131 protein-coding genes (1 of these 131 cut by a window edge) are annotated in these 115,343 nt (G+C 39.3%); 110 read left to right on the top strand and 21 right to left on the bottom strand.

The features are described 5' to 3' along the window. The 3 genes from I6N95_RS10015 to rpmH all read right to left on the bottom strand — a co-directional run. A protein-coding gene (locus I6N95_RS10015) for a YidC/Oxa1 family membrane protein insertase (protein WP_245249381.1) crosses the window boundary here: on the bottom strand, positions 1-179 show its beginning. The gene continues 598 nt to the left of window position 1, outside the view; only the first 179 of its 777 coding nucleotides appear in the window; its start codon is at positions 177-179; its stop codon lies beyond the left edge, outside the window. A 37-nt stretch (positions 180-216) separates the two neighbouring features. After that, the gene (gene rnpA, locus I6N95_RS10010; RefSeq protein WP_209527181.1) at positions 217-579 is read right to left on the bottom strand and encodes a ribonuclease P protein component; all 363 of its coding nucleotides are present in this window, start codon (positions 577-579) and stop codon (positions 217-219) included. A 334-nt stretch (positions 580-913) separates the two neighbouring features. Next, positions 914-1,048 (bottom strand): 50S ribosomal protein L34, encoded by a 135-nt coding sequence (rpmH, locus tag I6N95_RS10005; RefSeq protein WP_126781423.1) that lies wholly within the window; start codon positions 1,046-1,048, stop codon positions 914-916. Positions 1,049-1,532: 484 nt separating this feature from the next. On the opposite strand from rpmH, the gene dnaA reads away from it, so the two are divergent. The 13 genes from dnaA (at position 1,533) to I6N95_RS09940 (ending at position 18,264) form a co-directional block, all read left to right on the top strand. Next, complete coding sequence (dnaA, locus tag I6N95_RS10000) at positions 1,533-2,876, top strand: chromosomal replication initiator protein DnaA (protein ID WP_209527178.1); 1,344 nt, start codon at positions 1,533-1,535, stop codon at positions 2,874-2,876. Positions 2,877-3,090: 214 nt separating this feature from the next. Continuing rightward, positions 3,091-4,221, top strand: coding sequence for a DNA polymerase III subunit beta (dnaN, locus tag I6N95_RS09995; protein ID WP_209527176.1), 1,131 nt, complete (start codon positions 3,091-3,093; stop codon positions 4,219-4,221). 315 nt (positions 4,222-4,536) lie between these two features. Then, positions 4,537-4,791 (top strand): S4 domain-containing protein YaaA, encoded by a 255-nt coding sequence (gene yaaA / locus I6N95_RS09990; RefSeq protein WP_209527174.1) that lies wholly within the window; start codon positions 4,537-4,539, stop codon positions 4,789-4,791. Then, positions 4,778-5,899, top strand: coding sequence for a DNA replication/repair protein RecF (gene recF / locus I6N95_RS09985; RefSeq protein WP_209527171.1), 1,122 nt, complete (start codon positions 4,778-4,780; stop codon positions 5,897-5,899). The genes yaaA and recF overlap by 14 nt, the downstream gene beginning before the upstream one ends. Positions 5,900-5,901: 2 nt before the next feature. Continuing rightward, positions 5,902-7,857, top strand: coding sequence for a DNA topoisomerase (ATP-hydrolyzing) subunit B (gene gyrB, locus I6N95_RS09980; protein ID WP_430727532.1), 1,956 nt, complete (start codon positions 5,902-5,904; stop codon positions 7,855-7,857). A 122-nt stretch (positions 7,858-7,979) separates the two neighbouring features. Further along, positions 7,980-10,478, top strand: coding sequence for a DNA gyrase subunit A (gene gyrA, locus I6N95_RS09975; protein ID WP_209527170.1), 2,499 nt, complete (start codon positions 7,980-7,982; stop codon positions 10,476-10,478). 225 nt (positions 10,479-10,703) lie between these two features. Beyond that, the gene (gene rpsF, locus I6N95_RS09970; protein WP_209527167.1) at positions 10,704-11,003 is read left to right on the top strand and encodes a 30S ribosomal protein S6; all 300 of its coding nucleotides are present in this window, start codon (positions 10,704-10,706) and stop codon (positions 11,001-11,003) included. A gap of 43 nt (positions 11,004-11,046) precedes the next feature. Continuing rightward, complete coding sequence (ssb, locus tag I6N95_RS09965; RefSeq protein ID WP_209527165.1) at positions 11,047-11,574, top strand: single-stranded DNA-binding protein; 528 nt, start codon at positions 11,047-11,049, stop codon at positions 11,572-11,574. A gap of 21 nt (positions 11,575-11,595) precedes the next feature. Then, the gene (gene rpsR, locus I6N95_RS09960; RefSeq protein WP_209527163.1) at positions 11,596-11,838 is read left to right on the top strand and encodes a 30S ribosomal protein S18; all 243 of its coding nucleotides are present in this window, start codon (positions 11,596-11,598) and stop codon (positions 11,836-11,838) included. Between the two features lie 1,207 nt (positions 11,839-13,045). Further along, positions 13,046-13,498, top strand: coding sequence for a 50S ribosomal protein L9 (gene rplI, locus I6N95_RS09955; protein WP_209527161.1), 453 nt, complete (start codon positions 13,046-13,048; stop codon positions 13,496-13,498). Between the two features lie 967 nt (positions 13,499-14,465). Further along, entirely contained in the window at positions 14,466-15,830 is a 1,365-nt protein-coding gene (gene dnaB / locus I6N95_RS09950) for a replicative DNA helicase (protein ID WP_209527159.1), read from the top strand. A 161-nt stretch (positions 15,831-15,991) separates the two neighbouring features. After that, positions 15,992-17,284 (top strand): adenylosuccinate synthase, encoded by a 1,293-nt coding sequence (locus tag I6N95_RS09945; protein WP_209527157.1) that lies wholly within the window; start codon positions 15,992-15,994, stop codon positions 17,282-17,284. 113 nt (positions 17,285-17,397) lie between these two features. Further along, positions 17,398-18,264 carry a DegV family protein gene (locus I6N95_RS09940; protein ID WP_209527238.1) on the top strand — a complete coding sequence of 289 codons (867 nt, stop codon included), beginning with the start codon at positions 17,398-17,400 and terminating at the stop codon, positions 18,262-18,264. A 104-nt stretch (positions 18,265-18,368) separates the two neighbouring features. On the opposite strand, the gene I6N95_RS09935 is transcribed toward I6N95_RS09940, so the two are convergent. Further along, on the bottom strand, positions 18,369-19,997 hold the full coding sequence (locus I6N95_RS09935; RefSeq protein WP_209527155.1) for an ABC-F family ATP-binding cassette domain-containing protein: 1,629 nt from the start codon (positions 19,995-19,997) through the stop codon (positions 18,369-18,371). 239 nt (positions 19,998-20,236) lie between these two features. Here I6N95_RS09935 and I6N95_RS09930 point away from each other — a divergent pair, with 239 nt between their 5' ends. From I6N95_RS09930 to I6N95_RS09915, 4 genes are all read left to right on the top strand, one after another. Next, complete coding sequence (locus tag I6N95_RS09930; RefSeq protein WP_209527153.1) at positions 20,237-21,931, top strand: M3 family oligoendopeptidase; 1,695 nt, start codon at positions 20,237-20,239, stop codon at positions 21,929-21,931. A 127-nt stretch (positions 21,932-22,058) separates the two neighbouring features. Then, positions 22,059-22,871: a sugar-phosphatase gene (gene yidA / locus I6N95_RS09925; protein ID WP_209527151.1), complete on the top strand. Its 813-nt coding sequence runs from the start codon at positions 22,059-22,061 to the stop codon at positions 22,869-22,871. A gap of 11 nt (positions 22,872-22,882) precedes the next feature. Beyond that, entirely contained in the window at positions 22,883-23,431 is a 549-nt protein-coding gene (locus I6N95_RS09920; protein ID WP_209527149.1) for a hypothetical protein, read from the top strand. Positions 23,432-23,822: 391 nt separating this feature from the next. Further along, entirely contained in the window at positions 23,823-24,344 is a 522-nt protein-coding gene (locus I6N95_RS09915) for a transposase (protein WP_209527147.1), read from the top strand. 97 nt (positions 24,345-24,441) lie between these two features. Here I6N95_RS09915 and I6N95_RS09910 read toward each other — a convergent pair whose 3' ends face one another. The 3 genes from I6N95_RS09910 to I6N95_RS09900 form a co-directional block, all read right to left on the bottom strand. Beyond that, positions 24,442-25,428: a polyprenyl synthetase family protein gene (locus I6N95_RS09910; protein ID WP_209527145.1), complete on the bottom strand. Its 987-nt coding sequence runs from the start codon at positions 25,426-25,428 to the stop codon at positions 24,442-24,444. Positions 25,429-25,484: 56 nt separating this feature from the next. After that, entirely contained in the window at positions 25,485-26,018 is a 534-nt protein-coding gene (locus tag I6N95_RS09905; RefSeq protein ID WP_209527143.1) for a Gx transporter family protein, read from the bottom strand. 177 nt (positions 26,019-26,195) lie between these two features. Beyond that, positions 26,196-28,121, bottom strand: a complete 1,926-nt coding sequence (locus I6N95_RS09900; protein WP_209527141.1) for an NAD(P)/FAD-dependent oxidoreductase — start codon at positions 28,119-28,121, stop codon at positions 26,196-26,198. A 301-nt stretch (positions 28,122-28,422) separates the two neighbouring features. Between I6N95_RS09900 and pplA the strand changes: the two genes are divergently transcribed. The 3 genes from pplA (at position 28,423) to menA (ending at position 31,646) form a co-directional block, all read left to right on the top strand. Beyond that, a complete protein-coding gene (gene pplA, locus I6N95_RS09895) occupies positions 28,423-29,355 on the top strand; it encodes an extracellular electron transfer flavoprotein PplA (RefSeq protein ID WP_209527139.1) in 933 nt (310 codons plus the stop codon). 263 nt (positions 29,356-29,618) lie between these two features. Further along, on the top strand, positions 29,619-30,689 hold the full coding sequence (locus I6N95_RS09890) for an FAD:protein FMN transferase (RefSeq protein ID WP_209527137.1): 1,071 nt from the start codon (positions 29,619-29,621) through the stop codon (positions 30,687-30,689). Positions 30,690-30,701: 12 nt separating this feature from the next. After that, positions 30,702-31,646, top strand: coding sequence for a 1,4-dihydroxy-2-naphthoate polyprenyltransferase (menA, locus tag I6N95_RS09885; RefSeq protein ID WP_209527136.1), 945 nt, complete (start codon positions 30,702-30,704; stop codon positions 31,644-31,646). Positions 31,647-31,703: 57 nt separating this feature from the next. Here the strand turns inward: menA and I6N95_RS09880 are convergent, their stop codons facing one another. Next, positions 31,704-32,681, bottom strand: coding sequence for a biotin--[acetyl-CoA-carboxylase] ligase (locus tag I6N95_RS09880; RefSeq protein ID WP_209527133.1), 978 nt, complete (start codon positions 32,679-32,681; stop codon positions 31,704-31,706). Between the two features lie 239 nt (positions 32,682-32,920). Here I6N95_RS09880 and I6N95_RS09875 point away from each other — a divergent pair, with 239 nt between their 5' ends. Beyond that, positions 32,921-33,133, top strand: coding sequence for a zinc ribbon domain-containing protein (locus I6N95_RS09875; RefSeq protein ID WP_209527131.1), 213 nt, complete (start codon positions 32,921-32,923; stop codon positions 33,131-33,133). Positions 33,134-33,211: 78 nt separating this feature from the next. Here I6N95_RS09875 and I6N95_RS09870 read toward each other — a convergent pair whose 3' ends face one another. The 3 genes from I6N95_RS09870 to I6N95_RS09860 are packed head-to-tail and all read right to left on the bottom strand — an operon-like array spanning position 33,212 to position 35,962. Beyond that, on the bottom strand, positions 33,212-34,015 hold the full coding sequence (locus I6N95_RS09870) for an ABC transporter ATP-binding protein (RefSeq protein ID WP_209527129.1): 804 nt from the start codon (positions 34,013-34,015) through the stop codon (positions 33,212-33,214). Continuing rightward, the gene (locus tag I6N95_RS09865; RefSeq protein ID WP_209527127.1) at positions 34,012-34,935 is read right to left on the bottom strand and encodes an ABC transporter permease; all 924 of its coding nucleotides are present in this window, start codon (positions 34,933-34,935) and stop codon (positions 34,012-34,014) included. Before I6N95_RS09865 ends, I6N95_RS09870 begins: the two co-directional genes overlap by 4 nt. Positions 34,936-34,978: 43 nt before the next feature. Further along, positions 34,979-35,962 carry an ABC transporter substrate-binding protein gene (locus I6N95_RS09860; RefSeq protein ID WP_209527236.1) on the bottom strand — a complete coding sequence of 328 codons (984 nt, stop codon included), beginning with the start codon at positions 35,960-35,962 and terminating at the stop codon, positions 34,979-34,981. Between the two features lie 557 nt (positions 35,963-36,519). Between I6N95_RS09860 and I6N95_RS09855 the strand changes: the two genes are divergently transcribed. The 12 genes from I6N95_RS09855 (at position 36,520) to I6N95_RS09800 (ending at position 49,365) form a co-directional block, all read left to right on the top strand. Continuing rightward, positions 36,520-37,542, top strand: coding sequence for a LacI family DNA-binding transcriptional regulator (locus I6N95_RS09855; RefSeq protein WP_209527124.1), 1,023 nt, complete (start codon positions 36,520-36,522; stop codon positions 37,540-37,542). A gap of 137 nt (positions 37,543-37,679) precedes the next feature. Continuing rightward, a complete protein-coding gene (locus tag I6N95_RS09850; RefSeq protein ID WP_209527123.1) occupies positions 37,680-38,981 on the top strand; it encodes a pyrimidine-nucleoside phosphorylase in 1,302 nt (433 codons plus the stop codon). 32 nt (positions 38,982-39,013) lie between these two features. Then, positions 39,014-39,658: a deoxyribose-phosphate aldolase gene (deoC, locus tag I6N95_RS09845; protein WP_209527120.1), complete on the top strand. Its 645-nt coding sequence runs from the start codon at positions 39,014-39,016 to the stop codon at positions 39,656-39,658. A 20-nt stretch (positions 39,659-39,678) separates the two neighbouring features. Further along, the gene (locus I6N95_RS09840; protein WP_209527118.1) at positions 39,679-40,077 is read left to right on the top strand and encodes a cytidine deaminase; all 399 of its coding nucleotides are present in this window, start codon (positions 39,679-39,681) and stop codon (positions 40,075-40,077) included. 67 nt (positions 40,078-40,144) lie between these two features. Continuing rightward, complete coding sequence (locus I6N95_RS09835) at positions 40,145-41,242, top strand: BMP family lipoprotein (RefSeq protein WP_209527116.1); 1,098 nt, start codon at positions 40,145-40,147, stop codon at positions 41,240-41,242. A gap of 393 nt (positions 41,243-41,635) precedes the next feature. After that, entirely contained in the window at positions 41,636-43,177 is a 1,542-nt protein-coding gene (locus I6N95_RS09830; RefSeq protein ID WP_209527234.1) for an ABC transporter ATP-binding protein, read from the top strand. After that, positions 43,170-44,303 carry an ABC transporter permease gene (locus I6N95_RS09825; protein ID WP_209527115.1) on the top strand — a complete coding sequence of 378 codons (1,134 nt, stop codon included), beginning with the start codon at positions 43,170-43,172 and terminating at the stop codon, positions 44,301-44,303. The genes I6N95_RS09830 and I6N95_RS09825 overlap by 8 nt, the downstream gene beginning before the upstream one ends. Continuing rightward, a complete protein-coding gene (locus I6N95_RS09820; RefSeq protein ID WP_209527113.1) occupies positions 44,303-45,265 on the top strand; it encodes an ABC transporter permease in 963 nt (320 codons plus the stop codon). Before I6N95_RS09825 ends, I6N95_RS09820 begins: the two co-directional genes overlap by 1 nt. A gap of 98 nt (positions 45,266-45,363) precedes the next feature. Beyond that, positions 45,364-46,530 (top strand): phosphopentomutase, encoded by a 1,167-nt coding sequence (deoB, locus tag I6N95_RS09815; protein WP_209527111.1) that lies wholly within the window; start codon positions 45,364-45,366, stop codon positions 46,528-46,530. A gap of 19 nt (positions 46,531-46,549) precedes the next feature. Further along, positions 46,550-47,371, top strand: a complete 822-nt coding sequence (locus I6N95_RS09810; RefSeq protein ID WP_209527109.1) for a purine-nucleoside phosphorylase — start codon at positions 46,550-46,552, stop codon at positions 47,369-47,371. Between the two features lie 14 nt (positions 47,372-47,385). After that, positions 47,386-48,093: a purine-nucleoside phosphorylase gene (deoD, locus tag I6N95_RS09805; RefSeq protein WP_209527107.1), complete on the top strand. Its 708-nt coding sequence runs from the start codon at positions 47,386-47,388 to the stop codon at positions 48,091-48,093. 105 nt (positions 48,094-48,198) lie between these two features. Then, entirely contained in the window at positions 48,199-49,365 is a 1,167-nt protein-coding gene (locus tag I6N95_RS09800) for an iron-containing alcohol dehydrogenase (RefSeq protein WP_209527105.1), read from the top strand. Between the two features lie 47 nt (positions 49,366-49,412). On the opposite strand, the gene gpmA is transcribed toward I6N95_RS09800, so the two are convergent. The 3 genes from gpmA to rpiA form a co-directional block, all read right to left on the bottom strand. Then, positions 49,413-50,099 carry a 2,3-diphosphoglycerate-dependent phosphoglycerate mutase gene (gene gpmA, locus I6N95_RS09795; RefSeq protein WP_209527103.1) on the bottom strand — a complete coding sequence of 229 codons (687 nt, stop codon included), beginning with the start codon at positions 50,097-50,099 and terminating at the stop codon, positions 49,413-49,415. 119 nt (positions 50,100-50,218) lie between these two features. Then, entirely contained in the window at positions 50,219-50,983 is a 765-nt protein-coding gene (locus I6N95_RS09790) for a formate/nitrite transporter family protein (RefSeq protein ID WP_209527101.1), read from the bottom strand. A 130-nt stretch (positions 50,984-51,113) separates the two neighbouring features. Next, the gene (rpiA, locus tag I6N95_RS09785) at positions 51,114-51,791 is read right to left on the bottom strand and encodes a ribose-5-phosphate isomerase RpiA (protein ID WP_209527100.1); all 678 of its coding nucleotides are present in this window, start codon (positions 51,789-51,791) and stop codon (positions 51,114-51,116) included. Positions 51,792-52,128: 337 nt separating this feature from the next. Here rpiA and rpsL point away from each other — a divergent pair, with 337 nt between their 5' ends. The 34 genes from rpsL to rplQ all read left to right on the top strand — a co-directional run bounded on the left by rpsL (position 52,129) and on the right by rplQ (position 72,056). Beyond that, positions 52,129-52,551: a 30S ribosomal protein S12 gene (gene rpsL, locus I6N95_RS09780; protein ID WP_209527098.1), complete on the top strand. Its 423-nt coding sequence runs from the start codon at positions 52,129-52,131 to the stop codon at positions 52,549-52,551. 65 nt (positions 52,552-52,616) lie between these two features. Further along, positions 52,617-53,087 (top strand): 30S ribosomal protein S7, encoded by a 471-nt coding sequence (rpsG, locus tag I6N95_RS09775; RefSeq protein WP_209527096.1) that lies wholly within the window; start codon positions 52,617-52,619, stop codon positions 53,085-53,087. Positions 53,088-53,180: 93 nt separating this feature from the next. Next, on the top strand, positions 53,181-55,268 hold the full coding sequence (fusA, locus tag I6N95_RS09770) for an elongation factor G (RefSeq protein ID WP_209527094.1): 2,088 nt from the start codon (positions 53,181-53,183) through the stop codon (positions 55,266-55,268). 122 nt (positions 55,269-55,390) lie between these two features. After that, the gene (tuf, locus tag I6N95_RS09765; RefSeq protein WP_209527092.1) at positions 55,391-56,578 is read left to right on the top strand and encodes an elongation factor Tu; all 1,188 of its coding nucleotides are present in this window, start codon (positions 55,391-55,393) and stop codon (positions 56,576-56,578) included. Positions 56,579-56,812: 234 nt separating this feature from the next. Beyond that, positions 56,813-57,535, top strand: coding sequence for a hypothetical protein (locus tag I6N95_RS09760; protein ID WP_209527090.1), 723 nt, complete (start codon positions 56,813-56,815; stop codon positions 57,533-57,535). 284 nt (positions 57,536-57,819) lie between these two features. Next, the gene (gene rpsJ / locus I6N95_RS09755; protein ID WP_126779032.1) at positions 57,820-58,128 is read left to right on the top strand and encodes a 30S ribosomal protein S10; all 309 of its coding nucleotides are present in this window, start codon (positions 57,820-57,822) and stop codon (positions 58,126-58,128) included. A gap of 25 nt (positions 58,129-58,153) precedes the next feature. Next, positions 58,154-58,783 (top strand): 50S ribosomal protein L3, encoded by a 630-nt coding sequence (gene rplC / locus I6N95_RS09750; RefSeq protein ID WP_209527089.1) that lies wholly within the window; start codon positions 58,154-58,156, stop codon positions 58,781-58,783. A gap of 26 nt (positions 58,784-58,809) precedes the next feature. After that, positions 58,810-59,433, top strand: a complete 624-nt coding sequence (gene rplD / locus I6N95_RS09745) for a 50S ribosomal protein L4 (RefSeq protein ID WP_209527087.1) — start codon at positions 58,810-58,812, stop codon at positions 59,431-59,433. Then, positions 59,433-59,723, top strand: a complete 291-nt coding sequence (rplW, locus tag I6N95_RS09740; RefSeq protein ID WP_209527085.1) for a 50S ribosomal protein L23 — start codon at positions 59,433-59,435, stop codon at positions 59,721-59,723. The genes rplD and rplW overlap by 1 nt, the downstream gene beginning before the upstream one ends. A gap of 44 nt (positions 59,724-59,767) precedes the next feature. Further along, complete coding sequence (rplB, locus tag I6N95_RS09735) at positions 59,768-60,601, top strand: 50S ribosomal protein L2 (protein WP_209527084.1); 834 nt, start codon at positions 59,768-59,770, stop codon at positions 60,599-60,601. Positions 60,602-60,685: 84 nt separating this feature from the next. After that, the gene (rpsS, locus tag I6N95_RS09730) at positions 60,686-60,964 is read left to right on the top strand and encodes a 30S ribosomal protein S19 (RefSeq protein WP_126779042.1); all 279 of its coding nucleotides are present in this window, start codon (positions 60,686-60,688) and stop codon (positions 60,962-60,964) included. A 22-nt stretch (positions 60,965-60,986) separates the two neighbouring features. Further along, entirely contained in the window at positions 60,987-61,334 is a 348-nt protein-coding gene (gene rplV / locus I6N95_RS09725; protein WP_209527082.1) for a 50S ribosomal protein L22, read from the top strand. A 16-nt stretch (positions 61,335-61,350) separates the two neighbouring features. Then, positions 61,351-62,016, top strand: coding sequence for a 30S ribosomal protein S3 (rpsC, locus tag I6N95_RS09720; RefSeq protein ID WP_209527080.1), 666 nt, complete (start codon positions 61,351-61,353; stop codon positions 62,014-62,016). A gap of 2 nt (positions 62,017-62,018) precedes the next feature. Then, positions 62,019-62,453: a 50S ribosomal protein L16 gene (gene rplP / locus I6N95_RS09715; protein ID WP_209527078.1), complete on the top strand. Its 435-nt coding sequence runs from the start codon at positions 62,019-62,021 to the stop codon at positions 62,451-62,453. Continuing rightward, entirely contained in the window at positions 62,443-62,631 is a 189-nt protein-coding gene (gene rpmC / locus I6N95_RS09710) for a 50S ribosomal protein L29 (RefSeq protein ID WP_209527076.1), read from the top strand. Before rplP ends, rpmC begins: the two co-directional genes overlap by 11 nt. 24 nt (positions 62,632-62,655) lie before the next feature. After that, complete coding sequence (rpsQ, locus tag I6N95_RS09705) at positions 62,656-62,928, top strand: 30S ribosomal protein S17 (RefSeq protein ID WP_209527074.1); 273 nt, start codon at positions 62,656-62,658, stop codon at positions 62,926-62,928. 53 nt (positions 62,929-62,981) lie between these two features. Continuing rightward, positions 62,982-63,350 carry a 50S ribosomal protein L14 gene (gene rplN / locus I6N95_RS09700; RefSeq protein WP_209527072.1) on the top strand — a complete coding sequence of 123 codons (369 nt, stop codon included), beginning with the start codon at positions 62,982-62,984 and terminating at the stop codon, positions 63,348-63,350. Between the two features lie 32 nt (positions 63,351-63,382). After that, complete coding sequence (rplX, locus tag I6N95_RS09695) at positions 63,383-63,694, top strand: 50S ribosomal protein L24 (protein WP_209527070.1); 312 nt, start codon at positions 63,383-63,385, stop codon at positions 63,692-63,694. A gap of 27 nt (positions 63,695-63,721) precedes the next feature. Continuing rightward, the gene (gene rplE, locus I6N95_RS09690; RefSeq protein WP_209527068.1) at positions 63,722-64,261 is read left to right on the top strand and encodes a 50S ribosomal protein L5; all 540 of its coding nucleotides are present in this window, start codon (positions 63,722-63,724) and stop codon (positions 64,259-64,261) included. 18 nt (positions 64,262-64,279) lie between these two features. Further along, positions 64,280-64,465: a type Z 30S ribosomal protein S14 gene (locus tag I6N95_RS09685; RefSeq protein WP_016184192.1), complete on the top strand. Its 186-nt coding sequence runs from the start codon at positions 64,280-64,282 to the stop codon at positions 64,463-64,465. Between the two features lie 33 nt (positions 64,466-64,498). Then, positions 64,499-64,897, top strand: a complete 399-nt coding sequence (gene rpsH / locus I6N95_RS09680; RefSeq protein WP_209527066.1) for a 30S ribosomal protein S8 — start codon at positions 64,499-64,501, stop codon at positions 64,895-64,897. Between the two features lie 29 nt (positions 64,898-64,926). Continuing rightward, complete coding sequence (rplF, locus tag I6N95_RS09675) at positions 64,927-65,463, top strand: 50S ribosomal protein L6 (protein WP_209527064.1); 537 nt, start codon at positions 64,927-64,929, stop codon at positions 65,461-65,463. Between the two features lie 136 nt (positions 65,464-65,599). Beyond that, positions 65,600-65,956 carry a 50S ribosomal protein L18 gene (gene rplR, locus I6N95_RS09670; protein WP_209527062.1) on the top strand — a complete coding sequence of 119 codons (357 nt, stop codon included), beginning with the start codon at positions 65,600-65,602 and terminating at the stop codon, positions 65,954-65,956. Between the two features lie 20 nt (positions 65,957-65,976). Next, the gene (gene rpsE / locus I6N95_RS09665; RefSeq protein WP_209527060.1) at positions 65,977-66,477 is read left to right on the top strand and encodes a 30S ribosomal protein S5; all 501 of its coding nucleotides are present in this window, start codon (positions 65,977-65,979) and stop codon (positions 66,475-66,477) included. Positions 66,478-66,490: 13 nt separating this feature from the next. Then, the gene (rpmD, locus tag I6N95_RS09660; protein WP_209527057.1) at positions 66,491-66,670 is read left to right on the top strand and encodes a 50S ribosomal protein L30; all 180 of its coding nucleotides are present in this window, start codon (positions 66,491-66,493) and stop codon (positions 66,668-66,670) included. 45 nt (positions 66,671-66,715) lie between these two features. Next, the gene (gene rplO / locus I6N95_RS09655) at positions 66,716-67,156 is read left to right on the top strand and encodes a 50S ribosomal protein L15 (protein WP_209527055.1); all 441 of its coding nucleotides are present in this window, start codon (positions 66,716-66,718) and stop codon (positions 67,154-67,156) included. Then, positions 67,156-68,460, top strand: a complete 1,305-nt coding sequence (secY, locus tag I6N95_RS09650) for a preprotein translocase subunit SecY (RefSeq protein WP_209527053.1) — start codon at positions 67,156-67,158, stop codon at positions 68,458-68,460. Before rplO ends, secY begins: the two co-directional genes overlap by 1 nt. Before the next feature lie 66 nt (positions 68,461-68,526). After that, positions 68,527-69,177, top strand: a complete 651-nt coding sequence (locus tag I6N95_RS09645) for an adenylate kinase (protein WP_209527051.1) — start codon at positions 68,527-68,529, stop codon at positions 69,175-69,177. Positions 69,178-69,387: 210 nt separating this feature from the next. After that, positions 69,388-69,606 (top strand): translation initiation factor IF-1, encoded by a 219-nt coding sequence (infA, locus tag I6N95_RS09640; RefSeq protein ID WP_126779078.1) that lies wholly within the window; start codon positions 69,388-69,390, stop codon positions 69,604-69,606. Between the two features lie 32 nt (positions 69,607-69,638). Then, on the top strand, positions 69,639-69,752 hold the full coding sequence (rpmJ, locus tag I6N95_RS09635; protein ID WP_009488082.1) for a 50S ribosomal protein L36: 114 nt from the start codon (positions 69,639-69,641) through the stop codon (positions 69,750-69,752). A gap of 18 nt (positions 69,753-69,770) precedes the next feature. Beyond that, positions 69,771-70,136, top strand: a complete 366-nt coding sequence (gene rpsM / locus I6N95_RS09630) for a 30S ribosomal protein S13 (RefSeq protein ID WP_209527049.1) — start codon at positions 69,771-69,773, stop codon at positions 70,134-70,136. A 30-nt stretch (positions 70,137-70,166) separates the two neighbouring features. Beyond that, complete coding sequence (gene rpsK / locus I6N95_RS09625) at positions 70,167-70,556, top strand: 30S ribosomal protein S11 (RefSeq protein WP_209527047.1); 390 nt, start codon at positions 70,167-70,169, stop codon at positions 70,554-70,556. Between the two features lie 81 nt (positions 70,557-70,637). Next, positions 70,638-71,576, top strand: coding sequence for a DNA-directed RNA polymerase subunit alpha (locus tag I6N95_RS09620; RefSeq protein ID WP_209527045.1), 939 nt, complete (start codon positions 70,638-70,640; stop codon positions 71,574-71,576). Between the two features lie 93 nt (positions 71,577-71,669). Next, positions 71,670-72,056, top strand: coding sequence for a 50S ribosomal protein L17 (rplQ, locus tag I6N95_RS09615; protein WP_209527043.1), 387 nt, complete (start codon positions 71,670-71,672; stop codon positions 72,054-72,056). 183 nt (positions 72,057-72,239) lie between these two features. Here rplQ and I6N95_RS09610 read toward each other — a convergent pair whose 3' ends face one another. Next, on the bottom strand, positions 72,240-72,938 hold the full coding sequence (locus I6N95_RS09610; protein WP_209527041.1) for an ImmA/IrrE family metallo-endopeptidase: 699 nt from the start codon (positions 72,936-72,938) through the stop codon (positions 72,240-72,242). Next, complete coding sequence (locus I6N95_RS09605) at positions 72,910-73,233, bottom strand: helix-turn-helix domain-containing protein (protein ID WP_209527039.1); 324 nt, start codon at positions 73,231-73,233, stop codon at positions 72,910-72,912. Before I6N95_RS09605 ends, I6N95_RS09610 begins: the two co-directional genes overlap by 29 nt. Positions 73,234-73,558: 325 nt before the next feature. Here I6N95_RS09605 and I6N95_RS09600 point away from each other — a divergent pair, with 325 nt between their 5' ends. The 26 genes from I6N95_RS09600 to I6N95_RS09480 all read left to right on the top strand — a co-directional run bounded on the left by I6N95_RS09600 (position 73,559) and on the right by I6N95_RS09480 (position 92,748). Continuing rightward, complete coding sequence (locus I6N95_RS09600) at positions 73,559-73,888, top strand: hypothetical protein (protein ID WP_209527036.1); 330 nt, start codon at positions 73,559-73,561, stop codon at positions 73,886-73,888. Between the two features lie 45 nt (positions 73,889-73,933). Continuing rightward, positions 73,934-74,338 carry a hypothetical protein gene (locus tag I6N95_RS09595; RefSeq protein ID WP_209527034.1) on the top strand — a complete coding sequence of 135 codons (405 nt, stop codon included), beginning with the start codon at positions 73,934-73,936 and terminating at the stop codon, positions 74,336-74,338. Between the two features lie 178 nt (positions 74,339-74,516). After that, on the top strand, positions 74,517-74,678 hold the full coding sequence (locus I6N95_RS09590; protein WP_209527032.1) for a hypothetical protein: 162 nt from the start codon (positions 74,517-74,519) through the stop codon (positions 74,676-74,678). A 17-nt stretch (positions 74,679-74,695) separates the two neighbouring features. Next, on the top strand, positions 74,696-75,202 hold the full coding sequence (locus I6N95_RS09585) for a phage major tail protein, TP901-1 family (RefSeq protein WP_209527232.1): 507 nt from the start codon (positions 74,696-74,698) through the stop codon (positions 75,200-75,202). Positions 75,203-75,251: 49 nt separating this feature from the next. Next, positions 75,252-75,608 (top strand): tail assembly chaperone, encoded by a 357-nt coding sequence (locus I6N95_RS09580; RefSeq protein ID WP_209527031.1) that lies wholly within the window; start codon positions 75,252-75,254, stop codon positions 75,606-75,608. Between the two features lie 59 nt (positions 75,609-75,667). Continuing rightward, positions 75,668-75,952: a hypothetical protein gene (locus I6N95_RS09575; protein ID WP_209527028.1), complete on the top strand. Its 285-nt coding sequence runs from the start codon at positions 75,668-75,670 to the stop codon at positions 75,950-75,952. A 56-nt stretch (positions 75,953-76,008) separates the two neighbouring features. After that, complete coding sequence (locus tag I6N95_RS09570) at positions 76,009-77,607, top strand: phage tail protein (RefSeq protein WP_209527026.1); 1,599 nt, start codon at positions 76,009-76,011, stop codon at positions 77,605-77,607. A 14-nt stretch (positions 77,608-77,621) separates the two neighbouring features. Further along, entirely contained in the window at positions 77,622-78,386 is a 765-nt protein-coding gene (locus I6N95_RS09565) for a distal tail protein Dit (protein WP_209527024.1), read from the top strand. Continuing rightward, positions 78,383-81,139: a phage tail spike protein gene (locus I6N95_RS09560; RefSeq protein WP_209527022.1), complete on the top strand. Its 2,757-nt coding sequence runs from the start codon at positions 78,383-78,385 to the stop codon at positions 81,137-81,139. Before I6N95_RS09565 ends, I6N95_RS09560 begins: the two co-directional genes overlap by 4 nt. A gap of 16 nt (positions 81,140-81,155) precedes the next feature. Further along, positions 81,156-81,977 (top strand): BppU family phage baseplate upper protein, encoded by an 822-nt coding sequence (locus tag I6N95_RS09555; protein WP_209527020.1) that lies wholly within the window; start codon positions 81,156-81,158, stop codon positions 81,975-81,977. Then, positions 81,977-82,288: a hypothetical protein gene (locus I6N95_RS09550; RefSeq protein WP_209527018.1), complete on the top strand. Its 312-nt coding sequence runs from the start codon at positions 81,977-81,979 to the stop codon at positions 82,286-82,288. The genes I6N95_RS09555 and I6N95_RS09550 overlap by 1 nt, the downstream gene beginning before the upstream one ends. Before the next feature lie 2 nt (positions 82,289-82,290). Further along, a complete protein-coding gene (locus I6N95_RS27415; RefSeq protein ID WP_209527016.1) occupies positions 82,291-82,539 on the top strand; it encodes a hypothetical protein in 249 nt (82 codons plus the stop codon). A 1-nt stretch (position 82,540) separates the two neighbouring features. Beyond that, a complete protein-coding gene (locus tag I6N95_RS09540) occupies positions 82,541-82,966 on the top strand; it encodes a hypothetical protein (RefSeq protein WP_209527014.1) in 426 nt (141 codons plus the stop codon). Positions 82,967-83,084: 118 nt separating this feature from the next. Then, the gene (locus tag I6N95_RS09535; RefSeq protein WP_209527012.1) at positions 83,085-83,363 is read left to right on the top strand and encodes a hypothetical protein; all 279 of its coding nucleotides are present in this window, start codon (positions 83,085-83,087) and stop codon (positions 83,361-83,363) included. Positions 83,364-83,379: 16 nt separating this feature from the next. Continuing rightward, positions 83,380-83,676 (top strand): hypothetical protein, encoded by a 297-nt coding sequence (locus tag I6N95_RS09530; RefSeq protein ID WP_209527009.1) that lies wholly within the window; start codon positions 83,380-83,382, stop codon positions 83,674-83,676. Beyond that, complete coding sequence (locus I6N95_RS09525) at positions 83,669-84,637, top strand: N-acetylmuramoyl-L-alanine amidase (RefSeq protein WP_209527008.1); 969 nt, start codon at positions 83,669-83,671, stop codon at positions 84,635-84,637. The genes I6N95_RS09530 and I6N95_RS09525 overlap by 8 nt, the downstream gene beginning before the upstream one ends. A 379-nt stretch (positions 84,638-85,016) precedes the next feature. Further along, complete coding sequence (locus tag I6N95_RS09520) at positions 85,017-85,856, top strand: energy-coupling factor ABC transporter ATP-binding protein (RefSeq protein ID WP_209527006.1); 840 nt, start codon at positions 85,017-85,019, stop codon at positions 85,854-85,856. Continuing rightward, positions 85,832-86,704 carry an energy-coupling factor ABC transporter ATP-binding protein gene (locus tag I6N95_RS09515; protein ID WP_209527004.1) on the top strand — a complete coding sequence of 291 codons (873 nt, stop codon included), beginning with the start codon at positions 85,832-85,834 and terminating at the stop codon, positions 86,702-86,704. Before I6N95_RS09520 ends, I6N95_RS09515 begins: the two co-directional genes overlap by 25 nt. Next, positions 86,701-87,498: an energy-coupling factor transporter transmembrane component T family protein gene (locus I6N95_RS09510; protein WP_209527001.1), complete on the top strand. Its 798-nt coding sequence runs from the start codon at positions 86,701-86,703 to the stop codon at positions 87,496-87,498. The genes I6N95_RS09515 and I6N95_RS09510 overlap by 4 nt, the downstream gene beginning before the upstream one ends. Positions 87,499-87,557: 59 nt before the next feature. Further along, positions 87,558-88,304: a tRNA pseudouridine(38-40) synthase TruA gene (truA, locus tag I6N95_RS09505; RefSeq protein ID WP_209526999.1), complete on the top strand. Its 747-nt coding sequence runs from the start codon at positions 87,558-87,560 to the stop codon at positions 88,302-88,304. Between the two features lie 180 nt (positions 88,305-88,484). After that, the gene (rplM, locus tag I6N95_RS09500; protein ID WP_245249373.1) at positions 88,485-88,913 is read left to right on the top strand and encodes a 50S ribosomal protein L13; all 429 of its coding nucleotides are present in this window, start codon (positions 88,485-88,487) and stop codon (positions 88,911-88,913) included. 13 nt (positions 88,914-88,926) lie between these two features. Next, on the top strand, positions 88,927-89,319 hold the full coding sequence (gene rpsI / locus I6N95_RS09495; RefSeq protein WP_209526996.1) for a 30S ribosomal protein S9: 393 nt from the start codon (positions 88,927-88,929) through the stop codon (positions 89,317-89,319). Positions 89,320-89,755: 436 nt separating this feature from the next. Next, the gene (locus I6N95_RS09490) at positions 89,756-90,223 is read left to right on the top strand and encodes a hypothetical protein (protein ID WP_209526994.1); all 468 of its coding nucleotides are present in this window, start codon (positions 89,756-89,758) and stop codon (positions 90,221-90,223) included. Positions 90,224-90,744: 521 nt separating this feature from the next. Continuing rightward, the gene (locus I6N95_RS09485) at positions 90,745-90,966 is read left to right on the top strand and encodes a hypothetical protein (protein ID WP_209526992.1); all 222 of its coding nucleotides are present in this window, start codon (positions 90,745-90,747) and stop codon (positions 90,964-90,966) included. 378 nt (positions 90,967-91,344) lie between these two features. Beyond that, positions 91,345-91,473: a hypothetical protein gene (locus I6N95_RS27410; protein WP_283808948.1), complete on the top strand. Its 129-nt coding sequence runs from the start codon at positions 91,345-91,347 to the stop codon at positions 91,471-91,473. 318 nt (positions 91,474-91,791) lie between these two features. Next, positions 91,792-92,748, top strand: a complete 957-nt coding sequence (locus I6N95_RS09480; protein WP_209526990.1) for a tRNA dihydrouridine synthase — start codon at positions 91,792-91,794, stop codon at positions 92,746-92,748. 103 nt (positions 92,749-92,851) lie between these two features. Here I6N95_RS09480 and I6N95_RS09475 read toward each other — a convergent pair whose 3' ends face one another. Together I6N95_RS09475 and I6N95_RS09470 are read right to left on the bottom strand one after the other, a co-directional pair. Further along, complete coding sequence (locus tag I6N95_RS09475; protein ID WP_209526988.1) at positions 92,852-93,010, bottom strand: hypothetical protein; 159 nt, start codon at positions 93,008-93,010, stop codon at positions 92,852-92,854. A gap of 358 nt (positions 93,011-93,368) precedes the next feature. Beyond that, positions 93,369-94,115, bottom strand: a complete 747-nt coding sequence (locus I6N95_RS09470) for a MurR/RpiR family transcriptional regulator (RefSeq protein WP_209526986.1) — start codon at positions 94,113-94,115, stop codon at positions 93,369-93,371. A gap of 233 nt (positions 94,116-94,348) precedes the next feature. On the opposite strand from I6N95_RS09470, the gene I6N95_RS09465 reads away from it, so the two are divergent. From I6N95_RS09465 to I6N95_RS09400, 14 genes are all read left to right on the top strand, one after another. Then, positions 94,349-95,197, top strand: coding sequence for a class II fructose-bisphosphate aldolase (locus I6N95_RS09465; RefSeq protein ID WP_209526985.1), 849 nt, complete (start codon positions 94,349-94,351; stop codon positions 95,195-95,197). 10 nt (positions 95,198-95,207) lie between these two features. Continuing rightward, a complete protein-coding gene (locus I6N95_RS27700) occupies positions 95,208-96,212 on the top strand; it encodes a zinc-dependent alcohol dehydrogenase family protein (RefSeq protein ID WP_209526982.1) in 1,005 nt (334 codons plus the stop codon). A 17-nt stretch (positions 96,213-96,229) separates the two neighbouring features. Further along, a complete protein-coding gene (locus I6N95_RS09455; protein WP_209526980.1) occupies positions 96,230-97,888 on the top strand; it encodes a PTS system mannose/fructose/sorbose family transporter subunit IID in 1,659 nt (552 codons plus the stop codon). Positions 97,889-98,122: 234 nt separating this feature from the next. Then, positions 98,123-98,560 (top strand): PTS sugar transporter subunit IIA, encoded by a 438-nt coding sequence (locus I6N95_RS09450; RefSeq protein WP_209526979.1) that lies wholly within the window; start codon positions 98,123-98,125, stop codon positions 98,558-98,560. Beyond that, positions 98,529-98,999 (top strand): PTS sugar transporter subunit IIB, encoded by a 471-nt coding sequence (locus I6N95_RS09445; RefSeq protein ID WP_209526977.1) that lies wholly within the window; start codon positions 98,529-98,531, stop codon positions 98,997-98,999. Before I6N95_RS09450 ends, I6N95_RS09445 begins: the two co-directional genes overlap by 32 nt. Positions 99,000-99,017: 18 nt before the next feature. Next, positions 99,018-99,788 (top strand): SDR family NAD(P)-dependent oxidoreductase, encoded by a 771-nt coding sequence (locus I6N95_RS09440; protein ID WP_245249335.1) that lies wholly within the window; start codon positions 99,018-99,020, stop codon positions 99,786-99,788. Between the two features lie 24 nt (positions 99,789-99,812). Then, complete coding sequence (locus I6N95_RS09435; RefSeq protein ID WP_209526975.1) at positions 99,813-100,538, top strand: GntR family transcriptional regulator; 726 nt, start codon at positions 99,813-99,815, stop codon at positions 100,536-100,538. A 16-nt stretch (positions 100,539-100,554) separates the two neighbouring features. Continuing rightward, a complete protein-coding gene (locus I6N95_RS09430; RefSeq protein ID WP_209526973.1) occupies positions 100,555-101,163 on the top strand; it encodes a P-loop nucleotide/nucleoside kinase family protein in 609 nt (202 codons plus the stop codon). A gap of 152 nt (positions 101,164-101,315) precedes the next feature. After that, positions 101,316-102,215, top strand: a complete 900-nt coding sequence (locus I6N95_RS09425; RefSeq protein ID WP_209526971.1) for a metallophosphoesterase — start codon at positions 101,316-101,318, stop codon at positions 102,213-102,215. Between the two features lie 227 nt (positions 102,216-102,442). Beyond that, entirely contained in the window at positions 102,443-103,483 is a 1,041-nt protein-coding gene (gene mnmH / locus I6N95_RS09420; RefSeq protein WP_209526969.1) for a tRNA 2-selenouridine(34) synthase MnmH, read from the top strand. Between the two features lie 202 nt (positions 103,484-103,685). Continuing rightward, on the top strand, positions 103,686-104,090 hold the full coding sequence (locus tag I6N95_RS09415) for a YbaN family protein (RefSeq protein ID WP_209526966.1): 405 nt from the start codon (positions 103,686-103,688) through the stop codon (positions 104,088-104,090). Then, positions 104,083-105,801 carry an ABC transporter ATP-binding protein/permease gene (locus I6N95_RS09410; protein WP_209526964.1) on the top strand — a complete coding sequence of 573 codons (1,719 nt, stop codon included), beginning with the start codon at positions 104,083-104,085 and terminating at the stop codon, positions 105,799-105,801. Before I6N95_RS09415 ends, I6N95_RS09410 begins: the two co-directional genes overlap by 8 nt. A 1-nt stretch (position 105,802) precedes the next feature. After that, positions 105,803-107,443, top strand: a complete 1,641-nt coding sequence (locus I6N95_RS09405) for an amino acid ABC transporter ATP-binding/permease protein (protein ID WP_209526962.1) — start codon at positions 105,803-105,805, stop codon at positions 107,441-107,443. 236 nt (positions 107,444-107,679) lie between these two features. Further along, positions 107,680-108,762 carry a baeRF3 domain-containing protein gene (locus I6N95_RS09400; protein WP_209526960.1) on the top strand — a complete coding sequence of 361 codons (1,083 nt, stop codon included), beginning with the start codon at positions 107,680-107,682 and terminating at the stop codon, positions 108,760-108,762. A gap of 112 nt (positions 108,763-108,874) precedes the next feature. On the opposite strand, the gene licT is transcribed toward I6N95_RS09400, so the two are convergent. Genes licT through I6N95_RS09385 form a run of 3 tightly spaced genes read right to left on the bottom strand, consistent with a single transcriptional unit; the run spans position 108,875 to position 113,093 of the window. After that, the gene (gene licT, locus I6N95_RS09395; RefSeq protein WP_209526958.1) at positions 108,875-109,726 is read right to left on the bottom strand and encodes a BglG family transcription antiterminator LicT; all 852 of its coding nucleotides are present in this window, start codon (positions 109,724-109,726) and stop codon (positions 108,875-108,877) included. 40 nt (positions 109,727-109,766) lie between these two features. After that, positions 109,767-111,212, bottom strand: a complete 1,446-nt coding sequence (locus I6N95_RS09390; protein ID WP_430727531.1) for a glycoside hydrolase family 1 protein — start codon at positions 111,210-111,212, stop codon at positions 109,767-109,769. An 18-nt stretch (positions 111,213-111,230) separates the two neighbouring features. Next, the gene (locus I6N95_RS09385; protein ID WP_209526954.1) at positions 111,231-113,093 is read right to left on the bottom strand and encodes a beta-glucoside-specific PTS transporter subunit IIABC; all 1,863 of its coding nucleotides are present in this window, start codon (positions 113,091-113,093) and stop codon (positions 111,231-111,233) included. Positions 113,094-113,510: 417 nt separating this feature from the next. Between I6N95_RS09385 and I6N95_RS09380 the strand changes: the two genes are divergently transcribed. The 3 genes from I6N95_RS09380 (at position 113,511) to I6N95_RS09370 (ending at position 115,126) form a co-directional block, all read left to right on the top strand. Next, a complete protein-coding gene (locus tag I6N95_RS09380) occupies positions 113,511-114,380 on the top strand; it encodes a helix-turn-helix domain-containing protein (RefSeq protein ID WP_209526952.1) in 870 nt (289 codons plus the stop codon). A gap of 150 nt (positions 114,381-114,530) precedes the next feature. Further along, positions 114,531-114,734, top strand: coding sequence for a CsbD family protein (locus I6N95_RS09375; RefSeq protein ID WP_209526950.1), 204 nt, complete (start codon positions 114,531-114,533; stop codon positions 114,732-114,734). Between the two features lie 161 nt (positions 114,735-114,895). After that, positions 114,896-115,126 (top strand): helix-turn-helix transcriptional regulator, encoded by a 231-nt coding sequence (locus tag I6N95_RS09370; protein ID WP_209526947.1) that lies wholly within the window; start codon positions 114,896-114,898, stop codon positions 115,124-115,126. Positions 115,127-115,343 lie beyond the last annotated feature (217 nt).

Below are 115,343 nucleotides of genomic sequence, written 5' to 3'. Positions count from 1 at the left end.
ATTAATGGCAACAAGATAACCCGGATAATAATTGTAAATAGGATAATCCCGATCCCAGCGCTTCCGCCAAATGATAAGAAATCGATGGCGCGGCCAAAATTATAAATAATATAACGCTCCCAGATTCCCGTACTATCTGCTGTGACTTCTCCTGTGCCACAACCTGCTAAAACCAACATTAATGCTACTAACCCTAAGGCTAATAGTATTTTTTTCTTATTCTTCACTTTCACTTACCTCTCTTACCAATAAAATATGTGCCAATTTAAAGACATGTTCGAGGTTTTTTTTAACCTCAGCTGACGTCAAGTTCACAATATTCGGTCGTGCAATAACTATAATATTGCTCCCTTGCTTAATTTCAGTTCCTAATAAGCGAAGATTTTCTCGAATTTGACGTTTGACATAATTGCGAGTGACGGCGTTGCCAATCTTTTTGCCTACCGATAAACCAACTCTAAAATGTGGTTGTTCTCTAAAGTCAACATAAACCACAAAATTTTTATTGGCAAATGATTGCTTCTTCTGCATTATAGCTTGAAATTCATTTTCTTTCTTAATACGATAGGATTTTTTCACGCTGATCTCCTTTCGCTTAAAGCCCTGTTAACTTATTCGTACACTTCTATATGATAGCATAAAAACTCTATTTTTCCTCTAGCTTTTTACTAACTATTTTTTCAGTTATAAAAAAAAAGAAAAAGTCCACTCAAACTCACCAGAATTAAAAACACAGACTTGTTAAAAACAGACTGATACCGTGAGGCTAAATAAACCTAAATCAATAAATTATTTATGAAAAAAAGAACAGCTTCACAAGACAAGATGCCCAGAGAAGCTGGTTCCAAATCGACAGATCAAAAGGTTCCCCATTTTAATCTGCTAATAAAAAAAACCACTGAGGGTCAGCGGCTTATGAGCATAAAACTTTTCTTCCTTTACGACGTCTAGTCATTAAAACACGACGGCCGTTTTTAGTACTCATGCGTTTACGGAAACCATGAACTTTATTATGCTTACGTTTGCTTGGTTGGTATGTTCTTTTCATGTGTGGCACCTCCTAAATAAAATATATCTTCTTTATAGTTAGACAGACTATAATATTATACGAAACCCTGGGGTATCTGTCAACCATTCATCGTAGAAAAACAAACTCTCCTTCATAAAAAGTTATCCACATTTTTTATTTGCAATGGGAAAAAATGTGGATACTTTCAACTTGTGGAAAAGTTGTTCTTTTAGTTATGGACAGTTTATCCACAAGTTAGTCACATGTTAAAAAGTTATCCACATTTCATTTTCAGCTTGTTAAAAACTCAATAAACCATCTGTAAATCAACAAAAGTTATCCACATTTTTTTTAGGGATAATCATTTCCCGACCTCTTTCTACACATAATTTATTCTGCTTGTGGATAACTACTATCCCCATTGTGGGTTATTTTTCCACAGTTAATGAAAAGCAGTGGAAAACTTTTTTTTTTAGTGCTAAAATAGATAAGACTATGAAGTGATAGAGGGGGAATTAATTTCATGCCAAATATAGAGTATATTTGGAAAGAACTAGAAGAAAGTTATCGAAAAATCCTAACTGTACCTAGTTTTAACGCCTGGATTGAGCAAGCAAAACCAATCAGCTTAATCGATGGGCAATTAACAATCGAAGTCCCTTCGACGCTCCATAAGGAGTATTGGGAAAAAAACTTATCCACAAAAATCGTTGAAACTGGCTTTAAATTAACTGGCGAAGAAATTACGCCTATTTTTATCATCCAAAATGAACAGATCAGTCAACAGCTGGTTGAACCTAGAGAGGAATTTATAATCCCAGAGCTAACTCGAGAAAATAGTCGAAAAGCTCTTTTAAATCCTAAATACACCTTTGACACCTTTGTTATTGGAAAAGGAAATCAAATGGCTCATGCTGCTGCCCTTGTCGTTGCCGAAGATCCTGGTTCAACTTATAATCCCTTATTTTTCTATGGGGGTGTTGGCTTAGGAAAAACCCATTTGATGCATGCCATTGGCCATCAGATGTTGTTAAACAATCCAAATGCCAAAGTTAAATATGTCAGCAGTGAAACATTTGCCAACGATTTTATCAACTCCATTCAAAATCGAACATCTGAAAACTTCCGTCAAGAGTATCGCAATGTGGATTTATTACTAGTTGATGATATTCAGTTTTTTGCCGATAAAGAAGGAACCCAAGAAGAATTTTTTCATACATTTAATTCTCTCTATAACGATGGACGCCAAATTGTCTTAACCAGTGATCGTTTGCCAAATGAGATTCCTAAATTGCAAGAACGCCTTGTGTCTCGCTTTGCTTGGGGGTTATCTGTTGATATTACTCCCCCTGACTTGGAAACTCGGATCGCTATTTTACGAAAGAAAGCTGATGCTGAGCGTTTGGAAATTCCAGATGACACATTAAGCTATATCGCTGGTCAAATTGATTCCAATATTAGAGAACTGGAAGGCGCACTTGTTCGTGTTCAGGCCTATGCTACAATGAATAGCCAGGACATTACGACTAGCTTAGCAGCTGATTCTTTAAAAACCTTAAGACCCATTGGCCAAAAAAATCAATTATCAATTTTAACCATTCAAGAAGAGGTCTGCGATTATTACCACATTCAATTAAAAGATCTTAAAGGAAAGAAGCGAGTTAAAACGATTGTTTTACCTCGACAGATAGCCATGTATCTTTCAAGAGAATTAACCGATAATTCCTTACCAAAAATTGGAGCAGAATTTGGCGGTAAAGACCATACAACCGTTATTCACTCACACGAAAAAATTCAGCAACTCATAGAAAATGATCCTAGCATTCAAAAAGAAGTTGGCGAAATAAAAAATCGATTAATTTCCTAAAAAAAAACACTTTAAAGACTTTTCTAGTTTATTGTCATTTCTACACCTGTGGATAAGTCTTTAACTGTAAAAAAGTTATCCACAGGTTATGCACAAGTGGATAACTCTAGAGCTTTCTAAGGTGAACAATCTTTTCCACAGTAATAACAGGCCCTACTACTACTATTATTTAATATAATAATAATATATATAAAAGAAAGGACTCATATCTCACATGAAATTAACCATAAATAGAAACACTTTTATGAATGAGCTATCAACAGCACAACGTGCTATCTCATCTAAAACCACTATCCCAATTTTAACAGGTGTAAAAATAGTTTTAACAACAGAAGGTCTTTCCTTAACAGGAAGTAATGCTGACATTTCCATTGAAACTTTTTTATCTGCTTCTGATGAAAAAGCAAATTTGACAATCGAAAAAACAGGTGCAATCGTTTTGCAATCCCGTTTCTTTGGTGAAATTATTCGAAAATTACCTGAAGATATGTTTACATTAGAAGTCCTTGAAAACAATCAAGTTGCCATTACTTCTGGTGCAGCTGAATTTGTTGTTAACGGATTAGACGCTGAAAATTATCCTCATTTACCTGTTATTGATGAAAATAATCAATTAAAAATACCTGTTCGTGTTTTAAATAAAATAATTAGCGAAACTGGCTTTGCGGTTTCTATGCATGAAAGTCGTCCAATTTTAACAGGTGTTCACTTTATTTTAAGCAATTCTGAATTATTGGCAGTTGCAACAGATAGTCACCGTTTAAGTCAGCGAGTTATCCCTGTGGAAAACGCAGTAGAAGATTTTGATATTGTTATCCCCGGGAAAAGTCTTTTAGAATTATCTCGTTCATTTAAAGATGAGGAAGAACTGGTTGAAGTCAGTATTATGGAAAATCAAGTATTGTTTAAAACAAAAACGATGTATTTCTATTCTCGTTTATTGGAAGGGAAATATCCTGATACTAATCGGTTGATACCAAATAGTTTTAATACAGAAATTGAATTTAACGTTCCAGCCCTATTATCAGCTATAGAACGTGCGTCATTGTTATCTCATGAGGGTCGTAACAATATTGTTAAATTATCCATTAGTTCCGATGAAGTTACGATCTACGGAAACTCACCAGAAATTGGAAATGTTCAAGAAGAATTAACTTATTTAAAAGTAACAGGTGATCCTTTAGAGATTTCCTTTAATCCTGATTACATGAAAGATGCTTTAAAAGCATTTGGAGCAATTGATGTGGTGGTTAAATTTATATCGCCAATTCGTCCCTTCACCTTGGAACCTGTTGATTCAGACATATCTTTTATTCAGTTAATTACTCCTGTTCGTACGAACTAAACACATTAAATTGACTTGCAGCTAGCTGCAAGTCAATTTTTTTATAGAAAGAGCTGTTTATTATTCTTTCTATGCTAGGCAATACATTGATCTCAGCAAATTCAAATGAATTGAAGCTAAGCTAAAGAGATGAAAAATGTCTGAAAGTTTTAAAACTTAAAAAAAAGCGGATTTAAGCTTATATGACTATTTTAGGATAAAACTATCTATTTAATGTGAAAATCGCTAAAAACAGAAAATACATAGGAAAATTTGTATTTTTGACTAAAAAAAGGTATAATATAGTCAGATATTGCTTCATAAGAAGGTGAGAAGTTGAAAGAGACATTTAAATTAAATGCAGAGTTTATCAGATTAGGTCAATTCCTTAAAGAAATCCAAGTTATTAATAGTGGGGGAATGGCCAAGTGGTATTTAAGTGAACACGTGGTGTTTGTTGATGGTGACGTTGAAAATCGTCGAGGTCGAAAATTATATCCAGGCATGATGATCGAGATACCTGATATAGGTACTTTTTTTATGGAAAAAATGACCGAAACTACTGGAGAAAATCCTCATGAAACTGAATAATTTAACGTTAAGTCACTATCGTAATTACGATCACTTACAATTAGAATTCCCCAAATCTTTGACTATTTTTTTAGGCGAAAACGCTCAAGGAAAAACTAACTTATTAGAGAGTATTTACGTTTTAGCTATGACGCGTAGCCATCGCACAAACAATGAAAAAGAGTTTATTCATTGGGGCGAAGATGTAGCACGAATTGTTGGAAATATTGAAAAACGTAATCAAACCTTACAATTAGAAATGGCTATATCGACGAAAGGGAAAAAAACTAAACTCAATCACATTGAACAAAAACGCTTAAGTGATTATATTGGCGAGTTAAACGTGGTCTTATTTGCACCAGAAGATTTATATTTGATTAAAGGGGCGCCTCAGGTAAGGCGTCGCTTTATTGACATGGAATTAGGTCAAATTGATCCAGTTTACCTGTATCATTTGACAACATACCAAAAAGTATTAAAACAACGCAACAAATACTTAAAACAAATGAATGAACAAAAAAATCCAGATGAAACCTATCTTGATGTGTTGTCAGAACAGTTGACTGATGCTGGAAGTCACGTACTGTTCTTAAGGTATCAGTTTATTCAAAAATTAGAAAACTGGTCTCAAGAAATTCATAAAGGGATTACCGATGGACGAGAGCAGTTGAAAGTAGAGTATCAAGTTAGTCTTCCGATAACAGCAGAACAATCACGAGAAGCAATTCGAGATTGTTTTATTGCCGAGTTAAAAAAAAATCAAAAGCGAGACATTTTTAAACAAAGCACAGCGATTGGTCCTCATCGAGATGATTTATTATTTTTTATCGATGGACAAAACGTTCAAACTTATGGGTCTCAAGGACAACAACGAACAACGGCATTAAGCATAAAATTAGCAGAAATTGAACTGATTAACGATGAAATTGGAGAATACCCGATTTTACTCTTAGATGATGTCATGAGTGAACTAGATGATGAACGCCAAATCCACTTATTAAAGACGATTGAAGGCAAAGTGCAAACGTTTGTTACAACAACAACGTTGAAACATTTAAGTGATCGTTTGATGAGTCAACCAGATATTTTTATGGTGGAAAATGGTAGGGTAGAGAGGAAGAGTGAATAAGCGTGGCAGAAGAAGAAATAGTTAATGAATTAGATGATAAAGCAAAAGAATATGACGCCAGTCAGATTCAAGTCTTAGAAGGATTAGAAGCTGTAAGAAAACGTCCGGGAATGTATATTGGTTCAACAAGTGGACAAGGGTTACATCATTTAGTCTGGGAAATTGTCGATAATTCGATCGATGAAGCTTTAGCAGGCTACTGTACAGAAATTAATTTGGTGATTGAAGCAGACGGTAGTATTACCGTAATTGATAATGGCCGAGGAATTCCAGTTGGGATTCAAGAGAAAACAGGTCGTCCGGCTGTCGAGACTGTATTAACAGTCTTGCACGCAGGTGGTAAATTTGGCGGAGGCGGCTACAAAGTATCTGGAGGCCTGCATGGTGTGGGCTCTTCTGTTGTAAATGCTCTGTCGACTAAATTAGAAGTTAAAGTTTACACAGATGGTAAAATTCATTACCAAGAATTCCATAAAGGTAAAATAGTGGATGATTTAAAAATTATTGGTGAAACTGATCGTCATGGAACAACAATTCATTTTGTTCCAGATCCAGAAATATTTACAGAAACGGTGGAATTCGAGTATGAAAAATTAGCGACTCGGGTTCGTGAGTTAGCTTTTCTAAACCGTGGATTAAAATTAACCATCGAAGACAAACGATCAGAAAATCCGCAAATTCGTGAATACCACTATGATGGTGGTATAAAAAGTTATGTGGAGCATTTAAATGCAAGCAAAACCGTATTGTTTGATGATCCAATCTACACTGAAGGTGAGCAACAAGAAATTACTGTCGAAGTAGCCATTCAATATACTGATGGCTATCATACCAATTTATTGAGTTTTGCCAATAATATCCATACTTATGAAGGCGGGACCCATGAATTTGGTTTTAGAACAGCCTTAACTCGTGTGATTAATGATTATGGCCGTAAACAAAAAATCATCAAGGAAAACGAAGAAAATTTAAGTGGTGAAGATGTTCGTGAAGGAATTACAGCAGTTATTTCTATCAAACATCCAGATCCACAATTTGAAGGTCAAACCAAAACTAAATTGGGAAATTCTGAAGTACGAACGGTTACAGATCGTCTGTTTTCTGAAGCTTTTAACAAATTTTTGATGGAAAATCCAACAGTGGCTAAAAAAGTTGTTGAAAAAGGTGTGCTAGCAGCCAAAGCGCGGATGGCAGCCAAACGCGCTCGGGAAATGACCCGTCGTAAAGGTGTTTTGGAAATCAGTAATTTACCTGGTAAGTTAGCTGATTGTTCCAGCCGTGATCCTGAAAAGACTGAGCTCTTTATCGTCGAAGGAGATTCCGCGGGTGGGTCTGCTAAACAAGGACGTAGCCGTGAATATCAAGCGATCTTGCCGATTCGTGGAAAAATCCTAAACGTTGAAAAAGCTACCATGGATAAGATTTTAGCCAATGAAGAAATTCGCTCCTTGTTTACTGCTATGGGAACAGGTTTTGGTGATGAGTTTGACGTGTCAAAAGCTCGTTATCATAAATTAGTCATCATGACCGATGCGGATGTCGATGGCGCCCATATCCGAACATTGTTATTAACGCTTTTTTATCGGTTTATGCGCCCAGTTGTGGAAGCTGGTTATGTTTACATTGCTCAGCCGCCGCTTTACGGCATTAAACAAGGGAAAAATATCACGTATATTCAACCAGGTAAAAATGCTGAAGAAGATTTGGCTAACACTATTGCAAATTTACCAGCAACACCAAAACCAAGTGTTCAACGGTATAAAGGACTTGGAGAGATGGATGATCATCAATTGTGGGAAACAACGATGGATCCTGAAAATCGCTTAATGCTGCGCGTAACAGTTGATGATGCGATTCGAGCAGATCAGGTATTTGAGATGTTGATGGGGGATAAAGTAGAACCACGTCGTAATTTTATTGAAGAAAATGCGCGTTACGTAAAAAATCTAGATATTTAATGAATATCAGCCTCTTTTCCCTCATTAACTTGGTAGGGAAAAGAGTTCTGACTTAAGAATCAATCTAGTTTTTTTAACTCAGCTTTTAGAGTTAAAAAGTTTGTTAAAAAGGAGAAGCTTTCATGACAGATGAATTAAAAGTAAATATAAAAGATGTCAATCTAACAAGTGAAATGGAAGATTCATTTATTGATTATGCAATGAGTGTTATTGTGTCACGTGCTCTTCCAGATGTTAGAGATGGCTTGAAACCAGTCCATCGTCGCATTTTATATGGGATGAATGATCTTGGGGTAACCCCTGATAAACCTCATAAAAAATCAGCGCGGATTGTCGGGGATGTAATGGGTAAGTATCATCCTCATGGTGATAGTGCGATTTATGAGTCAATGGTTCGTATGGCTCAACCCTTTAGTTTCCGACAAATGTTAGTGGATGGTCATGGTAACTTCGGTTCCGTCGATGGCGATGGCGCTGCTGCAATGCGTTATACCGAAGCTAGAATGAGTAAAATTGCTCTTGAAATGCTTCGTGATATTAATAAAGATACGGTTGATTTCGGGAATAACTATGATGAGACCGAGCGGGAACCATTGGTTTTGCCAGCTCGTTTTCCTAATTTACTCGTCAATGGGACTACCGGAATTGCTGTTGGGATGGCTACCAATATTCCGCCACACAATTTGGGAGAAGTAATTGATGCTACGATGCTAGTCATGGACAATCCTGAGGTAACAACAGCTGAATTGATGGAAGTTTTACCAGGTCCAGATTTTCCAACAGGTGGTTTAGTCATGGGGAAATCAGGTATTCGTCGTGCGTATGAAACGGGGAAAGGTTCGATCACAGTTCGTTCTAAAGTAGAAATCGAAGAGATGAAAAATGGGAAAGAACGTATTGTTGTGACTGAAATTCCTTATATGGTTAATAAGGCCAAATTAATTGAGCGAATTGCAGAATTAAGTCGTGAAAAACGTGTCGAAGGTATGACTGATTTACGGGATGAATCGTCTCGTGAAGGTATGCGAATTGTAATTGAGGTTCGTCGCGATGTGAGTGCTTCAGTTATTTTAAACAATTTATTTAAGTTGACGGCGTTACAAAATTCATTTGGGTTTAATATGCTGGCAATTGTCGATGGGGAACCTAAAATTTTAGGTTTAAAGCCTATCTTAAGTCATTATATTAAGCATCAAGAAGAAGTAATTCGTCGCCGAACTGAGTTTGATAAGAAAAAAGCTGAAGCTAGAGCCCATATTTTAGAAGGGTTGCGAATTGCATTAGATCATATTGATGAAATTATTAAAGTGATTCGTGCGTCTCAATCAGATGATGTGGCGAAAGCAGCTTTAATTGAAAAATTCGCTTTGTCTGATCGGCAAGCTCAAGCCATTTTAGACATGCGCTTACGTCGTTTAACCGGTTTGGAACGAGATAAGATTGAAAAAGAATATCAAGAATTATTAGAATTAATCGCTGACTTAGCGGATATTCTGGCTAATCATCATCGAGTCGTAACGATTATTCAAACAGAATTACAAGAAGTGAAAGACCGATATAATGATCCTCGCCGTACGGAATTATTAGTAGGTGAAGTACTGAGTTTAGAGGATGAAGATTTAATTGAGGAAGAAGACATTGTGATTACCTTAACTCATAATGGCTATATTAAACGTTTGGCTAATTCAGAATTTAGAAGTCAAAAACGTGGCGGCCGGGGTGTTCAAGGAATGGGAATGCACGATGATGATTTTGTGGAAAATCTCGTTTCTTGCTCTACTCATGATAATCTGTTGTTCTTTACGAATAACGGAAAAGTCTATCAAGCCAAAGGATATGAAATTCCTGAATATGGTCGAACAGCCAAAGGAATTCCGATTATAAACTTGCTGGGCATTGATTCTTCTGAAAAAATTGAAGCCATTATCAGTGTTGGCGCTAAAGCGGAAGATGGACATTTCTTATTCTTTACTACTCGTAAAGGAATTGTCAAGCGGACATCTGTGACTGCCTTTGCTAATATTCGGAGCAATGGATTAATCGCTATTGGCCTTCGAGAAGATGATGAATTGATCAATGTGACGGTTACTGATGGTACTAAAAATATCATCATAGGAACTCACTCAGGCTATTCTGTGACCTTTGATGAGAATGATGTGCGAGACATGGGTAGAACGGCTACAGGGGTTCGTGGTGTCCGTCTGAGAGACGATGATTATGTTGTGGGCATGGATATTCTTGAAGAAGGTAAAGAAGTCTTGGTTATTACAGAAAATGGTTATGGTAAACGAACTAATTGGGCAGAATATCCTGTTAAAGGTCGTGGCGGTAAAGGGATTAAAACGGCCAATATTACAACGAAAAATGGGCCATTAGCTGGTTTAACAACTGTTACAGGTGAAGAAGATATCTTGTTGATTACCAATAAAGGGGTTATCATTCGTTTTGGTGTAGAGTCTGTATCTCAAACTGGCCGAGCAACTCAAGGCGTTCGTTTGATTCGTTTAGAAGAAGATGCTATTGTTTCGACAATGGCTAAAGTGGAACCAGAAGAAGTAGAAGAAACAGAAAAAGAATTATCTGTTGAATCACCTTCTGAGGAATTACCTACAGAGGAATAAAATAAATAGGGCTGACGAATCGCTTTTTGATTCGTCAGTCCTATTTATGATCGGAGCTATAGAAAGGTAATTTGACTTAAAATAGCAAATCATTGGTTTCACAAGTTTTACTTGATTTTTTTGCAATAAAATAGTATAGTATAAAGATGTGAGTAATCTATTTTAGATAACTCTCCTTGCCCTATATTGAGATAGGGCCAAAGTCCATAAGGAGGTGAACTATCAATGAGTCAAGTAACGAATTATGAAGTTATGTATATCATTCGTCCGAACATTGATGAAGAAGCTAAAACAGTATTAGTTGATCGTTTTGATGCAATTCTTAAAGACAACGGTGCTGAGATTTTAGAATCTAAAGATTGGGAAAAACGTCGTTTAGCGTACGAAATCAAAGATTTCCGCGAAGGCATCTACCATATCATTAAAGTTTCTTCAACAAATGCTGATGGAATCAATGAGTTTGACCGTTTAGCTAAAATCAATGATGATATTATTCGTCATATGATTGTTAAAGAAGAGAACTAAAATGTTTCACGTGAAACATTAAGATGAGAAAGGGGATGGAGATTTGATTAACAATGTTGTACTTGTCGGCCGTTTAACAAAAGATCCGGACTTGCGTTATACATCTAGTGGTTCTGCTGTTGCTACTTTCACTTTGGCTGTAAATAGAAGTTTTACAAATCAAAGTGGTGATAGAGAAGCAGATTTTATTAATTGTGTAATCTGGAGAAAACCTGCAGAAACTTTAGCCAACTACACTCGTAAAGGTTCCCTGATTGGTGTTGTAGGACGAATTCAAACTCGTAACTACGAAAACCAACAAGGTCAAAGAGTCTATGTGACAGAAGTCGTATGTGACAATTTCCAAATGTTAGAATCTAAAAATGCTAATGAGCAAAGAAAACAAGAGCCGAGTTACGGTGGCAACCAAAACCAACAAAACAGTGGCGGTGGTTACCAACAACAAAGTAATCAATCATTTGACCAATCTTCATCATCCCAACAAAAAGATATGCCAGATTTTGGTCGTGATGCCGATCCATTTGGTTCAGCTTCACAAATCGACATATCAGATGATGATTTACCATTCTAAAATTGAACAGGAGGGAAAATGATGGCTCAACAAAGAAGAGGCGGAAAAAGAAGACGTAAGGTTTGTTATTTCTGTGCCAATCATGTAGACCACGTTGACTATAAAAATGTAGAATTGCTTAAAAGCAGATTTATCTCTGAAAGAGGTAAAATTTTACCACGTCGTGTAACTGGCACTTGTGCTAAACACCAACGTACGTTAACAGTAGCAATCAAACGCGCACGTATTATGGGATTACTTCCATTCGTAGGCGAAGAAAACTAATTATTAAGACAATGCTTATCATTAGCATTGTCTTTTTTGTGTAGATTTTGAATAGTACTGATAATTTATTGGGATAGTTAAAAGTAGGTTGTGATCTTTTGTAGTGGAAGGTAATAAATTATTGAAAAGTGTCAAAGCGGCTACCACTGTGAGTAGGGAAGTAATCTGAAAAAAATAAGAAATGAGAGTATGAGAATGGATTATGTTTGAACGTTAAGTTTAAGATAAGGCTATTCTTTTGAAAATTCCATAAAGAAATATGACTTCAATTTTTTGTGCTCAAGTGTTTTTATGAGAAATGAGATAGTTTTATTGAATAAAGTTGAAGAGAAAAAATGGAAAAAACGTGTGAGTGGTTCCTTAGTAATTATTTGGAAAAGTAATTTGAGCTCATCAAATTTATTCTCGTTGTTTCTGGCAGGGGAAGAAAGACACTATAGTTTTTTACTCCGTTCTGAATCTAATGCTTCAAGATCAATTAAAGCTAAATGATTGTTGAGTTGAAAAACTACTTTTCAAAAGCCAAATTATGTTGTCCATACAATTGGCAATTTATCTAAGTTAGTAATATTGAGAATGATCATGGATGTTAAAAATGATGTGGTTAATCCTCAGCCTGTATTAGTAGTACTTATTACTCGATTTAGGAAAGGTATCTTGTTAAGAACTGTTTGATAGAAGGTGATTCGAAAAGTGATAAAAGTATATTCGAAATAAATCAGAATGAACGAATGAATAACTGAATTATATTGGTAGGGGATTTGTGATAGTATTAAAGTATGAGGCATTTCAATTTTGTTTCTCATCATGTTTTATTTAAGAATAGTAAGTAAGAATTGAAAGGGAGAATAATATTAAAGACTTAACTAAATCATGTTGCTGTTTTGAAAAGTAATTATCTGATATATTAATAGGTCAGAGATTGTTTCAGAGGAGATCTGAAACCCATTCATTTTAATCTATTGAGGTTAGAGTGATCTGGTTCAGTGTAGAAAGACTACAGTCCTTTATGAACTTGAAAATTTGAAGCTAAATCATTTCGACTGTTAAATGTTTATTAGTCAGCAGCATTAAATGTTTCACGTGAAACATTTAATGCTGCTGACTAATTCTTATTTGAGGTAGTCGGAAATTGTGGTAGAATAGAGGAGTAACGTAACAAAGAACTCGATATATAGAGTAATAAATATAGAGGAGTGTTTGATTTATGAAAGTTATTTTTACTAAAGATGTCAAAGGTCAAGGGAAAAAAGGTGAAGTCAAAGAAGTTGCTTCAGGATACGCCCAAAACTTTTTAATTAAGAATGGTTATGCTAAAGAAGCTACGACAGGAAATGTGAGTGAATTGGCTGCACAGAAAAAAGCGAAACAAAAACTGGATGAAGAAATTAAGCAAGAAGCGATGACTTTGAAAAATAAAATTGAAACAGAGGGATTTGAAGTGTTAATAAAAGCTAAGGCAGGTGAAGATGGCCGATTGTTTGGCTCAATTCCTTCAAAGCAAGTTGCTGATGCATTAAAGAAACAACATGACATTAAGTTAGATAAACGCAAAATGGATTTACCACAGCCAATCAGAACATTAGGGTATAGTAATGTTCCAGTTAAACTTCATCATGAAGTGACAGCTGTATTAAGAGTTCATGTTGTAACAGAGTAAAGCGAATAGATTTATTCGCTTTTTCCTTTTGAATGATAAGAAAAGGATGGGGAATTTGGTATGTGAATTAAGATCTGGCTTTATGAGGCTGACTACAGGTTGATTGATATAGATCTTTATAACTTTCATTTGCCGCCGTTATTCTGACAGAATTAGTCCTTAAGATAAGAATAACGAAATAAAGTGTTAGATAGTTCTAGGTTATCTGCTAAGATGATTAAAAGTAATGAATGAGGGTAAAAGGAAGAGTGTCCTTTGTCTGGAATTGTTAAAGCAATCAAAATAGCCGCTACCACTGTTCGAGTTGTTTATGCCATACTGTAGGTAAAGGATGTTGCAAATGTTAGCGTCACTTAACTATTTAGCTGTTTACTATCAAGGTTGAACGACCGTGTTCAACTTTTCTGACTTTATAGGAAAGTATAAAACGTTCTCTATATTGTAGTTTGGATCCTGCTTCACAAGGCAGATCCATGCTAAAGCATTAAGTTTTGAAGGACGAAGCGTAGCGTACGTAGAGCTTTAACTCTGGTAGAGTTACTTGCTTAGAATTTTAGGACAAGGTCGCAATGCGTAGTAGAGTATCACTTAATTATGTTGCTATTTTTTTAGTTCTAACTTCGATGTCCCTTGTTCCTAATAGATGCCGTTATTTTTAGGAAGTTATTCATTAGAAGTTAAGGGACAATGAAGTAAGGCAATAAGAACAACGGTAACGCCTCGTTCAACTTTTTTGATTAAGTGTATTGAGAAGGTAGAAAAATAACAAGAATGTTTTCTGGATGCTAAGGTTGCAAGTAAATAATGAAATGTTTTTTGAGGAGAGAATAGTGACAAAGAACTTCACCTTAATAGTTTACTAGTTTTCTTTCAAGGTTAGCTAACTGGTTCAGCTAGTCTTAATAAAGTATGGAAATTTGTTTTATAGCATGATGTAAGCTGAAACATGAAATAGGAGAGACAGTGAATGAATGAAGTAATGCAAGATAGGATTCCACCACAAAATATTGAAGCTGAGCAAGCTGTTTTAGGGTCAATCTTTTTAGATGCTGAATCTATCATTGAAGCAATGGAATATATTGAAACGAAAGATTTCTATCGTCGAAGCCATCAGTTGATTTTTGAAACCATGTTAAATTTGAATAATCGAAGTGAAGCGATTGATGTTATTACAGTAAAAGACCAATTGGAAAATCAAAAATTGGTCGAAGACGTTGGCGGTTTATCGTATTTATCAGAACTGGCGTTGGCTGTACCGACTGCTGCGAACATAGTCCATTATGCGAAAATTGTTGAACAAAAATCGTTATTGCGAAGTTTGATTCAAACGGCAACTGACATTGTTAGTCAAGGATTTGAACAAGGCGAAGAAGTTGAAGCCATTTTAGATGATGCTGAGCGCCGAATTTTAGAAGTTTCAGAAAAACGAAATCGTAGTGGCTTTTTATCAATATCAGAAGTGTTAAACACAACGTTCGCTGAAATTGATCGTCTATCGCAACAAGAAGAAGAAATAACAGGAATACCAACTGGGTATCATGCTTTGGATAAAATGACTGCAGGGCTTCAACCAGAAGAATTGATTATATTGGCCGCTCGGCCAGCTGTTGGGAAAACCGCTTTTGCTCTGAATATTGCTCAGAATATTGGCACAAAGACAGATCATTCTGTAGCTATCTTTAGTCTAGAGATGGGAGCGAGTTCTTTAGTTAATCGGATGTTGTGTGCGGAAGGTACTATTGAAGCTGCACATCTGAGAACTGGTCAATTAAATGAAGAGGAATGGCAAAATTTAATTATGGCTATGGGAAGTTTATCTAAGGCAAATATTTACATTGACGATACACCAGGGATTAAAATTTCGGAAATTCGGGCCAAATGTCGAAAGTTACATCAAGAACGAGGAAATTTGGGTTTGATATTAATTGATTACTTACAACTAATTGAAGGAACCGGAAAAGAAAATAGACAACAAGAGGTTTCTGAAATCTCCCGTCAATTAAAGAAGTTGGCCAAGGAATTAAAAGTACCTGTTATAGCACTGTCTCAATTATCTCGTGGTGTTGAGCAACGTCAAGATAAACGACCAGTTTTATCGGATATTCGAGAGTCGGGTTCAATTGAGCAAGATGCGGATATTGTCGCTTTTTTATATCGTGATGATTATTATCGTGACGAGGAAGGTGACGATTCAGCAGAGGAGAAAGAAGATAATAACATCATAGAAGTTATTATTGAAAAAAACCGGAGCGGGGCTCGAGGAACTGTAGAGTTGTTATTTATTAAGGAATACAATAAGTTTTCGTCTTTATCAACACGAGATGAATTTTAATGTTCGTGTTTTATGTTGTTTTTGCAAGTGTTTTTATGATTAGTTGGGTTTTTGTGGTGTTAAATACGATAAATGAGGTTAACGTTCGCTTATAACTTGATTTTATGGGTGGGACTTGTTAGAATGAACAAGGACTTTAAAAAAAAGAATGAGGTGCTCAGATGTCATCAGTAGTTGTAGTTGGTACACAGTGGGGCGATGAAGGAAAAGGCAAGATTACAGATTTTTTAAGTGAAAATGCGGAAGTTATTGCTCGATATCAAGGTGGAGACAACGCCGGACACACAATAAAATTTGATGGTGTAACCTATAAGTTACAATTAATCCCATCAGGAATTTTTTACAAAGATAAAATAAGTGTTATTGGTAATGGTGTCGTCGTTAACCCTAAATCAATTGTTAGAGAAATTAATTATTTAGCTGATAAAGGCGTAACAACTGATAATCTACGTATTTCTGATCGTGCTCATGTTATTTTACCTTATCATATTTTATTAGACACTTTGCAAGAAGAATCTAAAGGTGATAATAAAATTGGGACTACAAATAAAGGGATCGGTCCTGCTTATATGGATAAAGCTGCTAGAATTGGCATTCGAATGGCAGATTTATTAGATAAAGATATTTTCGAAGAGCGTCTAAGGATTAATCTGGAAGAAAAAAATCGAGTCTTTACGAAAATGTACGAGGCAGAACCGCTTAATTTTGATGATATTTTTGAAGAGTATTATGAATATGGCCAACAAATCAAAGCCTATGTTACGGATACTTCTGTTATTTTAAATGATGCTTTGGACAATGGAAAACGAGTGCTATTTGAAGGTGCTCAGGGAGTCATGCTAGATATAGATCAAGGGACATATCCATATGTGACTTCTTCTAATCCAGTAGCTGGTGGAGTAACTATAGGGAGTGGCGTAGGTCCTTCCAAAATTGATAAAGTAGTGGGTGTTTGTAAAGCCTATACATCGCGAGTAGGGGATGGGCCATTCCCTACAGAATTATTTGATGAGACGGGTGATCGAATTAGAACGATTGGTCGTGAATTTGGTACAGTGACCGGGAGACCTCGTCGCGTAGGTTGGTTTGATACAGTTGTTATGCGTCATTCCAAACGAGTTTCAGGGATTACTAATTTATCACTTAATTCAATTGATGTTTTAAGTGGTTTACCAACTGTAAAAATTTGTACGGCCTATGAATTAGATGGTGAAAAAATTTATCATTATCCAGCGAGTCTAAAAGAATTAGCTCGTTGTAAGCCTATTTTTGAAGAATTACCTGGATGGGAAGAAGATATTACAGGGTGTAAAACGTTGGCGGAATTACCTGAAAATGCTCGTAATTATGTTCATCGTATCTCTGAGTTGGTGGGCGTGAGGGTTTCTACTTTCTCAGTGGGGCCAGATCGTAATCAAACCAATGTTTTAGAAAGTGTTTGGGCTCAAATTTAATTATTTAGCTACGGAGGGAGGCGCACGTCTCCTTCCTTTTTAGCAACGGCTTTGAATGTATCTTGTTTTCTATCTATGTTATAATTGGTCACAAAGGAGGCGATGTTTTGGGGATGCAGTTTGATTTAATGACAGATTCTTGTTGCGATTTACCTTATGAGTATTTAGCAGAGAATCATGTTCAGTTTGTTAGTATGATGATTAATTTAGACGACAAAGAGTATGTTGATGATCTTGGCGAAAACTTTGATTATGATTGGTTTATGACTGAATTAAAAAATGGGAAAATGCCATCAACTTCGCAAATTAATATGGGAACTTATTTGGAGATTTTTAAAAACTATATCGGTAGTGAAACACCGTTGTTATATTTGTGCTTTTCATCCGCATTAAGTGGTTCTTATAATAATGCTCTAATGGCATTGGAAGCATTGAAAGATGAGCATGGTGAGTTACCGATTACGATCGTTGACACAAAAGCCGCTTGTTTAGGAGAAGGATTATTAGTTCATGAAGTGATTAAGTTAAGAGATGCCGGACAAGACCTAGCTGCTGTTCAAGTGTGGTTGAACAATAATTTATTGAAAGTTCATTCATGGGTCACGGTAAATGATTTAAATCATTTAGAGCGTGGTGGCCGTATTTCTAAAACAGCCGCAGCGGTGGGTGGTTTAATAAAAATTAAGCCGATAATCATTGTTGATAATCAAGGAAGATTGATTAATGTCGGCAAAGTTAGAGGGCGCCGCCACTCATTGAAGAAATTGGTGGATGAGACCTGTCGTGGGATTGTTAACAGTGAGAATCAGACCATCTATATTGCCTATGCAGGTGATAAAGAGGCTGGAGAAGCTGTTAAAGAAGGCTTGTCAGACCAATTAAACACAAGAGACATCCAGCTGCTAAGGATGGGACCTACGATCGCTAGTCATACAGGTTATGGCGCAATTGCCGTGTTTTCATTTGGTCAAGAACGTTAAAAAGACGGGCTAACTTTTAGTTTAGCTCGTCTTTTTCTTAGAAGATTAAGCAAGTAAAAAATTAGCCAAGCAATTTAATCTTGCTTGGCTAGTTTTATTGGAATTTAGTTGCTGAATATTTCTTTTACTCGTGCTTGAATGTCCTTATTTTCTAAGAATTCATCGTAAGTTGTTTCAGCACGGTCCACTACCCCTTTATCAGAAATAGCAATGATACGGTTAGCTAATGTTTGAATAAATTGGTGGTCATGTGAAGCAAATAAAATTGAGCCTTTAAAGGCGATTAGACCATCGTTAAGCGCTGTGATAGACTCTAGGTCCAAATGGTTTGTAGGGTCGTCTAGAACTAAAACGTTAGCCTTTGAGAGCATTAATTTAGACAACATGCAACGAACTTTCTCACCACCTGAAAGAACATTAACAGGTTTCATCACATCTTCTCCTGAGAAGAGCATACGACCTAAGAAACTACGTAGGAAGGTATTGTCGTCTTCTTCTTTGCCAGCGTATTGACGTAACCAGTCAACGATCGCTTGCTCATTGCCTTCAAATTCATCGGAGTTATCTTTTGGTAAGTAAGCTTGAGACGTTGTCACACCCCATTTAACTGAACCGGAATCAGGTTCCATTTCACCCATTAGAATTTTAAAGAGAACTGTCGGCACTAAATCGTTAGTAGCAACAAAAGCAACTTTATCGTCTTTTGTTAAAGTAAATGAAATGTTATCTAACACTTTTTTACCGTCAATTGTTTTTGATATGTTTTCAACGGTAACTAAGTCATTGCCAATTTCACGTTCAGGACTAAAGCCAACAAAGGGATAGCGACGTGAAGAGGGTTGAATGTCGTCAAGTGTAATTTTTTCAAGCATTTTTTTTCGAGAAGTTGCTTGTTTTGATTTTGAGGCGTTAGCACTAAAGCGAGCGATAAAGTCTTGTAATTCTTTGACTTTTTCTTCTTTTTTCGAATTTTGATCAGCTTGCAGTTTAGAAGCTAGTTGGCTTGATTCCAACCAGAAATCGTAGTTTCCAACGTAAAGTTGAATTTTACCGAAATCTAAATCCGCCATGTGCGTACAGACTTTGTTTAGAAAGTGACGGTCATGGGAAACGACGATAACAGTATTTTCAAAGTTGATTAAAAATTCTTCTAACCAAGCAATTGACTGAGTGTCTAGACCGTTTGTCGGCTCATCTAATAGTAATACGTCAGGTTTACCAAAAAGAGCTTGAGCCAGTAAGACTTTGACTTTTTGACCAGCAGTTAATTCTGCCATTTTCAAATCGTGTAGCTCAGCAGGAATATTTAAACCTTGTAATAACATAGCAGCTTCAGGTTCAGCTTCCCAACCATTCAATTCAGCAAATTCACCTTCTAGTTCAGCAGCTTTAATACCGTCTTCATCAGTGAAGTCTTCTTTCATATAAACAGCATCTTTTTCTTGCATCACTTCGTACAATCGTTTGTGTCCCATCATAACCGTGGCTAAAACAGTTTGCTCTTCATAGTCGAAGTGGTTCTGTTTTAAGGTTGCCATGCGCTCATCAGGGCCTAAGGTAATTGTCCCTGTAGAAGCATCAATTGATCCTTCCAGAACTTTTAAAAACGTGGACTTTCCAGCACCGTTGGCACCGATTAAGCCGTAACAGTTGCCGGGTGTAAATTTGATGTTAACATCTTCAAATAACTTACGATCGGGTAATTGTAAACTAACATTTGATACAGTAATCATATATTTCCTCAATTCTGATAATTTTATCTCTATTTTCTAGATAGACCTCCTTGCATTATATCGAGGAATGCTAGTAATTACAACCTTTAAAACCAGTAGTTGATAGGAAAAGCCAGGATTTTATTTTTTATCATGAAAATAGTCATTTAATTTGTTTTTTTACGCAAAAAGACCGTCTTTTTAAACTGCTAGAAGATGTTATAATAACAATAAGACTAATTAATTGAAAGAGGTGTCCTATGAAGTTTTCTCAATTTGTTTATGAACGACCGGACTATGAGGCGGTCAAGCTGGACATGGCAAACCATGTTAAAGCGTTAAAAATGGCCAAGGCTAATGATGTTGTAGGAATAGCAGAAGAAATTAATCGGATTCATAGTCAATTCAGTTCAATGGAAGTCTTAGGCATGATTCGCCATTCGATTGACACATCAAATGAATTTTATAGTCAGGAAAATGATTATTGGAACGAATATGGTCCATTGTATGAAGAGTTATTAAATGACTACTATCAAACCATGTTAGCTTCTCCTCATCAAGAACTATTAAGAACTATTTTTCCTAAAACTTTTTTCTTAATGGCTGAGAATAAAGCCCAAACTTTTTCACCGAAGATCATTGAATTATTACAACGAGAAAACCAGCTGGTTAGTGAGTATGATAAATTAATCGCTTCTGCTGTAGTGGAATTTGATGGTAAACAATTGACATTACCACAATTAGGACCCTACCGAGAACATGAAAATCGACAGGTTCGTCAGCAGGCCACTTTGGCTCACAGTGTTTATTTTGCATCACAAGAAGTTGTGATTGATAGACTTTTTGACCAGTTGGTTGAGGTTCGGACAAAGATGGCTCAAGCCCTTGGATTTAAGGATTATGTTGAGATGAGTTACCGGTTGATGAATCGATTTGATTATAATCGCGAAATGGTTGAGGTTTATCGACAGGAGATCTTAAATCAAGTCGTGCCTTTAACACAAAAACTATACGAACGTCAAAGAAATCGTTTAGGCGTATCGAAATTAGCTCATTACGATTTGCCTTTGGAATATCTAACAGGTAATGCGATTCCTAAAGGGACACCGACTGAAATTGTTAATAAGGGATTGCAAATGTATCAGGAATTGTCCCCTGAAACAGGTGAGTTTATGACAACTATGGTTGAGGGAGAACTGTTGGATTTATTAAGTAAACCTGGTAAACAAAGTGGTGGTTATTGTGACTATATTCCAAAAGATCAAGCCCCTTTTATTTTTGCAAATTTTAACGGGACATCAGGAGATATTGACGTACTAACTCACGAAGCAGGGCATGCTTTTCAAGTGTATCAATCCCGTTGGATTCAGCAGCCAGAATGTGTTTTTCCAACCTATGAAAGTTGTGAGATACACTCCATGAGTATGGAATTTTTTACATGGCCCTGGATGCATTTGTTTTTTGAAGAACAGACGGCTAAATATCAGTTTTCCCATTTAGCTGGTGCCGTTAAATTTTTACCTTATGGTGTGTTAGTGGATCATTTCCAACATGAAATCTATGCTCAACCAAATCTTACACCTGCTGAACGTAAGGATGTCTGGCGCAATTTAGAAAAAATTTATTGTCCAGAGCGAGACTATTCAGACGATCCATTTTTAGAAAAGGGAACATACTGGTTCCGTCAAGGCCATATTTTTGCGTCGCCATTTTATTATATTGATTACACATTAGCACAAGTTTGCGCCTTCCAATTTTGGAAAAGAAATCATGTTGATAAAGATTTACAAGCGTGGTCAGACTATCTAGCGATTTGTCAAATAGGTGGGACTAAAACCTTTTTAGAGATTATCGAAGTAGCAAAGTTAGTGTCCCCTTTTGAAAAAGGCGCATTGACTCAGGTGATGTCTGCGATTGATGGCTATCTAAGTACTATCGATGACAGCTACTTGTAACAACTGTAAGGGCTGGGATGAGTGTTCCAGTCCTTACGACTATTTACACTGAAATGTGGCAGTAAAGAATTATTTGAGGTAAACTAGAAAAATAGCAATGTTAAAATCAGTTAGAAGGAGCTTGTGTATGTCGATTAAATTAGTGGCCATTGATATTGATGGCACGTTATTAAATTCAAATAAAGCAATTACGGTTAAAACAAAAGAGGTAATCACAGAAGCAAAAACTCGGGGCATCAAAATTGTTTTGGCCACAGGCCGACCTTATCCAGGTGTGTTGTCATCTTTAAAAGCATTAAATTTGGAAGAAGCCGGCGATTACGTTATTACATACAACGGCTCTCTTGTTCAAGCAAGTGATACGCAAGAAACGATTGTCTCATACGGCTTAACCTTTGATGAGTTCATTGAAATTGAAGCTATGTCTCGTCAAGTGGGATCTCATTTGCATACGATTGATCGGCAGCATATTTACACAGCTAATCATCATATTAGTCCTTATACGATTCACGAAGTGGGGTTGACAGGAATGCCCCTTTATTATCGCTCAATTGATCAGATGTCGCCTGATATGGACATTGTTAAAATGATGATGATTGATGAACCAGTCATTTTGGATCAAGCAATTGCCAAGATACCAGATTGGTTTAAAGAAAAATACACAACGGCTAAAAGCGCTGATTTTTATTATGAAGTATTAAATAAAGAGGCAAATAAAGGGCAGGCCTTGCACGAACTGGCTCAACATTTAGGAATTAAACAAGCAGAGACCATGGCGATAGGTGACAATGAAAATGATCTGTCAATGGTAAAATACGCAGGTATAGGTGTTGCCATGGCTAATGCGGTTCCTGTGTTAAAAGCGGCGGCAGATGTGGAAACTTCGTCGAATGATCAAGATGGTGTTGCATGTGCTATCATCACACATGCATTTAATTAGGAGTGATAAAAATGGCAAAAACAATTAAAGAATCAGCAGAACTTTTAGGTATATCAACACAAGCCATCTATAAACGGATTAAAAATATGGATGATAGCCAATTGGCAACCTTTTTAACAACCGATGAAAATGGCGTTAGAATGTTGACTGATGAAGGATTGGAATTTATCGGTGGCGACCGCAAAGAAAGTGTTTTAACTGCAAATGGTGAGTCTCAAGAGTCTGAGGAAAAATCTCTTTCCAAGGAAGGTCAAATGGTCACTTGGCTACAAGAGGAAATCAGTAAATTGAATGATGAACTAAAGATTGAACGGGAAAATTCTCGTGAATTAACACGAAAATTGATTAAGATTACAGAAAATCAGCAGGCGTTATTGGGCCATAATATGGGCATGAAACAAGTGGATAATCAAGTGGCGATTCATTCGGTAGATGAGACAACTGAAGAAGTTGTGGAGGAGGCAAGCCCTGCGGAAGAAGTGGCAACAACAGCCACTGAGGAGTTACCGATCAAAGACGAAGAGACAAAAGGCTTTTTTTCACGACTGTTTAAAAAATAAACAGGTAATAGCCAACTTTTCGCAGTCGTTTATAATAGGGTTCTGTGAGTGTTGATAATTAAACAAGGGAAAAGGGCTGTATAATTTATGGTGTGGATGAGAAAAAATCATTCACACCTATTTTAGGGCGAAAAAATAGAAACATATGATTATTTCCGATAGAATGAAGTCGTCGAAAACCCATCCAGAGAGGAAAATTCATATGTCTCATAATCATTATATCCGAATGTCACTAGATTTGAAAGATAAACACATTACATTTGAGGAAAACTTTTGCGAAGAGAAAAAAATCAACGGCGTTAACAGTAAAGTTTATTTGGCAACCCTCATTGATCGCTTCCATTTGGTCTAGCTGGTCTCGCGTTCTTTAAATTAAACACGCGTGCAAACGATGAAAGCCTTCTTTTCATCCAACTCTGAAAACATGAAAAACTACCGTAAACTCAAGCATTACTGGCGTCTCTTTCTTAAATCATCCACTGAACTCAACTATCAAACCTATCAGTATCAACGACTTTTCAAAAAGCCGATGACTGAAACGGAAGTGATCGATTATTTAGAGACCTTAGATCCAACATTAACGGCAACCTACAACGTTTACCAAACGTTGCTTTTCCACTCCCAGAGAAATGATTTTGATGCCTTCAAACACGTCGTTGAGTCAATGCCTGAAGGGGGTTCTTCCCTGATGACCACGTCTTTAAAGACCTTAAAGAAGCCTTTACCACGAATCGAAAATACGTTTAAGTATTCCTTTTCAAATAGTCCTTTAGAGGGCACGATCAATAAAATAAAGGTCATCAAAAGGGTGGCTTATGGGTACCGCAGTTTTTGGAACTTCAAACATCGCATTTTAGTGAGCTTTAACTTAACACAAAAAAGCACCCCTGCCATCGCTGCCAGAGCCGCTTAATTTGTCGATAATTTTGATTAATTTCTAGCCATCCACATCATTTGACGTAGAGCCGGGAAAAGACGCCTGCAAGCACTGGCGTCTTTTCCCTTGTTTGTTATTGGATGCGTGTTAATAATTGCTTGGTTAATGCATAAAGAGTGTCTTTAACTGTTTGAGTAGTTGTAGAAAGCTTGGAAATTTCTTTTAAAGCTTTATTAGTATGAGTTTCAGCTAAAGCTTGGGCTGCTTCAATTCCGCCATTTTCTTGAACGAGTTGGAAGACTTTCTCCGCATCTTGATCGGTCATCTGCTCCCTTTTTTCGAGATAGGGCAACAGAGCTTGAGAATTGTTTTTTAAAGCATAGAGTAAAGGCAAACTATAAACGCCTTGTTTAACATCTTCTAAAACAGGCTTGCCAATGCTCGTTGCTGTTTGCGAGTAATCCAGAATATCGTCGATGATTTGGAATGTGATGCCGATAGAAGAACCGATTTGTTTAGCTTTATTTGCAAAAATATCAGAACAGCCACTTTCATAGGCGCCGATAAAACAACTTAAAGCAAATAATTCTGCTGTTTTACCAGAAATATTGGCTAAATAACGATCAATGGTCATGCTTGTATCGTAACGGTTGTCCATTTGACCAAGTTCACCTGAGAGAATTTTTTCCATGCTTTTGGCATTTAATTGAATACTCTTAAGTGATGAAGCGTAATCCGCTAATAACTTGAAACAGCTAACGAACAGATAGTCGCCAGCATAAACAGCAACATCTTTCCCAAATTGACTTTGAACAGTAGGTAGATTTCGTCTAATATCTGCTTCATCGACAATGTCATCGTGAATTAACGTAGCCGTATGAAGAGTTTCCATAGCTGCGGCTAAAGCGATGGCTTTGTCTTTATCATAGTCTTTTCCAAACTGTGAAAACAGAAGTAAATAAGCGGGTCTCAATAGTTTTCCACCGGAGTGGATCATAGTTAAAATCGCTTTTTCGACGTCTTTATTAGATAAATTGATGTTTTTTTCCATCAATACTAAAGTAGCAGTAAGATCTTTTGACAAATCAGGGTAATCGTTCCATAATTTGTGTATTTTCATGAGTGTACTCCTTATAAAAAATAATACCTAAATAGAAAATTATGTTGTATAAAGTTTTATTGAGATGTTTCGTACTCTTTTTGGAAAGTGTTCAGTGTTTTGACATGCTGTAGCAAATAATTAGCAGCAATACCGACAGCAATTCCTGCTAGAATTCCGATGAGTGATAAAATTGGCAGGTAAAGCATCACGGACCATGAACGAGCAATAAAACTAGCCATGGCTAATTGACCAACATTGTGTAAAAAGCCACCTACTGAACTAATACCGATAACGCTAACACGCGTCGGTCCTAATTGTTTAGTCAAGAGCATGCCAGCATAACTTAGCAATGCACCGGCAGCGCTATAAAATAACGTTGATAAGGTTCCACCTAGAAAAGTGGTTAATAATAAACGCAGGCAAACGAGAAAGAAACTTTCCCGCTTAGGCATTGTAAAGATGGCGATGATTGTAATTAAATTAGCTAATCCTAATTTAGCTCCAGGTGCAATGGCAAAAGGGAAAGGAATCATATTTTCAAGTAAGCCAATGATAACGCCTTGAGCGACTAGGAGTGAAATATAGATGAGTCGTTTATTCTTATTCATATGTTTCCTCCAGATTGATTAGCTAAGTATATCATAAATAATGAAAATCTTATGCTATATAGTGGACGAATAGATCATTTTTATCCAAATAAAGTTCTAAGGGAACTTCCCTTAGAACTTTATTTGAGTCCAGCTTAGTGAATCAAGCAATGCGTTAAGCTTTTCTTATAAGGGTCGCTATTTACTTCGCCCGTATATTGATTTCGTTTCACCGTACCACCATTTACCGAGTGTGCGTTGTAACCAAGGGATAACCCACTTGTCTAATCCAACAGCTCGTCCTGAACCATTCATTAGAGCAAAGGCCACAGGGATAAACCAAATGTTAACCCAATAGAACATACCAGATAAACAGAAAGCAGCTACTAAGGCAATCGTCGAAGCACTTGCTAACCAAGTGAAAAGACCAGCGATTAAAGCTAAAGCAATTAAGATTTCAAAGATAGTCATAAATTTTTGGAAGAATAACGCCACTTCTTTGTTAGGCATCATAAATTCCATCACGGAAGCAAACCATTTTGGCATGTGATCAAAGACCATCATTGGCTCTTCACCATAAGCATAGCTTAAACCAAAGTGAGCCACAGTTTCAGCTCCTGCTTCAACAGCACCAGAGGCGCCGGTTGTTGCTTCAGCCGCACCAGAAGCCCCACTTGTAGCCGCTTCTTGTAGCCATGGGAATGGGAACACAACATTGTCAGTAAACCAAGAGCCCTGACCGAACCAAGTAGAAGGCTTTAAGTAATCTCCTTCACCAACTACTTTTTTCATGGATTCTACTAACCACATCAAGCCATAGAAAACGCGCAGTGGAACTGACCATAGGACGTTTCCGTATCGTGAAGAATGACCACGAGCCACATTACGTTCATCTTTAATGTGGAAAAATTCGTGCATAACATATTGGAATGCATAATAACCAGAACGAATATCCAGGAAGTATTTTAAATTAATCATGTGTTTCATTAAAATAGCCATAAAGCCACTTAAATGGATTTTTTCAAAGAGACAAGCAACGCCATATTTAGAGCCAATAGACACCATAAAGCCTTGATAGTTTCCTTTATAGGCATGTTTGTCAGTGCCGTTAACTTCAGCGACAATATTCATAGCAGCGCAGTGGCCTGTACCTTCAGCTGCTTGTACAATTTGCGGTGTTGGTGTATTTTCGAATTCTTCGTAGTAAACTAAATCGCCTACAACATAAACGCCTTTGTCCTCAAAGCCTTTGGCTTGCAAGAATTCATTGGCAACTAAGCGATTAGCACGAGCTGATTCCATTTCGAACACTTTCGCATCGCTGTTAGCCTGTACGCCAGCTGTCCAAATCAATGTATGAGTGGGAATTTTTTCACCGTTTTTCAACGTGATAGCATCGGCTGCAACTTCGACGATCGGTGAGTTTTTAAGAATTTGAATGCCTTTTTTCACCATAAAACGTTCAGCTTTACCAGCGTCGTTGCGATCCAACATATTTAAGATAGTTGGTGCTGCTTCAACAACTAATAATGAAATTTCATCAGCTGTTATTTTATTATCTTTTGCTAGACGGTCTTTCCAGTCTAATAATTCCCCAACCATTTCAATACCTGTAAAACCAGAGCCACAGACGACAAATGTCAGCATTGCTTTGCGCAAAGCGGCATCAGGTTCTAAAGCCGCTTTTTTAACGGTGGCTTCAATGTGTTTTCTAAGTTTGATGGAATCTTCCATTGACCACAAGGTAAAGCCATTTTCTTTAACGCCAGGTGTACCAAAATCATTTGGTTCGCCACCCATCCCCAACATGATGTAATCAAATGGATATTCACCATTCTCAGTGATGACAACTTTGTTCTCTTTGTCGATATTGGTTACATTGTCTGTTACTAGAGTGACGTTCTTTCTTTTACAGAATAAACGTTGCAAGTCATATTGAATCGCAGTCGGTTCAACACGGCCGCCAGCTACTTCGTGCAGTTCGGTCATCATTGTTTGATAGGAATGACGATCAATTAGCGTAATTTCAACATCTGGATTTTTTTTCAGTTTTTTAGACAGCGTTTTTGTGCCGAAAACACCTGAATATCCAGCCCCTACTACGACGATTTTAGTCTTTGCCATAGTTTTAACCTCTCCTTTTAAATAGATATACTTTGTACAAAAATAATTGCTTTGAAAATAATTACACAATCTAATTAATTATATAACCAAATGGCTCAGAAGTCTAATATATTTTCTGTTTATCACAAAATTATGAGAAAAAATCAACAAAGGTACATTATAAAAACAGTAAATATGTGAAAAATATTAAAAAATGAAATAGTTATTGCATTGTGTGAAAGAATGAGATAAACTGATTATGTAAAATATTTCACAATTAAGAATGTACAAAGTGAAAAAATAAAGAAAAGGTGGAAGAATCATGAAATCAACAAAATTTGTTACGGGGTTTGCGGTATTAGCATTATCAACATTGGCATTGGCAGCTTGTTCACCAGATAACAAGTCTGATGAAACAAAAGCGTCTTCTTCAAAAACAGAAGAAACATCAAAATCATCTGAAAAGACAGAAGAATCAACAGAAGCAACTAAAATTGCTGGTGGGGATTTAAAAGATGGAACCTTTACACTAGAAGAAAAAAATGAGAACAATGGCTATCGAGCTGTTTTTTCAATCGTGGTTAAAGATGGAAAAATTGTTGAATCAAAATATGATAACATCAATGCTGATGGCAAATCTAAAGTAGATGATGAAGAGTATCAAAAAATGATGAAGGACAAAGCTGGTGTTGGCCCAGTTGAGTTTATTCCTGAATTAAATGAGTCTTTGGTTTCGGCTCAATCAGCTGATGGTGTTGAAGTCGTTACAGGAGCAACCCATTCAACAGCATCATTTAAAAACTATGCACAACAATTAATCCAAGCATCTCAAGCTGGTAACACAGATAAAATTGAAATCGACAATGGGGCGGATTTAAAAGACGGTGAATACACATTAGAAGAGAAAAACGAATCTAATGGTTACCGTACAGTCTTTACAATTGTGGTTAAAGACAAAAAAATTACTGAATCAAAATATGATAATATCAATGCTGAAGGTAAATCAAAAGTAGACGATAAAGACTACAATGAAATGATGACAGAAAAAGCCGGTGTTGGCCCAGCAGAATTTATTCCAGCTCTAAACAAGGCATTGCTTGAAGCTGAAGATCAATCACCAGCTAATATCGACGTTGTAACGGGTGCAACACATTCAACTCACGCGTTCCAAATGTACGCTGAACAATTAGTTAATGCAGCTGAAAAAGGTGACACAGCTAAAATTGAAGTAGATAACATTGTAATGGGTAAATAATTTTTTAGATTAATGAACAAAAACAACAAGTTCTGAATTTTAGAGCTTGTTGTTTTTCTATGTCAGGGGGTGGATTAATAATATTTTATTAAACTATGGTCTATTTTTGTATATTGCCTTAAAAAGAGGTAAACTAACATTGGTTAAAAATTAAAAGCATTTGTTGATGCGGATTAAACCTTTAACTGATAAAATGAAAGAAGAAAATATCAGTATAATATATTTAGTAAGATAAAAGGGCAGTTAAATTAGGGGAGGATAAAATGAGTAAAACACATAAAATCGTTGTTGGGTTGAGTCTCTTTTTAGTTTTAGGACTAACGGCTTGCAATAAAAAAGAGGAAGCTGTGATTAATAAAGAAGCCTACAGTGATCAACAGTTTTTAATGGGGACTTATGTAAAAATGCAGATTTACGATGATGGGAAAGAAGCGGTCTTAAAAAAGGGCTTTGACCGAGTGAAAGAATTGGCTGATAAAATTACCGTGAATGAGCCTGGATCAGAAGTAGATAAAATCAATGAACAGGCTGGAATCAAGCCGGTTAAAGTTTCGGACGACGTTTATCCATTGATCAAAAAAGCTTATCAATATAGTGTAGAATCAGACGACGGATTTGATTTATCAATAGGTCCCATTACTCAATTGTGGCATATTGGATTTGATGATGCTCGAAAGCCAGAGCAAAGTGAAATTGATGAGGCTTTAAAACTAGTCAAACATGAACAGGTGATTCTTGATGATGATGAACAGACGGTGTTTTTAGAGAAAAAAGGCATGGAATTGGATCTAGGCGCGATTGCTAAAGGGTATATCACTGATGAAGTGGTTAAGGTTTTTAAGGCTAACGATGTGACGACAGCAATTGTTGACTTAGGTGGCAATGTCTATGTATTAGGTCACAGCCCTCGGAAAGAAAACAGCGATTGGAAAGTTGGGATTCAAGATCCAAATCAAGCCCGCAATACCATTGTTGGTTCAGTGCCGGCTTCAAATAAATCATTGGTCACGTCAGGGATCTATGAACGAAATTTAAAGGTTAATGGTGAAACCTTTCACCATCTATTTAACCCTAAAACAGGCTATCCATTTGATAATGAAATTGCGGGTGTGACGATTATTTCCAAGGAATCGATTGATGGTGATGGGCTTTCTACAGCGATTTTTTCAATGGGCGTTAAAGAAGGAATGGCTCATGTTAATCAATTGAAAAATGTGGATGCCATTTTTGTTACGCGGGACGATAAACTGTATTTAAGCAGTGGTGTGAAAGAGACCTTTGAGTTAAATGAAGAATCTGGTTATGAAATTGGAGACATTCGTGATTTAAAATAAAGGAGTGAGCAGATGACCATTAGTACATTTTTTAAATTAGTTGAAATTCAAACCAAATTGGCTAGCCTGTTTCCTTTTTTAATAGGCGTTCTTTTTTCAATGGTCTATTTCCAATCTTTTAACTGGGAAACAACTCTTATTTTCTTTGCAGGAATGCTGGTTTTTGATATGACAACAACAGCTATTAACAATTTTATGGATTTTAAAAAAGCTAAAAATGATGAGTATAAATATCAGACGAATATCGTTGGCCAAGCAGGGTTAAAAGAAAAAGAGGTTAGTCGCTTAATTACTATTATGTTGATTTTTTCCGCGTTAGTAGGAGGGTATTTAACCTATGCTACAGGCTGGTTGATGTTAATAATGGGTGGTGCGTGTTGTTTTATTGGTGTTTTTTACACGTTTGGACCAGTCCCTCTATCAAGAATGCCTTTAGGAGAAGTTTTTAGTGGTGTGGTTATGGGATTAGGCATTTTTATGATGACCATTTATGTTAATACCTACGATCTACAGTTTTTCTATCTAGCGATCGATAATTGGCAATTTGTGATTCACGGAGATATTAAACCGCTACTGGCAATTGTGTGGGCCTCATTGCCAATGATTTTCACCATTGCCAATATTATGTTAGCCAATAATCTGTGTGACTTGGAAGAAGACATTGCCAATCACCGCTATACCTTGCCTTTCTATATTGGTAAAGAAAATGGCGTCAAGCTGTTTAATCTATTGATGTATGGCTGCTATGCAACAATTACCATAGGTGTGGTATTTAATGTCTATCACTGGAGCATGTTGATCGTTTTTTTGACTCTTCCCTTGGTGGTTAAAAATTTAAGACTATTTAATGTCGAACAAGTGAAAAGCAAAACCTTTGTGATATCTTTGAAAAATTTAGTGGCTTTAAATAGCGCCCAAATTGTTGGGTTGCTATTGAGTTTGATTTTCACAAAGTAGTTTTTTTATCATTGAAAAGCGGGTAAAATCTTTTTGATTTTACTCGCTTTTCTGATTTTAATAAGAGGTTAGACTAATCTCCCCAGACGAAAGGGTTAATGTTTCATTCGTGTCGAGGGTGACAACTAGCTCACCTCGATCATTTATAGTAGTGGCAACCCCTTTATAAGGCTGACGATTATAAGTGAAGGTCACTTCCCTCCCGATAACTAAGGAACGTTCTCGATATTCGTCAATTACGGGGTGGGTTGGTTGCTTGGCTAGGAGTTGATAAAACTCATTCAGAAAGGTGGCCACAAATTGATTACGAGAAACAGTTGCATGACCATCTGGGAAGACAGAAGTTGCTTTATGGCGTAACCCTTCGGGAAAGTCAGTTTTTGTCAATGTAAAGTTAGTGCCGACGCCAATGATGACTGAACCGATGGTTTGGGTTTCAACATCGGTTATCGCTTCAGATAAGATACCGCAGACTTTTTGTTGCCCGATAAAGACGTCGTTAACCCATTTGATGGATACTGTCTGTTTTTGGAAAGTTTCAATTGCCCGAGCAATTGCCACAGCCGTCATGAGTGTGTATTGGGCAACTTCGGAAAAGTGTTGGTTAGCATGAAGCAGTAAGCTAAAGTAAACACCTTGGCCACTATCAACAGCAAAGTATTCGCGACCAAAACGCCCACGAGTTTTGGTTTGTTTGTTGACGATCAAAAGCGTGTTGGAAGGGGCACCATCAATTGCCATTTTTTTAAGACTTTGATTGGTTGACTCCAGTTCGTCAACAATTTTAATGGTCACTTTAGGGGTTGTCGGTGCTAAATAAAGTTGGATTCCCTCTGCGGTTAGAATATCAGAGGCTAAATAGGTGTAACCTTGGTTGGTAACACTTTCAATGTGATGCCCGTCTTTTTTTAATTCATTTATGGCTTTCCAAATAGCAGTTCGTGAAAGAGACAGTTCTTGTGCAATGGTTTCACCTGAGATGGGTGTTCCTTGGTTTTCTAATAAGATAGTTAATACGGCGCTCTTCGTCGACATAATGGCCTCCTTTTTCTTATATTGTAAACGAGGTTATCAGATTGTCAACCTGAAATAGTTTTTCTTGAGCGGACTTTTGTTTCTGTTGTAAAAAATCAGTCGTAATTCTGAGTGGAATCCAGACTAAAGACTGATTTCATCAGTAGAAAGAAAAGGTATACTTACTGTATTGAGTTAGCAACGAAGCTAATGAAAGCTAGTTAGTGAGCTAGCGCTGAAGAAAATAAGGAGGAGAAAGAATGGATAAAGTTCAATATCATTGTGATAAATGTGGCAATCAGCATTTTGTATCTGACCAGTTTCAAGCAACAGGAGGTAACTTCGCTAAAATTTTTGATGTCCAAAACAAGAAGTTTATTACTGTTAGTTGCTCCCGTTGTGGCTTTACAGAGCTGTATAAAGGCGAAACAACTGAAGGTTGGGATATTTTAGACTTCCTGATGGGTGGTTAAAAAGAAGTTGGCGATCAGGGGATTGGCAACGGATGAAAAAAAACGTCACACGGTTGCTCGTGGGACGTTTTTTTGCGTTTAAACAAGTAATAATGAATCGTCTTTTATAGCCGAGCCACTTTGTTTATGGAAAAGATCTAATAAATCGGTAACGGTTAAGTTTTGTTTTTCTTCACCAGCAATGTCAACAGCGATAGTCCCTTGATGCAACATGATTAATCGGTTGCCGTACTTTATCGCATCTTCCATGTTATGCGTGACCATAAAAGCAGTGAGTGCTTGTTCTGTAATGAGTTTTTCAGTTAAAGCCATCACTAAGGCCGACGTTTTTGGATCTAACGCGGCAGTGTGTTCGTCAAGTAAGATTAATTCTGGTTTGACAATGGTGGCCATCAGTAATGTGATGGCTTGTCGTTGACCACCGGACAAAAGGCCGATTTCTGCTTGCAGTCGATCTTCTAATCCTAGGTTAAGGGTTGCCAGTTGTTCACGGAAAAAGTTGCGATTAATGGCTTTAACTCCTTTGGTAAAGCCGCGCGGTTTGCCACGTTTTAAAGCTATGGCCAGATTTTCTTCAACAGTCAAACGAACCGCTGTCCCCATTTTAGGGTCTTGAAATACACGACTGATTTGTTTGGAACGTTTGACGACATTTTGTTTGGTGATATTTTTTGAGCCTAAGAACATCTGGCCTTCTTCAATTGGAAGGGTGCCAGCAATGCTATTGAGCAGCGTTGATTTACCAGCGCCATTTCCACCGATGATGGTAATAAAATCCCCTTGATTGATTTCAAGATCAATGCCTTTTAAGACATGATTTTCATTGACAGTTCCCCGTTCAAAATATTGGTGCAAATTGTCTATTTTTAAGATTGTGGTCATTTAGCTGGCGCTCCTTTCCCGTTTTTTCGACGCATTTTTTTCTTGATTAGCGGAAGCGATAGGCAGAGAATAAGGATTAAAGCTGAAAATAATTTGTTGTCATTGGCTTCAATCGGAAATTCTAAAATAATCGCCAGAATAAACCGATAAATGATAGCGCCTAAAACGATGGAGCACATTCTGAAGAAGAGAGGTTGACTAGCAAATAAAACTTCTGAAATGATGATGGAAGCCAGTCCGATAACGATCGTTCCAACACCAGCATTTAAATCGGCAAAGCCGTTATTTTGAGCTAATAAAGCACCGCTGAGGGCAATACATCCATTGGAAATCATGTATCCTAAAATTTTAGTTGTATGAGTGTTGATGCCGTTGGCTTCACTCATTTCTAAATTGTCACCAGTGGCCACGATGGATAGACCGATTTCTGTTCGGAAGAAGACGTATAAAGTAACAATAACAATTGCGACAATGATTAGACCGACAAAGATGACAGCATTTTCTTTATTGAAACCGAGAGCTTCAAAACTGGAAAAGAGTCGTTCTTCGCCAAGCAATGACACATTTGGTTTTCCCATAATGCGGGAGTTAATCGAATAAAGACCAGTCATGGTAATGATTCCAGCTAAAAGAGCAGGAATTTTCAGTTTGGTATGAAGTAAACCGGAGATTAATCCAGCTAACATACCACCGCCAAAGCCAAGCAAAGTGCCAATAACAGGTGATAAACCGTTAACGATGGCCGTCGCAGCTATGGCACCACCTAAAGGGAAAGTCCCTTCGGTAGTTAAATCAGCCACATCAAGAATACGGTAAGTGATAAATACGCCAATAGCAAGTAACGACCACAATAACCCTTGTGAAATCGACGATACTGCAATTGAGGGTAAGTTTGTTAAAATATTACTGAGAATTTCCATATTAACTATCTCTTTTCTGCCTAAAAGCGTTGTTTATTTTAGGTTATTTAGGTGCTTTGATACTGGCGGGGTCAATACCTAAAGCTTTGGCCATCTCCTCATTAACAAACAATGTGGCATCTTTTGAATATTCGACTGGCATATCAGCTGGCTTAGCTTCCCCTCTTAAAATTTTAGCAGCCATCTGCCCGGTTTGTTTACCAAGTGATTTGTAGTCGATACCAAAAGTAGCTAAACCACCTTCCTCAATTTGACCAACAGATGCCGCGATAACAGGAATTTTTTGTTCTTTCGCAACTTCGCCAACCACGGCTGCCGCACTGGCAAAGGTGTTATCCGTTGGAATATAAATAGCATCGACGTTCTTAGCTAAACTAGAGGTTACTTGTTGGACATCATTAGTTGAGTTTGCGGTTTTTTCACTAACTTTAACACCGGCTTTTTCCAATGCTTTTTTCGCAATGTTTGCTTGGATAATAGAGTTTGCTTCACTGGCATTGTACATGATGCCAACGGTCTTAGCGTCGGGCACAATGCTTAATAATAGATCAATTTGCTCTTCAATCGGTCCCATATCGCTAGTTCCTGACAAGTTCCCGCCAGGTTTTTCGTTACTTTCAACTAATTTTGCTTCAGCTAAGTCCGTCACAGCTGTTACCAAAATAGGGATTTCAGTCGTTTCATTTAACAGTGATTGAGCGGCCGGAGTGGCAATCCCTAAAATTAAATCAGGTTTTGCTTTCACTAATTTCTCACTCATGCTTTTTAAGTTGTCTTGATTGTTTTGAGCGTTTTGATACTCAATGGTTAAATTGTCTCCTTCTTTGAACCCTTCTTCTTCCAAGGCTTCCTTAAAGCCTTCATAGGTAGCATCTAATGATTCATGTTCAACTAACTGAAGCACCCCAACGGATTTTTTCTCGCTTCCTGAATCAGACCCCTCGCTATCTTTACTGCCATTGCCACAAGCTGCTAAACTAGCAAGAGCTACCCCAGTAGTTAATAATAGACCTAATTTTGCTTTCATTGATGTCATGTTTATTCCTCCTTGTTTTTTCTATTTATATATAAAAAGCCATTTAGATACTGCTATCTAAATGGCTGCTCAATTTAATATCCGCTTAAAATTGTTTAGTCACCACTTAGATTTTTAAATCCTACGTGGCGTTTATCTTGACGACAAAACTCTTTAGCCCACATAGATACAAAACATTGTTTGTACCCATGACTCATGACTACAAACACTACCTAAAGAAGCTAAAGTAAAAAGTATTTAATTGGGGGGTAGTTGTTTGGTGCATCTGAAGAACCTCCACAAATTTCAAGATGTTTCAAGTATAGGGTATTCAGTCAAGGTTTGTCAACTATTTTTTTGAATAGTCTGACAATTGAGGAGGCCCGTTATTAGGCGCGTTAAAGCCTTTTGGTGGATGGCGTTGCACTTGGAAAAAGGAACGATTTATCAAAGGGATTAAATAACGAGATTAAAAGATCTTCTATGCTTTTTTTTCAATATTTGATATGATAGGAGGAGAGAAATTGTGAAAACCTTTTCGAATGACGAAATGAAAGTTGGGGATGGACATGAAATTAACAATTAAAGACATTGCTAATAAAGCTGGGGTTTCAACCACCACTGTGTCGCAAATTTTAAATAATAAAGGCAGTCGTTTTAGTGATGAAACTCGTCAAAAAGTCTTGGATATTGTCGATGAATTTAATTATAAACCCGATTTTTTTGCCCAAAGTATGATCACTAAACGCTCGAAAACGATTGGCATGATTGTCCCAGATGTTACTGATTTCTTTTTCTCCAAGTTGATTGAAGGGGTTGAAACGTACCTTAATTCATTAGGTTATATGATTATTTTGTGTAATTCTAAACATGACGTGGCTTTAGAAAAAAAATATTTTGATGAATTGATGCACCGTGCGGTAGAGGCGATGATAATTGCCACACCTAACGTATTAGATAAAGAGATTATGGATGTTGTCTTAAGCAAGCAACCACACTTACCGCTGATTTTAGTTGATATGGGAAAAAATCAACGAAATGAGGGGAAGTTAATTGTGGAAGAATATAAGGGAGTTTATGAAGCGGTTAGCTATTTGATTGATCAAGGACACCGCCAAATAGGCTTTTTGCGTGAAGTTGATGATTATTATCAACTGTCTGAACGAATCACTGGTTATTTGAATTGTTTAGAAGATCGAGCGATTGAGTATAACGATTTACTAATTGAAGAAAGTTTTCTGACAATTGAAGGTGGTTATGAAGGAACTGCAAAATTACTAGCTAAAAATAAAGGACAGTTAACAGCTTTGGTGTGTACCAACGATCAAATGGCCGTGGGGGCTTATCAAGCGATTTACGAAGCAGGACTGTCAGTCCCAGAGGATATTTCTGTGATCGGGTTTGATGGCTTGGAAATAGGCAAGTTCTTAGCACCAGCTTTAACAACGGTTTATCAACCTGTATTTGATATTGGTTTTTCGGCTGCAAAATTTGCGATTGACGCGATTGATAACCCACATTCACGAATTCCTAATAAGATATTTCCAACAAATTTGATTATTAGAAATAGTGTAAAACGGTTGACTAGTTAAAATAATGATGCTATCATGTTAAATGAAAGCGGTTGATAGCCGTATGTTGTTTAAGGTAAAACGTTTTACTATTTTTATTTTTACCTTTTCAACAAATTTCGTTATAATAGTGAAGACATATAGGGGGATAAATAACAATGAGAATGATCGACCTGATTGAGAAGAAACGAGCAGGTAAAGAGCTGACAAAGACAGAGATTGATTTTTTCGTAAAAGGTTTAACTGATGGTACGATTCCTGATTATCAAGTCAGTGCGTTCCTGATGACTATTTTTTATGAAGACATGAGTGATGAAGAAATTACCGCGTTGACTTTAGCCATGGCTAATTCAGGAGATGTCATAGATTTATCTTCTATTAACGGCATTAAAGTAGATAAGCATTCTACTGGTGGTGTTGGTGATACAACGACAATCGTCTTAGCGCCTTTAGTTGCCAGTATTGGTGTGCCTGTCGCTAAAATGTCCGGCCGCGGTTTGGGCCATACAGGTGGCACAATCGATAAGTTAGAAGCAATCCCTGGTTTCCAAGTTGAATTACCTAATGATAAATTTATTCAACTGGTAAATGAGAGTCAAGTTGCTGTTACTGGCCAATCTGGTGATCTTGCCCCCGCAGACAAAACCTTGTACGCCCTAAGAGATGTAACAGCAACCGTCGACTCAATTCCACTGATTGCCAGTTCAATCATGAGCAAGAAAATTGCGTCAGGAGCGGATGCCATCGTCTTGGATGTAACAACAGGTGACGGTGCTTTTATGAAAAATATTGACGATGCCACTCGGTTGGCTGAAACCATGGTTCGCATCGGTGAGTTAGCCGGACGGCGGACGATGGCAGTGATTTCTGATATGTCTCAACCTTTAGGTGAAGCCATTGGTAACTCAATAGAAATCGTGGAAGCGATTGAAACACTGCAAGGTAAAGGCCCAGAAGATTTAACCGAGATGGTTTACGTTTTGGGAAGTCAAATGGTGGTTCTGGCAGGTCATGCTAAAACATTGGAAGAGGCTCGAGGGCTCTTAGTTGAAGCGTTAGAGTCTGGCAAGGCCCTTGAGAAATTTAAAGAGATGATTCAGAATCAAGGCGGCGATCCAGATGTGGTTGATCATCCGGAAAAGATGGGCGTGGCTAAGTATACCATTGAGTTACTGGCTAAAAGTAGTGGCTGTGTTCGAGAAATACAAGCCGAAAGTATCGGTGTTGCGGCCATGTTATTAGGAGCTGGACGTAAGACAAAAGAAGACCTGATTGATTATACCGTCGGGGTTAAATTACATAAAAAGGTGGGCATGGATGTTACTGAAGGTGAACCACTGGTGACCATTTATGCCAATCGCGAGAATGTGGATGACGTGAAACAGATGTTGTACGACAATATTGAAATCGGTGAAACCGTTGAAGAACCACAGCTAGTTAGAAAAATAGTCACTAAATAAGACGTTTATATGAGGGGAAGGAGAGGTGAACAATGAGTTTCAATCGAAAAATTGATCACACACTATTAAAAGCAGATGCAAAAGAAGCTGATATCAAAAAATTGATTAACCAAGCGAAAAAACATCAATTTTATTCTGTTTGTGTCAATCCAACATGGGTCAAGTTAGCCAGTGAACTTCTATTAAAAGAACCTGTCGCCGTTTGTACGGTGATTGGCTTTCCTTTAGGCGCTAATACAACCGAAGTTAAAGCCTTTGAAACCCGAGATGCCATTGCCAATGGAGCGGATGAAATTGACATGGTCATTAATATCGGACAGTTAAAAGCAGGGAATGAGGCATTTATTAAAGAAGACATTGAAGCGGTTGTGAAGGTAGCTAAGGATAAAGCGTTAGTCAAGGTCATTATTGAAGCGAGTCTGTTAACTAATGACGAGATCGTCACAGCCAGTCGTTTGGCCAAGGAAGCGGGAGCGGATTTTGTTAAAACATCCACTGGTTTTTCCACAGGGGGAGCCAAGGTTGAAGATGTGGCGCTGATGCGTGCAACTGTTGGCCCTGAGATGGGAGTCAAAGCATCTGGTGGAATTCATACCGCTAAAGAAGCTCAAAGTATGATTGACGCAGGTGCGACACGTCTTGGAACGAGTGCCAGTATCGCCATTACCGAGGGATAAAATAGCTTTTTAGAAGGAGAGTGTCGTCAGTGAAAGAACAGTGGATTAAGGAAGCGTGCCAGGTTTATCAGCGTGCCTATGTTCCTTATTCAAAATTTCCTGTGGGAGCATGCTTAGTTACTAAAGATGATCAGATTTTTACAGGGGTTAATATTGAAAATGCCTCTTTTGGCCTAACCAATTGTGCTGAACGTACCGCATTTTTTAAAGCTGTGTCAGAAGGGCATCGTGACTTTAAACATCTGGTGGTTGCAGGAGATACCGATGATCCCATTTCGCCATGTGGCGCCTGTCGTCAAGTGATGGTGGAGTTTTGTGATTCGTCCATGCCGGTGACGTTGGTCAATAAAGATGGTGTGACAAAAGAGATGACGGTCGGAGAGTTAATGCCATATTCATTTACGGAAGAACAACTATAATTTCTTTGTGATTTAATCGGTCAGTAATGGCTGTTAAATAAAAAAAATATACAGGGGGCTTTACAAGATGAAGACATCGAAAAAGATTGGATTGGGTTTATTAACACTAGGTTTAGCTGCAACTTTGGTAGCGTGTGGCGGAGGCGGTAAAGACAAAGCAACTGATGATAGTAAAGCAAGTGGTAGTGATGGTGCTAAGCACAGTGCTGTTATTGTAACAGATATTGGTGGTGTAGATGATAAGTCATTTAACCAATCAGCTTGGGAAGGGCTACAGGCTTGGGGGAAAGAAAATAATTTATCTGAAGGTGCAGATGGTTTTGCTTATATTCAATCAGATGATGCATCCGCTTATACAACAAATATGGACCAAGCTGTTTCGAACGGCTTTCAAACTATTTTCGGAATTGGTTACTTGCTAAAAGATGCTGTTACAACAGCGGCTGAAGCCAATCCTGATACAAATTTTGGGATTATTGATGATGTTATTGAAGATAAAGATAATGTAGTTTCTGCAACGTTTAAAGATAATGAAGCATCATACTTAGCTGGTGTTGCTGCAGCTTATAGTACAAAAACTGACCATGTTGGCTTTATTGGTGGCGAAGAAGGGGTTGTAATTGACCGCTTTGAAGCAGGTTTTGTTCAAGGTGTGAAAGAAACAGCTGAAAAATTGAAAAAAGATATCAAAGTAGATGTTAAATATGCAGCATCATTTGGTGATCCTGCAAAAGGAAAAGCCTTAGCAGCTGCAATGTATCAAGGTGGAGCAGATATTATTTTCCATGCTTCTGGTGGTACAGGTACTGGGGTATTCCAAGAAGCGAAAGACATTAATGAAACAGGCGATCAAGAAAAAGTATGGGTAATTGGCGTAGATAGAGATCAAGATGCTGATGGCGTATACAAAACTAAAGACGGTAAAGAAGATAACTTTACATTGACTTCTACACTTAAAGGCGTAGGTGCAGCGGTTCAAGATATCTCTAATCGTGCTCTTAAAGATGAGTTTCCTGGTGGCGAACACTTAGTTTATGGATTAAAAGATGGTGGTGTTGATTTAACAGAAGGTTATGTTGGAGAAGATGCTAAAAAAGCGATTCAAGAAGCGAAAGATAAAATTATTTCAGAAGAAATCGTTGTAAGTGAAACACCAGAAAAGTAATATAGTCATTCTGAGCTACTTGATACCACCGTGTATCAAGTAGCTTCAATAAATAGTTTAACTTTTACTGAAGCATTTAAGGTAATGTCCTAAAGTCATGCTATTTATTTTGAATGTTTCAATTAGATGATTAAACAAGTCATCTATTCCTACATCCAATCCCAAAATACAGCATCATCGCGATAAGTGACATAATAAGTCAGCTGAAATAAGAAGGGGAACAGTGATTTAGCGTGAGTGCTGCCTGTAGTGTTAGGAAAGAGGCCGCTATTTGAAATAATCGGTTATAGTTGAGTGACAACTAGGTAAAACGTTTCAAATAAAGGCACAGACAGTAAAAACAATAATGTAAGGATGTGACAACACGTGGCTCAAGGAGAATATGTGATTGAGATGCGCAATATTACAAAGCAGTTCGGAACTTTTAAAGCAAATGATGACATTAATTTAAAAGTTAGTCCGGGAGAAATTCACGCTTTGTTAGGAGAAAATGGCGCTGGGAAATCAACATTGATGAATATTTTATCAGGATTATTAGAACCGACTTCTGGTGAGATATTTATCAAAGGTGAAAAAGTAAATATATCAAGTCCAACGGCTGCTAATCGCTTAGGGATTGGCATGGTCCATCAGCATTTTATGCTAGTAGAGGCGTTTACAGTGACGGAGAATATTATTTTGGGTAGTGAGTTAACGCATGCTGGTGTGCTGGATCAACGAGCGGCTGAGAAGGAAATCGAGAAAGTTTCAAAGCAATATGGATTAGATGTTAATCCAAAAGCATATATTCGTGACATCTCTGTCGGGATGCAGCAGCGGGTGGAGATACTGAAAACCCTCTATCGCGGAGCGGATATTCTAATTTTTGATGAACCAACAGCCGTGTTAACGCCTCAAGAAATTGATGAATTAATTATTATCATGCAAGGGCTGGTTAAAGAAGGTAAGTCGATTATTCTGATTACTCATAAATTAGATGAAATTAAAAAAGTAGCAGATTTATGTACGGTAATTCGTCGAGGTCGAGGAATTGATACGGTCAAGGTGAAAGATGTTTCTTCTCAACAACTAGCCGATATGATGGTTGGTCGCTCCGTATCATTTACGACACCCAAAGGACCTGCTAACCCAACTGATGTAGTGTTATCAGTCAAAGATTTAGTGGTTAATGAAAGCCGTGGGTTGCCAGCAGTTAAAGGGTTAAGTCTGGATGTTCGTGCAGGAGAAATTATGGGGATTGCCGGTATTGACGGCAATGGCCAGTCTGAATTAATACAGGCATTAACTGGATTACGTAAAATTGAAAGTGGCTCGATAGAATTAAAAGGCGAGTCGATTGTTAATTTACGTCCGCGACAAATTACTGAAAAAGGAGTTGGGCACGTTCCAGAAGATCGCCATCGTGATGGCTTAGTCTTAGAGATGAGTTTGGCTGAAAATATTGCGCTACAAACCTATTATCAGCCACCTTTAAGCAAAAATGGCATGTTGAATTATGGCCAAATCAATTCATATGCACGTAAGTTAATCGACGAATACGATGTTAGAACGACGAATGAGCTTGTGCCAGCTAAAGCATTATCAGGCGGTAATCAACAAAAGGCCATTATTGCTCGTGAGGTTGACCGCAATCCAGAGTTATTAATCGTGTCGCAACCGACTCGTGGACTAGATGTTGGTGCCATTGAATACATTCATAAGCGGTTGATTGAACAGCGGGATCGACAAAAGGCTGTTTTAGTGGTCAGTTTTGAATTAGAGGAGATTTTAAATGTTTCCGATCGAATTGCAGTAATTCATGCAGGGGAAATTGTCGGGATTGTTGATCCCAAGGTGACGACTGAAAATGAATTAGGCTTATTAATGGCCGGTTATTCATTGGAAGAGGCACGGGAAGAACTGAGACAGTCGAAGGCGGGTGAGAGTGTTGGATAATAAACTAGAGAAAATTAAAAATATACTAGTTCCTGTTCTGTCAGTTATCATGGGATTTGTACTAGGAGCTATTATTATGATGATTTTTAATTACGATCCAGTTGCGGGTTATAAAGCGATGTTTAATACAGCTTTCCAAGGACCAAAGAGTATTGGGGAGATTTTTGTTTCAGCCGCACCGTTAATTTTTACAGCGTTAGGGTTTTCGGTGGCTAATTCGGCAGGTTTTTTCAATATTGGGCTGTCAGGTCAAGCTCTGTGCGGTTGGGTAACGAGTATTTGGGTGGCTTTATCAATGCCTGATGCACCGCGGATAGTGGTCGTGGTTGTAGCTGTTTTAGCAGGGGCTGCTGCGGGTGCTTTTGCAGCCGCAATTCCAGGTGTGCTAAGAGCTTATTTTGGTACCAGTGAGGTTATTGTCACCATCATGCTTAATTATGTTTTTCTTTATACAAGTACTCATATTGTTAATAACTTAATGGCACCAGGCATCTTAGGAACAAAAGGTGTTACGAAAATGGTTGGCGCAAATGCTAGTTTAAGAACCCCATTCTTAACAGAAATATCTGGTGGCTCACGTCTTAATTTAGGTATTTTCTTAGCCTTGATATTTTTAGTTTTGGTTTGGTTCTTAATGAAAAAAACAACTTTGGGATTTGAAATTCGTTCCGTTGGATTAAATCCATTTGCCTCAGAATATGCGGGAATGAGCAGCAAGCGAACCATTGTCCTATCGATGATTATTTCAGGTACCTTAGCAGGTTTAGGTGGCGTTGTTTATGGCTTGGGAACTTTTGGTAATTTCTTTGTTCAAGGTTCGTCCTTAAGCATAGGGTTTGATGGGATGGCGGTTTCACTTCTAGGAGCGGGTAGTTCTGTAGGAATTCTTTTATCGGCACTACTTTTCAGTGTCTTAAAACTAGGTGGGCAAGGAATGCCACTGGGCGCAGGGGTGCCGACAGAGTTAGTCGATGTTGTGATTGCCTCTATTATTTTCTTTGTGGGAATTAGCTACTTAATCCGTTTCTTCTTGAATAAAATAGGGAATAACAAGAAAAATCGGCCAGAACCAGCTGAAGTGACTATGGCCGTGGAAAAAACCGATGAAGAAGGGGGAGTCATATAATGGATCCGAAACTATTAGCAACATTAGCATCGATTGTGACACAAACCTTAGTTTATTCGACTCCTCTGATTTTAACTGCTCTTGGCGGTGTATTTTCTGAACGCGGAGGAATTGTAAACGTAGGTCTTGAAGGGATTATGGTGATGGGTGCCTTTAGCTCAATCGTCTTTAATCTAACGTTTGCCGATGTCTTAGGCGCTTGGACACCTTGGGTTGCCTGTTTAGTAGGCGCCGGCGTTGGAATGGTTTTCTCATTGCTACACGCAGTAGCCACAGTAAATTTACGTGCAGATCATATTATTAGTGGTACCGTGGTTAACTTAATGGCCCCTGCTTTAGCAGTCTTTCTGATCAAAGTAATTTATGGAAAAGGCCAAACAGAGATGATTAAAGAATCATTTGGCTACTTTTCATTTCCTATTCTAAAGGATATTCCTATTTTAGGGGAATTATTTTTCAGAAAGACCTCTTTGCCGGCCTACGTGGCAATAGTAATTGCTGTTTTAGCGTGGTTTATTGTGTACAAAACAAAGTTCGGATTAAGATTACGAGCAGTTGGTGAAAATCCACAGGCAGCAGATACTTTAGGGATAAATGTGTATCTCATGCGTTATTCAGGTGTTTTGTTATCAGGTGTCCTTGGTGGGATGGGTGGAGCTGTTTTTGCTCAAACCATTTCTGGTCGTTTTGCAATCACCACGATTGCAGGTCAAGGATTTATCGCCATGGCAGCGATGATTTTTGGTAAATGGAATCCACTTGGTGCAATGGGAGCAGCCTTGTTCTTTGGGTTTGCACAAAATCTAAGTATTGCTGGATCGGATATTCCATTCATTGCTAATATTCCCAAAGTATACTTGGAATCATTGCCTTATGTCCTAACGATCATTGTATTGGTTATCTTCTTAGGGAAAGCTTCTGGACCTAAAGCAGGCGGGCAAAATTACATTAAATCTAAATAGCGTCAATTTACGTGCCAAGTCGGGCTAATTAGCCTGGCTTATGGCACGTTTATAGTACCTAGCGTATGTTTATAGAAAATCAGAAAGAAGGCAATAACATGTTTAAGAGAGTGCATTTAGTCGTATTAGATTCAGTTGGAATTGGTGAAGCACCAGATGCGGAAAAATTTGGCGATGTTGGCAGTCACACCTTAGGTCATATTGCGGAAAAAGCTGGTTTAACCGTTCCTCATATGGAAGAATTGGGGTTAGGCACAATTGAACCACTCAAAGGCGTTGAAGCCATTGCTGATCACCAAGGCTATGCTACTAAGTTAGAAGAAATTTCGGTAGGGAAAGACACGATGACAGGTCACTGGGAAATCATGGGCTTAAATATCGAAACGCCCTTTAGAGTCTTTCCAGAAGGATTCCCAAAAGAGTTGTTGGCTAAAATTTCTGAGTTTTCTGGTCGCGGTATTGTCTGTAACTTGCCATACAGTGGCACACAAGTCTTAGATGATTATGGCGAACATCAAATGAAAACTGGCGATTTAATTGTCTACACTTCAGCAGATCCTGTTTTACAAATTGCTGCTCATGAAGAAGTGATTCCCCTAGAAGAATTGTATCGTATTTGTCAGTACGTTCGTGATATTACTAAAGAGGATCCTTATATGATCGGTCGCATTATCGCTCGTCCTTATCTTGGTGAGCCTGGTAACTTTAAGCGTACGGCAAACCGTCATGACTACGCTCTAGATCCATTTGGTCATACAGTACTTGATTCACTAAAAGAAGCAGGTAAAGACGTGATCGCTGTTGGTAAAATCAACGATATCTTTAATGGTCAAGGCATCACTGAGTTTGTGCGAACGGCTTCTAATATGGATGGGGTTGATAAGTTAATCGAAGTGATGAAGCAAGACTTTACCGGTTTAAGTTTTACTAACTTGGTTGATTTTGATGCTTTATTTGGTCACCGACGGGATGTCGTAGGTTACGGTCAGGCTATTGATGAGTTTGATGCCCGTTTACCAGAAATTTACGAGGCCATGGCAGAAGATGATTTGTTGTTAATCACGGCTGACCACGGAAACGATCCGACCTTCCCAGGAACCGATCATACTCGTGAATATGTGCCATTATTGGCTTACAGTAAAAAAATGACAGGTCACGGCCACTTGCCACAAGGGTTTTATGCGGATATTTCAGCCACGATTGCGGAAAACTTCGGTGTTCCTGCCACGGAAAACGGCAACAGCTTTTTAGCTGATTTAAAATAGAACGGGAGCGTTAAAACAAATGACGAAAACATTAAGTGAACAATTAAAAGAAACAGCAACTTATATCCAAAGCAAAGGGGTGAAAGAAGTTGAGTTCGGTTTAATCCTAGGTTCAGGATTAGGTGAACTAGGCGATGAAATTGACAATCCAATCGTCATTCCTTATGAAGATATTCCTAACTTCCCCGTGTCAACAGTGGTTGGTCATGCAGGACAACTGGTTTATGGTGATTTATCAGGTAAGAAAGTATTAGCGATGCAAGGGCGTTTTCACTTTTATGAAGGCAACACTATGCAAGTGGTGACCTTCCCTGTGCGGGTGATGAAAGCTTTAGGTGCTCATTCAATGATCGTAACCAATGCGGCAGGTGGGGTTAACACTTCATTTACACCAGGGAATTTAATGCTGATTACGGATCAAATCAATTTTACAGGGACCAATCCGTTAATCGGTGAAAACGATGAAAATCTAGGGCCACGCTTCCCAGATATGTCTGAGCCTTATGACAAAGAATACGGTAAAATCACCCGTCGTATTGCCGATCAATTAAAAATTACCCTTCAACAAGGGGTTTACATGGGCTATACAGGTCCAACCTATGAAACACCGGCTGAAATCCGTATGTCACGTGCCATGGGAGCCGATGCGGTAGGTATGTCAACTGTTCCAGAAGTTATCGTGGCCCGCCACATGGGTATGCGTGTTCTTGGTATTACCTGTGTGACCAATTTGGCAGCGGGGATGCAAGCTAATTTAAATCATGCGGAAGTTGTCGAAACAACAGAACGCGTCAAAGCGGATTTCAAATCGTTGATTAAAGAAACGCTAAAAAATATCTAAGGTGAGGTGTAAGAATGAGCGTCCATATTGGAGCAACAAAAGGCGACATCGCCGATAAAATATTATTACCTGGAGACCCATTAAGAGCAAAGTACATTGCAGAGACCTTCTTGGAGGAACCGAAGCTGTACAATGAAGTCCGTGGCATGTTAGGATACACCGGAACTTACAAAGGCGTCCCGGTCTCTGTTCAAGGAACGGGGATGGGCATGCCCTCAGCGGCAATTTACGCGACGGAATTGATTCGTGAGTATGATGTCAAAAAATTAATTCGTGTGGGAACGTGCGGGTCGATTCAAAGAGATGTTCATGTTCGTGACTTGGTGATTGCCCAAGCAGCGGCCACTTCTTCTAATATCATTCGCAATGATTTTCCTAAACATGATTTCCCGCAAATTGCTGATTTTGACCTCTTGTTAACATCGTACAATTTGGCAAAGGAAAAAGGCTTTAACATTCATGTCGGCAATGTTTTATCAGACGATGTCTTTTATAAAGATAACATGGATGAAGTCTTCCGCTTAGGGGAACATGGTGTCTTAGGAATTGAAATGGAAGCAGCAGTCTTGTACTATCTGGCTGCTAAATACCACGTGCAAGCCTTGGCGATTATGACGGTTAGTGATCATATTTTAACCGGCGAAGAAACGACCTCTGAAGAGCGACAAAAAACGTTTGATGAGATGATGGTTGTGGCCTTGGATACGATTATTCAAGAGTAATAAGAGAGACTATTCATCTGCAGATACTGTGGAAGGATAGTCTTTTTTTGATTTTTGCGTTATCCTAGTAGTGTTAGGTAAAAAATGAAAGGCAGGTTTATTTAAATGAACAATTTTAATTTTCATGTACCGACGTCAATTTTATTTGGTGAAGGCCAAATTAGTCATTTGCCAGAAGCATTACAAACATATGGACAAAATGTTCTGTTAGTTTATGGTGGTGGCAGTATTAAGAAAAATGGGATTTATCAAAAGGTGATGGAGTTACTTGGAACGGATTTTACCGTCACTGAATTAGCGGGTGTTGAGCCAAACCCTCGCTTAGAGACAGTCATTAAAGGGGCAGAACTTTGCCGACAAGAAAATATTGGGGTCATTTTAGCAGTTGGTGGCGGTTCAACGATTGATTGTGCCAAAGCGATTGCGGCTGCACGTTATTATGATGGCAATCCTTGGGACTTTACTCAGAACCGTGGGTTAGTTGGAGAAGCGATTCCATTGGTGACGATTTTAACCATGTCAGCAACAGGTTCAGAAATGAATGGCGGCGCTGTAATCACTAATTTAGCGACCAATGAAAAATTGGGAATGGGTGGCCAAAGCTTGTTGCCTAAGGTCTCTATTTTAGATCCTACCTACACTTACTCGGTTCCTGCTGTACAAACTGCAGCTGGTTCGGCTGATATCTTTAGTCATTTAATTGAAAATTATTTTAGTCGTAATACGTCTGCCAGTGTTCAAGATAGAATCGCTGAGGGGATCATGAAGACAGTTGTTAACTATACCCCAATTGCTCTTGCCACACCGACAGATTATGAAGCACGGGCCAATTTAATGTGGTCCAGTTCGCTAGCTTTAAATGGATTAACAGGGAAAGGAAAAGAAGGAACGTGGTCTTGTCATGCGATTGAACATGAATTAAGTGCTTTTTATGATATTACTCACGGCATTGGGTTGGCGATAGTGACACCACGTTGGATGACTCATGTTTTAAATGAGCAGACTGTGGGGCAATTTGTTGAATTTGCGGTCAATGTATTTGGTATCTCTCGGGAAGGTGAGTCCTTTGATATCGCTCGTCAAGGAATCAAAGCACTTTACGACACGTTTACCAGCTGGGGCATTCCAATGACCTTGCCAGAAGTTGGAATCGATGACAGTAAACTGAGATTGATGGCGGAAAAAGCTGTGGAACACAGTACGATAGCTGACGCTGCGTTTGTTCCTTTATCAGTCGATGATGTGGAAGCCATACTGAAAGCTAGTTTTTAATTGAAAAGAGCGTAAAAAACCAAAAATAGGTTTTTCACGCTCTTTTTTTATAGGTAATATTTTTTGACGACGCTCAGATCATCGTTTAGTTCATAAACTAACGGTTGTCCTGTTGGGATTTCCAAAGCCATGATGTCGTCATCGGAAATCTTTTCTATATGTTTGGCTAAGGCTCTTAATGAATTGCCATGAGCGGCCACTAAAACGGTCTGACCGTCAATTAAGGCTGGCGCAATGTGGTCATCCCAATATGGAATGGCTCGTTCAAGGGTTACTTTTAAATTCTCACCACCAGGGATGACTCGTTTATCCAAATGGCTATAACGGCGATCGTTAACGGCTGATTTTGGATCAGTCGCCTCTAAAAGCGGTGGCAATGTATCATAGGACCGACGCCATAATTGGACTTGATCAGCGCCATATTTATCGGCAGTTTCCTGTTTGTTAAGACCTTGGAGAGCGCCGTAGTGCCGCTCGTTTAAACGCCAAGATTTATGCTCAGGAACCCAGATTTGGTCAGAGCCTTCAAGAACGTAGTGGCAAGTCTTAATCGCGCGCTTTAAGACAGAAGTGAACGCCACGTCAAACTGTATATTAGCTTCTTTGATCTTTTTTCCTGCTTCTTTGGCTTCTTCGATTCCTTTTTCACTTAAATCCACGTCTTCCCAACCTGTAAACAAGTTAAGAGCATTCCATTCACTCAATCCGTGGCGGACAAATACTAATTTTGGCATTGTAGCAACTCCTTTTCAGAATGTCTAGGTCTATGTATCACTAATGCCATTGTAGCGCTAATTGAAGAAACATGCCACTGATAGCTATTGATTGAGCGGCAAGCAAAAAACACCACGATTTAGTCGTGATGTTTTAATGAGTAATAATAGATGGCGCTAACCATAACAGCGCCACCGATGATATTTCCAAAGTAGACAGGGATGACATTTTGAATAAATTGCAGCCAAGTAGCCCCACCTTCAAAAATAGCAGCGGGAATGATAAACATATTTGCCACACTATGCTGAAAGCCAATTGCGACAAACGTCATGACGGGGAACCAGATGGCGAGGATTTTTCCTGCACCGTCTTTGGCCCCGTAACACAACCATAAAGCTAGTCCGACAAACCAGTTACAGCCGATACCTGAGACAAAAGCCTGTAGCGGGGTTGCCGCAATCTTGGCTTGAGCCACAGAAATGGTTTCTTCTAAATAAACACCAGTACTGGTAAGACCAACGATGTGACCAAAAAAATAAGCGACGAACAAGGCGCCGACAAAGTTTGCCAACGTAATAGTCAACCAGTTTAACCACAGCTCTTTAGCGGTGACTTTTTTATCTAGCCAAGCACTGGCCACGGCCATCATATTGCCAGTGATCAGTTCGCCACCGCCAAGCAAAATAACGATTAAGCCGATTGGAAAGACACAAGCACCGATAAAACTGGCAAAACTTCCCCATTGATGGGCCACTGATGAGATGACCCTAACATAAGCTAAATACCCGAGGGAAATCATCGCGCCACCAACAAACCCGAGAATTAACTTAGCTTGTAAAGGTTTAGCGACTTTTTTTGCCCCCATTTGAATACTAATTTCTAGAATTTCTTCTGGTGAACGCATAATACAACTCCTCGTATTTCTTTGTGATTTTTTTCTCTTTTAATAACTTTATTATAGTACAGTCTATAATGGAATAAAAGAGCAAGGGAAAAAAGACTGAAAATTTTCAGTCTTTTTCTTACTTAGCTAATTAATGATTAACCTGAATGGTTTCAGGGCCATTTTCACGCCCGACAATCACCGTGTTAACCACATCTAAAAAAAGTCCGTGTTCGACGACTCCAGGCAAACTACTTAACCACGTCCCCAGTTCTTTTGGTGAGTCAATCTGATCGAGTTGTAAGTCAATGATGTAATTTTGACTGTCTGTTTTGACAATATCGCCATTTTCTTTGCGGCGAAGTGTCGGTGCCATCTCTTTGGTAGCAAATAAATTTAGCAATTGGGTTGAGCCGTAAGGAATAACTTCAACCGGTAAAGGAAATTGGCCTAATTTAACGACCAATTTAGACTCATCGACAATCCAAATGTTTTTGTTAGAATAAGTCGCCACAATTTTTTCGAATAGTAAAGCTGCACCGCCCCCTTTAATGCCTTGGAAATCAGCGCTAATTTCGTCAGCTCCATCGATTGTTAGATCAACATGAGTGACGTCGTCAATACTTTTTAAAGGAATGCCTAAAGCCAGAGCTTGTGCCTCAGTTGCTTTTGAGGTTGTTACCCCGACAATGTTCAAGCCTTCTTCTTTGATGCGGCGGCCTACTTCTTCTACCATATAATAAGCTGTAGACCCTGTTCCTAATCCTACGACCATGCCAGATTTGACATGTGTTGCTGCTTCAATGCCGACCATTTGTTTTAAGTTCATAGTACCCTCCAAGTTGTCTTAGTTAATGCTGAGTTGTCATTTACTACTATAGTATACCCCTCTATTCTACTGATAGTTGAGCAAAATTGGAAGACTGTTTTGAAGTAATCGTCAATTTAAGGCAAAGTAAAATAAATGCGAATAATGGTTGACAGTTCCTTAGATAGTATGTTAAGATTTTAAAGGTGCTTAAAGTACAGTTTATTGAAACGTTCTGACTGTCTGAAAAGCATTTCTAACGATGATTGCAAGTTTGCTTGCTTTATTTTTATCGTAAAAAATGAACCACCTGGATGTGTGGTACTAGAAAGCCAAGTAGGGAAGGAGGAAACAAAGAATGCCAACGATTAATCAATTAATCCGTAAATCTCGTCAATCAAAAACGACTAAATCTGGTTCACCTGCATTGGGTAAAGGATACAATAGTTTAAAAAAATCTTTTACTGACACTAATGCTCCTCAAAAACGTGGAGTATGTACTCGTGTAGGAACAATGACACCTAAAAAACCTAACTCGGCGTTACGTAAGTACGCTCGTGTACGTTTGTCAAACAATATCGAGGTAACAGCTTATATCCCTGGGATTGGACACAACCTTCAAGAGCATAGTGTGGTCTTGATTCGTGGTGGACGTGTAAAAGATTTACCAGGAGTACGTTACCATATTGTTCGTGGCGCGCTTGATACAGCCGGTGTTACCGACCGTAAACAAAGCCGTTCTAAATATGGTGCTAAACGCCCTAAACCAGCGAAAGCGTAAGGATTGTCTCATTAACTATAAAAAAATAACTAAAAAAAAATTATTCTCGGAAGGAGGAATTTTGGATGCCTCGTAAAGGTCCTGTAACAAAACGTGAAGTTTTACCAGATCCGATTTTTCATTCAAAAGATGTTACTCGTTTAATCAACCGCATCATGGTTGATGGTAAGCGTGGTACAGCCGCAAGCATTATTTATAATGCCTTTGAAATTATTAAAGAGTCTACAGGTAATGATCCGTTGGAAGTGTTTATGCAAGCCATGGATAACGTTAAACCTGTTTTAGAAGTTAAAGCTCGCCGTGTTGGTGGTTCTAACTATCAAGTTCCTGTTGAAGTACGCCCAGAACGTCAAATTACTTTAGGTTTACGTTGGATTGCCAACTATGCCCGTCTACGCGGAGAACATACAATGGAACAACGCCTAGCTAAAGAAATCATGGATGCTGCTAATAATACTGGTGCTTCAGTTAAGAAACGTGAAGACACACATAAAATGGCTGATGCCAACAGAGCGTTTGCTCATTACCGTTGGTAAAATCCTCTCTGTCTTTCAATTAGCTGATGCGATTTGATTGTCAGATAGCTTTGCTTTAAACGAAACATTTATCATATGAGAGGAGATAAAAGAATGCCTAGAGAATTTACCCTAGATAAAACTCGTAACATCGGGATCATGGCTCATATTGATGCTGGTAAAACAACCACAACAGAGCGTATCCTTTATTATACTGGTAAAATTCACAAAATTGGAGAAACTCATGATGGAGCTTCTCAAATGGACTGGATGGAACAAGAGCAAGAACGCGGTATCACAATTACGTCTGCTGCTACAACGGCATCTTGGAAAGGTCACCGCGTTAACATTATCGATACACCTGGTCACGTGGATTTCACTGTTGAAGTTGAACGTTCATTACGTGTATTAGATGGTGCGGTTACCGTTTTAGATGCTCAATCAGGTGTTGAGCCTCAAACTGAAACTGTATGGCGTCAAGCGACAACATATGGTGTTCCCCGGATTGTTTTCATTAACAAAATGGATAAAATTGGGGCAGATTTCTTGTACTCAACTGGAACATTACACGATCGTTTACAAGCTAACGCTCACCCAGTTCAATTGCCGATCGGTGCTGAAGACACTTTCACTGGAATTATCGACTTAATTACAATGAAAGCTGAAATCTACACAAACGACGAAGGAACTGATATTCGCGAGGAAGAAATTCCAGAAGAATACCGTGAGTTAGCTGAAGAATGGCGTGAAAAATTAGTGGAAGCTGTTGCTGAAACTGATGAAATCTTAACTGAAAAATACTTAGAAGGTGAAGAAATCTCTAACGAAGAGTTAAACGCGGCGATTCGTCGTGCGACACTTGCTGTTGAGTTCTACCCAGTATTTTGTGGTTCTGCTTTCAAAAATAAAGGAGTTCAACTAATGCTTGATGGGGTTATTTCATACCTACCATCACCGACAGAAGTTCCTCCGATTACAGGTATCGATCCTGATACTGATGAAGAAGTGGTTCGCGAGTCTTCTGACGATGCGCCATTTTCTGCACTAGCTTTTAAAGTAATGACTGACCCATTTGTAGGTCGTCTAACTTTCTTCCGTGTTTACTCAGGTATTTTACAATCTGGTTCATACGTGAAGAACTCTTCTAAAGGCAAACGCGAACGTGTTGGTCGTATCTTACAGATGCATGCCAACTCTCGTGAAGAAATTTCTGAAGTGTACGCTGGGGATATCGCCGCTGCTGTTGGATTGAAAGATACAACAACTGGAGATACTCTATGTGATGAAAAGAATCAAGTTATTCTTGAGTCTATGGAATTCCCAGAACCCGTTATCGAAGTCGCAATTGAACCAAAATCAAAAGCTGACCAAGATAAAATGGGGACTGCTTTACAAAAATTATCAGAAGAAGATCCAACTTTCCATGCATCAACTAACCCTGAAACAGGTGAAACAATCATCGCTGGTATGGGAGAACTTCACTTAGACGTTCTTGTAGACCGTATGCGTCGTGAGTTTAAAGTTGAAGCCAACGTTGGTGCGCCACAAGTTTCATATCGTGAAACATTCCGTGCGCCAGTTACTGTTGCCGAAGGTAAGTTTGTTCGTCAGTCTGGTGGTAAAGGTCAGTTCGGACACGTTTGGATTGAATTTACACCTAATGAAGAAGGTGGCGGTTTCGCCTTTGAAAATGCAATTGTCGGTGGGGTTGTTCCTCGTGAATATATTCCTGCAGTTGAAGCTGGTTTAAGAGCCTCAATGGACAATGGTGTGCTTGCTGGATACCCATTGGTGGATATCAAAGCAAAACTATTTGACGGATCTTACCATGATGTTGACTCGAATGAGACAGCGTTCCGTGTTGCTGCTTCTATGGCGCTTCGTGCTGCCGCTAAGAAAGCTCAACCTGCTATCTTAGAGCCGATCATGGCAATTGAAGTGATTGTTCCAGAAGATTACTTAGGTGATATCATGGGACACGTAACGGCTCGTCGTGGCCGCGTTGAAGGAATGGAAGCCCGCGGGAACTCTCAAGTAGTTCGTGCGATGGTGCCACTTGCTGAAATGTTTGGTTATGCGACAACATTACGTTCTGCAACTCAAGGTCGTGGTATCTTTACTATGACATTTGATCATTACGAAGATGTGCCAAAATCAATTCAAGAAGAAATCATCAAGAAAAATGGTGGTTCTGCAGACTAGTAGCTTATGCTGTCTTTTCTGCTTGGAATCATGTAAAATGACTGTGAAGATGGTGGCTTGAGTCTCGGCTCAAGTCAACCTCGAAAATAAAAACTAAAAACATTTAGGAGGATTTATTTAAGATGGGTAAAGAAAAATTTGACCGTTCTAAACCACACGTTAACGTGGGTACTATTGGACACGTTGACCATGGTAAAACAACTTTGTCAGCTGCAATTGCAACTGTATTATCTAAAAAAGGTTTTGGTGAAGCTCAAAACTATGCGGATATCGATAACGCTCCAGAAGAAAAAGAACGTGGTATCACAATCTCTACTTCTCATATCGAATATGAAACTGCTAACCGTCACTACGCTCACGTAGATTGCCCAGGTCACGCGGATTACGTTAAAAACATGATCACTGGTGCTGCACAAATGGACGGCGCTATCTTAGTAGTATCTGCTGCTGATGGTCCAATGCCACAAACTCGCGAGCACATCCTTTTGTCTCGTAACGTTGGTGTTCCATACATCGTTGTATTCTTAAACAAAATGGATATGGTTGATGATGAAGAATTATTAGAACTAGTTGAAATGGAAGTTCGCGATCTATTAAGCGACTACGATTTCCCTGGTGATGATACTCCAATCGTTGCTGGTTCAGCTCTTAAAGCCCTTGAAGGCGAAGAAATGTACGAAGAAAAAATCATGGAATTGATGGAAGCTGTGGATACTTATATCCCAACTCCTGAACGTGACCATGACAAACCATTCATGATGCCAGTTGAGGATGTATTCTCTATCACTGGTCGTGGTACTGTTGCGACAGGCCGTGTTGAACGTGGAACAATCAAAGTCGGCGATGAAATCGAAATCGTTGGGATCAAAGAAGACACTAGCAAAACAACTGTTACTGGTGTTGAAATGTTCCGTAAATTATTAGATTACGCTGAAGCTGGCGATAACATTGGTGCGTTACTTCGTGGGGTTGCTCGTGAAGAAATCGAACGTGGTCAAGTATTAGCTGCTCCAGGAACAATCACACCTCATACTAACTTCACAGCTGAAGTTTATGTATTGAGCAAAGAAGAAGGCGGACGTCATACTCCTTTCTTCGGTAACTACCGTCCTCAGTTCTACTTCCGTACAACTGACGTAACTGGTGTTATCAACTTACCAGAAGGTACTGAAATGGTAATGCCTGGTGATAACGTTGCAATCGACGTTGAATTGATCCACCCAATCGCGATCGAAGCGGGAACTCGTTTCTCTATTCGTGAAGGCGGACGTACGGTTGGTTCAGGCGTTGTTTCTGAAATCACTAAATAATTCTAATGAATTAACGAAGCTAGGGGCTTGCTCCTAGCTTTTTTTTGATGAAAAGAGAGAGTAAAGTGAACGGAAGTTAAGAGAAAGAGCGCCCTCGATACTGATTGATGGTTCTGAAATGAATCAAAAATACGGAGGATAATAGAGATATCGTCAGAAAAATGTTGAGTTAAAGAGAATCTTCATGTAAACTGAGATATGGAGCGATAATTTCAGAAAAAGTGAGGGAACATTGTGCGAGGAGTAAATAAATATATTGTTGTTCTTCTGTCGGCAGTTTTTGCATTTGGGGCAATTATAGTAGGGATGAAGTATTCATCTTCAAAAATACCCAAAGATACAACGACTAGTAGCAGTGCTGTAGAGAAAACAACCAATTTATCTGTTAATGATTTATTTTTAGATCAAAACCACGTGTTTTTAGGGGAAGATATCACGGATTCGTATATCGATAAGGTTAAAGAGACGGTGGATCAAGGGAATCAAGAAGAGGTTGCGCTCTTAAACAGTGCCATTCAAAGATGGACAATTCAAAAAGCGTTAAACCAATTGTTTACAGCGCCGGCTTTAATTGGCAGTCGTGTTGTCGAAAGCCCGACATTAGCTGAAGGGGTAACGGAAGCAGATAAACAACAAGTCGTTGCAAGTGTCGATAGTAGTGGCATAACGGATGAGTTTGCGACAACTGTTAAAGAAATATTGGGAGCCACAACGAGTACATCAGGTTCTGGCAATCTTTCAGGGGACAGTGCAGTTGCTCAAGAGCGATTGAGTCACTTAGTGGTCGATGGTGTTGTTATGCCAGACTTTACTTTAGAGAGTTATAATAATGCCCGAGATGCGATTGCGGCATTGCCGATGGGGGAAGAGCGGACAGAATTAGCTGCTCAGTTAAAACTTGTTGAAAATGCAATGGATCAAATGGGTGTTCAATATACACCATTACCTGCTTATTAATAGTTCTTTTTTCTCTAAGCTATCGTGAGAAAAGTTGTTAAGTGGTAATAAAGAAAATTAATTTGAAAAGACTATGAAAAAAGCTTGCTTTCAAGCTTTTTTTTTTGTATACTATTAGAGGTGCTGTCTCTATAAGCGAAATAGTACGAGTGGGGGCTAAGTAGAACCCCTGCGGCTGAGAAACGAGAGGTTGTGACACGCCCCGGAGCGTTGCCATGAGGGCCGTGTTTGATATTTTCGTGGAGCTATGTCTACTTTTTAAAATAGGCGAAGGAGGGAAAAAAATGGCAAAACAAAAAATTCGTATCCGTTTAAAAGCGTACGAACACCGTATTTTAGATCAATCAGCGGAGAAAATCGTTGAAACAGCAAAGAGAACTGGTGCTAGTGTATCTGGTCCAATTCCATTGCCAACAGATCGTTCAGTGTACACGGTTATCCGTGCGACACACAAATACAAAGATTCGCGCGAACAATTCGAAATGCGAACTCACAAACGTCTGATTGACATTGTGAATCCAACACCAAAAACAGTTGACGCTTTAATGAAGCTAGACTTACCAAGTGGTGTCAATATCGAAATCAAGTTATAAAAATTAAGAGGATGGAGGTGTACTCATGACCAAAGGAATCTTAGGTAAAAAAGTAGGAATGACACAGATTTTCACGGAAAACGGTGAGTTAATCCCAGTGACAGTTATCGAAGCTACGCCAAACGTTGTGTTACAAGTTAAGACAATGGAAACGGATGGTTACGAAGCAATTCAATTGGGTTACCAAGACAAGCGTGAGATTTTGGCGAACAAACCTGCGAAAGGTCATGTTGCAAAAGCTAACACGACTCCTAAGCGCTTCATTAAAGAGTTTAAGGATGTTGTGCTAGGAGAATATGAAGTAGGACAAGAAGTTAAGGTGGATACTTTCCAAGCAGGAGACATCATTAACGTTACAGGAATTACGAAGGGTAAAGGTTACCAAGGCGTTATCAAACGTCACGGTCAATCTCGCGGACCGATGTCACATGGTTCTCGTTACCACCGTCGTCCTGGGTCAATGGGTCCAGTAGATCCGAATAGAGTATTTAAAAACAAAAAATTAGCCGGTCAAATGGGTGGCGATCGTGTGACAATTCAAAATCTTGAAGTTGTCCGTGTCGACCTAGAGAAAAATGTTATCTTAATCAAAGGTAATGTACCTGGTTCTAAGAAATCATTAGTTCAAATCAAGTCAGCTAAAGTGACTAAATAATCGTTTAAGAGAGGAGGAACTAAGGAATGCCAACTGTAGCATTATTTAAACAAGATGGTACGAAAAATGGTGAAGTGGAATTAAACGACGCTATTTTCGGTATCGAACCAAATGAAAGTGTGGTCTTTGATGCAATCATCATGCAACGTGCATCATTAAGACAAGGAACACACGCGGTTAAAAACCGTAGCGCTGTTCGCGGCGGTGGCCGTAAACCTTGGCGTCAAAAAGGAACAGGTCGTGCCCGTCAAGGCTCAATCCGTTCACCACAATGGCGTGGCGGTGGCGTAGTCTTCGGACCAACACCACGTTCATACAGCTACAAACTTCCTAAAAAAGTTCGTCGTTTAGCAATCAAATCTGTCTTATCAGAAAAAGTTGCAGAAAATAATTTGGTTGTTGTGGATGCGTTGACTTTCAATGCACCAAAAACTAAAGACTTTAAAGAAGTTTTAAGTAAATTAGATGTATCGACTAAAGTATTAGTCGTGTTAGAAAATGGAAATGATTTTGCAGCTTTATCAGCTCGCAACTTGCCAAATGTCTCTGTGATTTCAGCAGACAATGTCAGTGTGCTTGATGTTGTAAATAACACGAAAATGTTAATTACACAAGCTGCTCTTACTCAAGTAGAGGAGGTGTTTGCATAATGAGTTTACTAGACATCATCAAACGCCCAGTAATTACAGAAGCGTCAATGTTGGCGATGGACGAGAAAAAATACACGTTCGACGTACAACTTGGTGCTAACAAAACTTTGGTGAAACAAGCTGTTGAAGCGGCTTTTGACGGCGTTAAAGTCAAAAACGTCAACATCATGAACGTTAAACCAAAACTTAAGCGCATGGGTAAATATGCCGGATATACAAGAAAACGTCGTAAAGCTATCGTGACGTTAACACAAGATTCTAAAGAAATCCAATTGTTTGACGCTGAGTAATTCAAACGGCAAACATTACTATTTAAGTAGGAGGGAACACAGACGTGGCAATTAAAAAGTATAAACCAACCACGAACGGACGTCGTAATATGACAGGTTCTGATTTCGCTGAAATCACAACTTCTACACCGGAAAAAACGTTGCTAGAGCCATCTAAAAATAATGCTGGACGTAACAATAACGGTCGTATCACGGTTCGTCATCAAGGTGGCGGTCATAAACGTCAATACCGCGTAATTGACTTTAAACGTAACAAAGATAATATCGAAGCTGTCGTGAAAACAATTGAGTATGATCCAAACAGATCTGCAAACATTGCGTTATTACACTACACTGATGGTATTAAAACATACATCCTAGCTCCTAAAGGACTAGAAGTTGGCATGAGACTTGTCTCTGGCGAAGAAGTGGATATTAAAACTGGTAATGCGTTACCATTAGCAAATATTCCAGTCGGTACATTCATCCACAACATCGAAATGAAACCTGGTAAAGGTGGCCAATTAATCCGTTCTGCTGGAACAAAAGCACAAGTGCTTGGTAAAGAAGGCAAATACGTATTGGTTCGCTTAAACTCAGGCGAAGTTCGCATGATTCTTGCTACTTGCCGTGCTACAATCGGTTTAGTTGGTAATGAACAACATGAATTAATCAACATCGGTAAAGCAGGACGTAGCCGTTGGATGCGTAAACGCCCAACTGTACGTGGTTCTGTAATGAACCCGAACGATCACCCACACGGTGGTGGTGAAGGTAAAGCGCCAATCGGTAAACCATCTCCAGTTACACCTTGGGGTAAACCGACTCTTGGCTACAAAACGCGTAGTAAAAAAGCTAAGTCAGATAAATTTATTGTACGTCGTCGTAAGACTAAATAATAGTATTTCAAGGTTGCTTGAAATACTTCAGAACAATAAAGCACTCATGGCCACATAGCCATACAATTTGAGAGGAGGTTCACCATGGGTCGTAGTTTGAAGAAAGGACCTTTTGTTGATGACCATCTATTTAAAAAAGTAGAGGCTCAAAAGGATCTTGAAAAGAAAAAAGTAATTAAAACTTGGTCTCGTCGCTCAACAATTTTCCCTACATTCGTAGGATACACAATTGCAGTTTATGACGGACGTAAACACGTACCTGTCTATATTCAAGAAGACATGGTAGGACACAAATTAGGTGAATTTGCACCAACTAGAACATATCGTGGACACACTGCCGACGATAAAAAAACAAAACGCTAATTATTGAGGGGAGGAATTGCAAATGTCAGAACAAATTACTTCAGCAAGAGCAACTGCAAAAACAGTTCGTACTTCACCTCGTAAAACGCGTCTAGTTATTGATTTAGTTAGAGGGAAAAGCGTAGCGGAAGCTATTTCGATTTTGAAATTTACGCCAAACAAGGCGGCTGGAATCATCGAGAAAGTCTTGATGTCAGCTGTTGCCAATGCAGAAAACAACTATGATCTAGATGTTGAAAACTTGGTCGTATCTGAAGCATTTGTTAACGAAGGACCGACGATGAAACGTTTCCGTCCTCGTGCGAAAGGTTCAGCATCACCAATCAACAAACGAACAAGTCATATTACAGTAGTAGTGACAGAGAAGTAAGAAGGAGGGACAATCAGTGGGTCAAAAAATACATCCAATTGGGTTACGTGTAGGCATTATCCGCGACTGGGAAGCTAAATGGTATGCTGAAAAAGAGTATGCTGAATACTTACACGAAGATTTAAAAATTCGTAAGTTCATCTCTTCAAGACTTGCCGATGCTGCTGTGTCAACAGTTGAGATCGAACGCGCTGCAAAACGCGTGAACGTTTCACTTCACACAGCTAAACCAGGAATGGTTATTGGTAAAGGCGGATCTGAAGTTGAGAATTTAAGAAAATCATTAGTAAAATTAACTGGTAAAAAACCAAATGAAATTCACATCAACATCGTGGAAATCAAAAAGCCAGATTTAGATGCTAAATTAGTGGCAGAAGGCATTGCACGCCAACTTGAAAGTCGTGTAGCGTTCCGTCGTGCTCAAAAACAAGCAATTCAACGTACAATGAGATCAGGCGCTCAAGGAATTAAAACGCAAGTCTCTGGTCGTTTGAACGGAGCGGATATTGCTCGTTCTGAAGGTTATTCAGAAGGAACTGTTCCACTTCATACATTGCGTGCCGATATCGACTACGCATGGGAAGAAGCAGATACAACATACGGAAAACTAGGAGTTAAAGTGTGGATCTATCGCGGAGAAATTCTTCCAGGTAAAAAAAACACTGAGAAAGGAGGGAAATAATCATGTTAGTACCTAAACGTGTAAAATACCGTCGTGAGTTTAGAGGTAAAATGCGTGGTGAAGCTAAAGGTGGTAAAGAAGTATCTTTTGGTGAATATGGCTTGCAAGCTGTTGAATCAAAATGGATCACTAACCGCCAGATCGAAGCTGCTCGTATCGCAATGACTCGTTACATGAAACGTGGCGGTAAAGTTTGGATTAAAATTTTCCCTCATAAATCTTATACATCAAAAGCCATCGGCGTTCGTATGGGTAAAGGTAAAGGCGCTCCTGAAGGATGGGTTGCACCAGTAAAACGTGGTAAGATCATGTTTGAAATCGCAGGCGTCTCTGAAGAAGTAGCTCGTGAAGCATTAAGACTAGCTTCTCACAAATTACCTGTTAAAACAAAGATTGTAAAACGTGAGGAAATGGGTGGTGAATCGAATGAAGGTTAAAGACATCAAAGCGTTAACCACTGCTGAACTTATTGAAAAAGAGAAGGAATACAAAGAAGAATTATTCAACTTACGATTCCAACTTGCTACAGGACAATTAGAAAACACTGCGCGCATTCCAGAAGTGCGTAAATCGATTGCACGCATTAAAACAGTGTTGCGTGAACAAACAAAGTAACATTGGAAGGAGGCCATTAAGCGAATGACTCAAGAATTAGAAAGAAATCAACGTAAAGTTTACCAAGGACGCGTTGTTTCAGACAAGATGGAAAAAACTATCGTTGTTGTTGTAGAAACTCGTAACGCTCATAAGAAATACGGTAAACGTGTAAAGTATTCTAAAAAATACTACGCGCATGATGAAAACAATGTTGCCAAAATTGGAGACATCGTTAAAATTATGGAAACTCGTCCATTATCCGCTACAAAACGTTTCCGTTTATTAGAGGTCGTTGAAGAAGCAGTAATTATCTAAGCGAGATTTTCCTATATAGATTGAAGCTTAAAATCTGAAAGGAGGATACTATAGTGATCCAAACAGAGAGTCGTTTAAGAGTAGCTGATAACTCAGGTGCGCGTGAAGTACTAACTATCAAAGTGTTAGGCGGATCAGGACGTAAGACAGCCAATATTGGTGATGTTATCGTATGTACGGTTAAACAAGCAACGCCAGGTGGAGTTGTTAAAAAAGGTGAAATCGTCAAAGCAGTAATCGTTAGAACAAAAACAGGAGCTCGTCGTGCAGACGGTTCTTACATTAAATTTGATGAAAATGCATGTGTGATTATCCGTGACGACAAGAGTCCTCGTGGAACACGTATTTTCGGACCAGTCGCTCGTGAATTACGTGATAGCAATTTCATGAAAATTATTTCACTAGCACCAGAAGTTTTATAATCAATTCTTGTCAAAAGGAGGTGCGAAACAATATGTTTGTTAAAAAAGGCGATAAAGTTAAAATTATCACTGGAAAAGACAAAAACAAAGAAGGCGTAGTTTTAACTGCGTTCCCAAAAGCTGATCGTGTCATCGTTGAAGGTGCTAACATGATCAAAAAGCATCAAAAACCTAGTGCTGGCGCTCCCCAAGGAGGCATCGTCGAAACAGAAGCATCTATTCATGTCTCTAACGTGATGGTCATTGACCCATCAAACGGAGAACCAACAAGAGTAGGTTATAAAGAAGTTGACGGTAAAAAAGTGCGTGTTTCTAAAAAAACAGGTGAAGTATTAGATAAGTAGTAAAGAACGAAAGGAGGGACCGACAGAATGAACCGCCTGAAAGAAAAATATACAAAAGAAATCACTCCATCATTAATGGAGAAATTCAATTACACATCAATCATGCAAACACCAAAAGTTGATAAGATCGTTATTAACATGGGTGTCGGTGAAGCAACAACTAATGCTAAAAACTTAGACAAAGCCGTTGAGGAATTAACGTTGATCTCAGGTCAAAAACCGATCATCACAAAAGCTAGAAAATCTATCGCTGGTTTCCGTCTACGTGAAGGTATGCCAATTGGCTGTAAAGTGACTTTACGTGGCGAAAGAATGTACGAATTCTTAGACAAACTAGTATCAGTTTCTCTACCTCGAGTACGTGATTTCCACGGTGTCAGCAACAAATCATTCGATGGTCGTGGTAACTTTACTTTAGGGGTTAAAGAACAATTGATCTTCCCAGAAGTAGACTACGATTTAGTTGATAAAGTACGTGGTATGGATATCGTCATCGTTACAACTGCTAACACCGACGAAGAATCCCGTGAATTATTAACACAACTTGGAATGCCATTCCAAAAATAATAAAAGGAGGCGAACTACTTGGCTAAAAAATCAATGATTGCTAAAAACAAACGTCCTGCTAAATTCTCAACTCAAGAGTACACGCGTTGTGAACGTTGTGGTCGTCCACATTCAGTTTATCGTAAATTTAAACTTTGCCGTATTTGCTTCCGCGAACTTGCCTATAAAGGACAAATTCCCGGCGTGAAGAAAGCTAGCTGGTAACAAAAAACCCGCATAAAGGAGGTAAATAGTTCAATGGTCATGACAGATCCAATCGCAGACTTCCTAACTCGCGTACGTAACGCGAACATGGTTAAACATGATATGTTAGAAGTACCTGCTTCAAAAATTAAACATGATATCGCTGAAATCTTGAAACGTGAAGGTTTCATTCGTGATGTTGAATATATTGAAGATGACAAACAAGGCATCATTCGTGTGTTCTTGAAATATGGTCGTAATGAAGAGCGTGTAATCACGAACTTAAAACGTATTTCTAAACCAGGCCTACGTGCTTACGTTAAAGCTGATGACGTTCCTAAAGTCTTAAACGGACTAGGAATTGCTATCATCTCAACTTCTGAAGGTGTAATCACTGATAAAGAAGCAAGAGAACGTAACATCGGTGGCGAAGTTATCGCATACGTGTGGTAATCGAAACTAACTAGAAGGAGGTGTCTTGAGTGAGCCGTATTGGTAATAAAGTAGTCGTAATTCCTGAAGGTGTGACTGTCACACAAAATGGAAACGACGTAACAGTTAAAGGACCTAAAGGTGAATTAACTCGTACTTTCGTTGACGTTATTACAATGAACATCGAAGGTAATGAAGTGACATTTACCCGTCCAAATGACAATAAAGAAAATCGCGCACTGCATGGAACGATGCGTGCCAACTTTAATAACATGGTTATTGGTGTAAGCGAAGGATTTGAAAAAGTTCTTGAGCTTATCGGGGTTGGGTACCGTGCACAATTACAAGGATCAAAACTTGTACTTGCTGTTGGGTATTCTCATCCAGTCGAGTTTGAAGCGCCAGCTGGCGTAACAATCGAAGTACCAGCTAACACAAAAGTTATCGTTAAGGGAGCTAACAAAGAACACGTTGGCGAATTAGCGGCTAACATCCGCGGAGTACGTCCTCCAGAGCCATATAAAGGCAAAGGGATTCGCTATGAAGGCGAACACGTACGTCGTAAAGAAGGTAAAACTGGTAAATAATAAGCTCAGAATAGAAGTTGAAAGATTGTTCACCAATCTTTCACGTCTTATTCATGAACTTAGATTTATCAAGAAGCTATGTGATGTAGCTTAAAGACTGCTTAGCAGTCAAACAAATATAAAAGAGGTGACAATTGTGATTTCAAAACCAGATAAAAACAAAACACGCCAGAAGAGACACGGCCGTGTACGCGCAAAAATCTCTGGTACTGCTGAGTGCCCACGCTTGAACGTGTTTCGTTCTAACAAAAACATCTACGCTCAATTAATTGACGACGTAGCGGGTGTGACGCTAGCAAGTGCCTCTACCTTAGATAAAGAAATTTCAGGTGGAACAAAAACCGAAACAGCAGTTGCCGTTGGCGCATTAATTGCGAAACGCGGAACTGATAAAGGTATCAAAGAAGTAGTTTTTGACCGTGGTGGCTATCTTTACCATGGCCGTGTTGCCGCACTAGCTGGCGCAGCACGCGAAAACGGACTAGAATTTTAGGAGAAGGAGGAACACCATTCATGGTTTATATTGATCCAAAAGGTTTGGAATTAGAAGACCGCGTTGTTGCGATTAACCGTGTTACAAAAGTTGTAAAAGGTGGACGTCGTCTACGTTTTGCTGCGATTGTTGTGGTTGGCGATAGAAATGGTCACGTTGGATTTGGAACTGGTAAAGCACAAGAAGTGCCAGAAGCAATCCGCAAAGCAATTGAAGATGCTAAGAAAAACTTAATCGAAGTGCCGATGGTTGGTTCGACAATCCCTCACGAAGTATTGGGTGTCTACAGTGGTGGACGTACTCTTATGAAACCTGCATTAGCCGGTTCTGGAGTAGCCGCTGGTGGTCCAGTTCGTGCCGTATTGGAATTAGCTGGTGTCGCTGATATTACAAGTAAATCTTTGGGTTCTAATACACCGATCAACGTGATTCGTGCAACTGTTGAAGGCTTATCTCGCCTAAAACGTGTTGAAGAAGTAGCAGAATTACGCGGAAAAACTGTAGAAGAAATCACAGGATAAGGAGGACAAACATATGGCTGAATTAAAAGTAACATTAAGAAAAAGTCTTATCGGACGTCCTCAAAACCAAAAAGATACAGTGAAAGCTTTAGGCTTAGGTAAGATCAACAGTTCTGTTGTGAAAACTGAAAATGTTGCCATCAAAGGCATGATTAACACTGTCTCACATTTAGTGGACGTTGAAGAAGTTTAGTTTTAAAAACGAAACAGAATTACTAAAAGAGGAGGTGCCAAGTAAATGAAACTTCATGAGTTACAACCTTCAGAAGGTTCAAGACACGTACGCAATCGCGTTGGTCGCGGAACTTCATCTGGTAATGGTAAAACAGCTGGCCGTGGCCAAAAAGGACAAAAATCTCGTTCAGGTGGTGGCGTACGCCTAGGCTTTGAGGGTGGACAAACTCCACTATTCATGCGCTTACCAAAACGCGGATTTACAAATATCAACCGCAAGGAATACGCTGTCGTAAACCTTGATGTTCTTAATAAATTTGAGGACGGAACAGAAGTAACACCAGCCTTGCTTGTTGAATCTGGAATTATTAAAGATGAAAAAGCGGGAATCAAAGTGTTAGCCAACGGTGAATTAACGAAAAAATTATCAGTAAAAGCTGCTAAATTTTCTAAATCAGCCCAAACAGCTATCGAAAATGCTGGTGGTTCAATCGAGGTGATCTAATGTTTAAACTTTTAAAAGATGGATTTAAGGTTAAGGATATTCGTAATAAAATATTCTTTACATTATTTATCTTGCTAGCTTTTCGCGTTGGAGCGCATATCACGGTTCCCGGCGTTGATGCTAGAGCATTAGCTCAACTAAGCGATAATCCATTGTTTAACATGTTGAACACAGTTAGTGGTAGTGCCATGGAAAACTTCTCATTGTTCGCAATGGGCGTGTCCCCTTACATTACCTCATCTATCGTGATTCAATTGTTGCAAATGGATATTGTGCCAAAATTTGTTGAATGGTCGAAACAAGGTGAAGTTGGCCGTCGTAAACTCAATCAAGCTACGCGTTATCTGACACTGGTCTTAGGATTTGTGCAGTCAATGGCGATTACAGCTGGGTTTAACCGTTTTGCAGGATCAGGTTTTGATTTTGTTAAAAAGGCTGACGCGACAACCTTTATCACAATCGGCATCATTTTAACAGCTGGTACAATGTTCGTGACGTGGATGGGAGAGCAAATCAGTGAAAAAGGAATTGGTAATGGGGTATCAATGATTATCTTTGCAGGGATTATTTCTCGTTTACCGTCAGGTATTAAAGAAATCATTGAAGATCGATTTATCAATATCGATTCGAGTGAGATTTGGAAATCTGTTGTGTTTATGGTCGTATTAATTGTGGCAATTTTAGTGATTGTGACCTTTATTACCTACTTCAACCAAGCAGAAAGAAAAATTACGATTCAGTACACAAAGCGAGTTGCCGGAGCGCCACAAAGTAGTTATTTACCGTTAAAAGTAAATGCTGCTGGGGTTATTCCTGTTATCTTTGCTAGTTCGTTGATTTCAACACCGAATGCCTTTATGCAAATGTTTGCGACAACCAAAGCAGATGCAACATGGTTTAAAGTACTATCTCAGCTTTTTGATTATTCCACTCTTCCGGGAGGAATATTCTATACGGTCTTAATCGTCGCCTTTACATTCTTTTATGCGTTTGTCCAAGTTAATCCTGAAAAAGTGGCGGAAAACTTACAAAAGCAAGGAAGTTATATCCCAAGTGTTCGTCCGGGTAAAGGAACAGAAGATTACATCTCTGCTCTCTTATTACGTTTGAGCGTAGCCGGATCAATTTTCTTAGCTTTAGTTGCAATTTTGCCAATCATCGCACAAAATCTTTGGAACCTGCCTTCATCAATCGGTTTAGGTGGAACCAGCTTGTTGATTGCGATCGGGGTTGCTTTAGAAACCACAAAACAATTAGAAGGTCTGATGATGAAACGTCAGTATACAGGCTTTATCGTTAAGTAAGACGCAGGTGTTGGGGATCTTCCTCAGCACTAGCTCGAACTTTACTGATTTATAGGAGGAATAAAGATGAATCTCATAATAATGGGGCTACCTGGAGCAGGTAAAGGGACTCAAGCAGAGCGCATCATTGATGCTTACGGTATTCCGCACATCTCTACTGGAGATATGTTCCGTGATGCTATGAAGAACGAAACTGCCTTAGGTCTTGAAGCAAAATCCTATATTGATAAGGGAGCACTTGTTCCCGATGATGTCACCAATGGTATTGTGAAAGATCGTTTAGCTGAAGCCGACACAGCGTCTGGTTTCCTTTTAGATGGTTTCCCACGTACGATTGAACAAACACAAGCATTGGAAGAAATTCTAACAAGCTTGGGCAAAAAAATTGATGCCGTAATTAATATACATGTAGAAGAAGACATTTTGATTGAACGTTTAGCTGGTCGTTTTATTTGCCGGACATGTGGGGCAACCTACCATAAGGTCAATAATCAACCAAAAGTGGAAGGCACATGTGATCGTTGTGGCGGACATGAGTTCTACCAACGTGAAGATGATAAACCTGAAACGGTTAAAAATCGTTTAGCTGTCAACATTGAGGGCAGTGCACCGATTCTAGACTTTTATGAAAAAGCCAATCTTTTACACACAATCGATGGAAATCGCCAAATTGATACTGTCTTTACTGATGTTAAGAAAATCATTGACAGTATTTAGAGAATCTAAGCCAAAAGTAGCCGTTATTCTTGTGGATTTGTTTTTGCCTTGGCAATCAAGAGGTTGTGTGATAAATTAACTCAACGAACTTTATATTATGAGAATAATATGCTATAATCAGTAAGTTGAGGTGTTTTTTGGTGGTGTCAGGTCGACCCGCCGATTTTTTATCGTGTGAAAATGCGAAACAAGTATAAGGAGGTACTATGTATGGCGAAAGAAGATGTGATTGAAATTGAAGGTACAGTCGTCGAAACTTTGCCGAATGCAATGTTTAAAGTCGAACTTGAGAACGGACATGAAATTTTAGCGCACGTTTCTGGAAAAATCAGAATGCACTATATTCGTATCCTTCCAGGAGATAAAGTGACTGTTGAATTGTCACCGTATGATTTAACAAGAGGTCGCATTACTTATCGCTTTAAATAATTGTACTCCGTAAAATTCAAGGAGGTATAATCATGAAAGTAAGACCATCAGTAAAACCAATTTGCGAAAAATGTAAAGTAATTCGTCGTAAGGGACGCGTTATGGTTATTTGCGAAAATCCAAAACATAAACAACGTCAAGGATAATTAGGAGGTGTAGCATAAATGGCTCGTATTGCAGGAGTAGATATTCCTCGTGACAAGCGTGTAGTAATCTCATTAACATATATTTATGGAATGGGTAAAACAACTGCACAAAAAGTCTTAGCAGCAGCTGGAGTGTCAGAAGACATTCGTGTACGTGAATTAACGAATGATCAGTTAGACAAAATCCGTGCTGAAGTGGATAAATTAAAAGTTGAAGGCGATCTTCGTCGTGAAACAAACTTAAACATCAAACGATTGATGGAAATCGGTTCATACCGTGGTATCCGTCACCGTCGTGGGTTACCAACTCGTGGTCAAAACACGAAAAACAATGCGCGTACGCGTAAGGGTCCAGCCCGCGCAATCGCAGGTAAGAAAAAATAATTTAAGTAAAGTGAAGGAGGTTAGAACTTCATGGTAGCAAAGAAAGTTAGCAGAAAACGCCGTGTGAAAAAGAATATTGAGTCTGGTATTGCACATATCCACTCAACGTTTAATAATACAATTATCATGATTACAGATGTTCATGGCAATGCTATTGCTTGGTCATCTGCCGGATCATTAGGCTTTAAAGGCTCTAAAAAATCAACGCCTTTTGCGGCTCAAATGGCAGCAGAAGCAGCAACTAAAGTTGCGATGGAACACGGTTTAAAAACTGTTGATGTAACAGTTAAGGGCCCTGGTTCAGGTCGTGAAGCAGCAATTCGTTCATTACAAGCAACAGGATTAGAAGTGTCAGCAATTCGTGACGTCACTCCAGTTCCGCATAATGGATGCCGCCCTCCAAAACGCCGTCGTGTTTAATGAGCGTCTTTCATTTTGAGTGTGAACTTAAGAACGTCATTGAGCAAGACACTTTTCGTTTTGAAAGGGGTATAGATAAGAATGATTGAATTTGAAAAACCAAGAATCACCAAAATTGATGAAGACAGAGATTATGGTAAGTTCGTCATCGAACCTCTCGAAAGAGGTTACGGAACGACTTTAGGTAACTCACTACGTCGTATTTTATTATCTTCTTTACCAGGAGCGGCTATTACTAATCTACAGATTGATAGTGTGCTACACGAATTCTCAACGATTAAAGGCGTGCGAGAAGACGTGACGCAAATTGTCTTAAACATCAAAGGATTAGCATTGAAGCTTTACACTGAAGAAGAAAAATCCCTTGAAATTGATGTGACTGGTCCAGCGACTGTTACGGCAGGCGATATTATTACGGACAGTGATGTTGAAATCTTAAACAAAGATCTACATATTTGTAGTGTCGCTGAAGGGGCTACGTTCCGTGCTCGTTTAATGGTTAAACCAGGACGCGGCTATGTCCAAGCTGACGAAAACAAAAAAGAAGATATGCCAATCGGTGTATTGCCTGTTGATTCGATTTACACACCAGTTCGTCGTGTGAACTACCAAGTAGAAAACACGCGTGTTGGTCGTCGTGATGACTTCGACAAATTGACATTAGAAGTTTGGACAGATGGTTCCATCATGCCACAAGAAGCGATCAGCTTAGCGGCTAAAATCATGACTGAGCATCTTGATATCTTTGTAAACCTAACTGATGAAGCGAAAAATGCTGAAATCATGGTTGAAAAAGAAGAGACTCAAAAAGAGAAAATGTTGGAAATGACCATCGAAGAGTTAGACTTGTCTGTACGTTCATACAACTGTCTGAAACGTGCCGGTATTAATACCGTTCAAGAGTTAACTGATAAATCTGAACCAGAAATGATCAAAGTACGTAACTTAGGACGCAAATCATTAGAGGAAGTTAAAAACAAACTCGATGATCTAGGCTTAGGCTTACGACAAGACGATTAATACTTTCGTATGAAGGAAGACCACTATCCTTGGAAGCCTAGCGACCATAGGATTAGCGGGTACCGGACCTATGAGTTAAAGGAGGAAAACTAAGTGAGCTATCGTAAATTAGGACGCACTAGCAGTCAACGTAAAGCGATGTTGCGCGACTTAACGACAGATCTAATCATTAACGAGAAAATCGTTACAACTGAAGCACGTGCGAAAGAAGTACGTTCAACAGCTGAAAAAATGATTACTTTAGGTAAACGTGGCGATCTTCATGCTCGTCGTCAAGCAGCTTCATTCGTAAGAAATGAAATTGCAGATGTACGTGTAAATGAAGAGAACGACGAGATTGTAGTAGAAACTGCATTACAAAAATTATTCAGTGATATTGCACCTCGTTACACAGAACGCCAAGGTGGTTATACTCGTATTTTAAAAACAGAACCACGCCGCGGAGACGCTGCCCAAATGGTTATCTTAGAACTTGTCTAAATCACTAAACATCACTTTATAGATGATTCATTTAGAGTGTTATGATGTTGGAGTCTAGGACTCCGAGTCTAGCTCGTCGCTGCTCTCTGGTAATGTGTTACCAGAGAGTATGCACTCATCATAAGGTGTTATTTTAAAAAGATGAGAAAAAGCCCTTACAGGCTTATTTTTTTTGGTTTGAGATCAGCGTCTCATAATTAATTGCTGATCGGTGATATAAGACTGGGTGAGAAATTTTTTCTGTTCAATGGCCATGACAAAGGGTTTCATTTGGCCTTTCAAATACAGGGGGACATCAAAAATACTTGAGGAATAGCGGCGCGACACATAGTTGACGTTATTCAAGGCTGTCCTAGCACACTGACGACTAACAAGAAAAAAAGTCGACAAATAGGTCACATCGTCATCAGGGAGATTGCGTACTAAAAAAGAAGGGATGAGTACTTCTGCTGCTAAGGTGTCGGCTTCAGCTTCGAAAATTGGATTGTCGTTCAGGTAGATATTGTTACGACTGAGAGAAAAGGTATTCCCCTTTCTTAAATGCCCCAACTTAATGTGAGCCAGTTCATGGGCCAGCGTATAATTGATTCTACCGGCATGTTTGATCCCATCATTATAAAAAATTAAGTAGCGTTCCTTCTCTTTCAAATAAGCTGTTGCCCCGTCAGAGCTCTGAGTGAATTCAATCACTTCGTTGAGAGTCAGCTGGCTTTTTTTGGCAAAATCCGAATAGGAAATAAGACTGACATTAGGCTCATTTTTAATCAGGGCAAAAGGGTTAACCGGAAATGCCTGAATCTGATTGGTTTTAAGCAAGCCATATGCTAAGGTTTTTGCCAGTTTAAAATTGGGTTTAGTCGTCGTTCCACAGTTCATCGTCATCAAAAGTAGCCTCCAATATTCGCAAAGTTTTCTCCCGCTGTTCAGGGGTCATCCGCTTGGCCTTACGTTGTATCATAAAATAGTTCTTATCTTCAGTACTGTCGTCTGTTCGCCCTAACAGGTAGTCCACAGAGACATTAAAATAATCGGCGATTCGAACCAGCTTATCACTAGAAGGAGAGCTTTTGGCCCACTTGGTAATAGCGCCATTGGACAAACCAACCGCTCGTTCGACTTCTGCTAAACTCACGTTCTTTTCATTTGCTAATCTTTTGATTACCTCTAAGACAGTCATTGTATCTTCCTCCGAAAATATTCTTATATATATTAGTTGACGTAGAAAATATTCAGTGATATATTGGAATTATCAAGAACGTATAACGTAGTCAGTTAAATTTATTTAACCAAATAATCTGGTTTGGCTTATTATTATGCCTTAATTATAGAATATTTTCTGAGTTTTAACAATAGAATGGTAATATATTCAGAAATAATGGAAATTGACCTAAAATTAGGTTCTTTTTTAACCATCAAAAAGAACGTACGTTCGTATTTTTATTTTAACACAATGCCAGATGAAGTAAAGGTAATTTTCAACAGTTTTTATTGGAGGGAATCGGATGGAACATGATATTGAAAGAATAAGTGGGGATCAAGAGCGACGTGCCCGTTTGCCTGTCAAAAGGGGACGCTCTATCTTAAAGCGTTACAGCCTAGTATTAGCTCGCTGGTTAGTAGAACGTCAGACAATTCGAGTTGGAGACGAAATCTTATTTGATTTTCATGAGAAAAGATTTCGGCAGTTAATGGGAGTGGTGATTAAAATTTATGATCATAGTTATTTAGTAAATCTTCACGAGAGGCATTTACAGGCGATTCAAGAGGTCTTTGATTATCGAGAGGGCAATGGCTGTGTTTGTGTCAGTCAGAAGCAGTGCCGTAAACTCTGAGCCTTTTAGAGGGAATCAGTTAAATTGATGAGGAGTTGATAAGGAATGAGTGAACAGATAAAAATTAGCAACAAAGCGCGTCAGCATGTTAGAGAAATGTTAAGTGATTATCCTCAAATGAAAAAGGAAATGGCTGAATTAAGGCACTCGTTATTGACAATCACAGAAGATGGCAGCAATCAGTTTTCAGTTTTTGAGGCAGACACGGTGATAAAAATTGTATCTCATGAGCAAATTCATTTTAGAAGTTTAGCATTAAAAGTGATAGATGAGGTAATTGGAAAAGCGACTTCAGAAACGCAAGCGATTATTGAGTTCAGATATTTTAACAAAGAGTCCTTATCTTGGGTGGCGATTTCTCTTAAAGAAGAGGTGAGGTACTCGGAAGATAACTGCCGTAAGCTGGAAAAGAAGGTCGTCGATGAGATTGCTAAACGACTGGGGTGGTAATTTTACCAGTTTGCTGATTTTTATTTACCATTTTCAAAGGGGGTTTGGCAGTAAGATAAGAGTGTAAGGTGATAGAGAAGGAAATAAAAAGACAACCAATACTTATTTTTCATTATCCTTCTCTGGATCTTTGGTCCAAGCATTTAATGACGTTAAAAGACATGGAGGCGATCCGGATATGGCAAAAAACGAATCACAAAAGAAGTCACGAACGTATACTGATGCAGAAGTAGATGTAATCGTTAAACAGAAATTAGCTAGGGTACAAAAACAATTAGAATCAAAAAAAGAAATGGGTAAAATCATGAAAGTGACTGTTACCATCGATTTCGAAAAATAGGAGGAAGCAAGATGACATTGGAAGCAAAAAAGGGAATTGACGTAATTTTATTATACCGGTTATTGAAAAAAGAAACGGCACAAGGTGCATGGAAATTAGCCTTTCAAACAGAGCATGAAATTGGTTTGAGTCGTGAGGCCAGCAGTGCCCCAACGAAAGACGGTGCCGTTCAAAGCATCGCTCAGCTGGAGTACGAGTTTTCGGCCACCTCAATCGTTGCCAAAGGCGATGCTCACGTGAAGGAAATGCGCCAAGCCTTGATTGACGGCGAGTTAATTGAAATCTGGGAAATTGATAAATCAGAAAAAGGAACAGTGGCTGCCAATCAAGATAAGTTCGCCGCCACTTATTACCAAGGGTTTGTCACAAGTTTCTCTCAAACTGCAAATTCAGAAGATGGAGTTGAATTATCCTTAGAATTTGCGATTAATGGGACAGGACAAGATGGTTTCGCCTCATTATCTGAGGATCAGGCAGAAGTAGTTCAATACGTCTTTAAGGACACAACAACGGCTGACGCCTAGTTATTACGATTGAAACTAGTGATAGCAAGTTAAATTAGGAGGCAATGGAATGAAATTAATCATTAATAAAAAAACATATTCATTTAAATTTGGCACTAAATTTGTGCGAGAAATTGATGCTCGATTACCCTTGGAGCAAGAAGGAATCAAATTTGGTTTTGGCTTATCGGCTAAAGTAATTCCCGAATTACAAGGAACGAACGTCAACACTCTTTCTACGGTGCTACTTTTAGGTAATTTGACTGAAGAAGATCAGGTCTCACAGGATATCTTAGATGATTACATCGACAGCGTCGAAGATATCGAAGGTCTATTTGACGAAGTAATGAAGGAACTAGCTGAGTCAAATGCGGGAAAGTTAGCCATGCGAAACTTACGGGAAAGCCTGAAGAAAGCCAAGAATTAACTGAAAGTTCCGCAGAAACGTACGAGAAAATCAAGATATTCTCATTAAGGTGTTTGGGAATGACTGATATTAAAGCGATTGAACGAATGACACCTTATGAATTTGAACTGCGAGTGACCGCCTTTAAATTAAGAAAGCTGGATCAGGAATACGACTTCCATCTGCAAGCTTGGCTAGGTCAGCAAGTCCAGGCGACGAAGAAGTTAGGCAAAAAAGAAGTGCCTTACTTTAAAGATTTCAATGCCTTCTTTAATTATCAAAAGAGGGAGCAAGAAATTCTGGGCCTCATGGAGGACACGCCTGACTCCCGATTCGCGCAATTAATGAGAAAAGCCAATCGCTAGAAAGCAGGTCATCCCATGAAAGACCTAATAAATTCATAAGAGAAAGGAGGTAACATGTGGAACTATTTAGTGTAGAAGCGATATTATCCGCAACAGATACAAATTTATTTTCGCGAATGAATGCCCGAGCTGAACAGCGAGCCGCTAAAGGTGGTGGGTCTTCCGGGGGAGCTGTTGATGCGGCTGGTAAACTGTATGACCAGACGAAGCAATTAAACGCAGGTCTTGGAAAAGTCAGTGATTTTTTAAGTAATGCTAGCAGTGTTAATGCGCAACTATCTGAGTTTGCAGCGACATTTGGTTTCGAAGCAGTTGGCCAAGCATTACAGCAAGTATCCGGATTTTTGGACACCGCTCAAACTGTGGGAAGTGGCCTAGGTGTGTTTACCCAGGGGTTAGGACAAATGTCAAGTGGTGTGGAGACTGCCCAAATTCTAATGATGGAATTTGCAGACCCCAATAATGGTGGTTTTGGCGCCTTAGGCTCTGCCATCTCTGGCTTAGTAGGTGGACCTTGGGTGTTACTGGCTGCAGGTATCGTTGCACTAGTCGCTGGTTTCATCTACTTATGGAACACCAATGAAGGCTTTAGAACGGCAGTAATCGAAATTTGGACGATGATATCGGAAACCATCAGCAATGTGATAACCACCATTGCCGCGTTTATTTCAGAGGTTTGGGGCAGTATCGTCACGTGGTGGACGGATTCCAATAATCAGGTTCGGCTAGCAGCAGAAAATGTGTGGTCAGCCATTAGTGAAGTTATCTCATCAATTGTTACATTTATTTCAATGATTGTGCAAACGGTCTGGGGTGCCTTAACAGCCTTTTGGACAGCACATAACGAAACGATTAAAACAGTGGCTAGTGCCATTTGGAATGGGATTAAAGCTATCATCGAAGGTGTGATCAATGGAATTTCAATGGTAATAGGAGTCGTCCTAGGTGTCATTCAAGCCATCTGGCAAGGGACTTGGAATACAATTCAAACCTATGTAGCGACTATTTTAAATGTTATTGCCACGGTTATTCGAACCGGTTTAAACATCGCCAAAGGCATTGTTTCAACGGTGATGAGTCTGATTAGCGGTGACTGGTCGGGAGCTTGGAATGGCGTCAAAGAAACAGTCACAGCCGCTTGGGAAGGTGTGAAAGAGATTGTTAGGACAGGAATTGAAGGTGCTTATAATATCATTGCTGGTTGGTTTAATACCTTTAAAGATGCCGGTGGTAACCTAGTGAAAATGATTGGCGATGGTATCTTGGCCGGCGTTAAATTTGTGACCAATGCGATTGACACGATCGTTGGTAAAATTCGTGATTTCTTGCCATTTTCACCTGCTAAAACAGGCCCCTTATCGGATCTTGATCAGTTGAATTTTGGCGGCACGATTGCCACAGGGATTTATGCGGGAGAAGCTCAAATCAAACGAGCGATGGATAGTATTTTATCCACCCCCTCATTGTCTGAATTGGATAAGACCTTAAACAGCAGTAATCAGCAAACGATTCATGCTAAAAGTGAGCTATTACTAACACCAAACAAGCAATCAGCAGTCTTTACCGTTAATTTGGGAAATCAACAGTTTAGAGCCTTTGTTGATGATATATCTCAAGCCATCGGCGGCAATACAGAATTGAATTTAGCCTTTTAGAGAGGAGGAGAATTATGTATCATTTTCAAGACACAACAGTGACACAACCCAATCAAGACTCTTTACCAACATCTGCCATGAATTACGACGGTCTGTTTTTTGAAGAAGCCATTGACGGTTATCGGACACTGTCTGTCAGTGGCCGTGAAATGCTTTCACTGGAGATTGAAGCAGACAGTCGCAAAACAGGGACGGTGATTTACAAGCAAACTCTTCCTCAGCGAAGGCTAACGGTTCATTATCAACTGCGACATGAAAATGCGGAGGAGTTGCTGGTTAATTATCGCCGATTAATGGCCTATTTATACCGGGAACGTGACGTGATCGTCTACTTTAATGATGAACGGGATGTGCATTATCTCGGCAGGTACTCGGCATCAGAGGAAATTACCGGAGACAGTTACACCATCGTCTCCAGTTTTGATATTTATTGCCAAGATCCACGGAAATATACGAAAGAGTTTACCTCAACAGGGTTTATTGGGGGCACGTTCAGCTATCGAACAAAACCAGATACAATCAGTGTTACCACACGAAAAAAAGGCAATTTACTGATTTCCAATGGCTCCCAAAAGATCTCCATGAGCCAAATGGTCTTTAATGAGGGGGATCGAGTTGAAGTTGACTTTAAAGAAGGAAAAATTTTAGTCAATGGGCAAAACAGAACCTATTATCTGGATTTAAACAGTAGCTTTGAAGACTTCTATCTGGCCCAAGGCCAAACAATTACTAGTAATAATGGGGAGTTAAAGGTCACTTATCGCGAGGTGAGTTTATGAGTAATGTCTATTTTTTTAATGACGCTCAGCGTTTAATGAAAGTAGTGTCAGAACAAGCCCTGACAGAAGTGATTCAGGAGCAGGAAATAACAACGGCCAAGTCTGAGCTGTTGAACGATACCTTATCTGTGGTTGTGGATTATCATGATGAGCTTAAAGAGGCCGCTTATATGGCCGTCAGAGAACTGGACTTATCTTTCTACATGTACCGAATATACCATTCATCTGATTCAGGTGACCAACTCACCTTTACAGGCGTAGGATTCGCCCCAGATGAGTTGGCTGGTTACGTCGTCGAGAACCTTCAAGTTAAGGAACGCTCTGTCAAATCTGTGGCTCAGCTCTTAGTAAAAGGTACGGATTGGACGGTAGGCTATGTGGACGATCGTTTGGCTGCTGTCAGTGGTGAGTTTAGTTATCTTTCAATTAAAGAAGCACTCAAACAATTACAAGCACTCGGCTGTGAAATTGTCTTTAAGTGTCAGTTGGAAGGGCGGGGCATTAGCCGTAAATGGATGGATATCTATCAGCAGATAGGTGAAGTCAGTAACACCCGTTTTACCTATGGCGAGAAAGCCTTAAGTATTATTAGAGAGCAAGACCGCAGTCAGATATATACCTCACTGATCGGTCGGGGAAAGAGCCAAGACGTTGGGGATGGACAAGGGAAGAAGCTTGATTTTAAAGAGGTTGAATGGAAAAAAAGCCGCGGCAACCCCTTAAATAAACCAAAAGGCCAACAATGGCTAGAACTGCCAGAGATGACCGCCGCTTATGGCATTCCCATGAGTGACGGAAGTATGGGCAAACGAGAAAAAGTGGTTATCTTTGACAATGAAGATAATCCCGAAAAATTGTTAGAACGAACCTATGAGGAATTAGTGGCATGCTCACGGCCCTTAGTTCAGTTTAAAACCACTACCTTAAGTGGTGATGCGATTGGGAATTGGGTTACCGTTCATCGCGCTGATCGTGGCTATCATTATGAAACCCGTGTTTTTAAAGTCAAAAAAGACCGGTTAACTGGCAAAAGTGAGGCTGGGTTAGGAGATAACATGACCAAAAGCGCCTCGCGAAATACAGCAACCATTCATCACGAGTTAAAAGCCTTGGATGAACGCAAGATGACCTTTCAGGAATCGGAAGACATTGCCAAATGGCAGTCCGATGTTGTGAGAGGGGCTAAAGGTGGTTCGATTATCATGATGAATCCTTCAGATACGGGGGAATCAGACAGTCGGGTACCGAATCAAATGGTTTGGATGAATGGCCCTTCACTAGATGCCAGCGATAATTTTTTGGTGGCAAATAGTCAAGGGATCGGTTTTATTGAGGGGCCTTTTGACATGACTGATTTTAAACCAGCCTGGTCGATTGATGGTGCATTCAACGCTAACTATATTAAAGCCGGTGTTTTACGTGCAATTGATATCATAGGCGTTACAATTACTGGTTCAACGATTACAACAGACGGTGACAATCATAAAGTTCGCTTGAAGAACGGCATGTTAAGTATTTTAAATGATGATAATGAGGTGATTGGCTCCTTATTTGCCAGTTACAGCTCAGCCACAGGGAAGGCCAACGGAGTGGCCCTGCAGCAAGGAAAAAATGAAATTTTATCTCTAAATACATCTAATCTTAATGATGGTGGCAGTACCTATGTGATTCAGATTCCCAAAGAGTCCAATTCCAACAAGCCCTTGATTAACAGTCGAGGAAAGTGGCAACACGATGGAGATCTTAATATTAATGGTAGATTGACATTAAACGGTCAGGAAGTGACGCCAGGCGGTTCTGGAGGAAATAACAACTGGGATGGGCAGTATCCGCCAGAAGTGACGACAGCTATTGATAAACGGGCCTGGGAAATATGGATAACAGCCATTAATCAAGGCCACACTAAAGAATCAACGGCTGGCATGATGGGCAATATTCAACGGGAAACAGGTGATATGAGCCCAACAGCTAATGAACGTCCAGGAGTGCCAGGTTATGGATATGGATTGGTCCAATGGACGGATTCGACCAAAACTTATACGGGTAGAGATTACATGATTGGCTTGATGGATCAGGCCCAGATTAAAGATAAGCCAGATACCATTCAAGGGCAAATGAAATTAATCGACTGGCATGCTAAAAACGGTCAGTGGATTCCAACGGGCGAATTCCCGCAAACTTGGGCCATGTTTAAACAAATGACTAACATTGACTCAGCCACCATGGCCTTTTTGAAGAACTTCGAACGGGCTGGTGTAGAAGCGTCGGGAGAACGGGTTCAAAATGCTTACGGGTGGTATAACAAATTTAAAGAGTTAAAACCACCAGTTATGGGGACCGCCTTTAAACCACCCATTTCGGGGCCGATTACGGTGACGAGTGAATTTGGTTGGCGTGTTAGTCCCAGACCACCTCATGTGGACGAACTTCATAACGGGATTGATTTAGTTAATGGCAATCCCAATACTCCTATCTATGCAGCGATGGCCGGTGAGGTAGTGGTAGCGGGCAATTATCCAGACTGGTATGGTTTGTACATTGTGATGAAGCATCCTAACGGCAAATACACCGGTTACGCTCACAACTCGTCATTAAACGTCAAGATCGGCCAACAGGTGGCTCAAGGTCAACAGATTGCCGTTATGGGCACCACAGGTCCGTCAACAGGGGAACATTGTCATTTTCAGATAATGAACGATGTTTGGCCAAGCAATGAAGGATTTGAAAATCCAAGGCCATATATATTGGAGTAAAGAAAGGAGAGATGACATGATTCAAGCAAAATGGCAAGGGATTTTAAGCACCACAGAACCATATAACCACCTAGGTCTAATTAAAGTTCGACAAGGAAATCACCAAACAGAGATCTTTGATTTTCAAATTAGTCAGCAACATGAGTTGTTTCCGCATTTAAATCAATATGACGTCTACTTTCAAACGGTGATTAATCAGTTGCCAGTAGAAGTAAAAGCGGAAGTGATTGATGAACAAAATAGTATGATCCGACTAGTGATGGATGAGTATTGTATGCAAAGCACTGGCAAACAGCGAGGAAATTTTTGTTTTAAAAAAGATGATCAGATTATTGGAACAACTCAAGATTTTACATACGTAGTGATGCCAAGTCCAGCAGCCCTTAAGTTTGATACGGGAGCGTACTGGCAATCGGCTCAAGATCTCGTTGATGAAATGAAACAGTGGATTGAGGAAATCAAAGACACATTAGGAGACGATGCGGCAGTTGAACTAGGCAATCAAGTCAATCAACTTAAGCAGGAACTCATCAGTGTGTCGCAGCTTTTAAACACAACTAACCAAGAAGTTGTGGCTGCGCGCAAATCGCAATTTTTCGGAGAAACTTTTACTGATTTAGGGGGGCGCTTAAACCATTTGGAAGAATCCTATTACACGTTGTCTTATGGAGAAATTATGACGTTACAAACCCTTCAAGATGATCGTTTCAGTCGGAATTATCAAGTGATTAAAGAAGGCTCCGTAATAGCAGATAATTTCTTGCCAGGTTTGGTTATCGCAGAGATTGGTAATCCAATTCAAGATACCTTTTATCTTGAGAAAGTCGGTGAATTATAGTGGGAATTGAAATCAAACGCATCATGGAAAAAGATGACAGTGGCGTAAATCGGCAAATTTATCCGGTCACCCATGTTTCGGCTGTTGAAGGCTTAGATGCCGTCGGCAATCAAGACGTGTTAGTCAAATCGGTCAATGGAAAGACGGGCCATGTTTTACTGACTGCTCAGGATTTGGGAATCACAGAGTCAGGTGTACCAATAGCTTCGGAGACCCAAGATGGGATGTTGACAGCCGAAATGTATCGAGACTTAAAAGAATTAATTGAACATATTAATAATGGAATTTCATTGGAAAAGGTGGATGAATAACGATGGTAGATATCGTAAAAGTGAAAAATGCGGGAGTTGAGGTTTACCCTCAAACCCATGCGAAAGCAGTACTAGGTCTCAGTACTATTACTGGCCCACAGGGACCCAAAGGCGACACAGGGGCAACGGGGGCAACAGGCCCTCAAGGAATTAAGGGCGACGCGGGAGCGGCTGGCGCAACAGGTCCAATCGGCCCACAAGGACCAGCTGGCAACAACACTATTACTTTTGAGAAAGTGGGGACGGTTTAATATGGCAGATATCGTACAATTAGTAGAAAATGGACAGAAAAAATATATTAAGACACATGTACAGGCGGTTGAGGGGATCGGAACAAAAGGTGAATTATTATGGTCCGGTGGATTACTGATGGAAGAAGGGCAAACTGTTACTCCGAAAAAAAAGTTAAGTGAATGTGCTAATGGTTGGTTATTGAAATATGGGCGTTATAATGCAGCTGGTATTCAAAAAAATTGGTATGGTTCGGTTTTTATTCCTAAAGAAGTTGGATTAGGCTTACGAGCTGATTGGTTACCTCATGCAGGAGCAACCTCGACGTATTCAGTTAAGTTAATTGAGGTTAGTGACAGTGTACTTAAAGGGCACAATAATAATACAAACCCTACTCCAAGTAACGCTGCGTATAACATGATGCTTTTTGAGGTTTGGTCAATTTAGTTTTAACTTAAGCGTGGTTGATTATTTTTAGAATTGAAAAAAATCATCTGCGATGTTCAACAATTAGCGTGACAGCTCAATCGCGCTAATTGTTATTTTTATACAAGGAGGTGAGCCAATGGGAATCGAAAATTTGCTGTCAAATGCCACAGAAATCAGCTTTGGGATACTCTTCGTCTCGTTGTTTGTTTGGGTGATGAAGAAGAATGACGAACGAGAAAAACGTTACAACGTTCAACTTGAAGATAAAACCAGAGTGATTGCGGAACAGCAAAGTTTTATTGCAAAGCAATCAGAAATGATGGGAAATATTTCCAATACGGTCAAAGAAACAAGTGAAACAATCAAAAAAGTATCAGAAGAAATTCACGATATTAAAGTGAAAATAGAGAGATGAGAAAGGGGAAACGGAAATGGACGTAATTCTAGAGTGGATGTCACAGTACGGAGAAAACCAAATTCTTTCAACAGCGATTATTTGCCTGATCTGTGTGTTTGTCACAAATTATACAGGAATGATTGAGAAACGCTGGTTGCCTGCGACGGCTACCATTATCGGAGCCGTTATTGGAAGTGTTTTTAGCTTGCATTATGGCGATTATTTTTATTCAATTGGTTTGGGAATCATCGGTGGGTTTGCCTCAAGTGGTGCCTATGACTTTGTGAAAGATACCTTTGTGCCAAGTCAAAAGAGACAGCCAAATGACTAAAATTTTATTAGTTCCAGGCCATGGACAAGGGGATCCGGGAGCTAGTGGTGGTGGTTATAATGAGGCAGCCACCATGCGCCAACTGGTAAGTAAAATTAAACAGCTAATTCCTGATAAAGTGGACAGCTACAATCAGACAAAAGACTGTTACCAGCAAAACGGATTAGCTTCTACCAAGTATCAAAATGTGATCGAGTTTCATATGGATGGTGCCGCTAATCTCAACGCTTGCGGTGGACACGTTATTATTGCTAAAGGTTTTTCAGCAGATAGTTTGGACGTTCGGTTGAAGGAAGTTATCGGGAGTACTATTGGAATTTGGACTGGCACTCCAAGTGGGTTTTCAATGCGTAATGATTTACAAAATTTAAATGTAGCTGCGCAACGTGGTATTGCCTATCGTTTATTGGAATTAGGGTTTATTACAAATGAAGCGGATCGAAATAAGACGATTGGCAATATGGAGTCGTTGGCAAAGGCTTTGGCCGAAGCCATTTCTGGAGGCGCAGTCAGTCAAACAAAGCCAATCGTAACAGATAAAAAGGTGACGGTTGCGGCTCATGCTAGCCATTGGAGCTCTTCCAGTAAAGGAGTGAAAATTGCCGAATGGGTAAAAGGTAAGACCTTTACTTATCGCCAAGAGCGACCGACCAAGCAATCTTTTTCGAATTGCGAGTATTTGCTGTATAATCAAGAGAAGCCGATTGGGTGGGTGTTATCGCAAGACTGTGTCGGTGGTTTTGGTTCAGAATTAGTTGCCAAAGAAAATGTGCCAAATCCAAGTTCTTCTCTAAAAATAGGGGCGAAAGTAACGTTGATTAAAGCGGTGGATTATCAAGGAGTCCCTTTAGCCACACAAGGTATTTATGAAGTCATGGAAATTAAAGGTAACAGAGTGGTGATCGGTAAAAATGGACAAGTAACGGCAGCCGTCAATACGATCAATCTTAAGCAGGCCTAACTCGTTAAAAAACCTAGTTGTCTTCCTTTGAGGCCTAGGTTTTTTAAGGTGTCTTGACATAAAGTGTTTTATTCATTAAATTAATGGGAAAAAGGGCACAAGATGATGGAATTTCCTTAAGAATATGCTATTATAGACAAGTGGCTTAGTCGTGTTGAGCCATATGTGGGTTAAAGTAAAAGAACATTATGGTTTATTAAAATAAAAAGAGCCGTTAAGTATTCACTTATAAGGTAATTTAGTGCAGTTATAAGATCATATCATTGAAACTTTGCTATTTTTTTGTTAGTGTTATACTTGATTAAAGCTGACTTTTCTAAGTTGGCTTTCTTTTGTAGAAAAGAAATTGTGTGAGTCATAGAAATTGTGAGGGACATTCATGAAACCAATTATAGAGATCGATCATATTAGTTTTAAATATCAGGAAGACCAAGCTGTTTCGGCTCTAAATGATATTTCTTTTTCAATTAATCAAGGCGAATGGGTGGCGATTATCGGACATAATGGATCTGGTAAGTCAACATTAGCAAAAACGATTAATGGGTTAATCTTGCCGAGTGAAGGTAAGGTGACTGTCGGTGGTTTAGAGCTAAACGAAGCCAATGTTTGGGATATTCGTAAAAAAATTGGCATGGTTTTTCAAAATCCTGATAATCAATTTGTTGGTTCAACCGTTGAGGATGATGTGGCTTTTGGTTTAGAGAATCAAGGGGTGCCTCGTGAAGAGATGGTCAAACGGGTTAACAACGCTTTGGAGAAAGTTCGCATGAGTGAATTTAAAACCAAAGAACCTGCTCGCTTATCTGGCGGACAAAAACAACGAGTAGCAATAGCAGGAGTTGTAGCACTCAGTCCAGACGTCATTATTTTAGATGAGGCGACGAGCATGCTTGATCCTAAAGGACGATTAGAAGTTATTTCCACCATTCAACAGTTAAAAGAAGAAAAAAATCTAACCGTTATTTCGATTACCCATGACATTGATGAAGCGGCTAACGCTAATCGGGTCTTAGTGATGAAAGCTGGCGAATTAGTTCAAGAAGGTACACCAGAAGAAATCTTTTCAGCTGGTGAAAAACTGGTTGCCATGGGCTTGGATTTACCATTTCCAGAAAAATTAAAGATAGAATTAACCGATCTAGGCATTGACGTGCCAGCAACATACATGTCTGAAGAAGGGATGGTGAACTGGTTATGGACATCCGTTTTAAACAAGTAGGGTTTACCTACCAGCCAGGGACACCGTTTCAACACCGGGCCCTGTCAGATATTAATCTGGAAATTAAAGAAGGGTCCTATACTGCAATTGTTGGACATACCGGTAGTGGAAAATCGACCCTGCTGCAACATTTAAATGCCCTGGTCAAGCCAACTGAAGGGCAAGTGGAAATTGGTGATCGGGTGATTACACCAGAGACCAACAACAAAAATTTGAAAAGTATTCGCAAAGAAGTAGGCATTGTGTTTCAATTTCCTGAAGCTCAACTCTTTGAAGAAACTGTGGCAAAAGACATCGCCTTTGGTCCGAAGAATTTTGGTGTGACCGATGAACGAGCTCAGGAAATCGTCAAAGAAACACTTGAGATGGTGGGACTTGATGAGAGTTACATGGAGCGCTCTCCTTTTGAGCTCTCTGGTGGTCAGATGCGCAGAGTGGCGATTGCAGGAGTATTAGCCATGGAACCAAGCGTTCTCGTCTTAGATGAGCCAACAGCCGGCTTAGATCCTCAAGGGCGGCTGGAGATGTTGGAGATGTTTGATCGACTCCATAAAGAACGTGGGTTAACAGTGGTCCTTGTCACTCATATGATGGATGATGTGGCTAATTATGCCGATTATGTGATTGTATTGGAAGACGGAACCGTCGTAAAACAAGGGGAACCTCGGGATGTTTTTGCTGACATTCAATGGCTAAAAGATAAACATCTAGGAGTGCCGACAGCGACAGCTTTTTCACAGCGTTTAGCAGACAAAGGGGTTGTTTTTGATCGTTTACCCTTAACAACCAAAGAATTGGCTTTGGCTCTTAAGCAAATCAATGCAGGTCAGGCAGGTGAGAGCCAATGATGGATAAATTAATTTTTGGACGCTATATCCCTGGTGATTCATTGATTCATAACATGGACCCACGGGCGAAACTAATGACGAGTTTTTACTTTATCGGAATTATTTTCTTATGCAATAATTGGCAGTCCTATTTGTTGATGTTTACCTTTACAGTAGCGGTGATAGTGTTATCGAAAGTGAGCATTAAGTTTTTCATTCGTGGCGTAAAGCCCTTGATTTGGTTAATTTTATTTACGGTCATCTTACAAGTGTTGTTTACCACTGGCGGTAGGGAGTATTTCCGATTTGGAATCATTGCCATCACTGAGTTGGGCTTGATGAATGGGGCGTTCATCTTTTGTCGCTTCGTCTTAATTATTTTTATGTCCACGTTATTAACTTTAACGACACCGCCATTGGCTTTGTCAGATGCGATTGAATATTTATTACGACCGCTTAAAGTTGTGAGGTTTCCAGCTCATGAAGTGTCTTTGATGCTGTCGATTGCCTTGCGTTTTGTTCCAACCTTAATGGATGAAACTGAAAAAATCATGAACGCTCAACGAGCACGTGGCGTCGATTTTGGTGAAGGTAACTTGGCTCAGCGGATGAAAGCGATCGTGCCGTTACTAATCCCTCTATTTGTCAGTAGTTTTAATCGAGCGGAAGATCTAGCCATTGCTATGGAAGCTCGAGGATATCAGGGTGGTGAAGGCCGCACGAAATATCGCGTGCTTCATTGGCAAGGGCGGGACACGCTGGCCGTGTTAATTTATGCCTTATTGACGGTTGCACTGGTTTACTTAAGATATTAAACTGTAGAGCAGTCCTCTTTGAGAGAACTGCTCTTTTTAATTAAAGGAGGGGACATGATATGCCGAGATATAAAGCCGTTGTGGCCTATGACGGCACTAACTATTGTGGGTTTCAAAGCCAAGAAAATGGCAATACTGTTCAAGCAGAAATTGAAAAGACCTTAAAAAAGCTAAACAATGGGCAACAGGTTACCATTCATGGGTCTGGGCGAACGGATTCAGGCGTTCATGCTTGGGGACAAGTCATTCATTTTGACTATCCAGAACGTGATGCAGAAAAGTTGCGCCATGCGTTAGATACCCAAAGTGCCGCAGATATTGCCGTTCGTTCTGTGGAAAAGGTTGCTGAAACATTTCATGCGCGCTACGAGGCAGTGGAAAAAACCTACCACTATCATTTGGATATTGGGAAACCACGAACACCGTTTAAACGGTTTTATGCTGCTCATTACCGCCATCCTTTGGATTTGGTGAAAATGCAAGAAGCTGTTCAATATGTACTTGGTACCCATGATTTTTCGGCCTTTTGTTCGACAGGCACCTCCGTGGAAAACAAGGTAAGGACAATTTATGAAGCCTCCGTAACAGAAATTGGAGATAATGAGTTGATATTTATCTTTCGCGGTGATGGCTTTTTGTATAAAATGGTCAGAATTTTGGTGGGAACGCTAATCAAGATCGGCAATGGTCAGTTGGAACCACATGACATGCCGAAAATTATCGCCAGCCTAGATCGCAATCAAGCTGGACCAACTGCTCATCCAGAAGGGTTGTACTTAATGGAAGTTAAGTATCCATCAGAATGAGGATATTAATAAGTAGTTATATAAAAAAAATCGTGATAAGTCGCATAAATGCATTGACATTATGCTGTTTTGGGCGTATTATGGTAAATGGTATTGTTTGCCCCACGATGAGCCCCGGAAACTTATTGTGTCAAACATCAGACTTATAAATTGGAGGAAACAAACGTGCGTACAACATATATGGCCAAAGCTGGCGAAGTAGAACGTAAATGGTACGTAGTAGATGCAACTGATATCCCAATGGGACGTCTTTCAGCAGTTGTTGCGTCAATCCTACGTGGTAAAAATAAACCAACATTCACACCTCATGTGGATACTGGTGATTTCGTAATCGTGATCAATGCAGAAAAAATCAAATTAACAGGTAACAAAGCAAGTGACAAAATCTATTACCGTCATAGCCAATACCCAGGTGGATTAAAATCTGTCTCAGCTGGTGAATTGCGTGAGAAAAATTCTCGTCGTTTGATTGAGACATCTGTAAAAGGCATGCTACCTAAGAAAACTTTAGGTCGTCAACAATTGTCTAAATTACACGTGTATGCTGGATCTGAACATCCACATCAAGCACAACAACCAGAAGTATTAGATATCACTAACCTAATTTAAGGAGGGAAATTCATTGGCTAAAGTACAATATATCGGCACAGGCCGTCGTAAAAATGCTGTAGCGCGCGTACGTTTAGTACCCGGTACAGGTAAAATCATTATGAACAAAAAAGACATTACTGAATACATTCCACATGCTGATTTACGTGAAGTGGTTAACCAACCTTTCGCTGCAACAGCAACAGAAGGTGCATATGACGTTTTCGTAAACGTAAATGGTGGAGGTTATTCTGGTCAAGCTGGCGCAACTCGTCATGGGATTGCTCGTGCTTTATTAGAAGTTGATCCAGACTTCCGTAGCGCTCTTAAATCTAAAGGATTACTTACTCGTGACTCACGTATGGTCGAACGTAAGAAACCAGGTCTTAAGAAAGCTCGTAAAGCTTCACAATTCTCAAAACGTTAATATGTTATATATCAACGGTTCAAGGCACTTTCCAGTTTTGGAGGGTGTCTTTTTTTTTCTAGTTCTAAATCTTTAGTGACATATCAACTTAAACATCTGTCTCTGTTTTCAATGGTGTCTACATCGGTATGGTTGACTAGAATAAAGTCATGACCCTAGTTTGACATTAACTCTTTATCAATTTGAGTTAAATATGTTGCCTTATAAAAAAGTTTTTGATGAGTGGTAAAAATGTAAGAAGGTTGTTCGTTTTTGGGTGTTTAAACGTAAGGTTCGGAAACGAAAAATAAACTTTTGGCTATCTTGCAGATGAGATAGGTAGTTGTTTTAACGGTGTCTCAAAAAAAGAAAGCCAGGGTTTATAACGGTTTTACAAACTAGTGTAAGGACTCAAATTCGAAGGATATGTTCTTCACGTATTGGAAAGGAAAATAACATGAAAAAATTAGCGTATTTATTCTTTTTTATTTTAGGAATCTCTTTTACGATAGTTCTAATTTTTTTCTATAATGTTAACAATGAAACAAGTCTTCAATTAGAATTTATAGAAAAGGCAGCTAATAGGTATAAAAGAGGAGATAATCATTTTAATGGTGATGATTACTATCAAGAATATTATGATATGAGCCTGACGAATTTAGATTTCAATATATTAGCTTATATTTTAGATATAAAAACAAACGATGAGGTTTATGTATATATTGATCATAACAGTAAGAACACAAAGAAAATTTGGTATGTAAAATCTGTTAATGTTCATGGAAGTAGAGCAGATGGGGAGAACAACACTTATTATGAAAAATTTGATATTAAAACTTTTAAGTTTGATGATGTTTCTCGAAACGAATTTGAAAAACATGAAAATCCCGACCTTCAAATGTATAGTAGTTATGGTATGGACTAAGGAAACAAGGTGAAAAATGAATGAACAAGAGAAATAGTTAGAGATAATTGATAATAAATAATTCGTTAGCAAAAGTAAAAAGAGAGATACACCAAAACATGATTGTTAAATGATGCGAAAATTTCAAAAAGTAGACACATGATTAAGAAGAGAGTTAAAGCATTTTTCAAAACTTTGGAAGGCGTCCTTTCACTGTAAGATATTCAGCAAGTATCCGCTTATTCTCCCTTACTTCTTCTCCAAAAAACTGTAAAATAAACGAGAAATAATTTAGAGAGGAGGCCAAAAGATGGCAAAAAGTATGTCTGTATTTTGCCAAAGAGCAATAGTATTAAGGATCCACATTAAAGTGTGAAGTATATGGAGAACGTTGTTGATGAGTATGAGGTTCGTAAATTGAAGCCATTTATTTTTAGCTATTGATTTTAGAATGTAGGTAATTATGAGAGTATAATTAAAAAAATGTACAGAATTGGAAAAACTTCTGTTTCAAAAAAGGATTGTTAAAAAGGAGAATTTGTATGGGTAATTCATCTGTTTCATCATTTATTTTCTTTGTTTGGTATGCAGCAACATTGATACAAATGGCTTTAGCTTATGGCACAGCTTATCGAAAGACTAAAGCTAACGGAGACAATGGTGTATCGCTTGCCGGCTGGTTATTAGTTTATGTTTTAGCAGCATATATCCCTTATTTGGGCATTCACTTATGGAAAAATAGTAAAAAAGATAACGTTGGGTAACGTCAGCTCTTAATTGACTGATATTCTCCCGTTTGAAAAAATCACTAAAAGCTGGCATAGGTAAGGTATAGGAGCATATTCAAATTATTATTGATAAAAATGTCATCAACAAGATAGTTGGTGACATTTTTTGAGATTTTTGTCTCGACATGGGAATTAACACTAGGCGTATCCATACCTGGATCCAAGTGGATTTGACAGAACAGAGAGACGCGTGGTACACTAAGTTCCGTTATCAAAACGTTAAGAAACTTTATACAAAGATTTTCAGACGTTTCGCACGATGGTGTGGAGTGTCTTTTTTATTGAAAAAAATAGGTTATAGCAACCTTTCAATAATGGAATAAGTTATGCTAACGAGCAAAGGTGGTATGGACAATGAATACAAAAGAAAAAATGTTGGAAATAATCAAGAATAAACAGTCTGGTGGGCGAGTGAAAAAAATGGACGCTCCTAAAAACGACCGCAAGAACATGCGTAAAGGACCGAAAATTTACAATAAATAGCATTGATTTGTGTGAGCTAATCATTTGGGTTAGTTTGTCATGAAGATAACACTGTTTATGAAGTGATGAACCTGTCAGTTAAAGGTGCTTTCCAAGAAAATGGAGAGTGTCTTTTTTGGTGATGTATGCGCATTTTCTGTTTGTAAGTGACACGTGCCTCGTAACTTGATATAAGCTGGCAACAGAAACTAGTTGGCGTAGTTTTATGACTAAATTGAAGGGAGGATTAAACATTCCCTTTGATTCTTTTTTGTATTCCTAGTATAATAATGATGTTTTTGGGTGAGAGACAGTACCCAATGGAATGGAGACTAGCAAATGACAACTAATTTTTGGGCAGAGTTACCGAAGCCTTTTTTTGTATTAGCACCAATGGAAGATGTGACAGATGTGGTATTCCGCCATGTTGTAAAAGAAGCTGGGGCGCCAGATGTCTTTTTTACGGAATTTACAAATTCAGATAGTTATTGCCATCCAGACGGAAAAGAGAGTGTCCGTGGACGTTTGCTTTTTACCGACGACGAACAGCCGATGGTCGCTCATATTTGGGGAGATAAACCTGAGTTCTTTCGAGAAATGAGTCTTGGTTTGGCAGAAATGGGATTTAAAGGGATTGATCTTAATATGGGATGCCCAGTCCCTAATGTTGCGGGGCGTGGTAAAGGCAGTGGCCTTATTTTGCGACCTGAAGTGGCGGCTGAATTGATTGAAGCTGCTAAGGCAGGCGGTTTGCCAGTCAGTGTTAAAACACGGATTGGTTATGCTCAATTAACAGAGCTGGAAGCGTGGATCAGTCATCTACTGAAACAAGATATTGCCAATTTGTCCGTTCATTTGCGAACGCGAAATGAAATGAGCAAAGTTGACGCACATTGGGAAATGATTCCTCAAATCATGGCACTCCGTGATCGTCTTGCACCTAATACGCTCATTACGATCAATGGTGATATTGCCGATCGCCAAACTGGCTTGCAGCTTGCAGAGCAGTATGGCGTTGATGGCATTATGATTGGGCGTGGTATTTTTAGAAATCCCTATGCCTTTGAGAAAGAACCCAGAGAGCATTCTGCGGAAGAACTATTGGGACTGCTGCAATTGCAACTGGATTTACAAGATCAGTATGCAGAGATGGCACCGCGCGCGATCGTTGGTTTACATCGATTCTTTAAAATTTATGTCAAAGGATTTCCAGGTGCCAGTGATTTGCGAGCGAAATTGATGATGACGAAATCAACAGCTGAGGTCCGTCAGCTACTAGCTGAATTTATGTCTTGAGAAAAATAGAAATACCCCGCAAATTAGTTTAAGTTAAACTGGCTTGTGGGGTATCTTTGTTGTATCTCTGCGTTGAAAATAGGAGATGGAAGTAAAAATTATCTTATTTTTGTCGTTCTTTTTTTAGTTTGTTGATTAATTCGGTTTCATCCACTTTTGCTTCAATAATAGCTCTTTTGACTGCTGAGCGAATAACAAAAAATAAAATGACCGATAAAAAGACCATATTGCCAGTTTCAAATATAAAATCTAAGATACTCATTCTTTAATTCCTCCATCTTTTGTTTGGTATGCGTTGCTTCCTTTTTTACTTTATAATAAATTCATCTGAAAAAAAGCTAATCACTCCCAAATAGTCTTGGTGAACTTGACAGTCTTCAAGGCTGTGATCGAAAAAATCGAGAGTTGTTGCTAAGTTTTGGCAAGCGCTGTGATATTGCAAGGAATAAGTTGAACATGGTGTTGAGGTGAGGTCGTGACAGTTAACTGAGTTTTTGATAATTAAAGAAATCAAGAAACAAGCCCTTTATTCCTAAAATGAGGAATAGAGGGCTTTTTAGGATGAAATTCGCCTTTTCTAGTTGATGATACCAATTCAATATGCCATGAAGAGCCAATTCTTAGAGGCCAATATATTCAATGATAGTTCTGGTAATAACAAGTAAAGGAATCCGTGAATAAACATGTAAACCGTGAGCTTCCATAATTTTCTCAGTGTGGCCAATAACGGTTATATCGGAATATTTTTCTAATTCTGTGTTCGTTTTGCAACAGATGGTCACCACTTTAGCATTGCAGTCCCGTGCTTTTTTGGCAGCTTGTGAAAGTTCAGGCGTGGAGTTTCTCAGAGAAATGATAATCAAGGTATCTTCTTCTGAAATCATGTGTTGAAATTTATTCATCCACATAACGTCCTTAACAATGGTGGCATTATATCCCAGTAGTTGGAGATACATTTGAAGTTCTTCAGCAATAAGAGCAGTAAACCCTCGTGCGCAGATAAATATTCGCTTTGATGTTTTGATGTACTCCACAATTTGGAAAATGTCGATAGAATTGATTGAGTCAATGGTTTGTGTACATTCTCTAAATGACTTGGCTAAGATATTATTAACCACATAAGGAGAATCATAACTTTCTTTTTTTTGTGTTTGCTGGGTAATATTATAGCGAAGCTCGCTGATGCCTTCAAATCCGCATTTTTGGATGGTTCTAGAGATAGTAGATGATGAGGTAAAAGTCTTTTTGGCTAAGCTAGTGATAGATAGTTCAGGTATTTTAGCTTCGTTTCTATTTAGGTAATCGACGACTCTTTTTTCAGATTCTGAAAGGGATTCATATTGTGTTTTACTCAAACTAATAATCATAATAACCTCCTTGTATTATGTCTATAATATCATGAATAGGTTTTCAAGGATGAAGAAAACCGGGAAAATGTCGGGAAGGTTTTCACTTTAGAAGGATAGATTTTGCGATTTTAGTGAGCTATCATGTGGTTAAGGCAAATATACGTATATTACGATAACCAATGTTGTGGGAGCGCTACCCGACATCGTCAATCGCCGAAAATTTTATCGAATGTTTTTAGGAGGAAGAATTTATGTATGTAACACTAAAAGAAGTTCTAACAGAAGCAACTGCACTTAACATGGCGATTGGAGCATTTAACACGCACAACTTAGAAATGTTACCAGCTATTATCAGAGCAGCTGAGAAGCAAAAGACTCCTGTTATCATTCAAACAAGTTGCGGAACTGCTAATTATGTAGGACATAAAAATCTGGTTGCAGTATGCAAGTCAATGTCGGAAGAATTGGGCGTTGATCTTGTTTTACACTTGGACCATGCTAAAGATTTTGCAGAGATTAGAAAAGCTATTAGAGCTGGCTATAGTTCGGTCATGTATGATGGTTCATCGCTACCCTTTAAGGAAAACATTCTTGGCACAAAACAAGTGGTTAATTTTGCTAGGGAATACGGTGTCAGTGTTGAAGCGGAACTAGGAACGGTTGGTGGTACTGAAGATGGCATCGTAGTCAGCCAAGAGCAAGTATTTTATACAAATCCTGAAGACGCAGTAATCTTTGTCGAGGAAACCAACATTGATGCGCTAGCAGTCGCAATTGGTACGAACCATGGTCAATATATGTCAAAAACGGCCGTTAATTTCGAACAACTAAGAAAAATTAATGAGGTAGTCGCGATTCCGCTAGTTATTCATGGTGGAACGGGGGTTAAAGAGGAGGATGTTAGGCGAGTTATCGATTTAGGCATTAGAAAATTTAACGTGGGAACGGAGTTATTGGTTAGTTGGAATAGAAAATCGAAAGAATGTTATGACACTCACAAAGAGAATACATCAAATCGGGATAATGTAGAGCCTAGTTTAGCAACAATTGAGCAAGTGGTTCAGCGAAAAATGGAGCTATTCAAAAATTTAAGCAATTGAGGTGAAGAAGGTGAAGGCAGGATTTTATATCGGTAATCAAACATACGAAGTGAGAGAAATACCTGACAAAGAACCACAAGGCGATGAGGTCAAAATTAAAGTAGCATGGTGTGGTCTATGTGGAACAGATGTGCATAAGTTTCAAGGGAAAAACGGAGCCAGTCTAGTAGTGCCACCAATTATTTTGGGTCATGAATGTTCTGGAATTGTAGTAGCAGTCGGACCAGACTGTGTTAATTTTAAACCGGGTGATCGAGTTGCCTGTGATCCCAGTTATGGTTGTGGAAAGTGTACCTGGTGTCAGCAAGGGTATCCCAATTTTTGCTTAATTAGACATGGCGTTGCTAAAGGGTTTGCGGAATTTGTTTGCCCGCCTGAACAAAATGTCTATCACGTTTCTCAGTCACTTGATTTGAAAGCTGCGGCTTTTGTTGAACCGTTATCTTGTGTTATCCATGGTTTGGACTTGATTTCGCTTAAGAGTGGGAAAACGGTCGTTATGTATGGAATGGGATCAATCGGTTCGTTGATGTTACAGCTCATTCGGCATTCAGGAGTCGCAAAGATTATTGTGGTTGAAAGAGAATCTGAAAAAAGAAAACTGGCCTTGCAATTGGGTGCCACACAAGCTGTTACTTCAGAGGAGATTGAGGACATTAGCCAAGGAATTAATGTGGATTATGTGATTGAGTGTATTGGAGGGAAAGCCACGATGGAGCAAGCGATCCAAATAGCTGGAAAAAATGGCAAGGTGTTGCTATTTGGTTTAGGTGACCCCGCGCAGCCGATTACGTTCAATCAGTTTGATGCCTATACGAAAGAGTTGTCTATCTTTACTTCTTATCTGAATCCTCATACATCAGAACGAGCTGTTAAGCTGTTGGAAAGTGGTATGATCGATACTCAAAAAATAATTAGTGCTGAGTTAAGTTTAGAAGACATCGGTGATGAACTGAAAAATTTAGTCTATTCAAGAAAAGGAAAAGTGATGGTTTATTTAAGTAAAGAATATTAGATATGGGAGGAATAAAAATGATAATATCGGCAGTACTAGTCGCGTTATTAGCAACTATGGGGCAATGGTGGTTTTTTGGACCAATTACCAAGTGTTTAGTTTATCCATTAACGACAGGAACGCTAGTAGGAGTGATATTAGGAGATCCGATGACAGGGATGCTTGCAGGTGCTAATATTCAATTGATTTATTTAGGTTATATTTCAGCAGGTGGGACAATGCCTAGTAACACAATCGTTGCGGGAATTTTTGGGACAGCTATGACCATATTATCAGGAGCTGATCCTACTATGGCGGTAACATTTGCAATTCCATTTAGCATGTTTGGTCTTCTCTTAAATCAAATATATATGACCGTTAACGCAGCGTGGATTCATCGAGCGGGCAAGTTACTTGATGAGGGAAATATTAGAGGTGTTCGCCTAATGAACTTTTTACCTTCGTTTTGTATGGCGTTTATTCTGTATGGCATCCCAGCATTTTTGCTAGTGACCTCAGGTGGTACTTGGGCTAAGATACTAGTTGAGACTGTTCCTGATAGCATAATTAACGCGTTACAAGTGGTAGGAGGCATAATGCCGGCTCTAGGAATCGCGATGCTGTTGAACTATTTAGGTAAAAATCGTTTAATTCCATGGTTTTTTGCTGGTTTTTTCGTAAGCGTCTACTCAGGCATTAGTTTAATGGCAATTTCAATTTTTTCAGCTATTATTGCCATTTTGCTCTATATTCATGATAGCAGTAAGGCTGTGGCCTTAGAAACAACTAAAAAGCGCAAGCGGTTATCAGTCAATCATAAGGTAACAATGACGGATGATGTGTCCTCTGTTAATGAGGAGGTGCTCCGAGTTAACCCAAACGACAAGAAGTTGTCGAAAGCCACATTAGTCAAAACCTGGCTATGGACCACCAGTACGGAGTCTTGTTACAATTATGAACGAATGCAAGCGTTGGGAATTGCGAACTTGATGATTACTCCCATTCGAGAGTTGTATGATACCAATGAACGACGAGTAGCAGAGCTTAAGAAGTACATGGTCTTTTATAATTCGGAAGTATTTACAATTGGCCCAATTGTAAACGGTATCGCCTGTTCGATGGAAGAAGCCAGAGCAAATGAGGAGGAGGTAAGTGCAGAAGACATCAACGCTGTACGAACTGGTTTAATGGGACCTGTAGCCGGGATAGGTGATACGGTGATGCAAGGAATTTTATTTCCAATTCTGTTTGGGATTGGTTGTTCCATGGCCCTAGAAGGAAGTTATTTAGGGCCGATCTTGTCTTTTGTTGTTTTCGAAGCTCTTATTTTTGGATGTGGCTATCTAATGTTTATGACAGGGTACAAACAAGGGAAATCTTCCCTATTACAAATACTTAAAGACGGAACTATCGATAATATTGTCAATGCTTTTAGTATTGTAGGATTAATGGTTGTTGGTGCTTTAGCTGCAACACGAGTTACCGTTAATACACCACTAACCTTTCGGATTGGGGAAGGAGCAACTAGTTTTCAAGAAGTGTTAGATTCATTGATTCCTGGTTTAATTCCATTGGGAATTACATTGTTAGTGCTAGCAATGCTTAAGAAAAAAATTAACACGGTTTGGATAATTTTGGCGATTTTTATTTTCGGTATACTAGGCTATTATTTGGGAATTCTAGGATTTTCAGGTTAACCGCATAAAGAGACCGGCCCTTAAAGAAAAAGGAGGCCCTCTATGCTTAAGGCTTGAGCATTTAGCAATAGCGGAGACTGGACCTCAAAGAAAAAGGAGGCCCTCTATGCTTGATGCTTGAGCATTTAGCAATAGCGGAGACCGGACCTCAAAGAAAAAGGAGGCCCTCTATGCTTGATGCTTGAGCATTTAGCAATAGCGGAGACCGGACCTCAAAGAAAAAGGAGGATGAGCATGGTTAAAGTGGTGATAGTGAGTCATGGCTCTTTTTGTGAAGGCCTACTAGAGACCTTGAAAATGGTAGGTGGCAGTGATTTTGGTGTTAAAGCTGTTCCCTTATTACCAGGAGAAGCACCAGAAGACTATCGAGATAAGTTAGCAAATCAATTAGATAAGACTCATGAAACGATTATCTTAGCGGACATTGCAGGTGGGACGCCATTTCAAAGCGCTCTCTATTTAGGCAAAGATTATCGCGTGACCCTTATCTCAGGAATGAATTTCCCTATGTTACTAACTCTGGCCTTGGAGAGCTCGTTGGATAATGGGAAAAATGTAGAAGACTTGTGTGCTCATGCTGTAGATGAGCAAACTTTGGGAATACAAATACAATCATTTGAAAAAGGAGAGAAAAAACAACGTGCAAAACTTAGTGTTAACAAGAATCGATGACAGATTAATCCATGGTCAAGTCATGACTGCTTGGATCAAAAATAAAGGTGCCACTCAGGTTGTCATTGTAGACGACGGAACGGCAAAGGATGATTATATGGTAGAAGTGTTGGAAATGGCAACGCCGGAAGATATTGCTATCGGGATTTTTACTAAAGAAGAAGGGGTTCAATTTTTCTCTCAAGAATTGGACGAACCGACCATTCTGTTAGTTAAAGAGCCAGAAGCGTTGTGTTATTTGTTGGATAACGGTATTAAACTTGAGGAAATTGACGTCGGAGGCATGGGAACCAAGCAGAATCGCAGTGTTTTGTATAAAAATATTTCCACAAGTTTGGCAGAGAATAATCAGTTTAGGTCGCTCTTGGAAAAGAATATCAATGTCTACATTCAAGTCATGCCTCAAGATAAAGCGGTTGGAATTGCCAAGTTTTTATAGGAGGAGTGAAAAATAAAGATGAATGAAATGACAGGTAAAGTTATTGTGGTGACGGGCGGAAGTAGCGGCATGGGGGCTGCTATGGCAGAAGCATTTGTGGAACAAGGAGCCAAGGTTGGCATTTTGGATATAGCTGAAGAGAAAGGGCTAGCTTTAGCTAAAAAGTTAGGGAAGAGCGCCGTGTATCATCAAGTAGATGTCACATCAAAAACAGCAGTTGAAATAGCTGTTAATCAGGTGGAAGACGCATTCGGTCCGTTAACCTCTTTTGTAAACTCTGCAGGTGTGTCAGAGATGGTTCCCTTTTTAGAAAGCAGTGAAGAACTGTGGGAATTGACGATGAATGTTAACTTAAAGGCGACTTTTTTATGTTGTCAGGTGGCTGTCACTCATATGCTCCAACATGGCGGAGGTGAGATTTTAAATATGTCGTCATTATCAGGAAAAAAAGCAAGCTCATGGCAGACGATATATTGTGCTAGCAAGTTTGGTGTACAGGGGCTAACACAATCAATTGCTAAAGAGTTTGCGGATCAAAATATTCGCGTTAATTCAATTTGTCCTGGTATTGTGCAGACGGAAATGTGGGAAAAGCTTAAGTATCAATATGGGCAAAAACGAGGAATTGAGCCAGACAAAGTGATGGATTATTTTAAAGCAAACGTGCCAATGCAGCGTCTAGTCGATCTGCAAGATGTTGTTCATTCGGCTATTTTTTTATTAACAGACAAATCTAGCTACTTAACTGGGCAGTCGATTAATCTTGCTGGTGGAGAGTGGATGGAGTAACTTTGAGGAAAAGGGGCGAGCGGGATGACAACGTTAGATTTTAATGGTAGAGAACAATTATACTATCAAGTGTATGATCGTTTGTTTCAAGGAATCATTAATAGAAATTTTGCTATTGGAGAGTGTATACCTTCAGAGAGTGAATTAATGAAGACTTACCAAATTAGCCGATCAACAGCTAGAAAAGCAATGGAGATGTTAGCTAATGATGGCTTTGTGAAGAAACAAAGAGGTCGTGGAACGGTGGTCATCTCAACCCATCCTAAACATTCACCGCAAAGAGTCGTTAATTACTCGCGCAAAAGTATTCATGATAATGCTGAAAAGCGAACCGTTGAATTTGGGATAAAACCAGCATCTAAAATAATCGCAGAGCGGTTAAAAGTAGAAGAAAATGTCGATTTAATTTGTCTGCGTCGTGTCAGATATGGCAATGGAGAACCCGCTTATTTAGAAATAAATTATTTTGAAAAAGATTACGTTCCCGATATGTTAACAAGGGACTTTTCAAAAGAATCATTGCGTGTTTTTTTAGATAAGACCTATAACATTCAGTGGTCATACGCCAGACAAGAAATATTTTCAATGGTTGCCAACGAAGAGATCTCTCAATTGTTGCAAGTGCCTCTAGGTTTTCCTTTATTACATATTAAGAGAGTATCCTTTGATACTGGTAATATTCCAAGAGAGTACGTAGATACGTATTATCTAGCCAATAAATATAACTTAGAAATTGAATTACGCATATAAAGGACTGAGTGACTTCGTGCAAAAGACAATTATATTATTAGCCGGCTACCCTGGTACAGGGAAGACTTTTTTAGCGGAAATGTTGTTAAAATCGTTTCCCCATATGAAGTTAGTCTCTCCTGATGAGTTTAAAGAGCAAAATTGGGATCAATTTGGTTTTAATAACTTGGAGGAAAAGGAGAGGCTAATTAGGAAGAGTTGGAAAGAGTATTATGCAGAAATAGAACGACTATGTCACGAACAAAACAGTGTGATATCCGATTATCCTTTTAGTAACAAACAACGAGAGACGCTTAAATTGCTAGCCAGTCATTATCATTACCAACTAGTGACGATTCGCTTAGTCGCAGAGTTAGATCGGCTATTTGAAAGACAAAAAAAGAGAGATTTAGCTGAAGATCGACATTTAGGTCATATTTTAACCCAGTATCATAAAGGGATGACTGTTGAGCGGGAACAAGCTGACAATCTGTTATCATATGAAAACTTCCTTCTTCGATGCACGACTAGAGGATATGAAACCTTTGCTTTAGGGAGACTATTTGAAGTGGATGTGACGGATTTTTCTAAAGTAGATTATAGCCAACTACTAGCTGAGTTGGCAACGATCATTGGGACAGACTAATATTTTGAAAAAAAGCATTCTTATATCCAAGAAGCCACGTTTCCAGCAATGTTAACGTGGTTTTTTGATATGATTGAGAAGTTTTCGTTATTTTAGGCGAATCAGTGTTCCTCATAACTTCTTTAAGTTATACTGGACAGTGGAGGGTGACAATGGGCAAATTAGCGATTCTCAGTGATTTACATGTAGACATCAATCAATTAGGCGACAATGAATTAAGGCAACTTGTAGAGGTATTACAAGCCAAGGCAATCACTCACGTTCATTTGGCAGGTGACACAGCCAATAAACTGGAAGGTTTATGGGGGGTGGTTAAATTTATCGAAGACCATCAGATCTCTGTAACATATAATTTTGGTAACCACGAGATGCCTGATTTAGCCAATGAACAAGGCATTGAAGCATATCCTGATACTCACTTTTTAAATTTCAAAAGTATCTCGTTAAATGCCTCTCAAGTGCTACTGGCCTTTAATGGTTGGTATGATTACAGTTATGCGCTAGAAAAAGATCAGGCCAAAATTTTAGCGTCAAAAAATTTGTACTGGTATGATCGCTTTATTCAACGGGAGTTAGCTGATCCTAAAACTCAAGAAGTGATTTTACATCAACTACAGTTGGTTTTGGACCAATTGGCAGAGATGAACAAGCAAGTGATTATTGCCACTCATTTTGTTCCTAAACGGGAATTTATCGTCTACCAACAAGGAAGATACGCTCGTTGGAATCAATTAAACGCTTTTCTAGGCTCTGAAGGAACTGGGCAACTATTTGATCAGTATGATCATATTCAACAGGTAGTATTCGGTCATACCCACCGCCGTTTTTCCGATCAATTGTTAGGGGGAACGATTTACAGTGCGCGACCTTTAGGCTATTTTTATGAATGGCAGTTAACGCGTAATTTTATGCTGGAAAATCAATTGATGACCTCTTTCAATCCCATGAAAGTTCGAGGGATTTTAAAGCATCATAAGGAGGCTTTTAATCGCTTTCGTAGAGAACATTTGAAAGCGGAATTTACTGAAAGCATGACAGTGATTGAGTATTAAGAAAAGCTGAACGAGGCGTGAAGCTGGATCCAAACTACGATATAGAGAAAGTGTTATACTTTTCTATAAAGTAAAAAAGAGCCTGATGGTATCATTAACATCAGGTTCTTTTCGTTCCATTGTCACGATGATGACAGATTAGTAAAGTGAAGTAGGAAAAGTCAGCGAATTAGTAGTATGATAGAAGAGGATAAAAAAGTGGCATGACTTAGGAAGTGAGGAAGAAAATGAAACCAACCGTAACTTATTCGGAAATACTGACGGCCAGTGATACTAAAAGAATTTGTTTTGTTGATGTTCGTAGCCCTAAGGAATACCGACAGGCAACGATTCCAGGTGCGGTTAACATTCCTGTTTTAGATGATCAAGCTCGTGAAAAAATCGGCATCTTATACGTAAATGGCAAAATTGAAGAGGCGAAGCAATGCGGCATTGATTGGGCATCTGGTCAGCTACCCCAAATGTTTGCTGAGTACCAAAGCCTGTTAAAGGAGTTCGATGAACTAGTTATTTTTTGTAGTAGAGGAGGAATGCGTTCCTTGTCGATTTTCTCTTTATTGAAGGCTTTGGGATTATCAGTTAGCCGACTTCAAGGGGGATATAAGGCCTATCGTCATTATATTGTGGAACAGTTGGAGACACAATTGACGAAGGTGAATTTTATGACGCTATACGGCCTATCCGGCAGTGGCAAAACGGATATTTTAACGGCTTTAGCAGCCCAAGGCGCAAAGGTGCTAGACTTAGAAGCGTGTGCCAACCATCGCGGATCCCTGTTGGGTAGTGTTGGCTTGACGGAGCCCCATTCGCAGAAAATGTTTGAAAGTTTACTCTTTGATGCTAGTCGTCATTGGCAAAGGGGGGAGACTGTTTTTACAGAAGGTGAAAGCAAGCGTATTGGCCGTGCGGTGATGCCACCAAGTTTATATCAGGCTATTCAAGAAGGAGAGAAGCTCTTAATCAATGTCAGTTTAAAAAAACGGGTTGAACAGATTCATCGTGATTACGTCACGGTGGCGAACCTCCCAGAGTTGATCACGGCCATCGGGAGATTGAATAAAGTGATTAATCCAGAAAAAGTACAGAGGATGCAAGCGCAGTTGGAAGCTGGTGACGTGGATCAGGTGATTGAAAAATTACTTGTTTCTTATTATGATCCCCAGTATGGCTTTCATAAAAAAGAATACCTAAAAACTTTTGTTAATCAGGACAGCAATCAAACCGCTAAGGCCATTTTAGCTTGGCATCAGGAGAGGGGACCTAGCTAGGCGGTCCCCGTTTGATGGTGGTGATTGATAGAATTAATAATGAGAATCATTCTCAAATAAGTTGTTATGTGATACAATAAACAAGTGAAGATTAAGGTGGGTTAGTTAAAAAAGAAGTAGACAGTGAGCCACTAGTGTTAATCGATCATTCTGTCTTAACCATTAAACGCGCCTATTGTGGCGTAACACGGAGGATTGCATCATGAAAAAAGGATTATACATTGGCTTAGGTGGTCTAGCACTGGCTTTGGGAACCATTGGCATTTTTGTGCCATTTTTACCGACGACGGTGTTCTATTTATTAACAGGGTTCTTCTGGCTGAGAAGTTCAGAAAAACTACACACAAAATTTATTCAATCAGAGAGTTATCACAAATATGTGGAAGAGCCACTGGTTAAAAAGAAGATGACGACTAAAAGTATGATAAAAATGTTTATTGTGATGTTTATCGTATTCTTGATCCCCTGTGTGTTAGTCGATAATTTGGTCATGCGAGTGACTATGGGAATCGTCTATGTCTCTCATGTTATTTTTTTGACATGGTACTTAAAGGGGAAAAGAGGCAAAACTTCTGAAGTAGTTGAATTAGGTGAGCCCTATGATTGATAAACGACTCTTTCAGTTAATTGAGAAAGGCCCCTTGCTACTAATCGTCTTCTATCGTGTGATTAGCTTAGGTTTGTCGATAATCTTGTGGTTGATGTTTGCCCGTCATTTAGCGGCTTACCTCCATGGAGACGGGATGAGCGCTTGGGGTGTTTTAGGAACGATTATCCTTGTCTTAATAGGGAAGACTTTACTGACAAAGTTAAGTGAAAAACAGACCTATCGCGCGTCAGCGGATTTGCGCTTGGCCATGCGAGAAGCCGTTATGGAGAAAGCCTTCCGCTTAGGCAAGAGTCAAGGTCAGTTGCCAGCAGCCACATTAACTCAATTGGCTGTCGATGGTATTGAGCAATTAGAAATTTATTACGCTCGCTTTTTGCCTCAATTATTTTATTGCTTAGTGGCGTCACTGATGATTTTTGCCTCATTAGTTGGCTTTGCTTGGCAACCGGCGGTGGTATTGCTCTTATGTATGCCGGTGATCCCCATAGTCATCATGGCAGTAATGAAAATTGCCAAGCGGATTTTAGGCCGTTATTGGTCGGATTACACCAACCTAGGGGCGAAATTTCATGAGAATCTCAGTGGGCTAAGTGTATTAAAGGCTTATTCTCAAGATGAGGACAAGCAAAAGGACATCGCCAGTGACGCAGAACGTTTTCGCAAAGCCACCATGAGTCTACTTTCCATGCAATTAAACTCCATTACAATCATGGATATTATTTCATACAGTGGAGCGGCTTTGGGCATTGGTTTGGCATTAATCGCTTATGGAAACGGGACAATTAGCACCGTTGGTATGCTGATGTTCCTGTTGTTAAGTGCGGAATTTTTTATACCTATGCGTCAGTTGGGCTCTTTGTTTCATGTGGCCATGAATGGTATCAGTGCTTGTGGCAAGCTATTCGCCTATTTGGAACTGCCAGAACCAACTTACGGCACCCAAACCACTTGGCCAGAACCACTGAGTGAAATAGTAGTAAACGAGTTGAATTTTGCCTATGAAAAGAACCAAAAATGGACCTTGAGCCAAGTTTCTGCAGCCTTTACCAAAGGCAGTTTTTCTGCCTTAGTGGGGAAATCCGGTTCAGGTAAGAGTACCTTTGCCCGTCTGCTCTTGCACCAGCTATCAGGGTATCAAGGCCAAATTTTATGGAACGATGTTCCTTTAACGGCTTTGAGTGGTGAGGTGATTCGTCAACAAGGACTGCTGGTCGATAATCATGGTTATCTGTACCCTGAAAGTATCCGCAATAATTTATTGATCGGCAAGCCCCAGGCCAGTGATGCCGAATTATGGCAAATTTTGGATAAAGTTCGCTTAAAAGACTTTGTTGAAACCTTACCGACGGGGTTGGATGAACGACTATTGGAAAATGGCGCTAATCTTTCAGGCGGCCAGCGCCAACGGCTATTGCTAGGAAGGGCCTTATTGCGAGAAGCGCAACTGTATATTTTTGATGAAATTACCTCTGGGGTGGATTTGATTAGTGAAGAAATTATCCTAGGAGTGCTGCAAGAATTGGCCAAAGATAAAATAGTTGTGTTTATCTCTCATCGTCTTTACAATGTTCTGAATGCCGATCAATTGCTAGTTTTTGAAAAAGGAAAATTAGTGGAAGTTGGTCGACCAGTCGACCTTCAAACTCACTCGACTTATTTTAAAAACTATTTCTTAGAAGAAAAACATTTGATGAATGGGGGCATATAAGATGAGACAGTGGACGATTATTCGCTGGTTACTATCCTTTGTTAAACCCTTAAAAGGTCGGATGATACTGGCAATTTTCTTAGGAATTATCAGCAATTTAGCCGTTGTTGCGATCTCGATTATCGGCTTACAAGGTGTTTTGGCTATTCTATCGCAACAACCTGTTAACCCTCAAAAATGTTTAGTGATGATGGTTGGCTGTGGTGTGATTCGAGGTGTGGCTCGCTATTGTGAGCAGTACTTAAATCACGATATTGCGTTTCGGTTATTGGCAATTATTCGTCAACAAATTTTCGCTACCTTAAGGCAACTAGGTCCTGCTAGATTAGCAGGAAAAAAAAGTGGCGACTTAGTGGCAGCAATCACAACAGATGTCGAAGCGCTAGAGGTCTTTTTTGCCCATACGGTTTCCCCAGTGTTTATCGCTTTAGGGACAACACTAGTGACAGTTGGTTATCTCGCCAGTTATCATTTAGGATTGGGGTTGCTGTTATTATTAGGCCAGCTAATAGTAGGTGTCGCATTGCCTGTTTTGAGCTATCGTCGTTATCAAACAAGTGGTCCAGCTTATCAAAAGGCTTTTATTGGCTTAAATCAACAAGTCATGGAAAATATTGCCAGTTTACAAGATATCTTTCAATTTGGCTTGAAAGAACAGCGGCTGGCGAAATTAAAAACCAGTGGTCAAGCTTTAAATCAACAGTATCAGCAACGCTTAGCTCAAGGAAGTGGTCTACAAATAATGAGCGAAGGCCTCCTAATTGGAACTGCTGGTAGCGTTTTCTTAACAGGCACGCTGCTTCAGTTACCCGTAGCCACCGTGTTAGTCGGTACAGTTCTTAGTCTAAGTTCTTTTGGTTCCGTGTTGGCATTAAACGGATTAGGCAGTGCCTTGGTAACAACCTTAGCAAGCGGACGCCGCTTATACGATTTAAACCAGGAACAGCCGACCGTCTCTTTTGCTGACAGTCAGAGAGTTGTTGCTGAATTGACAGATGTTGAGCTAGCAGATGTTAGTTTTGGTTATGAAGAAGGACAAGGTATCTTAAAGGACCTGTCATTGTCGTTGAAAAGAGGCCAGTGGTTAGGGATTGGTGGTGAAAGTGGTAGTGGCAAAAGCACGTTGGTGAAGTTATTGATGCGTTATTGGGATCCACAAGGAAGGATTGCCATTAATCAAGAGCCACTGCCAACCATTCAAGAAGCCTCTCTTCACCAGCTGGAAAGCGTCATGGAGCAAAGTACCTTTTTGTTTGAAGAAACCATTGGTGCCAATATTCGGTTAGGTCGTAAAGGCGCCTCTCAGGAAATGGTTGAGGTTGCCGCACAAAAAGCGGCGATTCACCAGTGGATCATGACCTTGCCAGAAGGCTATGAGACCAAAATAGGGGGCCAAGCTCGTAGTATTTCCGATGGTGAACGCCAGCGAATTGGTTTGGCTCGCTTGTTTTTACATGACGGCCCATTGCTGTTGTTGGACGAACCAACTAGTAATTTGGATTATGTGAATGAACAGGCGATTCTCAAAACATTGACTGCAGAAGCTAATGGAAAAACAGTCTTAGTCATTTCGCACCGCGAGACGACATTAGCCTTGGCCCAAGAGCGGGTGTACTTAAAAAAAGGTGGTGTAACTCGTTAATCAGCAGGACTTGAGGAACTTACTTCAAGTCTTGCTTCTTTAGCTTAGCAGCAGGGCAATACTGTGATGGTAAGCCGGCGACATAACTCAATCAAAAGGTCCATAAAGTGCTAGTAAGATTCCTTGCCGCCCAAAAAAAGTTGATTCGAGAGGTTATTCTTTGCTTAATTCACTAAGAACCTTTATGATAATTTTGTAACCACTTACAAGATCGTCAAACTATTAGGAGGAAGTTTATGTACTATTCGGAATTGAAAGAACTCAGTGAGTTAAGCAGTGAACCGTCCGTCACCATTTCTTTAAGTACTGACCGCCAGAATCAAAAAAGCCAAAAAAACAATATCGTGTTAAAAAATTTGATTAAGGATGCTGAAACTCGCCTATTGGAGTTGTACGATAAACGGGTTGCTTGGGCCGTTATGGAGAATTTAAGGGCTTTGGAAAATGAATTAACCTACGAAACAACCTTAGATACATTGATTTTATTTGCTTCAGAGGATTATCGCAAAGCTGTTAAATTACCGATTCATATTGAAAAAGATGCGGTTAAGATTGACGATAAATTTGTTACTCGTAATTTAATTCGTGGTATCAAACAGACTGAACATTATTATGTGTTAACCTTAAGCCAAGAGGAGATTCGTGTGCTTGAGTTTTACAATGATCAATTTGTGAAAGAATTTAAAAATGAGGAACTGCCCTTTGCCAATGAGATGCTTTACTCCAGTGATCCGACACAAAATTCAATTGGCGCTGTCCGTAACAACTACATTCGTGAGTTTTTTAATCGGGGAGATAAAGTTTTCAGTAAAATTTATAGTCAAAACCCTTTGCCCGTTGTCCTGGCCGGTGTGGAGCGCAATATTGAATTTTATCGTGAAGTGGCCAATCAAGATGAATGGATCATCGGCAGCATTCATGGCAATTTTGATAGTGGCAAGACGACCACCTCAGAACTTGCCAAAGCTGCTTACCCTGTTATTGCAGCCTATGTCGCTGATGAGATCAAGCAGTCTCTCGCTGATTTGGAAAAAGCCGAGAATGACAATAAACTGGTCAATGAATTAAGCAATATTTACCGAGCGGTAACGGATGGCCGTGGTAAAAAGCTGTATGTGGAAAAGGACTTTTTTCAATCGGCCACTGTTGAAGACAAGGGGCTGATTTTGAAAGAGGATGTGACAGGGGCTGAGATCGTAGATGATATCGTCAATGAAATCATTCATACGGTTGTGGCTTATGGTGGAGAAGTGGTCTTTGTGCCGAACGGCTATCTAAGCAAGTATCAACATATTGCCTTGATTGTTCGATATGCCTAGACAAAGGACTCAGTTGCTTAAGTGAGGGCTTGCCACATGGCCGCCTGATGTTAGAGAGAAGAAAAAAGAGTCGATCTGAGGCCCATTGGCAGCAAGTCGACTCTTTTTTATCTTACATTGATTGTTTTTCAGCTTCCTGAACCACTCGATTGATGTGAATGACCAAGTAAATCATTTCAGATTCTCTCACTTCTAACGTTCGTTTATTTTCCAAGTAGCTTTTAATTCGCAATCCGCATTTAAAGGCTTTGGGATATTTACTTTGGACGAGCTCATATAAAAAGTCATCTTTTTCTTCATAGCTTTTATCAGTTAAGATTCGTTGGACGAAGTATTGAAGATGAGTTACCATGCGTGTATAACTCAGACTGGTCTCGTCGAAGAGTATACCAAAAAAATTGCTAATGATACTTAAGATGTCGCGGACGATTTCTGTGCTTTTCATGGTAATGGCCATTCCATCGGGAGTAGCCATGTTATTAGCCAAATGCAACGCGATAAATGCGGCTTCGCTTTCTGGAAAGTGCAGACCAAATCGTTCTTCGATCATCAGTAAAGCTTGTAAAGCCAGTTTATACTCTTTGGGATAAAATCGCTTAATCTCATAAAGCAATGGATTAGGAATGAAGATACCTTCCCGAGCACGTTCAATTGTATAGTGCAAGTGGTCAGTAAAACTTAAATAGATAGTGTTGGAAAAGCTTCGTTTCAAGGTGTCTTCAGCGATTAAAATGATTTCCTTGGATAATTCAATTTCCTCTAAATCAATGTCCTGAATTAATTTCTTTAATTGAACGTTTTCATCGGCATTTTCGATGATAAAAACTTTTTCAATAAGCCCTTTATCAAGACTGTCCCCTTTTTGTTTTTGGAAAGCCAGTCCGCGCCCCATCACGATGACTTCTTCGGCCATGTCATTACGAGAGAGCACAATATTATTATTATAAACTTTTTCAATAATCATCTTGCTACTCCCTCGTTTCTGAATTTGTTCCTCTACAGCCTTATGCTAAATCTTCGCCATTAGTTGCGATGACCTTTTGATACCAGTCAAAGGATTTTTTCTTGTAACGATTACCAGTTCCTTCTATGTTATCATCTAAATCAACATAGATAAACCCATAACGTTTAGACATTTCTCCAGTTGAAGCACTCACCAAATCGATACAGCCCCATGGGGTATAGCCGATTAAATCAACACCATCAGCGATGGCGTTGGCCATTTCATCAATGTGACTGCGCAAGTAATCAATGCGGTAATCATCGGCTACATAGAAATCCTCATCGACTTCATCAATTGCCCCAAGTCCATTTTCTACAATAAAGAGAGGGACTTCGTAGCGGCCGTACAACTCGTTTAAAGCAATTCGCAACCCAGCAGGATCAATTTGCCAGCCCCACTCACTCGCTTCTAAGAAGGGATTTTTAACCCCACTAAGGAGGTTGCCCATCGCTTTAGCAGCTTCAGGATCAGTGGCGTTGACAACGCTGGACATATAGTAGCTGAAGCCGATGTACTCAACAGGGAATTCTTTGAGTAAAGCTAAATCGCCAGCTTCCATTTCAATCGAGTCAAAGCCGTATTTGTTGTAAATGCGTTGTGTGTAGGCGGGATATTCCCCACGGACTTGAACGTCGGCACAGAAAAAGTTCATTTCCTGATTTAATTCTAAGTTTGCTTGCTGGTTTTTCGGATTGGTATCCCAAGCGTAAGAGGTGCCGTAAATGATCATGCAGCCCATTTTAATTTGAGGGTTAACTTTTTTGGCGATTTTGACTGCTAAGCTACTAGCTAAAAATTGGTGATGGAAAGCCTGGAAAATGATTTGCTTATTGTTTCCACCAGTGGCAGGCACAATTCCTTGGCTTAATGCTGGAAAATGGAAAGCCGAGTTAATTTCGTTAAAAGTCATCCAATAAGTAACTTTTTGACCCAAACGATTTAAAACTGTTTCAGCAAATTTTTCGTAAAATCCCACTAAACGGCGATCTTGCCAGCCACCAAATTCTTTTGCCAAATGGAGTGGCATTTCGTAATGAGAAATCGTAATAACCGGTTCAATGCCATAACTTAAGCATTCATCGACAATCGCTTCGTAAAAAGCTAACCCGGCTTCGTTGGGGGTATCTTCCGTACCCAGAGGGAAGATACGTGTCCAAGCAATCGAGAAGCGGTAGGATTTAAAGCCCATTTCCGCAAATAAAGCAATGTCTTCTTTATAGCGGTGATAGTGGTCAATTCCTTTATGATTAGGATAAGTGTATTTGCTTTCGTCAATACTCCAGTCGAAATCAGCACTGCCTAGCGCGGCGAAACGACCTTTACCACCAGGCATGGCATCGGCAACAGACAGTCCTTTGCCGTCAACATCAAAGGCTCCTTCTAATTGATTGGCAGCAGTTGCGCCACCCCATAAAAAGCCATCAGGAAATTTGTTTCCGTTCATCATAAAAACCCCTTTTATTCTTTATTTTACAACAGTTAAAAATTCTTCACCAGTAATAACGTCGATTTGATCTAAGTCCAAGACATCTAAGTAATCACTGGAGTTGGTAATGACCACTGGCGTGATGACTAGTTTACCCGCTTCTTTGATCGCAGCAATGTCGAATTTAACCAATAGATCTCCTGCTTTGACCACATCGTTTTGCGCCACAAATTTTTCGAAACCTTGGCCTTCTAACTCGACAGTGTCCATGCCGATGTGCATTAAAACTTCAATTCCAGAGTCAGTTGTCAACCCAACCGCATGGCCAGTTGGGAAAATGGTGGTAATCGTTCCGTTAGCAGGTGCTCGTAATTCCCCAATTGTCGGTTCAATCGCGATGCCCTTACCTAACGCGCCAGAAGAAAAGACTTCATCCGTTACTTGATCTAGCTTGACGATGGCCCCTGTTAATGGGCTAATTAATAGTTCTGATTGTTTTGACTCAGCTGATGGGGCCACTGGTGCTTCCGTTGTATCAGCTAGCCCTTCATCGAAACCTAAAACAAGTGTTAAAACAAAGGCAATGACAATCGCCACAAGGGAGCCGATAACTGCCATCATCACATTAGAAGTGACACCGTCAATCGTGCTGATAAAACTTGGTAAACTCAAGACACTCACTAAACCGAAACTAAAGTTTTTAACTTGAGCAGCGGCGATGATAGCCCCACCGACAGCTCCACCGATACAAGCGGCAATAAAAGGTTTTTTGAGTGGCAATGTCACCCCGTAAACGGTAGGCTCAGTAATTCCAAAGACCGCTGTTAAGGCACCAGAACCAGCCAATGCTTTTCGTTTTGGATCTTTAGATTTAATCATAACAGCAAGAGAAGCTCCTGCTTGGGCAACCACAGCAGCCAGCAACATCGGTACCATTGTGTCGTAGTTCAATTCTGATAGATTTTGCATCATGATTGGCACAAAGCCCCAATGCATACCAAACATGACAAAGACTTGCCACATACTCCCCATTACCAAACCGGCAATCATTGGACTAAAGTTATAAATGCCGTTGTATAGACTACCTAAACCATTTCCGACAATCGTTCCAATCGGGCCTAAAACAACAAAGGTTAAGGGCACCATTACTGTGATGGTTAATAGAGGAACTAAGATAATACTTAAGAAATCAGGTGAGATCTTTTTAGCGATTTTTTCGGCTTGAGCTTGAACAGCTACAGCTAAAATAATCGGGATAACAGTTGATAAGTAACCACCGCTACCGATAATGACAGGAATGCCGAAGAAATTTAATCCGCCAGCTGCCGCCGCTGCATTGATATCTGGATGAACCAACGCCGCTGCAATCGCCAATGCGATATAAGGATTGGTTTTAAATTTCTTAGCTGATGTAAAGGCTAAAGCGATTGGCAAATATTGGAAAAAGCCATCTGCTGCCGCAAATAAAATCTTGTAAGTACCTGAATCTGTGGCAATCCAACCGGCAACGGCTGCTAGTGTTAAAAAGCCCTTAAGGACCCCAACACCGGCCATGGCACCAAGGAAAGGGGTAAAGATGCTGGAGATAATGTCGATTAAACGATTAAAGATATTGCCACCTTTGCCTTCGCTAGTGTCGCTGTTGCTTTCTCCTAAACCAGAAATATCAGATAATTCTGCGTAAACATCATTGACATGACTGCCGATGACCACTTGATATTGCCCACCACTCTGCACCACTTGGATGACACCATCGTGATTTTTTAGTTCAGCTGTTTTGGCAACTGACTCATCTTTTAGTTTAAAGCGAAGCCGAGTCGCGCAATGTACGACACTGTTGACGTTCTCTTTTCCACCAACTAAAGTCAACACATCTTTTGCCAGTTCTCTATTTTTACTCATGTATAATTCCTCCTAGTTGGATTTTTGCCAACAAAAAAAACCTAAACTGAAAGAAAGTTTCCATAAGAGAGTGGTCCCATAAAAATGAGCACACTAGTCCTATCGATAAATTTCTGTCAATTTAGGTTTTGCCTGCCGAACAGTTACAATCCTTAATTTACTTCCTCATTGTAGCACAATTTTTTTATTTGTAAACACTTACCTTAAAATTGCGTTATTTTTTGGCTGAATTTTTCTGGAAAATCTGGAGGGGACTGATAGTAAGTAGGAGGGCAATCCTCCTGAGGAAACCCTTGGTATGACAGTCATGCAACTATAAAGTTCGTGTCTTAAGCCGGGAACAATGTTATTCTTAGAGATGTATTCTTGGTCTTTTTACAAGAATAACACATCTATACATGAAGGGAGAACTCAGCAATGGTTATCGCCTATAACATTCGTAAATACCGTGAAGAAAAAAATATCACACAACAAAATCTTGCCGATTACTTGCATATTTCTCGGCAATCTATTTCAAAATGGGAACGAGGAGATTCGTTGCCGAGCATTGATAATTTGATTTTGCTAAGTGAATATCTGCAGATTCCATTGGACACTCTTGTCAAGGAGCAGTTCTTTTTGCCACTGCCGTTTGAGTTTGATAAACCTAAAAGTTTTGCCCAATTGCGATGGCTATTATTTTTCCCGGGAATACTGTTAATGATGATGTTTTTTCCTTCGGATTTAATGGACAAATTAACCTTAATACCGATTGCCTTGTTTATTTTGATACTGGAACTAGTGATGACATTTTTCGACTTTAAACGTTATTATGCTTATTTTACCGTAGAAAAAGACGGTCTTAGAGTGTTTCATGGCAACACACGCGCTCGGACGGTCTTACCTAATCTGTATTATTTACTGTTGATAGCAATTGGTAAGCGTCAAACAGTCTTTGTCCCATACTCAGAGATTGAAACGATCACGATCTTTTTTGAAACGCGAGGTTATAATAGTCCTAATACGGTAGTGGTTTATCGACCACGACAGGCTTTTGCCTTAAGAGAACGCTTTGAGGCTCATATTAGGCTTAAAGATGAGGAGCAGATTAACCTTAATTTGGATGGCTGTTTTTATGCTCACTCCTTAGAAAGAAAGTATTTTTATGCCATGTTTGCTTATTTTCAACATAAAGAGGTCAAGGTAAAGGATCCTTATCATATCTTGTCCTCGTTGGAACAAGAGCATAACTTTATTCAGGAAGCCTATCAGGTTGGCCAACAAGCCCGTGAGAAAGCAGCAGAATAGGTGTGTTTTTCTGATTAATGGTTGTTTTTTAAGCGAAATGTTTCATTTTAAAGCGTTATGTTTTACTTCTATGGACGGTAGGTGGGATAATTGAATAAGCACAAAGGATTCATTATCAAAAGAAGCACCCCTAAAAAAGGAGGACATAACGTGGTAAATAAAGACGAACTAAAAGGTAAGGCTAACGAAGCGTTAGGTAAAGCAACTGGTGATGAGAGTCAAGAGTTAAAAGGTAAAGCCCAAGGTCTTTTCGGCAAAGCAAAAGAAAAAGTCGAAGAAGGTGTCGAAGATATTGCTGAAAAAGCTAATGAGTTAATCGACAAAGTTAAACATAAAGAAAATGAAGACCAATAATTTACGAGACCTCTAAGGCTAAAGCCGTTTGGAGGTCTTTTATTTTGTATAAATAATTGTATTTCGAACTGCATATTACATTTAGTTGGTATAAAAGTAAATTATTTTTTACTTTTATACCAATTTAGTTTATACTGTTAAAAGTAAGGAGATGAAAAAGAGTGAAGAGGGATTTTGGGGATTCGTTAAAGAATCGCGTATACGAGTACAGAGTTTTACGTAGAATGTCGCAACAGGCCTTGGCTGAAGCTGTCGGTGTGTCTAAACAAACCATTTTTTTAATGGAAAAAAATCACTGTTCGCCATCGTTAATTTTGGCATTTCGAATCGCCCGTTATTTCAATGTTGATGTGACAGATATATTTAGTTATGTAGATGAAGAAGTGACATAAGTCTTGTTCTTATATAATTAAGTATTAGTTGTAATGTTAACAAAGAACTGAATGATAGTAGTAAACAAGATGGTCATCTAATGGTCATTCATAATAACTGTTCAACTGTTTGGTTCCTGTGGAACATTAAAACTCGTGACTCTTAATATGAACGGATAAAAGCATACCATCTATTTTTTTCACTTTTTTCTCGGTAATTTTTGCAATAACAACTTTT

Source organism: Vagococcus allomyrinae, assembly GCF_017829975.1.
Classification (GTDB): domain Bacteria; phylum Bacillota; class Bacilli; order Lactobacillales; family Vagococcaceae; genus Vagococcus_D; species Vagococcus_D allomyrinae.
The sequence above is the reverse complement of the archived record's forward strand: the minus strand, read 5'-3'. Positions and strand labels throughout refer to the sequence as shown.

Bases quoted from the DNA above. Each gene is read 5' to 3' on its own strand.
- rpmH (WP_126781423.1), bottom strand. From the start codon at position 1,048: ATGAAAAGAACATACCAACCAAGCAAACGTAAGCATAATAAAGTTCAT.
- dnaA (WP_209527178.1), top strand. From the start codon at position 1,533: ATGCCAAATATAGAGTATATTTGGAAAGAACTAGAAGAAAGTTATCGA.
- dnaN (WP_209527176.1), top strand. From the start codon at position 3,091: ATGAAATTAACCATAAATAGAAACACTTTTATGAATGAGCTATCAACA.
- recF (WP_209527171.1), top strand. From the start codon at position 4,778: ATGAAACTGAATAATTTAACGTTAAGTCACTATCGTAATTACGATCAC.
- gyrA (WP_209527170.1), top strand. From the start codon at position 7,980: ATGACAGATGAATTAAAAGTAAATATAAAAGATGTCAATCTAACAAGT.
- rpsF (WP_209527167.1), top strand. From the start codon at position 10,704: ATGAGTCAAGTAACGAATTATGAAGTTATGTATATCATTCGTCCGAAC.
- rpsR (WP_209527163.1), top strand. From the start codon at position 11,596: ATGGCTCAACAAAGAAGAGGCGGAAAAAGAAGACGTAAGGTTTGTTAT.
- rplI (WP_209527161.1), top strand. From the start codon at position 13,046: ATGAAAGTTATTTTTACTAAAGATGTCAAAGGTCAAGGGAAAAAAGGT.
- dnaB (WP_209527159.1), top strand. From the start codon at position 14,466: ATGAATGAAGTAATGCAAGATAGGATTCCACCACAAAATATTGAAGCT.
- I6N95_RS09945 (WP_209527157.1), top strand. From the start codon at position 15,992: ATGTCATCAGTAGTTGTAGTTGGTACACAGTGGGGCGATGAAGGAAAA.
- I6N95_RS09940 (WP_209527238.1), top strand. From the start codon at position 17,398: ATGCAGTTTGATTTAATGACAGATTCTTGTTGCGATTTACCTTATGAG.
- I6N95_RS09935 (WP_209527155.1), bottom strand. From the start codon at position 19,997: ATGATTACTGTATCAAATGTTAGTTTACAATTACCCGATCGTAAGTTA.
- I6N95_RS09930 (WP_209527153.1), top strand. From the start codon at position 20,237: ATGAAGTTTTCTCAATTTGTTTATGAACGACCGGACTATGAGGCGGTC.
- yidA (WP_209527151.1), top strand. From the start codon at position 22,059: ATGTCGATTAAATTAGTGGCCATTGATATTGATGGCACGTTATTAAAT.
- I6N95_RS09920 (WP_209527149.1), top strand. From the start codon at position 22,883: ATGGCAAAAACAATTAAAGAATCAGCAGAACTTTTAGGTATATCAACA.
- I6N95_RS09915 (WP_209527147.1), top strand. From the start codon at position 23,823: ATGAAAGCCTTCTTTTCATCCAACTCTGAAAACATGAAAAACTACCGT.
- I6N95_RS09910 (WP_209527145.1), bottom strand. From the start codon at position 25,428: ATGAAAATACACAAATTATGGAACGATTACCCTGATTTGTCAAAAGAT.
- I6N95_RS09905 (WP_209527143.1), bottom strand. From the start codon at position 26,018: ATGAATAAGAATAAACGACTCATCTATATTTCACTCCTAGTCGCTCAA.
- I6N95_RS09900 (WP_209527141.1), bottom strand. From the start codon at position 28,121: ATGGCAAAGACTAAAATCGTCGTAGTAGGGGCTGGATATTCAGGTGTT.
- pplA (WP_209527139.1), top strand. From the start codon at position 28,423: ATGAAATCAACAAAATTTGTTACGGGGTTTGCGGTATTAGCATTATCA.
- I6N95_RS09890 (WP_209527137.1), top strand. From the start codon at position 29,619: ATGAGTAAAACACATAAAATCGTTGTTGGGTTGAGTCTCTTTTTAGTT.
- menA (WP_209527136.1), top strand. From the start codon at position 30,702: ATGACCATTAGTACATTTTTTAAATTAGTTGAAATTCAAACCAAATTG.
- I6N95_RS09880 (WP_209527133.1), bottom strand. From the start codon at position 32,681: ATGTCGACGAAGAGCGCCGTATTAACTATCTTATTAGAAAACCAAGGA.
- I6N95_RS09875 (WP_209527131.1), top strand. From the start codon at position 32,921: ATGGATAAAGTTCAATATCATTGTGATAAATGTGGCAATCAGCATTTT.
- I6N95_RS09870 (WP_209527129.1), bottom strand. From the start codon at position 34,015: ATGACCACAATCTTAAAAATAGACAATTTGCACCAATATTTTGAACGG.
- I6N95_RS09865 (WP_209527127.1), bottom strand. From the start codon at position 34,935: ATGGAAATTCTCAGTAATATTTTAACAAACTTACCCTCAATTGCAGTA.
- I6N95_RS09860 (WP_209527236.1), bottom strand. From the start codon at position 35,962: ATGAAAGCAAAATTAGGTCTATTATTAACTACTGGGGTAGCTCTTGCT.
- I6N95_RS09855 (WP_209527124.1), top strand. From the start codon at position 36,520: ATGAAATTAACAATTAAAGACATTGCTAATAAAGCTGGGGTTTCAACC.
- I6N95_RS09850 (WP_209527123.1), top strand. From the start codon at position 37,680: ATGAGAATGATCGACCTGATTGAGAAGAAACGAGCAGGTAAAGAGCTG.
- deoC (WP_209527120.1), top strand. From the start codon at position 39,014: ATGAGTTTCAATCGAAAAATTGATCACACACTATTAAAAGCAGATGCA.
- I6N95_RS09835 (WP_209527116.1), top strand. From the start codon at position 40,145: ATGAAGACATCGAAAAAGATTGGATTGGGTTTATTAACACTAGGTTTA.
- I6N95_RS09830 (WP_209527234.1), top strand. From the start codon at position 41,636: ATGCGCAATATTACAAAGCAGTTCGGAACTTTTAAAGCAAATGATGAC.
- I6N95_RS09820 (WP_209527113.1), top strand. From the start codon at position 44,303: ATGGATCCGAAACTATTAGCAACATTAGCATCGATTGTGACACAAACC.
- deoB (WP_209527111.1), top strand. From the start codon at position 45,364: ATGTTTAAGAGAGTGCATTTAGTCGTATTAGATTCAGTTGGAATTGGT.
- I6N95_RS09810 (WP_209527109.1), top strand. From the start codon at position 46,550: ATGACGAAAACATTAAGTGAACAATTAAAAGAAACAGCAACTTATATC.
- deoD (WP_209527107.1), top strand. From the start codon at position 47,386: ATGAGCGTCCATATTGGAGCAACAAAAGGCGACATCGCCGATAAAATA.
- I6N95_RS09800 (WP_209527105.1), top strand. From the start codon at position 48,199: ATGAACAATTTTAATTTTCATGTACCGACGTCAATTTTATTTGGTGAA.
- gpmA (WP_209527103.1), bottom strand. From the start codon at position 50,099: ATGCCAAAATTAGTATTTGTCCGCCACGGATTGAGTGAATGGAATGCT.
- I6N95_RS09790 (WP_209527101.1), bottom strand. From the start codon at position 50,983: ATGCGTTCACCAGAAGAAATTCTAGAAATTAGTATTCAAATGGGGGCA.
- rpiA (WP_209527100.1), bottom strand. From the start codon at position 51,791: ATGAACTTAAAACAAATGGTCGGCATTGAAGCAGCAACACATGTCAAA.
- rpsL (WP_209527098.1), top strand. From the start codon at position 52,129: ATGCCAACGATTAATCAATTAATCCGTAAATCTCGTCAATCAAAAACG.
- rpsG (WP_209527096.1), top strand. From the start codon at position 52,617: ATGCCTCGTAAAGGTCCTGTAACAAAACGTGAAGTTTTACCAGATCCG.
- fusA (WP_209527094.1), top strand. From the start codon at position 53,181: ATGCCTAGAGAATTTACCCTAGATAAAACTCGTAACATCGGGATCATG.
- tuf (WP_209527092.1), top strand. From the start codon at position 55,391: ATGGGTAAAGAAAAATTTGACCGTTCTAAACCACACGTTAACGTGGGT.
- rpsJ (WP_126779032.1), top strand. From the start codon at position 57,820: ATGGCAAAACAAAAAATTCGTATCCGTTTAAAAGCGTACGAACACCGT.
- rplC (WP_209527089.1), top strand. From the start codon at position 58,154: ATGACCAAAGGAATCTTAGGTAAAAAAGTAGGAATGACACAGATTTTC.
- rplD (WP_209527087.1), top strand. From the start codon at position 58,810: ATGCCAACTGTAGCATTATTTAAACAAGATGGTACGAAAAATGGTGAA.
- rplW (WP_209527085.1), top strand. From the start codon at position 59,433: ATGAGTTTACTAGACATCATCAAACGCCCAGTAATTACAGAAGCGTCA.
- rpsS (WP_126779042.1), top strand. From the start codon at position 60,686: ATGGGTCGTAGTTTGAAGAAAGGACCTTTTGTTGATGACCATCTATTT.
- rplV (WP_209527082.1), top strand. From the start codon at position 60,987: ATGTCAGAACAAATTACTTCAGCAAGAGCAACTGCAAAAACAGTTCGT.
- rplP (WP_209527078.1), top strand. From the start codon at position 62,019: ATGTTAGTACCTAAACGTGTAAAATACCGTCGTGAGTTTAGAGGTAAA.
- rpmC (WP_209527076.1), top strand. From the start codon at position 62,443: ATGAAGGTTAAAGACATCAAAGCGTTAACCACTGCTGAACTTATTGAA.
- rpsQ (WP_209527074.1), top strand. From the start codon at position 62,656: ATGACTCAAGAATTAGAAAGAAATCAACGTAAAGTTTACCAAGGACGC.
- rplX (WP_209527070.1), top strand. From the start codon at position 63,383: ATGTTTGTTAAAAAAGGCGATAAAGTTAAAATTATCACTGGAAAAGAC.
- rplE (WP_209527068.1), top strand. From the start codon at position 63,722: ATGAACCGCCTGAAAGAAAAATATACAAAAGAAATCACTCCATCATTA.
- rpsH (WP_209527066.1), top strand. From the start codon at position 64,499: ATGGTCATGACAGATCCAATCGCAGACTTCCTAACTCGCGTACGTAAC.
- rpsE (WP_209527060.1), top strand. From the start codon at position 65,977: ATGGTTTATATTGATCCAAAAGGTTTGGAATTAGAAGACCGCGTTGTT.
- rpmD (WP_209527057.1), top strand. From the start codon at position 66,491: ATGGCTGAATTAAAAGTAACATTAAGAAAAAGTCTTATCGGACGTCCT.
- rplO (WP_209527055.1), top strand. From the start codon at position 66,716: ATGAAACTTCATGAGTTACAACCTTCAGAAGGTTCAAGACACGTACGC.
- secY (WP_209527053.1), top strand. From the start codon at position 67,156: ATGTTTAAACTTTTAAAAGATGGATTTAAGGTTAAGGATATTCGTAAT.
- I6N95_RS09645 (WP_209527051.1), top strand. From the start codon at position 68,527: ATGAATCTCATAATAATGGGGCTACCTGGAGCAGGTAAAGGGACTCAA.
- infA (WP_126779078.1), top strand. From the start codon at position 69,388: ATGGCGAAAGAAGATGTGATTGAAATTGAAGGTACAGTCGTCGAAACT.
- rpmJ (WP_009488082.1), top strand. From the start codon at position 69,639: ATGAAAGTAAGACCATCAGTAAAACCAATTTGCGAAAAATGTAAAGTA.
- rpsM (WP_209527049.1), top strand. From the start codon at position 69,771: ATGGCTCGTATTGCAGGAGTAGATATTCCTCGTGACAAGCGTGTAGTA.
- rpsK (WP_209527047.1), top strand. From the start codon at position 70,167: ATGGTAGCAAAGAAAGTTAGCAGAAAACGCCGTGTGAAAAAGAATATT.
- I6N95_RS09620 (WP_209527045.1), top strand. From the start codon at position 70,638: ATGATTGAATTTGAAAAACCAAGAATCACCAAAATTGATGAAGACAGA.
- I6N95_RS09610 (WP_209527041.1), bottom strand. From the start codon at position 72,938: ATGACGATGAACTGTGGAACGACGACTAAACCCAATTTTAAACTGGCA.
- I6N95_RS09605 (WP_209527039.1), bottom strand. From the start codon at position 73,233: ATGACTGTCTTAGAGGTAATCAAAAGATTAGCAAATGAAAAGAACGTG.
- I6N95_RS09600 (WP_209527036.1), top strand. From the start codon at position 73,559: ATGGAACATGATATTGAAAGAATAAGTGGGGATCAAGAGCGACGTGCC.
- I6N95_RS09595 (WP_209527034.1), top strand. From the start codon at position 73,934: ATGAGTGAACAGATAAAAATTAGCAACAAAGCGCGTCAGCATGTTAGA.
- I6N95_RS09590 (WP_209527032.1), top strand. From the start codon at position 74,517: ATGGCAAAAAACGAATCACAAAAGAAGTCACGAACGTATACTGATGCA.
- I6N95_RS09580 (WP_209527031.1), top strand. From the start codon at position 75,252: ATGAAATTAATCATTAATAAAAAAACATATTCATTTAAATTTGGCACT.
- I6N95_RS09575 (WP_209527028.1), top strand. From the start codon at position 75,668: ATGACTGATATTAAAGCGATTGAACGAATGACACCTTATGAATTTGAA.
- I6N95_RS09565 (WP_209527024.1), top strand. From the start codon at position 77,622: ATGTATCATTTTCAAGACACAACAGTGACACAACCCAATCAAGACTCT.
- I6N95_RS09560 (WP_209527022.1), top strand. From the start codon at position 78,383: ATGAGTAATGTCTATTTTTTTAATGACGCTCAGCGTTTAATGAAAGTA.
- I6N95_RS09555 (WP_209527020.1), top strand. From the start codon at position 81,156: ATGATTCAAGCAAAATGGCAAGGGATTTTAAGCACCACAGAACCATAT.
- I6N95_RS27415 (WP_209527016.1), top strand. From the start codon at position 82,291: ATGGTAGATATCGTAAAAGTGAAAAATGCGGGAGTTGAGGTTTACCCT.
- I6N95_RS09540 (WP_209527014.1), top strand. From the start codon at position 82,541: ATGGCAGATATCGTACAATTAGTAGAAAATGGACAGAAAAAATATATT.
- I6N95_RS09535 (WP_209527012.1), top strand. From the start codon at position 83,085: ATGGGAATCGAAAATTTGCTGTCAAATGCCACAGAAATCAGCTTTGGG.
- I6N95_RS09530 (WP_209527009.1), top strand. From the start codon at position 83,380: ATGGACGTAATTCTAGAGTGGATGTCACAGTACGGAGAAAACCAAATT.
- I6N95_RS09525 (WP_209527008.1), top strand. From the start codon at position 83,669: ATGACTAAAATTTTATTAGTTCCAGGCCATGGACAAGGGGATCCGGGA.
- I6N95_RS09520 (WP_209527006.1), top strand. From the start codon at position 85,017: ATGAAACCAATTATAGAGATCGATCATATTAGTTTTAAATATCAGGAA.
- I6N95_RS09515 (WP_209527004.1), top strand. From the start codon at position 85,832: ATGGACATCCGTTTTAAACAAGTAGGGTTTACCTACCAGCCAGGGACA.
- I6N95_RS09510 (WP_209527001.1), top strand. From the start codon at position 86,701: ATGATGGATAAATTAATTTTTGGACGCTATATCCCTGGTGATTCATTG.
- truA (WP_209526999.1), top strand. From the start codon at position 87,558: ATGCCGAGATATAAAGCCGTTGTGGCCTATGACGGCACTAACTATTGT.
- rplM (WP_245249373.1), top strand. From the start codon at position 88,485: ATGGCCAAAGCTGGCGAAGTAGAACGTAAATGGTACGTAGTAGATGCA.
- I6N95_RS09490 (WP_209526994.1), top strand. From the start codon at position 89,756: ATGAAAAAATTAGCGTATTTATTCTTTTTTATTTTAGGAATCTCTTTT.
- I6N95_RS09485 (WP_209526992.1), top strand. From the start codon at position 90,745: ATGGGTAATTCATCTGTTTCATCATTTATTTTCTTTGTTTGGTATGCA.
- I6N95_RS27410 (WP_283808948.1), top strand. From the start codon at position 91,345: ATGAATACAAAAGAAAAAATGTTGGAAATAATCAAGAATAAACAGTCT.
- I6N95_RS09480 (WP_209526990.1), top strand. From the start codon at position 91,792: ATGACAACTAATTTTTGGGCAGAGTTACCGAAGCCTTTTTTTGTATTA.
- I6N95_RS09475 (WP_209526988.1), bottom strand. From the start codon at position 93,010: ATGAGTATCTTAGATTTTATATTTGAAACTGGCAATATGGTCTTTTTA.
- I6N95_RS09470 (WP_209526986.1), bottom strand. From the start codon at position 94,115: ATGATTATTAGTTTGAGTAAAACACAATATGAATCCCTTTCAGAATCT.
- I6N95_RS09465 (WP_209526985.1), top strand. From the start codon at position 94,349: ATGTATGTAACACTAAAAGAAGTTCTAACAGAAGCAACTGCACTTAAC.
- I6N95_RS09455 (WP_209526980.1), top strand. From the start codon at position 96,230: ATGATAATATCGGCAGTACTAGTCGCGTTATTAGCAACTATGGGGCAA.
- I6N95_RS09450 (WP_209526979.1), top strand. From the start codon at position 98,123: ATGGTTAAAGTGGTGATAGTGAGTCATGGCTCTTTTTGTGAAGGCCTA.
- I6N95_RS09440 (WP_245249335.1), top strand. From the start codon at position 99,018: ATGAATGAAATGACAGGTAAAGTTATTGTGGTGACGGGCGGAAGTAGC.
- I6N95_RS09435 (WP_209526975.1), top strand. From the start codon at position 99,813: ATGACAACGTTAGATTTTAATGGTAGAGAACAATTATACTATCAAGTG.
- I6N95_RS09425 (WP_209526971.1), top strand. From the start codon at position 101,316: ATGGGCAAATTAGCGATTCTCAGTGATTTACATGTAGACATCAATCAA.
- mnmH (WP_209526969.1), top strand. From the start codon at position 102,443: ATGAAACCAACCGTAACTTATTCGGAAATACTGACGGCCAGTGATACT.
- I6N95_RS09415 (WP_209526966.1), top strand. From the start codon at position 103,686: ATGAAAAAAGGATTATACATTGGCTTAGGTGGTCTAGCACTGGCTTTG.
- I6N95_RS09410 (WP_209526964.1), top strand. From the start codon at position 104,083: ATGATTGATAAACGACTCTTTCAGTTAATTGAGAAAGGCCCCTTGCTA.
- I6N95_RS09405 (WP_209526962.1), top strand. From the start codon at position 105,803: ATGAGACAGTGGACGATTATTCGCTGGTTACTATCCTTTGTTAAACCC.
- I6N95_RS09400 (WP_209526960.1), top strand. From the start codon at position 107,680: ATGTACTATTCGGAATTGAAAGAACTCAGTGAGTTAAGCAGTGAACCG.
- licT (WP_209526958.1), bottom strand. From the start codon at position 109,726: ATGATTATTGAAAAAGTTTATAATAATAATATTGTGCTCTCTCGTAAT.
- I6N95_RS09390 (WP_430727531.1), bottom strand. From the start codon at position 111,212: ATGATGAACGGAAACAAATTTCCTGATGGCTTTTTATGGGGTGGCGCA.
- I6N95_RS09385 (WP_209526954.1), bottom strand. From the start codon at position 113,093: ATGAGTAAAAATAGAGAACTGGCAAAAGATGTGTTGACTTTAGTTGGT.
- I6N95_RS09380 (WP_209526952.1), top strand. From the start codon at position 113,511: ATGGTTATCGCCTATAACATTCGTAAATACCGTGAAGAAAAAAATATC.